General features: G+C 67.2%; 79 protein-coding genes and 3 tRNA genes. 46 read left to right on the forward strand and 36 right to left on the reverse strand.

Features of this window, described 5'->3' with window-relative positions; all coding sequences use genetic code 11:
- Positions 1 to 103: 103 nt before the first annotated feature.
- The 4 genes from Q0309_RS10630 to Q0309_RS10645 all read right to left on the reverse strand — a co-directional run bounded on the left by Q0309_RS10630 (position 104) and on the right by Q0309_RS10645 (position 4,071).
- Complete coding sequence (locus tag Q0309_RS10630; protein ID WP_299440393.1) at positions 104 to 523, reverse strand: ribulose bisphosphate carboxylase small subunit; 420 nt, start codon at positions 521 to 523, stop codon at positions 104 to 106.
- A 36-nt stretch (positions 524 to 559) separates the two neighbouring features.
- The gene (locus Q0309_RS10635) at positions 560 to 2,023 is read right to left on the reverse strand and encodes a form I ribulose bisphosphate carboxylase large subunit (protein ID WP_299440394.1); all 1,464 of its coding nucleotides are present in this window, start codon (positions 2,021 to 2,023) and stop codon (positions 560 to 562) included.
- Between the two features lie 58 nt (positions 2,024 to 2,081).
- Positions 2,082 to 2,963 (reverse strand): phosphoribulokinase, encoded by an 882-nt coding sequence (locus tag Q0309_RS10640; RefSeq protein ID WP_299440395.1) that lies wholly within the window; start codon positions 2,961 to 2,963, stop codon positions 2,082 to 2,084.
- 91 nt (positions 2,964 to 3,054) lie between these two features.
- Complete coding sequence (locus Q0309_RS10645; protein WP_299440397.1) at positions 3,055 to 4,071, reverse strand: class 1 fructose-bisphosphatase; 1,017 nt, start codon at positions 4,069 to 4,071, stop codon at positions 3,055 to 3,057.
- Positions 4,072 to 4,199: 128 nt separating this feature from the next.
- Between Q0309_RS10645 and Q0309_RS10650 the strand changes: the two genes are divergently transcribed.
- Complete coding sequence (locus Q0309_RS10650) at positions 4,200 to 5,129, forward strand: LysR family transcriptional regulator (RefSeq protein ID WP_299440399.1); 930 nt, start codon at positions 4,200 to 4,202, stop codon at positions 5,127 to 5,129.
- 276 nt (positions 5,130 to 5,405) lie between these two features.
- Positions 5,406 to 7,130, forward strand: coding sequence for a methyl-accepting chemotaxis protein (locus Q0309_RS10655; protein WP_299440401.1), 1,725 nt, complete (start codon positions 5,406 to 5,408; stop codon positions 7,128 to 7,130).
- A 151-nt stretch (positions 7,131 to 7,281) separates the two neighbouring features.
- On the opposite strand, the gene Q0309_RS10660 is transcribed toward Q0309_RS10655, so the two are convergent.
- The 7 genes from Q0309_RS10660 to Q0309_RS10690 all read right to left on the reverse strand — a co-directional run bounded on the left by Q0309_RS10660 (position 7,282) and on the right by Q0309_RS10690 (position 14,712).
- Positions 7,282 to 7,357: transfer RNA gene (locus Q0309_RS10660), tRNA-Val, on the reverse strand.
- A 307-nt stretch (positions 7,358 to 7,664) separates the two neighbouring features.
- Positions 7,665 to 7,937 (reverse strand): HU family DNA-binding protein, encoded by a 273-nt coding sequence (locus Q0309_RS10665; RefSeq protein ID WP_366940591.1) that lies wholly within the window; start codon positions 7,935 to 7,937, stop codon positions 7,665 to 7,667.
- A 304-nt stretch (positions 7,938 to 8,241) separates the two neighbouring features.
- On the reverse strand, positions 8,242 to 10,665 hold the full coding sequence (lon, locus tag Q0309_RS10670; RefSeq protein ID WP_299440403.1) for an endopeptidase La: 2,424 nt from the start codon (positions 10,663 to 10,665) through the stop codon (positions 8,242 to 8,244).
- A 241-nt stretch (positions 10,666 to 10,906) separates the two neighbouring features.
- Positions 10,907 to 12,172 carry an ATP-dependent Clp protease ATP-binding subunit ClpX gene (clpX, locus tag Q0309_RS10675; RefSeq protein ID WP_299440405.1) on the reverse strand — a complete coding sequence of 422 codons (1,266 nt, stop codon included), beginning with the start codon at positions 12,170 to 12,172 and terminating at the stop codon, positions 10,907 to 10,909.
- A gap of 208 nt (positions 12,173 to 12,380) precedes the next feature.
- The gene (gene clpP / locus Q0309_RS10680; protein ID WP_299440407.1) at positions 12,381 to 13,034 is read right to left on the reverse strand and encodes an ATP-dependent Clp endopeptidase proteolytic subunit ClpP; all 654 of its coding nucleotides are present in this window, start codon (positions 13,032 to 13,034) and stop codon (positions 12,381 to 12,383) included.
- A 133-nt stretch (positions 13,035 to 13,167) separates the two neighbouring features.
- On the reverse strand, positions 13,168 to 14,526 hold the full coding sequence (gene tig / locus Q0309_RS10685) for a trigger factor (protein ID WP_299440409.1): 1,359 nt from the start codon (positions 14,524 to 14,526) through the stop codon (positions 13,168 to 13,170).
- A gap of 100 nt (positions 14,527 to 14,626) precedes the next feature.
- Positions 14,627 to 14,712: transfer RNA gene (locus Q0309_RS10690), tRNA-Leu, on the reverse strand.
- A gap of 227 nt (positions 14,713 to 14,939) precedes the next feature.
- Here Q0309_RS10690 and Q0309_RS10695 point away from each other — a divergent pair.
- Together Q0309_RS10695 and Q0309_RS10700 are read left to right on the forward strand one after the other, a co-directional pair.
- Positions 14,940 to 16,280 (forward strand): globin-coupled sensor protein, encoded by a 1,341-nt coding sequence (locus Q0309_RS10695; protein ID WP_299440412.1) that lies wholly within the window; start codon positions 14,940 to 14,942, stop codon positions 16,278 to 16,280.
- Between the two features lie 118 nt (positions 16,281 to 16,398).
- Positions 16,399 to 17,559 (forward strand): YeeE/YedE family protein, encoded by a 1,161-nt coding sequence (locus tag Q0309_RS10700; protein WP_299440414.1) that lies wholly within the window; start codon positions 16,399 to 16,401, stop codon positions 17,557 to 17,559.
- A gap of 7 nt (positions 17,560 to 17,566) precedes the next feature.
- On the opposite strand, the gene Q0309_RS10705 is transcribed toward Q0309_RS10700, so the two are convergent.
- The 3 genes from Q0309_RS10705 to Q0309_RS10715 are packed head-to-tail and all read right to left on the reverse strand — an operon-like array spanning position 17,567 to position 20,938.
- Positions 17,567 to 18,145, reverse strand: coding sequence for a lipocalin family protein (locus Q0309_RS10705; protein WP_299440416.1), 579 nt, complete (start codon positions 18,143 to 18,145; stop codon positions 17,567 to 17,569).
- Between the two features lie 36 nt (positions 18,146 to 18,181).
- Complete coding sequence (locus Q0309_RS10710; protein WP_299440418.1) at positions 18,182 to 18,886, reverse strand: haloacid dehalogenase type II; 705 nt, start codon at positions 18,884 to 18,886, stop codon at positions 18,182 to 18,184.
- Between the two features lie 36 nt (positions 18,887 to 18,922).
- Entirely contained in the window at positions 18,923 to 20,938 is a 2,016-nt protein-coding gene (locus tag Q0309_RS10715) for a lytic transglycosylase domain-containing protein (RefSeq protein ID WP_299440420.1), read from the reverse strand.
- 454 nt (positions 20,939 to 21,392) lie between these two features.
- Between Q0309_RS10715 and dapA the strand changes: the two genes are divergently transcribed.
- The 4 genes from dapA to Q0309_RS10735 all read left to right on the forward strand — a co-directional run bounded on the left by dapA (position 21,393) and on the right by Q0309_RS10735 (position 24,440).
- Positions 21,393 to 22,271 carry a 4-hydroxy-tetrahydrodipicolinate synthase gene (gene dapA, locus Q0309_RS10720; protein WP_299440422.1) on the forward strand — a complete coding sequence of 293 codons (879 nt, stop codon included), beginning with the start codon at positions 21,393 to 21,395 and terminating at the stop codon, positions 22,269 to 22,271.
- Between the two features lie 72 nt (positions 22,272 to 22,343).
- On the forward strand, positions 22,344 to 22,835 hold the full coding sequence (smpB, locus tag Q0309_RS10725) for an SsrA-binding protein SmpB (protein ID WP_299440424.1): 492 nt from the start codon (positions 22,344 to 22,346) through the stop codon (positions 22,833 to 22,835).
- Positions 22,836 to 23,020: 185 nt separating this feature from the next.
- On the forward strand, positions 23,021 to 23,563 hold the full coding sequence (locus Q0309_RS10730) for a glutathione peroxidase (RefSeq protein ID WP_299440426.1): 543 nt from the start codon (positions 23,021 to 23,023) through the stop codon (positions 23,561 to 23,563).
- Positions 23,564 to 23,906: 343 nt separating this feature from the next.
- Positions 23,907 to 24,440, forward strand: coding sequence for a TIGR00645 family protein (locus tag Q0309_RS10735; RefSeq protein ID WP_299440428.1), 534 nt, complete (start codon positions 23,907 to 23,909; stop codon positions 24,438 to 24,440).
- A gap of 41 nt (positions 24,441 to 24,481) precedes the next feature.
- Here the strand turns inward: Q0309_RS10735 and Q0309_RS10740 are convergent, their stop codons facing one another.
- Genes Q0309_RS10740 through nifE form a run of 6 tightly spaced genes read right to left on the reverse strand, consistent with a single transcriptional unit; the run spans position 24,482 to position 29,303 of the window.
- On the reverse strand, positions 24,482 to 25,102 hold the full coding sequence (locus Q0309_RS10740) for a nitrogen fixation protein NifQ (protein ID WP_299440430.1): 621 nt from the start codon (positions 25,100 to 25,102) through the stop codon (positions 24,482 to 24,484).
- A gap of 51 nt (positions 25,103 to 25,153) precedes the next feature.
- Positions 25,154 to 25,456 (reverse strand): ferredoxin III, nif-specific, encoded by a 303-nt coding sequence (fdxB, locus tag Q0309_RS10745; RefSeq protein WP_299440432.1) that lies wholly within the window; start codon positions 25,454 to 25,456, stop codon positions 25,154 to 25,156.
- A gap of 32 nt (positions 25,457 to 25,488) precedes the next feature.
- Complete coding sequence (locus tag Q0309_RS10750) at positions 25,489 to 26,040, reverse strand: NifX-associated nitrogen fixation protein (protein WP_299440434.1); 552 nt, start codon at positions 26,038 to 26,040, stop codon at positions 25,489 to 25,491.
- 2 nt (positions 26,041 to 26,042) lie between these two features.
- Positions 26,043 to 26,576: a nitrogen fixation protein NifX gene (nifX, locus tag Q0309_RS10755; protein ID WP_299440436.1), complete on the reverse strand. Its 534-nt coding sequence runs from the start codon at positions 26,574 to 26,576 to the stop codon at positions 26,043 to 26,045.
- The gene (gene nifN, locus Q0309_RS10760; RefSeq protein WP_299440438.1) at positions 26,545 to 27,915 is read right to left on the reverse strand and encodes a nitrogenase iron-molybdenum cofactor biosynthesis protein NifN; all 1,371 of its coding nucleotides are present in this window, start codon (positions 27,913 to 27,915) and stop codon (positions 26,545 to 26,547) included. The genes nifX and nifN overlap by 32 nt, the downstream gene beginning before the upstream one ends.
- Positions 27,912 to 29,303, reverse strand: a complete 1,392-nt coding sequence (gene nifE, locus Q0309_RS10765; protein ID WP_299440440.1) for a nitrogenase iron-molybdenum cofactor biosynthesis protein NifE — start codon at positions 29,301 to 29,303, stop codon at positions 27,912 to 27,914. Before nifE ends, nifN begins: the two co-directional genes overlap by 4 nt.
- A gap of 272 nt (positions 29,304 to 29,575) precedes the next feature.
- Here nifE and Q0309_RS10770 point away from each other — a divergent pair.
- A tRNA-Ser gene (locus tag Q0309_RS10770) sits at positions 29,576 to 29,665 on the forward strand.
- 93 nt (positions 29,666 to 29,758) lie between these two features.
- Here the strand turns inward: Q0309_RS10770 and Q0309_RS10775 are convergent.
- From Q0309_RS10775 to Q0309_RS10785, 3 genes are all read right to left on the reverse strand, one after another.
- Positions 29,759 to 30,046: a type II toxin-antitoxin system RelE/ParE family toxin gene (locus Q0309_RS10775; protein ID WP_299440442.1), complete on the reverse strand. Its 288-nt coding sequence runs from the start codon at positions 30,044 to 30,046 to the stop codon at positions 29,759 to 29,761.
- A 6-nt stretch (positions 30,047 to 30,052) separates the two neighbouring features.
- Positions 30,053 to 30,292 (reverse strand): type II toxin-antitoxin system ParD family antitoxin, encoded by a 240-nt coding sequence (locus Q0309_RS10780; RefSeq protein WP_299440444.1) that lies wholly within the window; start codon positions 30,290 to 30,292, stop codon positions 30,053 to 30,055.
- An 81-nt stretch (positions 30,293 to 30,373) separates the two neighbouring features.
- Entirely contained in the window at positions 30,374 to 30,781 is a 408-nt protein-coding gene (locus Q0309_RS10785; protein ID WP_299440446.1) for a hypothetical protein, read from the reverse strand.
- A 170-nt stretch (positions 30,782 to 30,951) separates the two neighbouring features.
- On the opposite strand from Q0309_RS10785, the gene Q0309_RS10790 reads away from it, so the two are divergent.
- From Q0309_RS10790 to Q0309_RS10800, 3 genes are read left to right on the forward strand one after another with little or no spacing between them, the layout of a single operon-like run.
- On the forward strand, positions 30,952 to 31,728 hold the full coding sequence (locus Q0309_RS10790) for a hypothetical protein (protein ID WP_299440448.1): 777 nt from the start codon (positions 30,952 to 30,954) through the stop codon (positions 31,726 to 31,728).
- Positions 31,643 to 33,172, forward strand: coding sequence for a DNA polymerase Y family protein (locus Q0309_RS10795; protein WP_299440450.1), 1,530 nt, complete (start codon positions 31,643 to 31,645; stop codon positions 33,170 to 33,172). Before Q0309_RS10790 ends, Q0309_RS10795 begins: the two co-directional genes overlap by 86 nt.
- Positions 33,169 to 36,381: an error-prone DNA polymerase gene (locus Q0309_RS10800; RefSeq protein ID WP_299440452.1), complete on the forward strand. Its 3,213-nt coding sequence runs from the start codon at positions 33,169 to 33,171 to the stop codon at positions 36,379 to 36,381. Before Q0309_RS10795 ends, Q0309_RS10800 begins: the two co-directional genes overlap by 4 nt.
- Positions 36,382 to 36,554: 173 nt before the next feature.
- Here the strand turns inward: Q0309_RS10800 and Q0309_RS10805 are convergent, their stop codons facing one another.
- Positions 36,555 to 37,028, reverse strand: coding sequence for a helix-turn-helix transcriptional regulator (locus Q0309_RS10805; RefSeq protein ID WP_299440454.1), 474 nt, complete (start codon positions 37,026 to 37,028; stop codon positions 36,555 to 36,557).
- Positions 37,029 to 37,436: 408 nt separating this feature from the next.
- Between Q0309_RS10805 and Q0309_RS10810 the strand changes: the two genes are divergently transcribed.
- The 8 genes from Q0309_RS10810 (at position 37,437) to Q0309_RS10845 (ending at position 45,730) form a co-directional block, all read left to right on the forward strand.
- Positions 37,437 to 37,901: a hypothetical protein gene (locus tag Q0309_RS10810; RefSeq protein WP_299440456.1), complete on the forward strand. Its 465-nt coding sequence runs from the start codon at positions 37,437 to 37,439 to the stop codon at positions 37,899 to 37,901.
- A 163-nt stretch (positions 37,902 to 38,064) separates the two neighbouring features.
- Positions 38,065 to 39,147, forward strand: a complete 1,083-nt coding sequence (locus Q0309_RS10815) for a P1 family peptidase (RefSeq protein WP_299440458.1) — start codon at positions 38,065 to 38,067, stop codon at positions 39,145 to 39,147.
- A gap of 72 nt (positions 39,148 to 39,219) precedes the next feature.
- A complete protein-coding gene (locus tag Q0309_RS10820) occupies positions 39,220 to 40,743 on the forward strand; it encodes an ABC transporter substrate-binding protein (RefSeq protein WP_299440460.1) in 1,524 nt (507 codons plus the stop codon).
- A gap of 21 nt (positions 40,744 to 40,764) precedes the next feature.
- Positions 40,765 to 41,730: an ABC transporter permease gene (locus Q0309_RS10825; protein ID WP_299440462.1), complete on the forward strand. Its 966-nt coding sequence runs from the start codon at positions 40,765 to 40,767 to the stop codon at positions 41,728 to 41,730.
- Entirely contained in the window at positions 41,723 to 42,571 is an 849-nt protein-coding gene (locus Q0309_RS10830; RefSeq protein ID WP_299440464.1) for an ABC transporter permease, read from the forward strand. Before Q0309_RS10825 ends, Q0309_RS10830 begins: the two co-directional genes overlap by 8 nt.
- A 3-nt stretch (positions 42,572 to 42,574) precedes the next feature.
- The gene (locus Q0309_RS10835) at positions 42,575 to 43,543 is read left to right on the forward strand and encodes an ABC transporter ATP-binding protein (protein WP_299440466.1); all 969 of its coding nucleotides are present in this window, start codon (positions 42,575 to 42,577) and stop codon (positions 43,541 to 43,543) included.
- A complete protein-coding gene (locus tag Q0309_RS10840) occupies positions 43,540 to 44,358 on the forward strand; it encodes an ATP-binding cassette domain-containing protein (RefSeq protein WP_299440468.1) in 819 nt (272 codons plus the stop codon). The genes Q0309_RS10835 and Q0309_RS10840 overlap by 4 nt, the downstream gene beginning before the upstream one ends.
- A 145-nt stretch (positions 44,359 to 44,503) precedes the next feature.
- Positions 44,504 to 45,730: a glycerophosphodiester phosphodiesterase family protein gene (locus Q0309_RS10845; protein WP_299440470.1), complete on the forward strand. Its 1,227-nt coding sequence runs from the start codon at positions 44,504 to 44,506 to the stop codon at positions 45,728 to 45,730.
- 190 nt (positions 45,731 to 45,920) lie between these two features.
- On the opposite strand, the gene Q0309_RS10850 is transcribed toward Q0309_RS10845, so the two are convergent.
- The 3 genes from Q0309_RS10850 to Q0309_RS10860 form a co-directional block, all read right to left on the reverse strand.
- Positions 45,921 to 46,154: a DUF4926 domain-containing protein gene (locus Q0309_RS10850; RefSeq protein WP_299440472.1), complete on the reverse strand. Its 234-nt coding sequence runs from the start codon at positions 46,152 to 46,154 to the stop codon at positions 45,921 to 45,923.
- 155 nt (positions 46,155 to 46,309) lie between these two features.
- A complete protein-coding gene (locus Q0309_RS10855) occupies positions 46,310 to 47,080 on the reverse strand; it encodes a hypothetical protein (protein ID WP_299440474.1) in 771 nt (256 codons plus the stop codon).
- A 72-nt stretch (positions 47,081 to 47,152) separates the two neighbouring features.
- The gene (locus tag Q0309_RS10860) at positions 47,153 to 48,364 is read right to left on the reverse strand and encodes a bacteriohemerythrin (RefSeq protein ID WP_299440476.1); all 1,212 of its coding nucleotides are present in this window, start codon (positions 48,362 to 48,364) and stop codon (positions 47,153 to 47,155) included.
- A 154-nt stretch (positions 48,365 to 48,518) separates the two neighbouring features.
- On the opposite strand from Q0309_RS10860, the gene Q0309_RS10865 reads away from it, so the two are divergent.
- Genes Q0309_RS10865 through Q0309_RS10880 form a run of 4 tightly spaced genes read left to right on the forward strand, consistent with a single transcriptional unit; the run spans position 48,519 to position 53,950 of the window.
- Positions 48,519 to 49,718, forward strand: coding sequence for a glycosyltransferase family 2 protein (locus Q0309_RS10865; protein ID WP_299440478.1), 1,200 nt, complete (start codon positions 48,519 to 48,521; stop codon positions 49,716 to 49,718).
- 26 nt (positions 49,719 to 49,744) lie between these two features.
- Positions 49,745 to 51,868, forward strand: a complete 2,124-nt coding sequence (locus Q0309_RS10870) for a glycosyltransferase family 4 protein (RefSeq protein WP_299440480.1) — start codon at positions 49,745 to 49,747, stop codon at positions 51,866 to 51,868.
- A 49-nt stretch (positions 51,869 to 51,917) separates the two neighbouring features.
- Positions 51,918 to 52,337, forward strand: coding sequence for a response regulator (locus tag Q0309_RS10875; RefSeq protein ID WP_299440481.1), 420 nt, complete (start codon positions 51,918 to 51,920; stop codon positions 52,335 to 52,337).
- Positions 52,334 to 53,950, forward strand: coding sequence for an Hpt domain-containing protein (locus Q0309_RS10880; protein ID WP_299440483.1), 1,617 nt, complete (start codon positions 52,334 to 52,336; stop codon positions 53,948 to 53,950). The genes Q0309_RS10875 and Q0309_RS10880 overlap by 4 nt, the downstream gene beginning before the upstream one ends.
- An 8-nt stretch (positions 53,951 to 53,958) precedes the next feature.
- Here the strand turns inward: Q0309_RS10880 and Q0309_RS10885 are convergent, their stop codons facing one another.
- A complete protein-coding gene (locus Q0309_RS10885) occupies positions 53,959 to 54,888 on the reverse strand; it encodes an ROK family protein (protein WP_299440485.1) in 930 nt (309 codons plus the stop codon).
- Between Q0309_RS10885 and Q0309_RS10890 the strand changes: the two genes are divergently transcribed.
- The 6 genes from Q0309_RS10890 (at position 54,887) to Q0309_RS10915 (ending at position 62,020) form a co-directional block, all read left to right on the forward strand.
- Entirely contained in the window at positions 54,887 to 56,053 is a 1,167-nt protein-coding gene (locus Q0309_RS10890; RefSeq protein WP_299440487.1) for an MBL fold metallo-hydrolase, read from the forward strand. The two genes, Q0309_RS10885 and Q0309_RS10890, sit on opposite strands and share 2 nt — an antisense overlap.
- Before the next feature lie 140 nt (positions 56,054 to 56,193).
- Positions 56,194 to 57,111 (forward strand): exopolyphosphatase, encoded by a 918-nt coding sequence (locus Q0309_RS10895; RefSeq protein ID WP_299440489.1) that lies wholly within the window; start codon positions 56,194 to 56,196, stop codon positions 57,109 to 57,111.
- Positions 57,112 to 57,171: 60 nt separating this feature from the next.
- A complete protein-coding gene (locus Q0309_RS10900; RefSeq protein ID WP_299440491.1) occupies positions 57,172 to 58,461 on the forward strand; it encodes an adenylosuccinate synthase in 1,290 nt (429 codons plus the stop codon).
- 515 nt (positions 58,462 to 58,976) lie between these two features.
- Positions 58,977 to 60,788, forward strand: coding sequence for a protein kinase family protein (locus tag Q0309_RS10905; RefSeq protein WP_299440493.1), 1,812 nt, complete (start codon positions 58,977 to 58,979; stop codon positions 60,786 to 60,788).
- Between the two features lie 63 nt (positions 60,789 to 60,851).
- A complete protein-coding gene (locus Q0309_RS10910) occupies positions 60,852 to 61,313 on the forward strand; it encodes a hypothetical protein (RefSeq protein ID WP_299440495.1) in 462 nt (153 codons plus the stop codon).
- 77 nt (positions 61,314 to 61,390) lie between these two features.
- The gene (locus Q0309_RS10915; RefSeq protein ID WP_299440497.1) at positions 61,391 to 62,020 is read left to right on the forward strand and encodes a ParA family protein; all 630 of its coding nucleotides are present in this window, start codon (positions 61,391 to 61,393) and stop codon (positions 62,018 to 62,020) included.
- A gap of 143 nt (positions 62,021 to 62,163) precedes the next feature.
- On the opposite strand, the gene acnA is transcribed toward Q0309_RS10915, so the two are convergent.
- Positions 62,164 to 64,839: an aconitate hydratase AcnA gene (acnA, locus tag Q0309_RS10920; protein ID WP_299440499.1), complete on the reverse strand. Its 2,676-nt coding sequence runs from the start codon at positions 64,837 to 64,839 to the stop codon at positions 62,164 to 62,166.
- A gap of 424 nt (positions 64,840 to 65,263) precedes the next feature.
- On the opposite strand from acnA, the gene Q0309_RS10925 reads away from it, so the two are divergent.
- The 8 genes from Q0309_RS10925 to Q0309_RS10960 all read left to right on the forward strand — a co-directional run bounded on the left by Q0309_RS10925 (position 65,264) and on the right by Q0309_RS10960 (position 74,736).
- Positions 65,264 to 66,076 carry an ABC transporter ATP-binding protein gene (locus Q0309_RS10925; protein WP_299440501.1) on the forward strand — a complete coding sequence of 271 codons (813 nt, stop codon included), beginning with the start codon at positions 65,264 to 65,266 and terminating at the stop codon, positions 66,074 to 66,076.
- Positions 66,076 to 68,034 (forward strand): long-chain fatty acid--CoA ligase, encoded by a 1,959-nt coding sequence (locus tag Q0309_RS10930; protein WP_299440503.1) that lies wholly within the window; start codon positions 66,076 to 66,078, stop codon positions 68,032 to 68,034. Before Q0309_RS10925 ends, Q0309_RS10930 begins: the two co-directional genes overlap by 1 nt.
- A 91-nt stretch (positions 68,035 to 68,125) precedes the next feature.
- On the forward strand, positions 68,126 to 69,013 hold the full coding sequence (locus Q0309_RS10935; protein ID WP_299440505.1) for a branched-chain amino acid ABC transporter permease: 888 nt from the start codon (positions 68,126 to 68,128) through the stop codon (positions 69,011 to 69,013).
- Positions 69,014 to 69,040: 27 nt separating this feature from the next.
- Positions 69,041 to 70,174, forward strand: coding sequence for a branched-chain amino acid ABC transporter permease (locus Q0309_RS10940; protein WP_299440507.1), 1,134 nt, complete (start codon positions 69,041 to 69,043; stop codon positions 70,172 to 70,174).
- A 66-nt stretch (positions 70,175 to 70,240) separates the two neighbouring features.
- Entirely contained in the window at positions 70,241 to 71,485 is a 1,245-nt protein-coding gene (locus tag Q0309_RS10945; RefSeq protein ID WP_299440509.1) for an ABC transporter substrate-binding protein, read from the forward strand.
- A gap of 158 nt (positions 71,486 to 71,643) precedes the next feature.
- A complete protein-coding gene (locus Q0309_RS10950; RefSeq protein ID WP_299440547.1) occupies positions 71,644 to 72,432 on the forward strand; it encodes an ABC transporter ATP-binding protein in 789 nt (262 codons plus the stop codon).
- Positions 72,433 to 72,444: 12 nt separating this feature from the next.
- The gene (locus tag Q0309_RS10955; protein WP_299440511.1) at positions 72,445 to 73,686 is read left to right on the forward strand and encodes an AMP-binding protein; all 1,242 of its coding nucleotides are present in this window, start codon (positions 72,445 to 72,447) and stop codon (positions 73,684 to 73,686) included.
- Between the two features lie 84 nt (positions 73,687 to 73,770).
- A complete protein-coding gene (locus Q0309_RS10960; protein ID WP_299440513.1) occupies positions 73,771 to 74,736 on the forward strand; it encodes a DMT family transporter in 966 nt (321 codons plus the stop codon).
- Positions 74,737 to 74,749: 13 nt separating this feature from the next.
- On the opposite strand, the gene Q0309_RS10965 is transcribed toward Q0309_RS10960, so the two are convergent.
- From Q0309_RS10965 to Q0309_RS10985, 5 genes are all read right to left on the reverse strand, one after another.
- A complete protein-coding gene (locus Q0309_RS10965; RefSeq protein WP_299440515.1) occupies positions 74,750 to 74,986 on the reverse strand; it encodes a ribbon-helix-helix domain-containing protein in 237 nt (78 codons plus the stop codon).
- Positions 74,983 to 75,621, reverse strand: coding sequence for an alpha/beta fold hydrolase (locus Q0309_RS10970; protein ID WP_299440517.1), 639 nt, complete (start codon positions 75,619 to 75,621; stop codon positions 74,983 to 74,985). The genes Q0309_RS10965 and Q0309_RS10970 overlap by 4 nt, the downstream gene beginning before the upstream one ends.
- A gap of 14 nt (positions 75,622 to 75,635) precedes the next feature.
- A complete protein-coding gene (locus Q0309_RS10975) occupies positions 75,636 to 76,034 on the reverse strand; it encodes a TfoX/Sxy family protein (RefSeq protein WP_299440519.1) in 399 nt (132 codons plus the stop codon).
- Positions 76,031 to 76,405: a DUF2794 domain-containing protein gene (locus Q0309_RS10980; protein WP_299440521.1), complete on the reverse strand. Its 375-nt coding sequence runs from the start codon at positions 76,403 to 76,405 to the stop codon at positions 76,031 to 76,033. The genes Q0309_RS10975 and Q0309_RS10980 overlap by 4 nt, the downstream gene beginning before the upstream one ends.
- 172 nt (positions 76,406 to 76,577) lie before the next feature.
- The gene (locus Q0309_RS10985; RefSeq protein ID WP_299440523.1) at positions 76,578 to 76,943 is read right to left on the reverse strand and encodes a hypothetical protein; all 366 of its coding nucleotides are present in this window, start codon (positions 76,941 to 76,943) and stop codon (positions 76,578 to 76,580) included.
- Positions 76,944 to 77,196: 253 nt separating this feature from the next.
- On the opposite strand from Q0309_RS10985, the gene Q0309_RS10990 reads away from it, so the two are divergent.
- From Q0309_RS10990 to Q0309_RS11015, 6 genes are all read left to right on the forward strand, one after another.
- A complete protein-coding gene (locus Q0309_RS10990) occupies positions 77,197 to 77,751 on the forward strand; it encodes a thioredoxin family protein (RefSeq protein WP_299440526.1) in 555 nt (184 codons plus the stop codon).
- A 98-nt stretch (positions 77,752 to 77,849) separates the two neighbouring features.
- Complete coding sequence (locus Q0309_RS10995; RefSeq protein ID WP_299440528.1) at positions 77,850 to 78,578, forward strand: tetratricopeptide repeat protein; 729 nt, start codon at positions 77,850 to 77,852, stop codon at positions 78,576 to 78,578.
- 39 nt (positions 78,579 to 78,617) lie between these two features.
- A complete protein-coding gene (locus Q0309_RS11000; protein ID WP_299440530.1) occupies positions 78,618 to 79,925 on the forward strand; it encodes a PQQ-binding-like beta-propeller repeat protein in 1,308 nt (435 codons plus the stop codon).
- 19 nt (positions 79,926 to 79,944) lie between these two features.
- A complete protein-coding gene (gene der / locus Q0309_RS11005; RefSeq protein WP_299440532.1) occupies positions 79,945 to 81,399 on the forward strand; it encodes a ribosome biogenesis GTPase Der in 1,455 nt (484 codons plus the stop codon).
- Between the two features lie 181 nt (positions 81,400 to 81,580).
- Positions 81,581 to 82,060 (forward strand): hypothetical protein, encoded by a 480-nt coding sequence (locus Q0309_RS11010; protein WP_299440535.1) that lies wholly within the window; start codon positions 81,581 to 81,583, stop codon positions 82,058 to 82,060.
- 198 nt (positions 82,061 to 82,258) lie between these two features.
- Positions 82,259 to 83,341: a type I restriction endonuclease gene (locus tag Q0309_RS11015; protein WP_299440537.1), complete on the forward strand. Its 1,083-nt coding sequence runs from the start codon at positions 82,259 to 82,261 to the stop codon at positions 83,339 to 83,341.
- A gap of 36 nt (positions 83,342 to 83,377) precedes the next feature.
- Here Q0309_RS11015 and Q0309_RS11020 read toward each other — a convergent pair whose 3' ends face one another.
- Entirely contained in the window at positions 83,378 to 83,719 is a 342-nt protein-coding gene (locus Q0309_RS11020; protein WP_366940592.1) for a hypothetical protein, read from the reverse strand.
- Between the two features lie 26 nt (positions 83,720 to 83,745).
- Between Q0309_RS11020 and cutA the strand changes: the two genes are divergently transcribed.
- Together cutA and Q0309_RS11030 are read left to right on the forward strand one after the other, a co-directional pair.
- A complete protein-coding gene (cutA, locus tag Q0309_RS11025; protein WP_299440539.1) occupies positions 83,746 to 84,069 on the forward strand; it encodes a divalent-cation tolerance protein CutA in 324 nt (107 codons plus the stop codon).
- Between the two features lie 643 nt (positions 84,070 to 84,712).
- Positions 84,713 to 84,949: a hypothetical protein gene (locus tag Q0309_RS11030; RefSeq protein ID WP_299440541.1), complete on the forward strand. Its 237-nt coding sequence runs from the start codon at positions 84,713 to 84,715 to the stop codon at positions 84,947 to 84,949.
- Positions 84,950 to 85,048: 99 nt separating this feature from the next.
- On the opposite strand, the gene htpG is transcribed toward Q0309_RS11030, so the two are convergent.
- Positions 85,049 to 86,905 (reverse strand): molecular chaperone HtpG (htpG, locus tag Q0309_RS11035; protein WP_299440543.1); only part of this gene is annotated, 1,857 nt, incomplete at its 5' end.

Here is an 86,905-nt window from a genome sequence, read left to right on the forward strand (position 1 = left end):
CCCACCCGGCCCGTCCGGTGCCAGAGACGGGCCGGCCCGCCGGCTCCGGCCCTTGCGGGTTCGGGGCCGGCGTTCCATCCATACGGGGATGTGGGGATGGATATCAGGCGTACCGCTTGCCTTCCGGAACATCGGTGGCGTACGGCGTCGTGGTGTAGCGCATGTTGCGCCCGTCCATCTCCATCCGGGACAGACGGAAACCCGGCTCCTCCTTCGGACGGTTGACGATGAACGACAGCCGCACCGACTCCCAGCCGTGGGTCGAGTCAAAGGCCACGACGCGGATGTAGTAGTTGCCGTAGACCTTGCGGCACTCGGCCAGCTCGTACATCAGCGCCGCCGCGTCCGGATTGTCGAACATCGGGTGGCCCCACATCTCCCAGTAGGTGTTGCGGGGATGCGGGTCGTCGGTGAACTCCAGGCTGACGGCCCAGCCGTTGTCGATGCAGTACTGCACCTGCTTGCGGATCTGCTCGTCGGTCAGGTCGGGCAGGAAGGAAAAGGCCCCTTGGGTCACACGCATGATCTTGTCTCCAATTCTCTGATCCGGCAGCGTCCGTTAAACGGATGCGGTGGCCGTCGGCACGAAGTCCGGCGTGTCGGTGGACGTGTAGTTGAAGGTGACGTCCTTCCAGGTGTCGAGCGCGGCGCGCAGCGGGCTGCAGGACTTGGCCGCCTCGGCGAGAATGTCCGGCCCCTCATTGACGTAGTCGCGGCCTTCGTTGCGAGCCAGGATCATGGCCTCCAGGGCAACGCGGTTAGCCGTGGCGCCGGCCGCGATACCCATCGGGTGGCCGATGGTGCCGCCGCCGAACTGCAGCACGACGTCTTCGCCCAGCAGGTCGATCAGCTGGTGCATCTGGCCGGCGTGGATGCCGCCCGACGCAACCGGCATCAGCTTGTTGAGCGACGCCCAGTCCTGATCGAAGAACAGGCCGTGCTCCAGGCGCATCGGATTGAATTCCTCGCGGCAGATGTCGTAGTAGCCCTTGGTGGTGGCCGGGTCGCCCTCCAGCTTGCCGACCACGGTGCCGGCGTGGATGTGGTCGACGCCCGCTAGGCGCATCCACTTGGCGATGACGCGGAACGACACGCCGTGGCTCTTCTGCCGCGTGTAGGTCGAGTGACCGGCGCGGTGCAGGTGCAGGATCATGTCGTTCTTGCGCGCCCAGTTGGCCATGGACTGGATCGCCGTGTAGCCGATCACCAGGTCGATCATGATAATGACGGAGCCCAGTTCCTTGGCGAACTCGGCGCGCTCGTACATCTCTTCCATCGTGCCGGCGGTGACGTTCAGGTACGTGCCCTTTACCTCGCCGGTGGCCGCCTGCGCCTTGTTGACGGCTTCCATGCAGTACAGGAAGCGCTCGCGCCAGTGCATGAACGGCTGGCTGTTGATGTTCTCGTCGTCCTTGGTGAAGTCCAGGCCGCCCTTCAGCGCCTCGTAGACCACGCGGCCGTAATTGCGGCCCGACAGGCCCAGCTTCGGCTTGACGGTGGCGCCCAGCAGCGGCCGGCCGAACTTGTCCAGGCGCTCGCGCTCGACGACGATGCCCGTGGCCGGGCCCATGAACGTCTTCACGTAGGCCGTCGGCAGGCGCATGTCTTCCAGGCGCAGGGCCTTGAGCGGCTTGAAGCCGAACACGTTGCCGATGATCGAGGCCGTCAGGTTGGCGATCGAGCCGTTCTCGAACAGGTCCAGGTCATAGGCGATGTAGGCAAAATACTGGTCCGGTGCGTTCGGCACCTGGTCGACGCGGTAGGCCCGGGCGCGGTACTTCTCGCAGGCGGTCAGGCGATCGGTCCACACCACGGTCCAGGTGGCGGTGGAGCTTTCGCCGGCGACGGCGGCCGCGGCTTCCTCGGGATCCACGCCGTCCTGCGGGGTGATGCGGAAGAGGGCGATGACGTCCGTGTCCTTGGGCTCGTAGTCGGGGACCCAGTAGCCCATCTGCTTGTACTTCAGAACGCCAGCCTTGTACCGGTCGGCGCCCTGCACAACCTTGCTGTCATCACCGTCCATTGGTCGTCTCCTTCAGGTTCATGACATTCGCTGTTGGTTCGGGGATCGGAAACAGGTCCTATTGCTGGCGGATGCGCCGCGCGCGTTCCGCCAGACGATTGATCATCGGGGTCAGGATGAGCTGCATCGCCAGGTCCAGCTTGCCGCCGGGGATGACGATGGAATTGGCCCGCGACATCCAGCTGTCGTGGAGCATCGAGGTCAGATAGGAGAAGTCGATGCCGCGCGGGTTCTTGAAGCGGATCACCACCAGGGATTCATCCGCCGTCGGGATCCAGCGCGCGACGAAGGGGTTGGAGGTGTCCACAACCGGTACGCGCTGGAAATTGATGTCCGTTTCGGTGAACTGCGGGCAGATCACGTTGGTGTAGGAGTGCATTCGGCGCAGGATGACGTCCTGAACGGCCTCCGTCGAATAGCCTCGCGATGCCCGGTCCCGGTGGATCTTCTGGATCCATTCCAGGTTGATCACCGGCACGACGCCGATTTTCAGATCGCCGTACTGCGCGACGTTGAAGCCATCCTTGTTCACCGCGCCGTGCAGGCCCTCGTAGAACAAAAGGTCGCAGTCCTCGCCGATATCCTCCCACTCGGTGAACTTGCCGGGCTCGACGCCATACATCTCTGATTCCTGGGCGTCATGGACATAGTGGCGGGTGAAGGCCTTGCCGGTCTCGCTGAAGCGGCGAAAGGACTCCTCCAGGTCGGCGATCCGATTGGCGTCGAGGCTGAAGTGGCTGAAGGTGTGGTCGCCGGCCGCGTTGCGGCGTTCGACCTCGGCCTTCATGTCCATGCGGTCGTAGGCGTGGAAGGCATCGCCCTCAATCATGGCGGCGGTCACGCCCTCGCGGCGGAAGATCTGCTCGAAGGTGTGCTTGACCGTCGAGGTTCCCGCCCCGGACGACCCGACGACCGAGATGATGGGGTACTTCTGCGACATGTGGCCCTCTCCCTGCTCATGCTGTTCGGTCCGCGCGGTGCAGCCGGCGGTGTTGTGTCGTGATCGGTGTGAAAGGGTGCGGCTGGCGGCATCAACTCCGGAACAGGCCGCGTACGCCGAACAACGGCGCCTGATCGGGGATGAAGTCCGGACTCTCGTGATATCGCTGCACCTTCGCCACCTTCTTGCGCGAGCCGAAGACGAGGGGCGCGCGCGCGTGCAGGCTGCGGGGGACGGTATCGAGGATGCGGTTGGCTCCGTCCGTGGCGGCGCCGCCGCATTGCTCGGCGAGCATGGCGATGGGGGCGGCGTCGAACATGCGGGGCAGCGAGCCGGTTTCGTGCCCTGGGCGATGGTCGCGTGGACACAGGAAGATGCCGCCCTGCGTCAGGATGCGGTGCGTCTCTGGCACCAGGGCGCCCAGCCAGCGCATCCGAAAGTCCTTGTAGTGGGGTCCCTCGATACCCTCGAAACAGTCGTCGATGTAGGCCCGGACCGGCGATTCCCAGTGGCGGTAGTTGGCGGCGTTGATGGCGAAGGTGTCGGCGTCCTCTGGGGTGCGCAGTTCGGGATTGACCAGCACGAACGTGCTGGTCTGCGCGTCAAGCGTGAACACGGCCGCCCCTCGGCCCAGGGTGAGCACGAGCGTCGTGGAGGGGCCGTACATGCTGTAGCCGGCGGCCAGTTGCTCGCGGCCCGGCCGCAGGAAGGACGCCTCGGGCGAATCGGCGCGCCGGTAAACGGACACGATCGAGCCGCAGCAGGCGTTGACGTCCAGGTTCTCCAACCCGTTCATGGTATTGATGGCCATCGCCAGCGGGGCGGACGCGTCCAGGGTGAGCACGTCCTCGGTATGGCGGGAGGCGTAGTGGGCCACCGGCGCGGCCTGGGCCGCCTCAAGGGCGATGGCGTTGGCCCCGTCCTTGATCACAGTGCTGAGCGGGGCCTGTGGGTTCGATCCGGGCGCCAACGGACCCTGACGAACCAGACTGGCGATGCGCACCACGCCGTCGGCAAAGGCCGCCAGACCCTTCGCAAGGACTTCGCCGTCCTGCGTGCCGGTGGTCTGGCTCTCCAGCCACTGGCCGAGCGTCGCTCTGTCCGCCATGGATCGTGTCCTCCCCTCGTGTGCGCCCTTGGTGGGTTCGCCGAGCACCTTAGTCGGAGTGTGGGCAAAAAAGCGATTGAAACTTTTCTTCCCTCCCATAAAAATAATTTATGACTTTCGCCCGTGACGTGACGCTCCGCCAGCTGCGCGGCTTCGCCGAGGTGCTGCGCCGCGGCAGCGTGGCCGCCGCCGCCGAGCGCCTGAACCTGACCGCCCCGGCGGTGTCCACCCAGCTCAAGACGTTGGAGACGCTGGTGGGAGCGCCGGTGCTTGACCGCACCGGCGGCGCGTTGCGGCCGACGGAGGTCGGCGAAGAGCTGGTGCGCACCATGCGCCTGATCGAAACGGCACTGGCGCGGTGCGACGAACGCATCGCCCTGTTGCGCGCGGGTGCGGCCGGTCTCGTTCGGCTGGGCGTGGTCAGCACCGGCAAGTACTTCGCGCCCGGACTGGTGGCCCGCTTCAACCGGGCGAATCCGGGCATCACGCTGCACCTGACCATCGGCAACCGCGACGACATCGTCGAGGCCCTGGGGGCGCATGGCATCGATATGGCGGTGATGGGGCGTCCACCGGAAAGCCTGGAGGTCGTCGCCCGCCGCCTGGGACCGCATCCCTATGTCATGATCGCCCCGCCGGACCACCCGTTGGCGAATCGCCCAATGGTTGAGGCCGAGGCGTTGCTGTCGGAAACCTTTTTGGCGCGGGAGCTGGGGTCTGGTACGCGGACACTGATGATGCGCGAGCTGGACCAGTTGGGCGGCGGCCGGTCCTATCGGGTGGTCGAGATGGCTTCCAACGAGACCATCAAGCAGGCCGTCATGGCCGGTCTGGGCATCGCCATGCTGTCGGCGCACACGGTGCATACAGAGCTGGCCGAGGGCAAGCTGGTGGCGCTGGCGGTGCCCGGCCTGCCCGTCATGCGGCACTGGTTCCTGATTCACCTGGCCGACGAGGAGCCGTCGCCGGCGGCGACCGTCTTCCGAGACTTCGTGCTGAGCCTGGATGGGGCGTTCCTGCCGGGCGCGGCGGGGCAGGGGACGGAAAACAGAGCGTAACGCCGCAGTTTTGATATATTAATGGTAGAGCGGAAATTGGCAGACACATTTAAAGAAGTGACTTCCGCGCGATTGACGAAGTTCAAGGCCTTTGTTTATGCCTCGCCAATATATACGCCCGCACCTGTGCCCAAAATATGGTTCAATCTCCGCCCGAAGATTGAGCGGAGCACGCATCACGAAGGAATACGCTGTATGCGTGTACGTGTGGTGCGCAGGCTACATTTGTGTGTTTTTTTGCGGGCCTCAGTGGTTTGAGTGGAGGGGATCAGGACAATGGCAGGTGATGAGTCGAAGGAATTCGAGGAATTCAAGAAATATATTGACCTGACCGCAACGGACGTCGCTCTGGTAAGGGACTTCAGCGATCTGCTGCGCCCGCACCTGCCCACGATTCTGGATGATTTTTTCAAGGAAATGGAGCGGGTTCCACGCCTGCACAGGTTCGTGCCCAAGCATGAGGATCTCGAACGAGTCAAACAGATCGAGATCAAACACTGGCTGGAACTGTTCGACCATCCCCTCGACGCCAGTTTCATTGAGAAATCCAAACATGTCGGGATGGTTCACGCCCGGATCGGACTGGACGAACGGTGGTACATGGCCGCGTACGCAAAGGCCTTGGACCGGTTCTGCGCCGTCGTCGGCAAGCACAGGAAAGGCAAGAAAGCCACCGAGATGATCTCGGCCATTCAGAAGGTCGTGATGCTCGACATGGAACTCGCCCTGTCGGTTTACGGCCGCAGCGTCAAAGACATGGCGGTGGATCGCCACGGCCTGGGCGAAAGCATCGACAACATCCGCCACATGTCCAAGCTCACGGAAACGATCAACGACACCATGATCCGGCTCACGGCACTCGTGCGGGAGTCCAAAAACATCAATGACGCCAGCCAAAGTATCGCCACGGCGGCGGAGCAGATGACGGCGTCCGTCGATCAGATTGCCCAGTCCGGCGAACAGACGGCGGCCGACGCTCGCGACCTGGCCAGCACGGTCGAGGGTGGCCGGTCCAGCGCGGACGCTGCCGTGGCCCACATGCGCCAGATCACCGACGCCGTGGTCAACGCGGCGCAGCGGGTTGACGAGCTGCGCGCCGCCAGCGAAAAGATCGGCGAGATCCTCGTCTCCATCGATGCGATCGCCAAACAGACCAACCTGCTGGCGCTGAACGCGACGATCGAGGCGGCGCGCGCCGGTGAGGCCGGCAAGGGATTCGCCGTCGTGGCGGGCGAGGTGAAGTCGCTGGCCAACGAAACAGCCAGGGCGACGGAAGACATCCGCTCCCGGATCGAAACCCTTCAGGCGGACATGAATGCCATCGTCACCGCCATGGAAGAAAGCAGGGGGGCGGTGGAGGCCGGCCGCGAGGCCATCACCCGCACCGGACAAGACATGGCCACGGCGGCCGAACGCGTGGCGGGCGTGGTCCATCGCACCGACGACATATCCGGTATCCTGGGACAACAGGCCGAGGCGACGCGGGAGGTCGAGCATCGCATCACCGAAATCGCGGACAAGACCCGCTCCAGTAACGACTTGGTCGATGAAGTCTCCCGGTCAATCGGAGACGCCAACAAGATGGTGGCCGAGCGGGTCGATCACTGGATGCGCCAGGACTCACCCCTGTATATGCTGGAAAGCGCCAAGGTTGATCACATCCTGTTCCGCAAGGACATCATCGACACCGTCATGGGCTATCGCGACATGGGGCAGGCGTCGGTCCCGGACCACCACATGTGCCGGTTCGGGCAGTGGTACGATCGCCAGACCGATCCCGGGTTGACGGGTCACCCGGGCTGGCGGGCGATCGAGGAGCCGCATCGGCGGGTCCACGCGTCCGCCAAGGCTGTCCTGGACTCGCACCGCATGGGGGAATCGGAACAAACGTATGCTCTATTGCATGACCTGCAGCAGTCGAGCCGCGAAGTCATCGCCGCTCTTGAAAACATTTCGGCGGCTCTGCAGAGCGACATCGAGAAGACGATTCAGGATCTGTGATGGCGACCCAAGACGTGCCGGTCAGGCACGTCCTGCCAGGACACGAGGACATGTGCTGTGGTCGATGACCCTTCGATGACCCGGCGGCGGGCGCGCGTGCGCACTCGTGGTGTCCGTGGCGGGCAGGACGGCGTTCAGGGTCTCGCGTCAGTGGTGGGCGATGACGGGTTCGAACCGCCGACCCTCTCGGTGTAAACGAGATGCTCTTCCAGCTGAGCTAATCGCCCCGAAACCGCGCACTGGCGGGGTGCCGCGATTCGGTTGCCTGTCGACTCCTTGCGCTCCTCCGGGGGCCACAGCCGCCATGGGCAGGGGACGGACCATGGGGGCCAACGGGCCGAGACTGTGGGCCAAGAGTGTCCCCGGCGCGGGGTGGGCCGAGGCGCCGTCCGGGCCGCATTGGAGGAGACCACCGGACACGCCCCGACGGTGCTGTGTGCCACCGACCCGGTGGGGTCCTGACATGGTCAGATCGGTTGCGGATCCCGTCCCACAGCGGCACCCCTCGGGTGGCTCATCTCATCCGAATGCGCCTCAGTTCACGGCGTCCTTCAGGGCCTTGCCGGCCTTGAACTTGGGCTGCCGCGAGGCGGGAATGACGATCTTTTCACCGGTCCGAGGATTGCGGCCCTCGGATTCCGCCCGCTCCGACACCACGAACGTGCCGAAGCCGACGAGTCTGACCTCGGTCCCGTCCTTGAGGGCCTCGGTGATCGTCTCAAAGACGCTGTCGACCGCTTTCGTGGCGTCCGCCTTGGACAACTCTGCGTTCTCGGCAACGGCAGCGATGAGATCATTCTTGTTCACTGGCGAAACCCCCTTCATTTTTTGTAAATAACTGGTCGAAGTGAACCTCGACCGCGACAGGATCAAACAACCCGACAAAACCCTAGCCCGTCCGTTTTGCGGCCGTCAATGTGGGAAAACGGACGGTGGCGGTCTCAGTGCTTGGCGACCTGGATTGCCTCACTGTTACTGGCATGGTGGCGGATTGCAAGGGGAGAGGCGAGGGGCCGTCGCGTTTTTGGGGCGACGGTGTGGTCTCCGTGTCGCATGGCGCGGACAGAGCGCGCCGGCATCGGGCCAGTGGCCTTCGCGACCGGCCCGTGGTTCAGTGCGTCAGGATCGCGTTGTCCGCCGGGTCGGTCGCCCGACTGGATTTGCGCAGGTCCGCGTCGGCCGCCTCGGCGTCGGCCTCGGTCCACTCGATGGGTGTCAGGGGGTTGACCAGGGCATTGGCCAGGACCTCGTCCACCGTGGTCACCGGGACGATGGTCAGCCCCTTCTTGACGTTGTCGGGGATCTCGGCGAGGTCCTTTTCGTTTTCCTTGGGGATCAGCACGGTGGTCAGACCGCCGCGCAGCGCCGCCAGGAGTTTTTCCTTCAGCCCGCCGATCGGCAGCACGCGGCCGCGCAGCGTGATCTCGCCGGTCATGGCGATGTCGCGCCGGACGGGGATGCCGGTCAGCGCCGAGACCATCGACACGCACATGGCGATGCCGGCCGACGGACCGTCCTTCGGGGTGGACCCCTCCGGGACGTGGACGTGGATTTCGCGTTTCTCGAACAGCGTGGGGCGAATGCCGAACGTCACGGCGCGCGAACGGATGTAGGACCGCGCGGCCTGCACCGATTCCTTCATCACGTCGCCCAGGTGGCCGGTCAGGGTGATTCCGGCCTTGCCCGGCATGGTCAGGGCTTCGATCGACAACAACTCGCCGCCCACCTCGGTCCAGGCGAGACCCGTCGTCACCCCGATCAAGTCTTCCGCTTCCACCTCGCCGAACCGGTAGCGGCGCACGCCGGCATACTTTTCGAGCGTCCGCCGGCTGACGGCGACCTTCTTGCGCGATTTGCGCAGCAGAAGCTCCTTGGTGGCTTTGCGGGTCAGGCTCGCCAGTTCGCGTTCCAGATTGCGGACCCCGGCCTCGCGCGTGTAGTAGCGAATCAGGTCCCGCAGGGCGTCTTGGGAGATCGACCACTCGCCCTTGCGCAGGCCGTGCGCCTTCATCTGTTTGGGGATCAGGTGGCGGGTGGCGATGCCGACTTTTTCGTCCTCGGTGTAGCCGGACAGGCGGATGATCTCCAACCGGTCAAGCAGCGGCTGCGGCATCCGCAGGCTGTTGGCCGTGGTGACGAACAGCACGTCGGACAGGTCGTAATCGACCTCCAGGTAGTGGTCGTTAAAGGTGTGGTTCTGTTCCGGGTCCAACACCTCCAGCAGGGCGGAGGAGGGGTCGCCACGCCAGTCGTTGCCCAGCTTGTCCACCTCGTCGAGTAGGAACAACGGGTTGGAGGACTTGGCCTTCTTCATGCCCTGGATGATCTTGCCCGGCATGGAGCCGATGTACGTGCGCCGATGGCCCCGGATCTCGGATTCGTCGCGCACGCCGCCCAGGGACATCCGCACGAAGTTGCGGCCGGTGGCGCGGGCGATCGACTTGCCGAGCGAGGTCTTGCCGACGCCGGGCGGCCCGACGAGGCACAGGATCGGCCCCTTCAGCTTCGCGGCGCGCAACTGGACGGCAAGGTATTCCAGGATGCGATCCTTGACCTTTTCGAGCCCATGGTGGTCGGCGTTGAGGATGCGTTCGGCCTCGCGCAGGTCGCGCTTGACGCGCGAGCGCTTCTGCCAGGGGATGGACACCATCCAATCGAGGTAGTTGCGGACCACCGTGGCCTCGGCGGACATCGGGCTCATGTTGCGGAGCTTCTTCAACTCCGCCGTGGCCTTTTCGCGCGCTTCCTTGGACAGGCGGACCTTCGCGATCTTCTCTTCGAGTTCCTGGAGCTCGTCGCGTCCGTCCTCGTTCTCGCCGAGTTCCTTCTGGATCGCCTTGAGCTGCTCGTTGAGGTAGTATTCGCGTTGCGTCTTTTCCATTTGGCGCTTGACGCGCCCGCGAATCTTCTTTTCCACCTGCAGGACGCCGATTTCGGACTCCATGAACGCGTACAGGCGCTCCAGCCGTTCGGCGACGGAGGCGATCTCAAGCACTTCCTGCTTGTCCGGGATCCGCAGGGCGAGGTGGGAGGCGACCGTGTCGGCCAGCTTGGCCGGGTCCTCGATCTGATTGACCGAAACCAGCACCTCGGGCGGGATCTTCTTGTTCAGCTTGACGTACTGTTCGAACTGGCCGACCACGGAGCGCTGCAGCGCCTCCACCTCCTTGGTGTCGACGGCGTCGTCGTCCAGCAGGTTCGCGTATGCCTCGAAAAACTGCTCGTTGTCCGTATAGCGGTCAATTCGTGCGCGGCGGCTGCCCTCGACCAGGACCTTCACCGTGCCGTCGGGCAGGCGCAACAACTGGAGCACCGTGCTGACGGTGCCGACGTCGTAGATGTCCTCCGGCCCGGGATCGTCCTGCGACGCGTTTTTTTGCGCCACGAGCAGGATTTCCTTGTCGTCCGCCATGACGTTTTCCAGGGCGCGGACGGACTTTTCCCGCCCAACGAACAGGGGGACGATCATGTGCGGGAAGACGACGATATCCCGCAGGGGAAGAACCGGATAGGTGTTTGTCGGGCTGGTGTCCACGTGTTGACCTCGTCTGGGTGCCTGATCCCGTCTGGCCGCGAGGGGGAGGCGTCACGTCGCGATTCGCCCACCTGACCAAGGACCTTTATCTCGCGCCACTGATGTGGGCCAGTGTGCGCACACGATCAAGACGGTTTAATGTCGCACGTCTCGCCAGAGTCCGCGCTTGGACCCGCAAAAAACAAACGGGGTCGCGATCTTGGGCGACCCCGTGCCGCATGAGTTCCACCGCGAAACGACCTCAGGCGGAACTGCCGATATCTTCGCGGCGGTCCGCGTAGATGAACAGAGGCTTCGCCCGGCCCTCGGAGACCTCGCGGTTCACCACCACCTCGCTGACCCCTTCCATGCCCGGAAGGTCGAACATGGTCTCCAGCAGGATTCCTTCCATGATGGACCGCAGCCCGCGGGCGCCGGTCTTGCGCGCGATGGCCTTCTTGGCAATCGCCTCAAGGGCATCCTCGGCGAAGGTGAGTTGGGTGTTCTCCATCTCGAACAGGCGCTGGTACTGCTTGACCAGGGCGTTCTTTGGCTTGGTGAGGATCTCGATCAGGGCGTCCTCGTCCAGGTCGTCCAGCGTCGCCAGCACCGGCAGGCGGCCGACGAATTCCGGAATGAGGCCGTACTTCAACAGATCTTCGGGCTCCACCTGGCGCAGGATCTCGCCGGTGCGTTTTTCCTCGGGCGCGCGCACGTCGGCGCCAAAACCGATGGACGTGCCGCGACCCCGCTGGGCGATGATCTTGTCCAGGCCGGCAAAGGCGCCGCCGCAGATGAACAGGATGTTGGTCGTGTCCACCTGCAGGAATTCCTGCTGCGGGTGCTTGCGCCCGCCCTGGGGCGGCACCGAGGCGACGGTGCCTTCCATGATCTTCAGCAACGCCTGTTGCACGCCCTCGCCAGAGACGTCGCGGGTGATCGACGGGTTGTCGGATTTGCGCGAGATCTTGTCGATCTCGTCGATGTAGACGATGCCGCGTTGCGCCCGTTCGACGTTGTAGTCGGAGGCCTGCAGGAGCTTCAGGATGATGTTCTCGACGTCCTCACCGACGTAGCCCGCCTCGGTCAACGTGGTGGCATCGGCCATGGTGAACGGGACATCCAGGATGCGCGCCAAGGTCTGGGCAAGCAGGGTCTTGCCGCACCCGGTCGGCCCCATAAGCAGGATATTGGACTTCGCCAGTTCGACGTCGCTGTTCTTGCCGCCCTGGCTGAGCCGCTTGTAATGATTGTGCACCGCCACAGACAGCACGCGCTTGGCGTGCGGCTGTCCGATCACATAATCGTCAAGGACAGACAGAATGTCGCGCGGCGTGGGCACCCCGTCCCGGGACTTGACCAGTTGGGTCTTGTTCTCTTCCCGGATGATGTCCATGCAGAGTTCGACGCATTCGTCGCAGATGAACACGGTCGGCCCGGCGATGAGCTTACGCACTTCATGCTGGCTCTTTCCGCAGAACGAGCAGTACAACGTGTTCTTGGAATCTCCGCCAGCAGACTTACTCATAACCACTCCACTCCCGCGCGCCGCCCCACCGAACAGGGTTTCCTGAAGCCCTCGGGCCAACGCGTCCGACAATCGCACCCGGATCGAGGAACGGGGACCGATGCGAGACACTCGCTTTTCGTCGCGCCGTCATACTACTCGTCGACCCTCCACGCGCACAATGCCAAAAAAAACCCGATCGTGGCGGTTGGGTCGAGCCTGTAGCCCATCAGGTGGGCGAATCGCCGCCAGACTCATCGTCAGGCAACCGGCGCGTGGTGACCACCTCGTCGATCAGGCCGAAGTCGAGCGCCTCCTCGGGCGGCATGAACTTGTCGCGCTCCATGGCCTGCTGCACCACCTCCAGCGGCTGCCCCGTGTGGTGGCAAAAGATATTGTTGAGCCGTTCGCGGATGGCCAGGATTTCCCGCGCGTGGATCTCGATGTCGGTCGCCTGTCCCTGGAACCCGCCCGACGGCTGATGGACCATGATGCGGGAATTCGGCAAGGCGAAGCGCTTGCCGGCGGCGCCCGCGGTCAACAGCAGCGAGCCCATGGACGCGGCCTGGCCCAGGCAGACGGTCGAGACGTCGCTGCGGATGTAGTTCATGGTGTCATAGATGCCGAGACCCGAGGTCACCACACCACCCGGGGAGTTGATGTAGAAGGCGATGTCCTTGGTCGGGTTTTCCGATTCCAGGAACAGCAACTGGGCCGACACCAAGCTGGCGACGACATCGTTGACGGGACCCGTCAGGAAGATGATGCGTTCTTTCAGCAGGCGGGAATAGATGTCATATGAACGCTCGCCGCGATTGGTCTGTTCGACCACCATCGGCACCAGCGTGTTGGCGTACACCTCCATCGGATCACGGTCGCTCATCGGGGTCTCTCGTACTAGGGGATCTCAGGGACAATCTGACTCTGGCCAATCAGGGACCGCGCCTAACCTAGGGAGCACGGCGCGCCCTGTCGACCCCATCGACCGGAGGAGGGGCGGGCGCGCCGTGCGCCCGTCATGACCCGTCGGTCTCGGCCGAGGCCGTCTCCGCCTCGGCGGGTTCGGGGTTCATCAACTCGTCCGGCGTCACCGTGCGCTCGGTCACCTGCGCGAGTTCGAGGATATAGTCCACGACCTTGTTTTCGAAGATCGGCGGCCGCAGTTCTTCCATGGCCTGCGGGTTCTGGCGGTAGTAGTTCAGGACCGCCTGTTCGTGCCCCGGGTACGACCGCACCTGTTCGGCGAGTGCCTGGTTCATGTCGTCCTGGGTGACGGCAATGCCGTTGTCCTCGCCCACCTTGGCCAGGAGCAGCCCCAGCCGCACGCGGCGTTCGGCGATCGTGCGGTACTCGGCGCGCAACTCGTCTTCGGACTTGGCCTTGTCGTCGTCCTCGAGCTGATCGCGCTCCTTGGCCTCCATGAGCTGCTTCCAGATGGTGTCGAACTCGACATCCACGAGCCCCTCGGGAATCGGATGCGTGAACTTCTCGGCCAGCCGGTCGAGCAGGCGGCGCTTGGTCCGTTCGCGGCTGGCCCGCTGGTATTCCTGGGCGATCTGGTCGCGGATCGCCTGGCGCAGGTCGTCGAGCGTCTCGCGTCCGTACATCTTCGCGAGGTCGTCGTCGATGGGCACAGCGGCCGGTTGGCGCAGTTCCTTGACGGTGACGTCGAATGTGACTTCCTGGCCGGCCAGATCCTCGGCCCCGTAATCCTGGGGGAAGGTGACCGTGACGACCTTTTCCTCGCCGGCGCGGGCGCCGATCAGCTCATCCTCGAACCCGGGAATGAACGTATTGGAGCCCAGTTCCAGGGCGTAGTCCTCGGCCGCGCCGCCGGTAAACGGCTCGCCGTCCTTCTTGCCGAGGAAGTCGATGACGACGACGTCGCCGCTGGCCGCCGGGCGGTCCTCGGTCACCGGTTCGGACGAGCGCCGGGCGTTGGCCAAGCGTTCGAGGGCATTGTCCACGGCCTCGTCGCCGATCTCGGCGACGTCACGTTCGACGACGATGTCGGAGAAGTCGGGCGTGCCGATGTCCGGCAGCAACTCGACGGCAATGGTCAGGCTCAGTTCGCCCTCGGGCTCGTAGTCCGAGACCTCCACCTTCGGCTGCAGGGCCGGGCGCAGGTCGTGATCCTTGACGACGCTGTCGACCGCCTCTTGCGCGGCCTGCTCAAGCACCTCGCCCATGATATGGCCGCCGAAACGCTTCTTCAGCAGCGACATGGGCACCTTGCCGGGACGGAAACCGGGAATTCGTACCTGTGAGCTGACCTCGGTCAGGCGTGCTTCCGCCTTTTCGTTCAAGGTGTCGGCGGGCACGACGACCTTGAACTCGCGTTTCAGGTCTTCGGTGAGGGTCTCCGTGACTTGCATGGCGTCTTCCGGCACGAGTGAAATGAAAAGGCAAGGCGCAAGCGGGTGGACGCAAAAACCTGCGCCCTGGTTGGAAAACGCCGCGCCGTCGAATCGGGCATGGTGCGGGCGAAGGGACTTGAACCCCCACGGCTGAAAGCCACCAGAACCTAAATCTGGCGTGTCTACCAATTCCACCACGCCCGCAGCGCGGCTGGCGGGGCCGTGACCTGGAGTGACTCATAGACAATCGGTCGACCCCAGGGCAATACCCGTTTTGCAGCGAACCTCCGGGGCGATCATCGGTGGGCTTGTCCCCTGCTTGCTGCGATACCATGTGGGTGCGGGGAGCAAACGGTCGTCGAGCCTGCCTCGGCGACTGAGAGAGACGTGTGAGCGGACCGCAACGCAAGACGGCGAAGGCTCCTCACGCCATGACATTCGAAATGGACCGCGTGGAACGCCTGTCGTTCCTTCAGGTTGACGGTGGTCTGCAGCCGCTCCTGGAGGAAGCACGACGGGTCCTCGAACCACATATGGACGAGATCCTTGAGGATTTCTACGAACTCATAAAGGGAACACCCGGAACCGCCAGGATATTCGACTCGCCCGCGCGCATGACCCATGCGCGGGAAATGCAAAAGAAACACTGGATGGAAAACGTCTTCAGTGGGCGGTTCGATGACGTTTACATGCAAAACGCCGACCGCATCGGGCGCACCCATGAGAGGGTCGGGCTCGAACCACGGTGGTATCTGGCCGGCTATTCCTTCGTCATCACCCGCATCATCACACTGTTCTCCAGGGCCTACCGGAAGGACCCCAAGAAGGGCGCGGAGGTGATGGGCGCCGTCATTCGGGCGTTGTTCCTCGACATGGATATCGCCATTTCCGTCTATATCCGGACGGCGCGGGAACGCGCCGCCAGCGTCCTGGACAGCCACGCCACCCGCTTCGAACAGGATGTTCAGGGGATGGTGGAGATCGTCGCGTCGGCGGCGACCGAGCTTCAGAACACCGCCGCGTCCATGACCAACACCGCGACGGCGACCTCGACTCAGGCGAAGGTCGTGGCGGGGGCGGCCCAAACGGCCTCGGTGAACGTTCAGACCGTGGCCTCGGCGACCGAGCAGCTTCACAGTTCGATCCAGGAGATCTCGCGACAGGTGACGGAATCGACCCGGATATCGGCGGCGGCGGTGGAGGAGGCGACACGCACCAACGCGATGGTGCAATCGCTGGCCCAGGCGGCCGACAAGATCGGTGTCGTCGTCAAACTGATCAACGATATCGCCAGCCAGACCAACCTCTTGGCGTTGAACGCCACGATCGAGGCGGCGCGTGCTGGAGAGGCCGGCAAGGGTTTCGCCGTGGTGGCCAACGAGGTCAAAAGCCTCGCCAACCAGACCGCCCGGGCCACCGAGGATATCAGCAAGCAGGTCAGCACGGTGCAAGGCGCGACCCGGGACGCCGTGACCGCCATCGAGGGCATCGGCCGCACCATCGCCGGAATCAGCGAGATCACGTCGGCCATCGCCGCGGCCGTCGAACAACAAGGTGCGGCGACGCGTGAGATTTCCCGCAATGTGCAGGAGGCGAGTGTTGCGACCACCGCGGTCTCGACGAACGTCGGCGACGTGACGGATGCCGCCACCGAAACCGGGCATTCGGCGCAGGAGGTGCTGGAGGCGGCCGGGGCGCTGTCGACCGAGGCCGAACGGCTCACGAGTAAGGTCGACGCTTTCCTGTCCGAAATCAGGGGCACCATGGCCTGACGGGTCGGCGGGGCGGGGTGATTAGGACGAACGGGGGGCTGGAGCACAGCGTCCGGACATGTAACAATCAATTGCTTCCATAGGGCGGACCCCGCCCTCCGACCGGACGAGAGAGACCATGGAACTGACCGCCGCCATTGAAACCATTGGCGAGCCGGGGACGTTCGTCCTCGGCGGAGTGCTGATCGGCCTGTTGTTCGGCGTGTTCGCGCAGCGCAGCCGGTTCTGTCTGCGGGCGGCGGTGGTCGAGTTCGCGCGCGGTTCGGTCGGACCGAAGATGGCCGTTTGGCTGATGGCCTTTTCTGCGGCCGTCCTGAGCACCCAGGCGCTGGTGTGGTGGGGCACGCTTGATGTCTCGGAGGCCCGCCAACTGGCCTCCGCCGGCAGCCTGTCGGGGGCCATCATCGGCGGCCTTGTGTTCGGCGCCGGCATGATCCTGACACGCGGCTGTCCCGGCCGTCTGCTGGTGCTGGCCGCCAATGGCAACCTGCGCGCCCTGTCGTCCGGTTTGATCTTCGCGGTCGCCGCCCAGGCCTCGCTTCATGGCGCGCTGGCGCCGGCGCGGGATCACCTGGCCGGCCTGTGGGTTGTGAAGGCGCCCTCGGACCTGAACGTGTTGACGAGCCTCGGACTCGGCAGCGCGGCCGGCATGGTGCTGGCGACGGTCCTGCTGGCGTGCGGCGTCTTCGTCGCGGTCCGCAACCGGCTGCCGGCGTGGGCCTGGATCGGTGGTCTGGGGGTGGGGGTGGCCATTGCCCTCGGCTGGCTGTTCACCTACAGCCTCTCCTACCAGGCGTTTGAGCCGGTGGGCGTGAAAAGTCTCAGCTTCACAGGGCCATCTGCGGATACCTTGATGCTGTTTCTGAATCCGTCCGACCAAGCCATGGATTTCAATATCGGCATGGTGCCGGGGGTGTTTCTGGGCTCCTATCTGGCGGCCCTGATCTACCGGGACCTGAAGCTGGAAGGGTTCACCGGCGGCTATGCCATGCGGCGCTATATCGTTGGCGCCGTGCTGATGGGCTTCGGCGGAATGCTGGCCGGGGGATGCGCCGTGGGCGCCGGGGTGACCGGTGGCGCCGTCTTTGCGCTGACGGCCTGGACCGCGCTGTTCTTCATGTGGGTGGGCGCGGCGCTGACCGACCTTGTCGTCGACCGCTGGGGCTTGGTGTTCCGGGACGATGCCGCCGCCGTGGAGAACGCCGACGCCGTTCTTCAGGCGCGGCGCGGCTGGTGGTTCCTGCCGGTGTGGCTGCGCCCGCGCGGGGCGGCCGAGTGATCCCGAACTACCCTGACTTGCAGGGCGGCGGCTCCGACTGATCGACGCGCACCAGATCCTCGACGGGGAAGCCGAAATCGCGGGCCATGCGCATCAGGTCCTTGCGCTGCTCGTCGGGCATGTTCGGTGATCTGGAGAGGATCCACAGGTATCCCCGCGTCGGGCCGCTGGCCAGCGCCCACTGGTAGTTTTCCTTATCGAGCGCGATGATGTGCAGGCCACCCGCGATGGGGGAGCCGAGCGTCACCTTGAAGCTGGCGACGTCGGGGCCCTCGCGGAAGCGGGCCGTGCCGGTGATGCTCGACCAGGCACAGCGGCGCGGATTCCAGCCGCGATTGTGCACCGACACCGTCCCGTCGTCGCGCAACCCGTAGGTGGCCCGCACGTTGGTCATGCCGCGTTCAAAGCTATGATCCAGGCGCATGATCGCGTACCACGTGCCGGCGAAGCGCGTGACGTCGAAGTCCCGCACGGCCGACAGACCCGACGGCAGCCCGGTACAGCCGGCGAGCGCGAACAGCCCGGCCAGCAGGGTCAGGGGGCGGAAACGGGGCAGGCGGGGGCCGGCCGCGGTGCGGTCGCTCATCGTGGGTCCTCCTATACGACATATATGGTGCCGATCTCAGACTCGCGCCGGGTCGGACACCAGATCGGGCAGTCCGTCGAGGCTGTCCAACTCGGCGATGGGACAGCCCGGCAACCGCTCCGAGGGGGCGTTGCGCCGGTTCACCCAGACGGTGCGGTAGCCGAAGCAGGCCGCCCCGGCCACGTCCCACCCGTTGGAGGATACGAACACCAGCCGGCTTGGATCGGTGCCAAAGCGGGTGCAGCCCAGCATGTAGGCGGCGGCGGCCGGCTTGTACACCTTGACCGTGTCCACCGACAGGATGTCGTCCAACAGGCCCGTCAGCCCGGCGCTGTCGCTGGCCGCGTGCAGCATGTCGGGCGAGCCGTTGGACAGGATGGCCGTGGCGATGCCGTGGCCCCGCAACGCCGCCAGCACGTCGGGGACCTCCGGATACGGATCCAACGTCATGTACAGGTCCATCAGGCGTTCGCGCAGGTCCGGCGACAGCGCCAGGCCCAGCGTCGCCCCCGCGTGGTCCAGGGCCTCGGCGGTGACCGTGCGAAAGTCGGCGTAGCGATCCATCAGGCTGCGCAGCCACGTGTATTCGATCTGGCAGGTGCGCCAGACGCTGGCCAGGTCTTCCCAGGCCGGGCCGATCTCGTCGCTCAGGTGGCGCGCGGCGGCCGCGACGTCGAACAGGGTGCCGTAGGCGTCGAACAGGCAGGCGGTAACGGGGAGGGGGGACGTGGATTCGGACACGGGCGAACTCTCCCGGGTGACACGAACGCGGGCGGATCAGCGCAAAAGGTCGTCGCTCAGGGTGGTGCGCGCCGACGATTGGCCGAGGCGGTGGCGGTAGACCTGGGTGCCTTCCAGCACCCGCTGGACATAATTGCGGGTCTCGGAAAAGGAGATCATCTCGATCCAGTCGACGACTTCCGCAACGTCCATGCGGCGCGGGTCGCCGTTCTCCTGCATCCAGCGCCGCGAGCGGCCGGGGCCGGCGTTGTACCCGGCGATGGCAAGGACATACGAGCCCCGGAACTGGTCCAGCAACGACGCGAAGTAGGCCGTGCCGAGCCGGGTGTTGTGGGCCGGATCATTGACCAGACGCAGTCGCGACGACGTTTCGCCCAGGCGCTGGGCCACCCGCGCGGCGGTGCGGGGCATCAATTGCATCAGGCCGCGCGCGCCGGCGCGGCTCACGGCCTCGGTGTTGAAGTTGCTCTCCTGGCGGATCAGCGAGAGCATCAGGGCGGGCTCGGGCCGTTGGCCGGTGGGCGGATGTAGGTTCAACCCCTGCAGAACATCGGCGGGCGTCGGATAGGCGATCTCCAGCAGGTCGGTCCCGTTCAGGGCCGCCCGGCGGGCGAAGAACACCGCCATGTCGGGCCGGTCGGTGCCGGCCACGAACTCGCCGGCCAGCCGCCGGAAGCCCGGCGTGGCCGGGTCGTCGTTCAGGGCCAGAACGAAGGGCAGGGCCATGTCCATGCGCCCGGCCGACTCCATCAGCGCGATCACCTGTGCGCGCTCGTCTTGGGCGAAGCGGGCGCGGTCGGCCTCGCTCACATTGGGGGCCGCGCCCAGGTGATCGGCGAGCCGCTCGCCCAGGTCCTCGATCGCCAGTTGTCCGTAGAAGGTCTCGGCGTGCTTGGCGGCGCGGCGGTACCATGTGGCGGCCTGCTCCCTCTGGCCCAGCGCCGCCGCCGCCCGCCCGGCCCAGTAGGCGCCGCGCGACAGGCTTTGCGGGTACGAGACACCGCCGTACAGGGTCTCGAAATGGGTCAGGGCCTTGGCCGGCTCGTCCAGGAATCGCAAGGCGATCCACCCGGCCGTCCACTCGCCGACGGCGAACGCCAGGCCCTCGTCGTGGCCGTGGTTGGCGAACAGACGGTAGGCGCGGGTGACTTCGCCCCGCTGCAGGGACTCGCGGCCGAGCAGGGCGCGTTCCCGCGCCCAGGCGTCCGGCCGGCCCTGGTTGGCCGCGGGATGGAACAGCATCTCAACGGCGCGGTCATGGAGGTTGTGCTTGCGCCGCCAGACGAGGCGGTCGTAGACGAGGCCCGGATCGTCGCGCAGGTCGGCCGGCACCCGGGCGATGGCCGCGTCGACACCCGAGGCGCGGCGGATCAGCGCGATCCTTGCGTTCGCGAGCGCCTGATAACCGCTGTCCAGCCGGGGAATGGTGCGTTGCGCCTCGGTGATGCGCTCGTCCCACAGAAGATCAGAGACACGGTGGGCATGGTCCTCGCGGCGCAGCATGTCGCCGAAGGCGCGCAGGAACGAGCGCTCCTCGCTGGTGGAGAACCGCCCCTCGACCCAGGCCGTGCGCGCGGCTTCTGTCGTGGCCTTCGTCTGTCCCGTGGCCCGCAGGGCGTGGGCGCGGGCGACAAGGCCGTCGGTGGTCAGGGGCGGATGGCGGTCGAACCAGGCCAGCAGCCGGCGCGGATCCTCGCGGCCGGTCAGCGCCCGTTCGGCGGCGCGACGCAGAGTGTACTGGTGCGGCCAGTCGGGATTGGCGTCGATGAAGGCGGCGATGGTCTCAAAGGTACCGAGTCCCTCTTTCAGCCGTGCCCACTGCACCAGCTTGCGCGCCACCGGATCGTGCAGGCGGGCCACAAGCGCCAGCGCCGCGTCGTAGTTGCGGTCGTCAAGAGCATCCAGGGCAGCCTGGAACGGGCCGGTCTGGGACCGGGCGGCGGGGGCCGTGGCCACGGACCAGAGGGCAAGCGCGAGCAGAACCGCGACGAGTCCCCGCGCGAGGGATCGCGACGCCGTCGTTCGGTGGGCGCGGGCCAGGGTGACGGTCATGACTCGGCTCCTTCGGCTCTGGCGCGTGGGGGCCAGGGGTCATACTCGCGTTGCAGGTGTCTGATCCGTTTCCGGCGCACGCCGGCCGGTCGCCCATACAAATACACCGTTTGGCGGCCGGGTGAGAGAGCGGGATGGGTCAAGAGAACCGGATCGGATGTCGCATGGGGTCTGGCGGTCGCACGGCCATGTATGGGCCGAGCCCGTGCCCCAGCGCGCATCCTGAGGCCGTTGCCGGCCGAGGGCAAGGCCGAGCCCGGGCGGTGACGGAGGCCGGGGAAATTCTTGTTCGTGCAATGGACTGTGATACAAAAGGAAGGTCCCGCTGCGGGGGTGTGATCTTCCTGCCAGAAATCACGCCGCCTCGCCCCGTGGCGGGACCACCGCCTTTCGCCTCCAGCCGGTTCGCGACCGGCCAAGAGTGCCCCCAAGAGTTCTCAGGAGAGACAGAGCAATGTTCAAGGGCTCGCTGACCGCCCTCGTGACCCCGTTTTCCGCCAGCGGCGGCGTTGACGAGACCGCCTTCCAGTCGTTCGCCGATTGGCAGATCGAGCAGGGGACCCAGGGCCTCATCCCCGTCGGAACCACCGGCGAATCGCCGACCCTGACCCATGACGAGCACAAACGCGTGGTGGACCTGTGCGTCGAGGCGGCGGCCGGACGCGTGCCGGTCATCGCCGGCTCGGGCTCGAACTCGACACACGAGGCGATCGACTTCACCCGGCACGCCAAGCAAAGCGGCGCCGACGCCGCGCTGGTGGTGACACCCTACTACAACAAGCCGACGCAGGAAGGCCTCTACCAGCACTTCAAGGCGATCCACGATGCCGTTGATCTGCCGATCATTATCTACAACATTCCCGGCCGCTGCGTGATCGACATGAGTGTCGAGACGATGGCGCGGCTGGCCCAGTTGCCGAACATCGTCGGCGTCAAGGACGCCACCAACGATCTGGTGCGGCCGCTGGCCACTCGTCTGGCCATCGGCGAGGACTTCTGCCTGCTGTCGGGCGAGGACGCCACCATTGCCGCGTTCCTGGCGCAGGGTGGGCACGGCTGCATCTCGGTCACCGCCAACGTGGCGCCGGCCGAATGCGCGGCCCTGCACAAGGCGTGGGCGGACGGTGATCTGGCGACCTTCGCCGCGTTGCGCGACCGCCTGTTGCCGCTGCACGCCGCGCTCTTCGTGGAAACGAGCCCGGGGCCGGTGAAATACGCCGTCTCCCTGCTCGGCAAATGCCAGGCCCACACGCGCCTGCCGCTGGTGCCGATCAAGGAGACGACCTGCGTGGCCGTTGAGGCCGCCATGCGCAAGGTGGGCGTGCTCGCCTGACCCTCGCCCCACGCATTGCTGATGCGCGCCGCCTTGCGAGGGGCGGCGCGTCGCGCCTATATGGGCCGGATCATGGCACAGAAGAAAACCAACAAGGGATCGGGTCTCATCTCCACCGGGCGGGTGTCGGAAAACCGGCGCGCGCGGCATGACTATGCCATCGGCGAGACCTTCGAGGCGGGACTCGTGCTGCAAGGCACCGAGGTCAAGTCGCTGCGCCAGGGGCGCGCCAACCTCACCGAGTCCTATGCCGGGGGCAAGGACGAGGACCTGTACCTGTTCAACTGCCACATTCCGGAATACGGCAACGCCAAGCATTTCGGGCACGAGCCAAGGCGGCCCCGCAAGTTGCTGATGCACAAGCGGGAGATTCGCAAAGTCCTGGGGGCCGTCAGCCGCAAGGGCATGACCCTGGTTCCCCTGAACCTGTATTTCAACAATCGGGGCATCGCCAAGGTGCAACTCGGCCTGGGTCAGGGCAAGACCAAGGTCGACAAGCGGGAAAGCACCAAGGAGCGCGACTGGAACCGCCAGAAACAGCGCCTGCTGCGCGAGAAAGGGTAGGGTCCGGCGTGTTCAGCGATCCATCGCGCCGGCTGATCCGTAGTCTGGATACCAGACACCACAACACGGCAGGGGGCCCGATGCAGACGCCAGCGCGTTCGGGAGATCAACCGATGGCTTTTCGCGGCGAGGCACGACGACAGCGTTCCGCGCGACCTGGACAGAAAGGCGCCTGGGCGGCGGCCATGACGACTCTCGGCCTGACGTCCCGGGGCGGGCCTGAGACCACGCCCGACACGACCACCGCCCACACGTTCGACTTCACGTCGATCGATGGCCATCCCCTGCCGCTGAGCCGGTTCGCGGGCCAGACCCTTCTGGTGGTCAACACCGCCTCACAGTGCGGATTCACATGCCAGTACGCGGGCCTTCAGGAGCTGTGGGAGTCGTACCGCGACCGTGGCCTTGTTGTGCTCGGTGTGCCGTCGGACGACTTCGGGGGGCAGGAACCGGGCGATGAAACCCAGATCCGGGAGTTCTCGGCCAGCCGGTACAACGTGACGTTTCCGCTGACGGTGAAGACCCGAGTCACCGGGAACGAGGCGCATCCGTTCTATCGCTGGGCGCGGGCGCAAGTCGGGCTCCTGGGGTCGCCGAAGTGGAACTTCCACAAGTACCTGATCGGACCGGACGGCCGGCTCGTCACCTGGTTCTCGTCCATCACGGGTCCCAATGCCGGGCGACTGGTGGCGGCGGTCGACGACCTGTTGCCAGAGTGGTCCGACTGAGGCCGACGGCGCACGCGGCACGATCGCGGGCCGAACGCGCGCAAATCCCACAAATCTGCTATCCTTCGCCGGACGCGTGACCCTCTCCGCGGCAATGTCTGTCGTCTTCGCACTGCTTTTCCCGCCAAGCTGGGGAGTTCAGCCTCGGCAGTAAGGTGCCTCGTCATTGCGAGCCCTCGTCGTAAGACGAGGGTGAAGCAATCCAGAGCATTGAACACAAATATCCGCTCTGGATTGCTTCGTCGCTACGCTCCTCGCAATGACGAGACAGAGCAAAAAGTGCGAATCGGATAGGCGGCCAGGGGAGGGGCGCCTGGGAAAAGCACTGGCAACGGACGGCCCCATGGAACGAAAACTTGAAAAGGTCCTTTACCACAGCCGATGGCTTCTTGTGCCGATGTACATCGGACTGGCGCTTCTGCTTCTTATTCTCACCATCACGTTTCTGGTTGAGCTGACCCGTCTTGTGCCGCTGGCGCTCGAACTGTCGGAAAAGGACGTGATCCTCGCGACCTTGTCGCTGATCGACCTGACGCTGGTCGGCAGCCTGGTGGTGATGGTCATCATCAGTGGATACGAGAATTTTGTCTCGCGGATCGAAATCGCCGAAAAGGATGACAATCTTGCCTGGGTGGGCAAGCTGGACGCCGGAACACTAAAGCTGAAAGTGGCCTCGTCCATTGTCGCGATTTCGTCGGTCCACCTTTTGAAAGCATTCATGAATGTGGAAGAGATCGATAACGACAAGCTGCTGTGGCTTGTCATCATTCACATGACGTTTGTCCTGTCGGCGCTTTTCATGGCCGTGATCGAGCGGTTCATGATGGCGGAAACAGCGCCTGCGAGCAAAGGCAACCACGAGTCCACGTCTGGGTGATCGCGGGTCGTGCGTCGTGCCTGTTTACGGGCGCGCGCCGATCACACCAGCGCCGCGCCGCCCGCTCCCGGCCCGGGCCTGGGCGGTGGCGCCATGTGCGGCGGCATCTCCTCCGGCACGAAGCACAGGGCGTAGTCCTCGCACACCTCGCAGTTCGGCGCCTTGCACAGCAGCACGCCGTCCCGTTCGCACAGGGTGCGATAGAAGAACTTCTTCCACCGCATCCCGGGGTTCCGCGCGGCCAGGGGCGCGAAATGGCGTTCCATCAGGCGACCGAGATGGGCGCGGCTGGGCAGGCCCATGTCCTCCCACAGGTGCGCCCCGCCGAGCGACCGGCGTGTGATGATCCTGGCCAGCCAGCGGGCCATGGTGGGGTCGCCGCCCGGTGTTCGGCCTTCGAAAAGCAGCGCCCGCAGGTCCGGCTCTTCCGGCTCGTCCGCCTGCGGACCACGCCACGGCGGATGCACGTCCAGCAGGCCCAGCGCATGGGGGAACAGGGTTTCCATCAGCAGGCGCAGGTCCGTCAGCGAGAGGGCCAGCGTGTCGGTGAGCAACCGGTCCGGTGGCGCGAAGCCGGAGGCGATGGCGCAGGCCAACACATTGCGGTCAAAGGGATCCCCCGTCCCGCCGGACAAGAGCATGGCATGAAGACTGTCGGACATGGTCCCCTCTCCTTTGCGCGTGGCCGGCGCCGCCGCCCCCACTCAACGGGGTTACGCGGCGTCCTCGACGGGGGCGTGGGCCTGCGCGCCGGTGCCGCATACCGTGGCGCACGATCCGCAGCCGACGCAATCCCCGCCTTTCGAGACGACGGAGACCTTGCGCACGATCTCCTCGTCCTCGTCAAAGGGATCGCACATCTCGTCGTCCTCGTTGATGCCCCGGAGCTCGATGACGTCGCGGGCGCAGACCTTCACGCAGCGGCCGCAGCCGATGCACACGTCCGGATCGATGGACTGGATGTAGGAGGGAACCCAGGGGCTGCCGTCCTGGGTGACGAGGGTGCGAACGGCCATGACGTATCCTTTCGTTGGCGAAACGGGCAGGGTTATGACTCGAGAGCGACAAGGCCCGGGTGCGCGGCGATCATGTCGACGCCTTCCGTGACCAGGGCGGCGCCGGCGGCGTCCAAGGCGGCCAGGCTGTCGAAGCCGAACCGGTGCACGTCCCGCAGCGTGCGCGAGACCGCCACCAGCCGCCCGGCGATCAGCACGACGCGGCCAAAGCCTTCGTCGGATAGCTCGATCAGCGGCGTGGCGACATGGCCCGTGCGACGGCCGATGGTGGTCCCGATGGCGTGGTAGAACGTGTGCAGGCGGCGCAGCACGCGCGGGTCCGGGTTGCCGACGATGGGGATGGCGCGGCGCTGCTCCTGCGACAGCACGTACCCCTTCAGCAGGCGGGCATCGGTCTTGCCGTCCCACAGGCCGCAACAGTCGCCGGCCCGGATCAGCGCCGCCAACTCGGGCAGGAAGGTGGGCGCCTCCGGCCAGGGCGGATCGGGTTGCGCGGCGGCCAGGGCGCGCAGACGCGCCACCTTGCTGAGCGGCTTGGCCCCGCCTCTGGCGCGTTCCGCCATGTCAAGAACCGCCTCCGCCATGCTCAGGCCTCCTCGTTCTCGTCGTCGTCCATGAAGTCCGTGCGAGCGGCGCCGGTGCCGTCGCGGGCCATCATCGCCTTGCGCAGCCACGGCGGCGGCGAGCCCGCCAGCATGGTCCGGACCCGCTCCAGCACCTGATCGACGGGCTCGTCGGACTGAAGCTTGACCGGATGGATGCGCGCGGCCACCACCCGCGCCGCCGCCGGCCCGCCAATGGCGCGCACGAACAGCAGGGTGCAGCCCTCCATGGCGGCCAGTCGGGGCGCCACCCGGTCCTCCTCGTGCCCGCCGCCGCTACCGTCCTGGGCGGTGACGTCCTCGAACTGCACGGCCTCCAACAGGGTCCAGCTGTCGGCCGAGACCTCGTAGATCGCCAGGGTGCGGGCGCCGGCGAAGTGGGCGTTGACGGCGCTCATGTCCTGGGTGGCGAGGGCGACCTTCACGGCGGGACTCTCCTGGGAGGTGGGGCGGGCAGGGGCGGGGGACGGCGTGGCGCCGTCCGGGTCAACCAGCCGCAACCGGCGCAGGGCTGTCATGGGGGGCCTCCGAGGTGTGGGGCGGACGCAAATGGTGTTCGGCGTGGCTGTCGGCGATGGCATTCGCGATGGCAAAGGCCATCTGGCGCGTGCCGCGATAGCCGGTGAAGCAATCGTGCTGACTGCCCACCCGGTCCACCTGCGGGAAGCCGACGCGAACCAGGGGCGCGTGCAGGGCCTTGGCGGCCCGGATGGCGGGGGACGGGCCGATCACCAGATCGCAGCCGCCAGCTTCCCGCGCGGTGGTCTCCAGGTCGTCCAGATCGCCGACGATCAGACGGTTGACCGGCAGAGTCTCCAGGCCGGGCGCCTTGGTGGTGGTCACCGCCACCGGCACCGTGCAGCCCAGATCGGTGGCGAGGGTGACCATGGCGCGCAACAGATCCGGCTCGGCCGCGACGGCGACGCGCTGGCCGACGGCGGCGAAGTGGCTGTCGATGAGCGCGTCCAGCAGCCGCGAGCGGTCTCGCCGCACGACCGTCGGCGCCGCGCGGCCCGAGACCTCCGACAGAAACGCGACAAGGCGGTCGCTGCCCTTGAGGCCAGTCAGGGTCTCCAGCACCGTGACCGGTAGTCCGGTGCGCTCGCTTAGCAGCTCGGCCGCCGGACGCATGTGCTCGCCGATGGCCAGCACGGCGGCGGCGGCACCCAGGTCGTCCAGTTCCGCCCGGGTCGTGCCCCCCAGGCTGACCGGGCTCCAGGCCTCCGGCACGTGGCCGTCCAGCGATCCGGAAAGATCCGGCAGGACCGTGCAGGTCAGGCTGAAGGCCTCGATGGTGTCGCGCAGCAGGTCCAGGTCACCCACGGTCAGGTGCGCCCCGGCCAGCACAGTAATATGGCCGGCGCGGCGCGGGCGCGGCTTGGCGGCGGCGTCGACGATGCCCTTGACGGCGGCGCCCCAGCCCTCCTGCAGGCCGCCGATGAAGTCCGGGGCCGGCGCGTGCACCAACAGCGTCTCGCCCAGGTCGTCGCCCAGGCGTTGGGCGAGAAGGCGCAGGTCGGCGGCCATGTCCTCGCTGCGGGTGTCGGTGAGCGCGGTGGGGCAGACGCCCAGCACGGCCGGCTTCGACTTCGTCGCCAGGGTGCGGATGGCGCTTTCCAGGTTGTCGAGGCCCCCGAGAATGGTCTCGATCTCGCCCAGGGCCGTCGTTTGCAGCGGGATGGCCTCGCGGAAGTGTCGGACCAACAGCACCAGGGCGAAGGCGGTGCAGCCTTGGGAGCCATGGAACAGCGGCATCCCACGCTCCACCCCCAGCAGCGCCAGGGCCGCGCCCAACGGCGGCGAGACCTTCAGGGGGTCGATGGTCAGCGCCTTGCGGCGGGGTTCCGGTTGGGTCATGGCGCGTACCCCTCCTCCCACGGCGCGGGGCCATTGACCTGCTGCCAGATCGGCGCGGTCAGGGTCAGGGCGATGCGTTCCGCCAGAACCAGAAAGCCTTCGTACCCCGCATAGGCGTGATGGCGCTCCTGGTTGGTGTCCAGCCACGGCCGGCGGGCGTTCAGGGCCACGAACTGCGACCGGCCGCCAGACAGCATGATGTCGGCCTCGCCCTCCTTCAGCATCCGGAACATCTCGGCGTTGGGGATGGCGCCGAACAGTTTCTGCTCCTCGCCCAGCAGGTCGCGGGCGCGGTCCTTGCCGTGGTCGGTGGCCTTGCGCACCGACGTGCCGATGACCTCCATGCCCATGTCCTGCAGCGTCGAGACGATGGACCAGCTCTTGTTGCCGCCGGTGTAGAGCAGCACCTTCTTGCCGGCGAGGATGTCCCGGAACGGCGCGAACCGGCGCCGGACCTCGGCCTCCTTGTCCGCGATCAGGGTCTCCGCGCGGTCGATCAGGTCGGCGTCGGCGCCCTGTTCGACCAGCAACCGGGCGAAGGTGCGCAACGCCTCCGATGTCGCCCGCACGCCGTTGAACGAGCCCTCGAAGTACGGAATCCCCCAGCGCTCCTGCATCTTGCGGCCGACGTTCACCATGGCCTGCGAGCACACCACCATGGACGCCTTCGCCCGGTGCGCCCAGGTGACCTCGCGGTAGCGCGCGTCTCCGGTCAGGCGGGATAGCAGGCGGATGCCCAGGGCCTTGAACAGGGGCTCGACCTGCCACAGGTCGCCGACGATGTTGAATTCGGCGATCAGGCAGATGTCGGTGGGCGTGGTCGTTTCGGGCTCGCCGGTGCCGATGACGTGGTCCAGCAGGGTCTCGCCGGCCAGCCGGTTGCCCAGGTTCTTGCTGCCGACGAAGCCCGGCACCTCGACCGGGATCACCGGGCGGCCATGGCGCTCGGTGGCGGCGGCGCAGACGGCGCGGATGTCGTCGCCGGTCAGCGCCGGCACGCAGGTCTGGTAGACGAACACCGCCGGCGGGTCGAATTTCTCGATGGCCTGGCGGATGGCCTTCCACAGCTTCTTCTCGCCGCCGTGGATGACGTCCAGCTCCGTCAGGTCGGTGGTCAGTCCGCGCCGGTACAGGTCCGATCCGGACGAGGCCGAATGGCGGTTGTCCCAGTTGTTGCCCTCGCAGGCGATGGGGCCGTGCACGATGTGGGCGGCGTCGACGATGGGCTGCAGCGAGATCTTGGCGCCGTCGAAGGCGCACCCACCGGCCGCCGCGCCCGGGGTCGGACCTTTCGTCTTGCAGCCGGCCTTTTTCTGCGCGTCTGTCTTGGCGCGGTTGGTGGCGCAGGCCGGTTCGTCGAAGACCGGTGCGAGGCGGTCGGTGAGCATACAAGGCCTCCCGCTGTGATGTCCCGGGCACGGGGTTTGGCAGGAGGGTAAGCAAGACGGATGCCAGTGGCGGACCGTGTTGAATATCAGTGGTTTAGAGGAGAGTGTCAGCGTGGTGTGTCGGACATGCGACAGGGGCGATGTCGCGTGCGCGACGCGGGCGTTGTCGGGGCGTGGCATGGTTGTGAGGGATTGACCCGCCCGCGCGCCTTCGACAGAAAGGGGAACTTGGCGCGCACCGGCGTGCGGATGCGACACTCGCGTCCGTGTGTGGAGGGGTGGCCGAGCGGTTTAAGGCACCGGTCTTGAAAACCGGCGGGCGGGAGACCGTCCCGTGGGTTCGAATCCCACCCCCTCCGCCACTTATACTAGAAGTTCGTTTCTCCAAACCCGGCTTCGGCGCCAAGGCCATCGACTGGCGCGGCCTGTACAAGAACCCGGGCGCGTAAGGTAGGTTAGAACAGTCCGAACAGATCGCGGCGGCCGTGGACGGCCCGCACGATCTCCGCCCCGGTCTCGGTGAGCCTGTAGAGCAGAAGATACGGGCCGTTGATCAGATAGCGCAGGCCCGGACGGATGTCGTCGCGGGCCGCGCCCATCTGGGGGTGGGCGCCCAGATGGCCGGCGGCGTCCTCAAGCCGGTCGAGCACCCGGTCGGCGACCGCTGGGTTGTCCTCGGCAATTTGCAGCCAGATGTCGATCAAGTCCTCGCGGGCCTGACGGGTGAACACAACAGGCGCCATCAAGGATCATGCCGCGCCTTGGCGACGTCGGGCCTCGGCCTTGATGTCGTCCATGGTGGTGCCGGGCTCACAGGGGCCACTGGCGATCCCCTCGTCCCACATCCGGCCCAATAGGCGGCGCGTCTTCCATTCCCGCAAGGCTTCCCGGACCACCTCGCTGGACGAGGCGTAGTCCCCGCTGTTCACCGCCTCATGCAAGAGGCGGGCGTGCTCATCCGTGACGGAAACACTGATCTTTTCGGTCATTCCGGCCATCCCCGTGGTGGCGGCGCGTCACGGCGTCCCTCCAACCCGATGGTGGGAAAAAATCCTACCATGCGCAAGCCCTCACAGGGCTTGGTGCGTCTCTGCCCATCGCAGGAACGCCTGAATATCCTCCTCGCGATATCCAAGCAGGCGCCCGATGCGGGCGCAGGCGTCGGCCGCCGCCGCGCTCCCCCGATCGCAATGCTGGAGGCTCAATGCGTGCGCCTCCTGGATGCGCCACGCCTCCCCCGGCAGGGCGTAGTACAGATGCCGCACCGTATGGCGGCCATCCGGGGTTTGCGTGAAAATCTCGTCCTTGACCAGCCGGCCGGAGGCCACATGGGGGTCGAACGCCGCGTCCGGCCACGCGTATGGGGACGGGACGATGTCGCAGAACATCGCCAGCGGTTTCTCGCCGGCCAGCATGAGCGTCAGTTCGCGGCCCTCGTGCGGGCCGACCCCCTCGGGCGGTTCGGGATGCGGGTCCATCTCTCCACCAGACCTTGTTCGGGTGGGGGTGTGATCCGGAACGGATCGACTGTGAGGCGGGGTCCGCGGCGGGTCAAGGGAGCCCGCGCGATGGTCTTGACTCCATCCGGAGCCCCCGTATAGAACAAAAAGGGAACGGACGGAAGCGCCATTGACGGGAGCGCCATCGCATGTCCCACGCGCCGACGCTGGACCGGTTGCGCCAGCGCATCCGGATGCTGGAAGGGTCGGCCCGGGAGGCGGGCGCGGTGCTGCCCCTGGGGGTTGCCGAGGTGGATGGCGCGCTGCCCTGGGGCGGCCTGCCGCTGGGCTGCCTGCATCAGGTGGTGGGCGCGGCCGATGATCCGGCGGAGGCGGCCACCGGCCCGGCGGCGGCGCTGGGCTTCGCCGCCCTGATGGCGGCGCGGCTGGCGGTGCACCGGCGGGGCGCGGTGCTGTGGTGCCTCCGGCAGGGCTCGCCGGACGACACGCTGTACCCGCCGGGGCTGGCCCGGTTCGGTCTGCCGCCCCGGCGGCTGATCCTCGCCCGCGCCGAGGATGACGGGCAGGTGCTGTGGGGCATGGAGGAGGGATTGCGCACCCCCGGCCTCGCCGCCGTCGTCGGCCAAGCGCGCGGCGTCGATCTCACCGCCGGGCGCCGCCTGCAACTGGCGGCCGAGGCCGGCGGGGTGACGGGGCTGCTGCTGGCCTCGGCGGGGCGGGGTAGGGCGGCCGGATCGGTGGCGGCGACCACCCGCTGGCGAGTCGTGCCGGTGCCGGCCGCGCCGGTGACGTGGCGGGGGTTGGGCGCGGCGCGGTGGGACGTGTTTCTGGAACGCTGTCGCGGCGGCCGGCCGGCACACTGGACGATGGAGTGGAACGATGAGACGGGTGCTCTATGTGTGGCTACCGCGTCTGGCGACGGATCGGATGACGCGGCCCGACACGCCGGATGCCGATCGGCGTGACCATCCGTTCGCGCTGGTGACGGAGACCGGGAACACCGCCACCCTGTCCGCCGTCACCCGCGCGGCGGAGGTGGCCGGGGTGTTCGCCGGAATGCCGTTGGCTGACGCCCGTGCCGTGTGCCCGGCGCTGGTCACGCGGCCGGCGGATCCCGACGCCGATCTTGCCGCGCTCGGTGCCCTGGCCGACCGGGCCACGCGGTATACGCCCTGGACTGCCATCGAGCCCCCCGGTCCCGGCGGCGAGGGCGGCCTGTGGCTCGACATCACAGGGTGCGCGCACCTGTTCGGTGGCGAGGCGGCGCTGGCCCGCGACCTGCGCGAGCGGATGCGCGCGGCCGGATTTTCCACCGTCCGCGTGGGCCTTGCCGACACCCGGGGCGCCGCCTGGGCCGCCGCCCGCTTCCTGGCGGGCGCGGGCGGCGAGACGCCCGGCCTGGCGCTGCTGCCGGACGGCGCCCAGCGCCAGTTGCTGGCCAACCTGCCGGTGGAGGCCCTGCGCCTGCCGCCCGACACCGTGGACACGCTGCACCGGCTCGGCCTGCGCCGCATCGCCGATCTGCTCGCCCTGCCGCGCGCGCCCCTCGCCGCGCGCCTGGGGCCGGTGGTGGCGCGGCGGCTCGACCAAGCGCTGGGGCGGGAGCCGGAGCCCTTCACCCCGCGTGCCCCGGCCGTGCCCTGGCGCAAGACGATCACGTTTCCCGAACCCATCGGCCGCACTGAGGACGTGGAACGGGCCATCGAGACGCTGTGCCGTGCCCTCCGCCCGCGCCTGGAACAGGCCGACCGGGGCGCGCGCCGCCTGCTGCTGGAGATGGCGCGGGTGGACGGGTCCATCCTCCGCCGCGTGGTCGGCACCAGCCGGCCGACGCGCGATCCCGAGGCCCTGGCGCGGCTGTTCCAGGAGACCCTGGACGGTCTGGACGTCGGCTTCGGCATCGAGAGCATGGCGTTGACGCTCACCGTGGTCGAGCCGCTGGGCGCCGAACAGCATGGCTTCGTTCGGGGTCCCGGCCAGACGGCGGACGCCACCGTCCTGCTGTTCGATCGCCTGCGCGCGCGCCTCGGTCCGGGCCGGGTGATCCGCCCGGCGCCGCGTCAGAGCCACGTGCCCGAGGCGGCGGTCACCACGGCCGACCGCGCCCCGGCCGCGGCGGACACCTGGCCGGCGACGGCGCCCCGGCCGTCGCGCCTGTTGGCGCCGGAACCGGTGGAGGTTCTGGGCGGCAACCTGCCGCCGGTTCGGTTCCGCTGGCGCCGCCGCGTGTGGACCGTGGTCCGCGCCGAGGGTCCGGAGCGCATCGCCCCCGAATGGTGGCACGGCGCCGAGGCCCCCGCGCCGAACCGCGCGCGTGACTACTGGCGTGTCGAGGACGCCGCCGGCCATCGCCTGTGGCTGGCGCGCGAGGCCGGGGCCGGCTGGACCGTGCGGGGGGTGTTCGCGTGACGCCACCGGCTCCACCCCCCTATGCCGAGTTGGACGTCACCACCAACTTCACCTTCCTGCGGGGGGCGTCGCATCCGGACGAGCTGGTGGTCACCGCCGCCGCGCTCGGCCTGCGGGCCATGGCCGTCACCGACCGCAATACCCTGGCCGGGGTGGTGCGGGCCTGGACCGCCGCGCGGGATACCGGTCTGCATCTGATCGTCGGCTGCCGCCTCGATCTGGAGGACGCGCCCAGCGTGCTGGTCTATCCCACCGACCGTGCCGCCTACGGCCGGCTGTGTGGCCTGCTCACGCTGGGCCGGCGGCGGGCGCCCAAGGGGTCCTGCCTCCTGGTCCGCGACGACCTCGCCAGCCATGCGGCGGGCCTGATCGCCGTGGTTCTGCCGCCGGAGGAAGGGGACCTGGACCCGGTCGCGCGGGACGTTGTCGCCTTTCGCGAGATCTTCACCGACGGCTGTCATCTCGCCGCCCGCTGCCGCCTGGACGGCCGCGACGCCGGGCGGCTGGCCGCGCTGGCGGCGGTGGCGGCGCGGACCGGCGTGCCGCTGGTGGCCACCAATGGTGTCCGGATGCACACCCCGGCGCGGCGGCCCCTGCTCGACGTGCTGACCTGCATCCGCGAGCACGTGACGGTGGAGACCGCCGGCTGGCGCCTTGCCGCCAACGCCGAGGCGCACCTGAAAAGCCCGGCCGACATGGCCGCCCTGTTCGCGGCCTATCCGGACGCCCTAGCCCGCACGGTCGAGATCGCCGACCGCTGCGCGTTCGATCTGGCCGAGCTGCGTTACGAGTACCCGGACGACATCACCCCGCCGGGCCGCACCCCGCAAGCGTACCTGGAGGACCTGACCCGCGCCGGCATGGCCTGGCGCTGGCCCGACGGCGCGCCGGAGCGCGTGCGGACCACCATCGCCCACGAACTGACGGTGATCCAGCAACTCGGCTACGCGCCCTATTTCCTGACCGTGTACGACATCGTCCGCTTCGCCCGGTCACAAGGCATCCTCTGCCAGGGGCGCGGCTCGGCGGCCAACTCGGCGGTCTGTTACTGCCTGGGCATCACGGCCATCGACCCGGCCACCTTCGACCTGCTGTTCGAGCGCTTCGTCTCCGCCGCCCGCGACGAGCCGCCCGACATCGACGTCGATTTCGAGCACGAGCGGCGCGAGGAGGTGATCCAGTACATCTACACGAAATACGGCCGCGACCGCGCCGGGCTGGCGGCCACCCTCATCACCTACCGCTCGCGCTCGGCGCTGCGTGACGTCGGCAAGGCGCTCGGCCTGTCGCAGGATGCTGTCTCGGCGTTGTCCGGCACGGTCTGGGGCGGGTCTTCGCGCCCGCTGGAAGATGCGCACGTGCGCGAGGCCGGGCTCGATCCCGACGATCCGCGCCTGCGCCTGGCGCTGTCGCTGGTCGAGGAGATCCGCGGCTTTCCCCGCCACCTGTCGCAGCACGTGGGCGGATTCGTCCTGACGCGGGGGCCGCTGCACGACTCCGTGCCGATCGAGAACGCGGCCATGGCCGACCGCACGGTCATTCAGTGGGACAAGGACGACCTGGACGCGCTGGGGATGCTGAAGGTGGATGTGCTGGCGCTCGGAATGCTGACCTGCGTGCGCAAGGCGTTCGACCTGCTGCGCGAGACCGGCGGGCCGGATCTGACCCTGGCCACCGTGCCGGCGGACGACGCGGGCGTCTACGACATGTTGTGCGCGGCGGACTCCCTGGGCGTGTTCCAGGTGGAAAGCCGCGCCCAGATGAGCATGTTGCCGCGCCTGCGCCCACGCTGCTTCTACGACCTGGTGATCGAGGTGGCCATCGTCCGCCCCGGTCCCATCCAGGGCGACATGGTCCACCCCTACCTGCGCCGCCGCCAGGGGCTGGAGCCGGTGCGCTACCCGTCCGGCGCCCTGCGGCGGACGCTGGAAAAGACTCTCGGCGTGCCGCTGTTCCAGGAACAGGCCATGCGCATCGCCATCGACGGCGCCGGCTTCAGCCCGAGCGAGGCCGACAGCCTGCGCTGCGCCATGGCCACCTTCCGCCGCGCCGGCACCATTCACGGCTTGCGCGACCGCTTCGTCGCCGGGATGCTGCGCAATGGCCACGAACGCGCCTTCGCCGAGGCCTGCTTCCGCCAGATCGAGGGCTTCGGCGAGTACGGTTTTCCAGAGAGCCACGCCGCCAGCTTCGCCCTGCTGGTCTACGTCTCCGCCTGGCTGAAACGCCACCACCCGGCGGCCTTCGCCTGCGCCCTGCTGAACAGCCAGCCGATGGGATTCTACTCGGCGGCCCAGATCGTGCGTGACGCGCGCGAGCACGGCGTCGCGGTGCAGCCGGTGGATGTCACCCGCAGCGCCTGGGACAACACGCTGGAGCCGGCCGGCGGCTCGGGCGGCCCCGGCGGTCTCGCCCTGCGGCTCGGGTTCCGGCAGGTCAAGGGGCTGTCGGGTCCGGCGGCGCGCGCGGCCTGCGAGCGCCTTGTCGCCGCGCGCGCTGTGCGGCGGTTCCGCGACGCCGAGGATCTGTGGCGCCGTGCCGGCCTGTCGGCGGATGTGCTGGAAAAGCTGGCCAACGCCGACGCGCTGGCCGGGCTGGGGCTGGACCGCCGCGACGCGCTGTGGGCCGTCAAGCGCCTGACGGCGCCGCCGCTGCCGCTGTTCGCGGTCTCCGGTGCCTCGGAGATCGGCGCGGAACCGGACGTGGACCTGCCCGACCTGCGCGAGGGCGAGGCGGTGGTCGAGGATTACCGCAGCCTGCGCCTGACCTTGCGCGCGCATCCGCTGGCGCTGCTGCGGCCCGACGTGGAGCGCGACGGCGTGATGTCCACCCGGCGCTTGCGGGCGGCGGCTGATGGCGCCCGCGTGCGGGTCGGCGGGCTGGTGGTCTGTCGGCAGCGGCCGGGCACGGCCAAAGGGGTCCTGTTCATCACCCTGGAGGACGAGCTGGGCGTCGCCAACCTGATCGTGCCCGCCCGGGTGTTCGAGGCCAACCGCCGCGCCGTGTTGCGGGCACGCCTGCTGTACGCCGAGGGCCGTTTTCAGACGGACGGGGAGGTCCAGCACGTGCTGGTGTCACACCTGACCGATCGGACCGACCGGCTGGCCGGCCTGACAGCCGAACCGTCGGCCCTGGCCCTGATGCCCAGCCGTGCCGACCGCGTGGGTCGCTTCCCGGAGACGGTGTCGTCACACAGGGGCAACGCGTAGGAAACGCGTAGGAACGGACGATGCGCGCACGCACAGATCCCGCTCCCCGTGGATCACACCCCCAGCCTCGCCCGGTCCCGGGCGAGGCGGACACAAATTCCCCGACACCCCGGACCCCGGCGGAGACATGCCGCCGGGTCCATCATGCGGGGTTCGGACCGCGTGCCGACCGATCACTCCGGCGAGCTGCGCACCAGGCTCTTGAGCATTTCCAGAACGCGGGCGCGCACAACCTCCGTTGGCAGACGCCAGTAGGTCTGGATCAGTTCCAGCGATTCCGTCCTCTTCATCGGATCGTCGTCGTCATCCAGGCCCATGTCTTCGTCGGCGAAGTGGACTTTCACCTCTTCGTCGCGTGCCGCCACGGCTTCCCGGGTGAGATCCTCAAAGAAGTAGCTCACGGGAACGTCAAGAAAACGCGAAACGTCGAACAGGCGACTGGCGCTGATCCGGTTGGTTCCGCGCTCGTATTTCTGAACCTGCTGGAAGCTCACGCCGAGGGCACGCGCCATCTGGTCCTGACTCTTGCCCAGCATTGTCCGCCGCAGGCGCATCCGCTGGCCCACATGGACGTCGATCGGATCCGGACCGTCGATGGACGCCGCACGGCGGCGGCGGCCCTCACGCACTTCTTCGGAAGCCATCATGATTGAATTGTCCCTCATTCTTGGGTTCTGGTGGGGCGACGCACCGATTGCGGTTCGCTACTCCACCAACATATAAAACCGATTGCGATGGTCTGTCGCAAGAGTAATCTTCGCGCCGATATGACGAGACGCCATTTCACACGATTTGAGAGTTCCCAAACTACCACCGCGAATCGGACGACTAAATCCTGAGTTGCTACGGGTGATCTGTTCTGAACGCGCTCCTTTCGTTGTTGCATGGCCTGTTCAACAGTCGCGATCCGACCAATTCGCGACGGTGGCGTTTGTTAAGGACTTTTTCCCGGATCGTCCGCATCCGATGTCGGGCAGGATGCCCGGGCGGCGGTGGACGACTCCGGAGCCGCCCGCGCCCAGGGCTGATCTTTTCACGCCGGGCCACCGCTCTCCGTGGTGAGCACACGCCATGCCAACGATTCGTCGCGCGGCGCCATTTCCGTTGGCCGCATGGGCGCGGCCCCCGCCAAGACGGGCCTCGAAAGGCCCGACGCCCGCCGCACCGTGGTCCCGCGCGCGCACTCAGCCCGACTCCCGGCCGCGCCGGCCGCCGCGTGCCGCGATTTCCGCCACGGATTCCAGAAACGCGGCCAGAGCGTTCAGCCGAGCCACCTCGTGCGGACGGTCCGTCGCTTCACCGGCGCCGGTGCGCAACACGGTGGCCGCCTCAAGAACGATCCGTGCGAAGGACCCCGCACTTTGGCCACGGCCCACGGCCGCAACCGCAACAGGCGTGTCATTCCGACCGTCATTTCGCACGATCATTTCCTCCGGTCGGGGGCGCCCACCGATCCATGGCATCCCGACACCGACTTAAGATCTTTGGCCGCTCGGCGCGAACGCTCATTTTTGGTGTGACCAAGAACAATATACACCCTTACCGCTGCGCCGTCACCCATGAGTTTCTTGCGTCTATCGTGTTTCCTTTTTTAGAGTGCCCGCTCACGACTCAGGGCGCCTGAGGCGCTTGAATGCACTGTCTTCCGCCGTGTTGCTGGCGTTCAACGACGGACCCAAGATCATGTCCTCCCCGTCCATGCCCCGGGCCGCAACGGCACCGCAGGCGCTTGCTCCGGCGGGCACCAACACCATCGTCGATGTGCCGGGGCTGCGAGTCGGTCAGGTCCATGATGCCCGCGTGTGGAGCGGGGTGACCGTGCTGGTGCCGGACGCGCCGGCGGTGGCGGCTGTTGACCAGCGTGGCGGCGGGCCGGGAACGCGCGAGACCGATCTGCTCGATCCGGTGAACACCGTCGAGCGCATCCACGCGCTGGTGCTGTCGGGTGGCTCGGCCTTTGGGCTGGAGGCGGCGGCCGGTGTGACGGCGTGGCTGGCGGAACGGCGCATCGGCTTCCCGGTCGGCGACGCGGTCGTGCCGATCGTACCGTCGGCGATCCTGTTCGACCTGCTCAACGGCGGCGACAAGGCGTGGGGAGACGATCCGCCCTATCGCGCACTCGGCCGCGCGGCGGTCGAGGCGGCGGCCGCCACGGACGACGGCCGCACGGTCCGCCTTGGCAATGCCGGGGCCGGCTATGGCGCGACGTCGGGGGGCTTGAAGGGCGGCGTGGGCAGCGCCTCGCTCATCGTTCCCGGAACGACCGCCGACGATGCGCCGTTTACGGTGGGCGCGCTGGCGGCGGTCAACAGCATGGGCAGCGCGACCATGGGCGAGACCCCGGCCTTCTGGGCGTGGCCGTGGGCGGTCGGTGACGAGTTGGGGCCGCGCGCGCGGCCGGCCGAGGACTGGCCTGCGCCCGGGCCGACGGACTTCGCCTTTGACCTGCCGGCGCGGTCCAACACCACCCTGGCCGTCGTCGCCACCGACCTGGCCCTGACCAAGGCGCAGGCCGGGCGCGTGGCCATCATGGCCCAGGACGGCCTGGCTCGCGCCCTACGGCCGGTGCATTCCCCGCTGGACGGCGATACGGTGTTTGCCGTGGCGACGGAGCACGTGGCACTGGGTGCCGATCCGCTGAGAACGCTGGCGCGCTGCGGCATGGCGGCGGCGGACTGTCTTGCGCGGGCCGTGGCCCGGGGCGTCTACGAAGCATCGACGCTGGGGAATTGGCCAGGGTACCGCGACCGGTATGGCTTGCGGTGAGGACCCCGGGTCCCTACAGTCCGGCCCGGTCATCCCGAAAACGAACCAAGATCACCAGCCATGGGGGGTTTCATGATCCTGCCGTTCGTGCGCCATCGCGCGCGCCACCTGTCCATCGCCGTCGTTGTCCTGGCAACACTCGCGGCCGCCAGTCTGCCGTCGCAGAGTGGTCGGGCCGCGCCGCCCGACGCCCTGGTCATGGGCATGGTCCTGGAACCGCCGCACCTGGACCCGACTGCCGGGGCGGCGGGCGCCATCGACGAGGTGGTCTATGCCAACGTGTTCGAGGGCCTGACCCGGATCGGCCCGGACGGCTCGGTGGAGCCCGCCCTGGCGCGGTCGTGGGAGGTCAGCGACGACGGCCTGGTCTATCGGTTCACGTTGCGGCGCGACGTGATGTTTCACGACGGCACGGCCTTCACGGCCGATGACGCCGTGTTCAGCCTGCAACGCATCGCCGATGAGGACAGCGTCAACGCCCAGAAGGGACTTTACGCGGCCATCGACAGCGTGGCCGCCCTGGACGGTTATACGTTGGTGGTGGAACTGAAACACCCCGACGGCCGGTTCCTGTTCAACCTGGGCTGGGGCGATGCCGTGATGGTGGCGCCGGAGACGGCTGACGACAACAAAACCAACCCCATCGGCACCGGCCCGTTCCGGTTCGTGCGCTGGATCCAGGGCGACCGCGTCGAGCTTGAGGCCTATCCCGACTACTGGGGTCCCAAGCCGGCTTTGGCGCGGGCGACGTTCCGCTTCATTCCCGACCCGGCGGCGTCCATGGCGGCGCTGATGGCTGGCGATGTGGACGCCTACCCCAACGTCCCGGCGCCGGAGGCCCTGGACTCGTTCAAGGCGGATGATCGGTTCACGGTGGAGATCGGGACCACGGAAGGCGAGACCATCCTGTCCCTGAACCACCGCCGGGCGCCGCTGGACGACGTGCGGGTGCGTCGCGCCATCAGCCATGCCCTTGATCGGCGGGCGATCGTCGATGGGGCCATGTTCGGCTACGGCACGCCCATCGGCAGCCACTTCGCGCCGCACCACCCGGCCTATGTGGACCTGACGGGGATGTATCCGCACGATCCGGAGGCGGCGAAGGCGCTGTTGGCCGAGGCGGGCATCGCGCCTGGTGACCTGTCATTGACCCTGCACCTGCCGCCGCCGTCCTATGCTCGGCGGGGCGGGGAAATCGTGGCGGCGCAACTGGCCGAGGTCGGTATCAAGGTCGAGATCATCCCGGTGGAGTGGGCGCAGTGGCTGGAACAGGTGTTCCGGGGCCATGATTTTGACATGACCATCGTCTCGCACACCGAACCGCTGGACATCGACATCTACGCCCGCGACGATTACTACTTCGGTTACGACAACCCGGCCTTTGACGCGGTGATCGACCGGTTGCAGGGCACGGCGGATCCCGAGGCGCGCGCCGACCTGTATCGCGAGGCGCAGACGATTCTGGCCGAGGACGCCGTCAACGGCTTCCTGTTCCAGTTGGCCAAGCACGGCGTTTGGGATGCACGCCTGCGCGGCCTGTGGGAGAACAGCCCGATCCAGGCCAACGACATCACCGGCGTGTCCTGGGGCGAGTAACCACGGAAGGGCAGGGCGGCCATGGTCTGGTTCCTGGCCAAGCGCATGGTCGCCCTGGCGCTGACCCTGGTGGCGGCGTCGCTGCTGGTGTTCGCGGTGCTGGAGGTGCTGCCGGGCGATCCGGCGCTGCTGATCCTGGGGGTGAATGCCCGCGAGGACACGCTGGCCGCCCTGCGCGAGAGCATGGGGCTCGATCAGCCGGCGTACTGGCGCTACCTGACGTGGATCGGCGGCCTGCTGTCGGGGCATCTGGCGGACAGCCTCACCTACGACGTGCCGGTGAGCGAGTTGCTGGCGCCGCGCATCGCGGTGAGCTTGCCCTTGGCGCTGATGGCGCTGACGCTGGCGGTGGGCCTGGCGCTGCCGCTGGGCGTGCTGGCGGCGGCGCGGCGCGGACGAGCAACCGACGTGGCGGTGATGGGGGCGAGTCAGTTGGGCGTCGCCGTGCCCAATTTCTGGCTCGGCATTCTGCTGATTCTACTGTTTGCCGTGACCCTGCGCTGGCTGCCGTCCGGAGGATTTCCCGGGTGGGACGCGGGCGTCGGCCCGGCGCTGGCGGCGCTGGTCATGCCGGCGGTGGCGCTGGCGCTGCCGCAGGCGGCGATCCTGGCGCGGGTGACGCGGTCGGCGGTGTTGGAGGTGCTGGGCGAGGACTACATGCGCACCGCCCGCGCCAAGGGGCTGAGCCGGGGCGAGGCGCTGTGGCGCCACGGTCTGCGCAACGCCATGATCCCGGTGGTGACGATCATGGGGCTTCAGTTCTCGTTCCTGCTGGCCGGGACGATCATCATAGAGAACGTGTTCAACCTGCCGGGCATCGGCCGGTTGATTTTCCAGGCCATCGGTCAACGCGACATCGTCGTGGTACGGGACCTGGTGGTGCTGCTGGCGGCCACGGTCGGAGTGGTCAACTTTCTGGTCGACCTGTCCTACGCCATTCTGGATCCGCGCCTGCGGCATGGCGCGGCCCGGCGGGTCCATGGTTGAGGCCATGGGTCAACGGCGGCGGCTTGGCGTGGCGGCCTGGACCGGCGGGGCCATCGCCGCGCTGGTGTTGCTGGTCGGCGCGGTCTCGCTGGTCTGGACGCCGCACGACCCGGCCGTCATGGACGTGGCCAACAAGCTGAGCGGGCCAAGCTGGAGCCACCCGCTGGGCACCGACCATTTCGGGCGCGACACCCTGTCGCAGTTGATGGTGGGGGCGCGGGTCTCCATCGCCGTGTCCCTGGTGGCGGTCGGGCTGGGTGTCGGTCTGGGGGTGCCGCTTGGTCTGCTGGCCGCCGCGCGGGCCGGCTGGATCGACGAAGCCGTCATGCGCTTCAATGACCTGGCGTTCGCTTTCCCGGCGCTACTGACGGCGGTGCTGATCACCGCCCTGCTGGGACCGGGCGCGATCAACGCCATCCTGGCCATTGGGATCTTCAACATCCCCGTGTTCGCCCGCGTGGCGCGCGGGGCGGCGCTGGCCCTGTGGACCCGCCCGTTCATCCAGGCGGCGCGGCTGGCCGGGCGCGGCCGCACCCGCATCTCGATCGAGCACATCCTGCCCAACATCGCCGGCGCGCTGATCGTACAGGGCACCATCCAGTTCGCCCTGGCCGTGCTGGCCGAGGCGGGCTTGAGCTATCTGGGCCTGGGCAGCCAGCCGCCGGAGGTGAGTTGGGGCCGAATGCTCAACGAGGCGCAAACGTTCCTGTTCCTGGACCCACGGTTGGCGATCCTGCCGGGGCTGGCCATCGTGGTGACGGTGCTGGGGCTGAACCTGCTGGGCGACGGCCTGCGCGACCGCCTGGATCCGCGCCTGGAGCCTCGCCGGGGGGGACGGTGAGCCATGGCGGTGTTGTTGGAGATCACTGGACTGGGCGTCGATGTCGCCGGACTGACTCTGCTGGATGATGTGTCCCTACGCCTCGACCGGGGTGGGTCGCTGGGGCTGGTGGGCGAGAGCGGCTGCGGCAAGTCGCTGACCGCGCTGGCCATCATGGGCCTGTCGCCGCCCGACCTGCGGGCGCGTGGATCCGTGCGTCTGGACGGCGCGGATCTGCTGGCCGCCGATGAGCGCGCGTTGTGCGCCGTGCGCGGCCGGCGCGTGGCCATGGTCTTTCAGGAGCCCATGACGGCGCTGAACCCGGTCAAGACCATCGGCGCCCAGGTGGCCGAAGGGCCGCGCCGCCACCTCGGGCTATCGCGCCGTGCCGCCCGCGAGCACGCCCGCGCGGTGCTGCACCGTGTGGGCCTGGACCCCAGCCGGGTGTCGCCGGACCAGTATCCGCACGAACTCTCCGGCGGGCAGTGCCAGCGGGTGGTGATCGCCATCGCCGTGGCCTGCGGGCCGGCGCTGCTGATCGCCGACGAGCCCACCACGGCGCTGGACGTCTCGACGCAGGCGCGCATCCTCGACCTGATCCTGGATCTGGTCGCCGACGAGGGCATGGCGCTGTTGATGATCTCGCATGACATGGCGGTGATCGCCGAGACGGTGACGGAGATGGCGGTGATGTACGCCGGCCGCATTGTCGAGGCCGGGACCTGCCGGCGGGTGCTGGGAGACCCTCGGCACCCCTACACGCGCGGCCTGATGGACGCCATGCCGCGCGGCGCCGGCCGCCCGGGCGAGCCGCTGGCCGCCATTCCCGGCACCGTGCCGCCGCCGGGGGCGTGGCCGGCGGGCTGCGCCTTTCGTGACCGGTGCGCGCGCGCCGACGGCGTGTGCGCCGTGCGGCCGCCGCTGGTGGCGGACGCGGGCGGACATGCCGTGGCCTGTCACCATCCGCTTGGCGACGCGGGGGCGGGGCCATGAACACGGCGTCTCCGGTCCTGGAGGTGCGCGGGGTTTCGCGCGCCTATCCATTGCCCCGGCCGCGCCCCCTGGCGCCGCGCCCGGTGCGGCAGGCGGTGGCCGACGTGTCGTTGACCCTGGCGCGCGGTGAGAGCCTGGGGATCGTCGGCGAAAGCGGCTGCGGCAAGTCGACCCTGGCTCGACTCATCACCGCGCTGGAGCCGCCCGATACCGGCCATGTTCTGATTGACGGGCAGGACCCCAACACGCTCGGCAAGGCGGCGCTGCGCCGTTTGCGCCGCGCGGTGCAGATGGTGTTCCAGGACCCGCTGGGCTCGCTGGACCCACGCTGGCCGGTGTGGCGCATCGTCGCCGAGCCGCTGGCCGGGCTGGCGCCCGAGGTGCCCCGCGCCGACCGCCGCGCCCGGGTGATCGACGCCCTGGCGGCGGTGGGGCTCGGCAAGGATGCCCTGGATCGCTACCCGCATCAGTTCTCCGGCGGGCAGCGCCAGCGCATCGCCATCGCCCGCGCGCTGGTGACCGACCCCGACATCGTGGTGGCCGACGAACCTGTCTCTGCCCTGGATGTCTCGGTGCAGGCGCAGGTACTCAACCTGTTCCTGGAGCTGCGCCGGCGGCGCGGTCTGGCGCTGCTGTTCATCAGCCACGACCTGGACGTGGTGCGCCATGTGACCGAGCGGGTCATGGTGATGGACCGGGGCCGGGTGGTGGAGGCGGGGCCGACGGCCGAGGTGCTGGCCCACCCGGCGCACCCGCACACGGCGGCCCTGATGGCGGCGGTGCCGCGCCTGGAGGCGGCGTGGACGGGGCGGTGACCGCGCCCCGTCACGGAACTTTCACGGCGCCGTCATTGGTGAGCAATGCAATTCCGATAAAGCAGGAAGGCTGTTCATGCGAGGCCATCGGCGGGACCCGCCTGCCGGACCGTGCCTGATCTCACAACACATCTGGGGGTCTCTGATGCTCACCAAGACCACGCTTGCCACCGTGTTGGCCGGCACCGCGCTGTTGACCAGCGCCACCGCCGCCTCCGCCGCCGATGTCGTCGAGTTGGGCCCGCGCCCGTACTTCCTCGTCGACAGCATGGAAGACAGCGCCCTGAAGGAAAAGCTGTTGTCCTGCGCCGCCGGTCCGTTCGAGCCGACCCTGTTCTCCATCGGCCACCGGGGCGCCGCCATGCAGTTCCCGGAGCACACCAAGGAATCCTATGTCGCCGCCGCGCGCATGGGCGCCGGCATCATCGAGTGCGACGTGACCTTCACCGCCGACAAGGAACTGGTCTGCCGTCACGCCCAGAACGACCTGCACACCACCACCAACATCCTGGTGACGGACCTGGCCGGGAAATGCACGCACGGCTTCGTGCCCGCCTCCGGTGACGAGAAGGCCAAGGCCGAGTGCCGCACCTCCGACATCACCCTGGAAGAGTTCCTGTCCCTCGAAGGCAAGATGGACGCCGCCGATGCCAGCGCGACCACGGTCGAGGGCTACATGGACGGCACCGCCGGCTGGCGCACCGACCTGTACGCGGCCCCGGGCGGCACCGTCATGACGCACGCGCAGTCGATCGAGCTGATCAAGTCGCTGGGCGCCAAGTTCACGCCGGAGCTGAAGACCCCGTCGGTGGAAATGCCGTTCGATGGCTTCTCCCAGGAAGACTACGCCCAGAAGATGATCGACGAGTACAAGGCCGCTGGTGTGCCGGCCGAGGACGTTTGGGCGCAGTCCTTCAACCTGGAAGACGTGCTGTACTGGATCGAGAACGAGCCCGAGTTCGGCAAGCAGGCCGTTTATCTCGATGACAGCTATGACATCGAGGGCTGGGACCACATGGACCCGTCCACCTGGACCCACTCCATGACCGAACTGAAGGAGATGGGTGTCAACTACATCGCCCCGCCCATGTGGGTGCTGGTGACCGTCGAGAACGGCGAGATCGTCCCCTCCGTCTATGCCAAGGAAGCCAAGGCCGCCGGCCTTGAGCTGATCACCTGGACGCTGGAACGCTCCGGCCCGCTGATGACCGGCGGCGGCTGGTACTACCAGTCGATCGAGGAGGTCACCGACAACGACGGCGTCATGCTGGAACTGCTGGACGTGCTGGCCCAGGACGTCGGCATCGTCGGCATGTTCTCCGACTGGCCGGCCACGGTCAGCTACTACGCCAACTGCATGGGCCTGAAGTAAGGGCCTTGGCCGTAGGGTGCGTTCGACCGCCGCGTCCCGACGGGGCGCGGCGGGCAACGCACGGCCGCAGGGTCATCACGGACAGGAGGTGCGTTGCGCCCCGGCCGTTTCCTATGGAAAACGGCTAGATTGAGGGGAGGCCCACGGGTCAAGAACCGTGGGCCGGGGCGCGAACGCACCCTACGGGGCCTTAACCCGCCGCGATATCGCTCGTTGTCACCGTCACCACCGAAAACGATGGCCGCTCGAACTCCACTTCGTACGCCTCGTCGGTGTGCTTGTGAACGACGACGCCGGGCGTGCCTTTCGGGAAGGAGACACCGCGATACTCCAGGTCACGCGTCAGCCTGACAGCCGCGAACTCGGGGATGGCGGGCGGTCCCGATTGGCGGGCTCCAGGGCTGGAAAACGCGCGGCTGGGCATGGTTTCGCGTCCTTGGGTTCCGATGCGACAGGCAGGATGTGGCCGTATCGCCGGCGGCGTTCGAGTCTGTTTCCTTGTCCGAACGCGCCACCCGGGGGAGCGTGTGTCCTCGCACCCGATGCTATTGCGGTGTGTTGGTGGCAGGCAAGCCAGTTCTAAATCAGGAACAGATTGTCCAACGCCGCGAACAGATCGTCGCCAAAGGCCGCGCCCTTGTGGATGATCGGCACCTTCTTCGGGATCAGGGCCAGCATCTCGCTGTCCGGGTCCAGGCTGGTGATCAACGCAGTGGGAATGTTCCGCGTCTCCGGCATGGCGGTCAGGCCGATGGTCAGGTCGATCCCGCTCAGCCCCGGCATGACGGCCGAGATGATCACCAGATCCGGCTTGGTCCGCACGATCAGGGGCAGGGCCTCGAACGTCGAGCTGATCTGGACGGTTCGGTAGCCGCACTGCTGCAGTTCGCGTTCGACGAAATGGGTCTGCGTGCCCGGCTCCATCACCAGCATGACCTCGACATCGCGCACGTCGATGTCGCTGGGCGCGAAGCCACGCTTCGGCGGCAGGCGGCGGACCAGCGGGGCCGGTTCCGTGTCGAGGGACACCCGCCCCTCGGTCACGTCCAGGATCACAGAAAGGAATCGTTCGAGGTCCTCAAGCACCAGATCGGTCGGAACGGTGCCGGTTTCCGACAGATAGTCGCCAAGGCGCGTGCCGATCGCGCACAGAGGGCCCAGTTCAAGGGTTTCGCCCTGCGCCCGCATTGACAGGCCCAACCGCTGGCCGGTGCGCAGAACACGCCCCAGTTCATCCGGATTGTGGCGCGCGTCCTCGATGCCCAGCACCAGTTCGCGGCTGGCATCGGCGACTTCGTCCAGAAAGTCCTGGCGCATCTCTGACAGAACGGCCTGCGCACCGGATGTCACGTCACGTTCTCCCATGACCGGGATCCACCTTCGCGGTACAGTTCTTGGGCGAGCGCCCCGCAGTTCCTTCATTCAAGCGTGTTGGATGGCCGTATCTTCAATATCGGCGGCGTCGCGCAAGCTCTCCAGCAACTCCGGGTCCACGGTCATGGCGGCGGCGATCGCCTGGGCATCGGTGTTGTGCTCAACGTACGGCTTGTATCGCATGTCCTCGCCCAGAACATGGTTCACCAGCCAGCTTTTGAGCGATGCCTGAAGGTCCTGGGCGGTCACGGACTCGGGATTATTCTGGTACGCATCCAGCCATTCCCGGACCTGGTTTTTCAGGGTGGAGTGGCGCAAGGCGTGTTCTTCGGCGCCGGGGAAGTTGGCCGCGCGCAACAAGGCTTCCTCGCGCTCGAAGTGGTACGCGGCATAGTCCCACAGGCTGTTGAGAACACTGCCCACGACCCAGTCGCTTTCCGGGGCGCGAAATGCCTGTCCGAGCTGGTTGATGAGGTTGATGAGGATGCGATGGTCCTTGTCCATCTCGGGCACGCCCACGGACCACCGCTCGGTCCATTCCAGAAGCGGGATCTCCTCGTCCGCGTCGGCGACATCCACCATGTCGAGATCGGTGTCCATGCCGGGCGCCGGATCGGCGGTGGGCGGGTCGACGGCGGCGATATCCTCGTCCTCGGCGCGCTGCGTTGGGTCAGAGGGCAGGGCCTCCTCGAACACCAGCTCATCGGCTGCCGCGTCATCAGGGTTGGAGTCGGTCTGGATCGGCTCCGGGTCTGTGTCGGCGCCGGTGTCGGCGGGCTCCGCCAGTTCCAGGTCTTCGATATCGCTGTCGTCGGTGCCGGCCTCATCCGCCACGGCGACCTCCGGCTCCGGCTCCGGCTCAAGGTCCGGGGCTGGCGGCGTGTCGGGAGGCTGTGTCGGGTTGGCGTTGCCGCCGGTGCCGAACACCTCGGAGACAAGCGCTTCGGAGCGGGAAATGGCCGTGACCACCTCCGAGTCCTCGCGCTCCATCGCGTCCACGTTCTCCCGGACGCGCTCCGTCAACGTTTGCAGGGCGGATATCAGGGCCTGGTTGACCGATTCCAGCACACGGATCTGCTCGTCCTTGCTATGCAGATCCTGGACCATGGACTGGTAGCGCTGCTCAACCACCGTGAACAGCTCGTTGAGTTTATGCAACTGCGTTTGGCGTGTGGTCTGGCGTCCGTTCAGACTGGAAACAGCCTGTTCCGCCGCCGCGATCACGTCGCTGGCGACCTCTTTATGGTCCTGTCCGCCCATGTCCTCGCGACCTCCTGTCCCCACGCGCTGCATGACGTGCGGATACTATCATGGAGATTCGTCCGGGACAAAGTGGCCTTCGGTCGAGGATTACGGTGTGAACGACGCGACACAAGCCACGGGAACCATGGGGGCAATACACGCTGAAGGAGCCATGCCGCGTGTGACGGTGCTGGCCGGCGAGGCCGATCGCGCGGCGGTGATGGCTCGGTTGAGGGCCGCCGGCTGGGGAGGTGTGCCCATTGAGAGGGGCGCGATCAATGCGGACCGGTCGCCGGCCGACGTTGCGCGCGCCGTGGCAGCCCACCTGGAGTGGGCGCCACCGAGCGATGCCCTGGTCGCCGTGGCGCCGCCCTGGTGGCTGGGCGTGGCGGCGCAGGCGCGGGACGCCGCGACCGATCCGGCGCCGCGGCGGTGGATGGTGTGCCCGGTACCGGATCCGATCGCCCGGCGCGGCCGGGACGATGTGCACACGATGGCCGCCCTGGACGCGTTGACCCGTGCATCCGCCGATTGGGTTGCCCCCGTGGACGGCCCGGCGGGGCTGGCGCATCTTCTGGAGCACCACTCGGCGGGGCGTCTCTCGGCGATGCCCAACACGGCCCGGGACCTGCTTCGCAGGGCTGAGGCAGCCACGACCACGCTGGGGGTCGTTCTGGTCCACCATGACCGGCCGGTCTGGGTTAATGCCGCGCTGGCGTCCCTCGCGTGCCAGACACGGCCGGCGGACCGTCTGGTTGTGGTGGACGCGGCCAGCACGCGTCCGGAAGCGCGCGCGGCTTTGGCCGAGTCTGTGGCTCGACATGGGGGCGACGCGACGCCAATCCTCTGGCGGCGGGACCCCAGCCTGGGCGCCGCCCGGATGGCCGGTGCCGACGCCCTGAACACAGACTGGGTGCTGTTCATGGACGACGACAACATCGCGCCGCCGGAGGCCCTTGCGACGTTTGCCCGGGCGGCGACGACCGGCGGTGCGGAGATTTGGACCTGTTGGGCGGCGTTGTTCGCAGGCGAGACTCCGCCCGACCGGACCGAGCACGCCGACGCGTGGTACCGTCCCCTGGGGCCGGTGCCCGGCCTGATGGGGCGCCGCAACGACCTGGGCGATGCCAACATGCTGGTCGGGCGGCGGACGTTTCTGGCCCTGGGCGGGTTCGATCCGGACCCAACGGTCGGCGCCGAGGACTGGGATTTTCTTGTGCGTGCCTGGATCGCCGGCACAGGGCAACGCGTCATCCCCCGGCCGCTGGTGTGGAAACGGCTCTCCCCCGGCTCGATGTCGCGGACCATGGACCAGGATCGCGCGCGCCGGCGTGTTCTGAGACTGCTGCGGGCGGCCGGGTGCCCTGTGTAGACGGAGTCGACGGAAAGGAACGGACGGTGTCGGATGGTCCTCGCGCGCGCATCTGTCTGGTGACCACCGAAATCCTGGGCGTGACCCGGACCGGCGGCATCGGCACCGTGCTGGCGGCGCTGGCCGACCTGCTGGTGTCCGAGGGGCACGCGGTCACCGTGCTGTGCCTGAATGGCCGGGCCGTCATGGACGGTGATTTCGACGCCTGGGTGACGCACTATCGCCGGCGCGGGGTCACGCTCGAAGCAATGCCGCCCCCCGGGGGCGATCCGGCCACACCGCCCATGGCCGGCCTCTGGGCGCACGGAACGCTGGCTCGGCGTTGGCACGTCCTGCGCTGGCTGGACGCGCGGGCCTTCGATCTCGTGCATTTCAACGACTGGGGCGGCGAGGCGTTTCTGTGCGGCCGGAGTCGGCGGCAGGGTCTGGCGCTGCGCAAGACGCAGCTGGTGATGGGCCTGCACGGCGCGTCGGACTGGACCCTGGCCGGCAACGACACCCTGCCGGACGATCTGGCGCGGTTGGTCCAGATTGATCTGGAGCGGGCGGGACCCGCGGTGATGGACGCCGTCTGGTCGCCGGGGCCGTTCATGCCGGATTGGCTGGCCACGCGGGGAACGCCGGTCCGTGACCTCCGGGTCATGCCGCAACTCATGCCCGACCCGGGGCCACCGCGTCCGGTGGACGACGCGGCCCCCATCGTCGAGCCCGTGCTGTTCGGGCGGCTGGAGGACCGCAAGGGCGTGCCGGTGCTGCTCGACGCCCTGGATCGTCTGGCATCACGGCCCGGCCCGCATCCGGAGCGCGTGACGTTCCTCGGCCGGGCCAGCACCATCGGTGGCGAGCCGGCGGCGCGGGTGATCGCCCGACGGGCTTCGGCCTGGCCGTGGCCGGTGCAGGTGCTGGACCGGCTCGACCGGGCGGCCGCGCTGGACTACCTGCGCGGGCCGGGGCGGCTGGCGCTGGTCCTGGCGCCGATGGAGAACTGCCCGCTGACGCTGCATGAGTGCCTGGCCATGCGGGTTCCTGTTCTGGCCAGTGCCACGGGCGGAAACCCGGCCCTGATCGCGGCGACAGACAGGGAGCGGGTGCTGGTTCCCTACGACGCGGAAGCCCTGGCTAAACGGCTTGGCGCGGTGCTCGGCCGGCCTTTCGGCCCGGCGCGTCCGGCGTTCGATCCGGACGAAGCGGTGCACGCCTGGCGGGCCTGGCATCGCGCGCTGTTGGCCGATCCGTGCGAGGCGGACGAGGCCAAGGCGGCGAGGTCCGTGACAGAAATCACGGTGCTTCGCGTGCCGACGGCCCGACCTGAGGCGGGTTGGCACGCCGTGCTCAAGGACATCCAGGCCCCGGAGGACGCCGTATGCTTGGTCACCGACGCCGACACCCTGCGGCCGCGCGCGCTGGAGACCCTTGCAGCGGTCATGAACCGCACCGGGGCTGACGTGCTGGCGCCTGGTTGGGTCGAGGGCGACGAGGCGCAGGGCCGAGCGCGGCTGTGTCTGGACTCGGCGCCGATGAGCGCCTGTCTGGTCAACGCGGCGGCCGGCCCTGGCCTGGTCCTCGGACCGCGCGCGCGGGCGGTCGCGGCGCGTGAATGGGATCCGGCGTCCGGGCTGTGGGGGCTGGTGGCCGCGTGTCTGGCCGCTGGCCTGCGCCACGAGGCCGTTCCGTTCGTGCTGCTGGACCGAACGCCTCCGTGGCGGGATGCAGCGACGGCGCGTGCCCGGGCGCCGCGCCTGTGGGCGGCGCTCGGTCGTCCGAGCGATCTGGACCTGATCGCTGCGTTTGCCAGCGCGGTTGTGGCGGAGACGGAGTCCGGGGGATCGCGTCTGGGCGCGCCGCCGGGCGACGCCGCATCGCGCGCGGCCCGGCGCGACCGCCGGCGGGCGCGCGCCCTGTGGCGCTCCTGGCCCTGGCGTTGGACCCGCCCGTGGCGGAACCGGCGCCGGGTGCGACGCGGATTGCCGCCGGAACCGGTCGACCCGCCGCCCTTGTCGGCGCCGGGCGCGGCGAGCGCGGTCTTGTACGACATGTTGCGTTCGCGGTCGTGGGCGGTGATGGCGGGTCCGCGGCTGGTGGCGAACCTCGTGCGATGCGTGTGGCGCCGTGCCCAAGGTTGCATCTGGCGAAAAGACATGAGACGTTGAATTGTGCGGCAGAGAAACGAAATCTACGGTTTCGGCGGAGGGGAAGCCGATGAATGAAATCGGACCCGAACACGCGGCTTTGCGCCGGGTCCTGGTCGTCGAGGACGATCAGGCCGTCCGCGAGTTGGCCGCCGTGGCGTTGGCCGACGTCGGTGGCCTCCAGGCTCTAACCTGTGCGACCGGCACCGAGGCGTTGGAGCGGGGGCCTGGTTTCGGCCCGGATCTGTTGCTGCTTGATTTGCAGCTTGCCGATATCGACGGGCCGGAGCTGTTGCGGGCGTACCGGGCCAAGCACGGGCCGGCGACGCCGCCGACGGTGTTGCTGACCGGGCGGCCGGATCTGGCGGAGGACACCCGGTCGGCGGACCCCGCGATTATCGGCGTGCTGGCCAAGCCGTTCGAGCCCATGTCCCTGGCGGAGCGACTGCGGGGCATGTGGCAGGGTTGGCGGGACGCAAGCCGGTCATGACGGATCTGCCTGATGGGAGTGGGTCGCGGGGGCGTGAGGCGGTCCAGGCCACCGTTGTCTCGTTTCTTGCCACGGCTGGCGAGCAGTGCCGTGCGCTTGTGTCGGACCTGTCGGACCTTGACCGGGCGACCGACGCAAATGAAGCGATGGCGGCACTGCACCGAATGGTCCGGACGGCGCATAAGCTGGCGGGCTCGGCCGGCTCGTTCGGGTTTCCAGCCTTGGGGCGGCGGGCGTCGGCCCTGGAGTTCCTGTTGGAGGGCATCCTCGGGCGTGATGCACTGCCTTCGCCGTCCGTCCGGGCGCAGGTCGATCTCCTGGCCCGGCGTTTGGCCGATCGCGTCGCGGTCCTGACCGTGGACCAGTCAAGTCTTGTGGCCGGCGGCGCCCTGGATGGTGGCGCACCCAGTGACGCGCGCCGGCGGATGCTGCTGATCGGCCCGGAGGCTGACGAATCTTTGGCGCGATTGGCCGAGCGGATGGAGGGCTACGGCTGGCGCGTGGACTGGCAGGCCAACGCCGCGATGGGGGAGGACCCCGCGCGGTCCGGTGACGCGCCCGCGCCCGGCATGATCCTGGTGGACGGAGACGCCGGTTTGGATGCGATCGCGGCGTCCCGGCGGTGGGTCTCGGGCGGCGGTATCTGGCCCGACGTGCCCTGGTACGTCGCCGAAACCCGGCCATCGGCCGGGACTCGGGCGGCCGCAGTGGCGGCCGGATGTGCCGGTGTCTTCCATAAGCCCCTTGTCGCGGAGGCCCTGCTGGATCATCACGCGGCTGTTCTGGACGCGACGCGAGACGAGGGGCCACGGGTCATGATGCACGACCCCGAACAGGCGATCGCCGGAATGGTCCGGCATGTGCTGAGTGAGGCCGGCGCCCTGGTGGAGGTGGTCGAGGATCCGGACCTGCTGATCCATGGACCGGACGGAGCGAACGCGGACGATGGTGTCGACGTCGTTGTCGTGGCGGCGCGCGGGGCTGAGACCAACAGTTTCGACGGGGCCTCCCTGGCGATGACGCTCCGGCGGGATCCTGCCTGGGCCGGGGCCGGACTCGTGCTGGTGGCGCCGCCAATTGATCCGGGGCCGATGGCCGAGACTCTGGCTCGGGGTGGCGATGTGGTGGTGTCCGCGCCGTTCGAGCCGGACCTGCTCGTGGCCACCGTGCTGGGGCAGGCGACGCGGGCGCGCGACTGCCGTCGGTCCGCCCGACGCGAGGGACTCGGGCCGCTTCTGGTCCGGGACGCCATGGACGAGGTGCTGACTCGAAAGATCGACCGCGCGGTGGCCCTGGACCTGCCGCTGGTCGTCACCTGGCTGGCGCCGGCGTGCGCGCAGGCGTTGAGACCGGAGGCCGATGCCGTTTTGGCCCGCTTGCTGCGGGAAACCCTGCCGGCCTCGGATTTAGCCGGGCGCGCGCCGGGAGAGGGCGTGGCGGTGGTGCTCGGGGTCTCGACGGACGCCGAAGCCAAGTCTGTCCTGGATCGGATCGCGGCCGGGCTGGCGCGCCTCTGTGACGGGTGCGGGCTGGTGTCCGGCGTGGCCACGGCCACGCCCGGCGACACGGCAGCGACTCTGCTGCAACGCGCCCGCACTGCCGCCGGCGCGTGACGACCGTTCTATGCCGGATCGACCGGCGCGGGCCACAACCAGGCCGCGCCGCGCACACCGCTGGAATCCCCGTGGCGCGGCGGCCGCAGGCGCGTCGCGACCGTGTCCGAGAACACCCAGCGCGGCCATGCCTGAGGAACCGCGTCGTACAGGAGCTGGATGTTGGACAGGCCGCCACCGAGAACCACCACCTCGGGGTCGAGCACGTTCAGGATGGTGGCCGTGGCCCGCGCGAGGCGATCGGCGTAGCGGTCCAGGGTGGCCCGTGCCTCGGGATCGCCCGTCGCGGCCTGCGCCGCGATGGTCTCGGCCGGCAGCGAGTCGCCGGTGACCGCCGCGTGGTCCGCGCTCAGGCCGGGGCCGCTCAGAAACGTCTCGATGCATCCATGCAGGCCGCAGTAGCAGGCCCGGCCCGGGCGCTCGTCGTCGCGGGGCCAGGGCAGCGGATTGTGGCCCCACTCGCCGCCGATGGCGTTGGGACCGGACACCACGCGACCGTCGACGACGATGCCGCCGCCGACTCCCGTGCCGAGGATGACGCCGAACACCGACCGGGCATCGGCCCCGGCTCCGTCCGACGCTTCCGACAGGGCGAAACAGTCGGCATCGTTGGCGAGCCGGACCGGGCGGTCCAGGGCGTCCGCAAGGTCGCTGTCCAGCGGCCGGCCGATCAGCCAGGTGGAGTTGGCGTTCTTGACCAGGCCGGTGGCTGGCGACACCGTGCCCGGAATGCCCACGCCGACGCTGGCGCGGCCGCGACCGGCCGCCTGCTCCAGGGCGCCGACAAGATCGACGATGGCCTTGAGCGTCGCCGCGTAGTCGCCGCGCGGCGTGGCGACGCGCCGACGCGCCCGTTCTGCGCCGGTGCCGTCCAGCACCAAGCCCTCGATCTTGGTGCCGCCCAGGTCGATGCCGATGCGCAGGGGGGAGGGTGTCATGATCCCGGTCGTCCCGTCGGAGGAAGGCGTGGGCCACCGCGCTCGCCGCCGCTTGCGCCGGGCCGGAAAGCACGCTACCACCGCGATCATGAGCACGCATCCACCGGCTGATCCTGTCGGTCAGCATACCGCCCCTGGGGACGGCCTGCGGTTCCCCTTCACGGATCCGCCGGACACGGGAACCGCCGTGCCGGTGGCGCCCGGCGTGTTGTGGGTGCGGATGCCGCTGCCGTTCGCGCTGGATCATATCAATCTGTGGGTCCTGGAGGACGGCGACGGCTGGACGCTGGTGGACACCGGCATTGCCACCGACGAAACCCGCGCCCTCTGGGATACGCTGTTGGCGGGTCCGCTAGCGGGGCGCCCGGTGCGGCGGCTGATCTGCACGCACTTCCACCCGGACCACATCGGGCTTTCCGGGTGGTTGACGGACCGCCTGTCGGTCCCGCTGTGGGCCTCGGTCACCGAGTGGGCGTTCGGGCGCCAGTTGGCGGCCATGCCCGACGACGCGTTCGCCGAGATCGCCCGGCGGCTGTATGCCCGCGCCGGGTGCGGACCGGACCTGCTGGACTTCGTCGCCCAACGCGGCAATCCCTACCGGCACCGCGTGGCCGCGCTGCCGACGTCGGTGCGGCGGCTGATGAACGGGCAGGATGTGCGGATTGGTGCCTCGACCTGGCGCGTGGTGACCGGGCAGGGGCACTCTCCGGATCATGTGGGGTTGTTCTCGGCGCACGCGCGCGTGCTGATCTCCGGCGATCAGGTCCTGCCCAGGATCAGCCCGAACGTCAGCGTCTGGCCCACCGAGCCGGACGAGGATCCCCTGTCGCTGTTCCTGGCCAGCCTGCACCACTGGCGCGCGGCGGTGGACGACGACGTGCTCGTGCTGCCATCGCACGGGCTGCCGTTTCGCGGGTTGCACGCCCGGCTGGGCGTGCTCCTTCACCACCATGACGGCCGCCTGGACGAGACGGTGGCGTTGTGTCGCGGCGAGCCCAAGACCGCCATGGACCTCTTGCCGCGCCTGTTCCAACGCGAGTTGGATGATCATCAGTTGTTTTTCGCGCTCGGCGAAACACTCGCGCACCTGCATCACCTCGTGGCCCAGGATCGATTGCGCGGCGTCACGGACGACGATGGCGTGGTGTGGTACCAGGCCGTGTGACAAAGGGTGGCCCCGGAGTCCTGTCTTGGCCGCGTCGGGCTGTCCGGGTATGGTCTGGGTGCGGCGATGCTCGCAAACGTGAGGCTGTGGGGCGTGCGATGGTGGGGGATGGATTGCAGGACGCGGATCAGGACGGCCAAGTGTTTCGCCTGCTCACACGCGCCGATTTCGACGGCATCGTTTCCGCCGTCTTGTTGCGCGAACGCGGATTGATCGGCGACGTCGAGTTCGCCCAACCCAACGACATGCAGGCGGGCCGTGTTGCGGTTTCCGGCACCGACATCACGTCGAACCTCCCTTTTGTCGAGGGGGTGCATCTGGCGTTCGACCACCATGCCTCGGAGGTCACACGGGTCGGCCCCCAGGACAACCTGGTGATCGACGGCAACGCTCCCTCGGCCGCGCGCGTGATCTACGACTATTACGGCGGGCGTGAGGGGTTCGCTGAGATCAGTGTCGAGATGATGGACGCCGTGGACAAGGCCGATACCGCCGACTACGGCGAGATGGACATCCTGGCGCCCGACCGCTGGACCATGCTCAATTTCATCGTCGATCCAAGAACCGGGCTGCACCGCTTCCGGGAGTTTGCCATCTCCAACGAACAGCTCATGCGCGACCTGACGTACTACTGTCGGCGCCACCCGATCGAGGAAATCCTGCACATCCCGGATGTCGAGGAACGCCTGCACCTGTACTGGGAGCACAAGGAACAGGCGGAGCATCAGACCCGCCGCCAGGCTCGGGTGCGGAAAAACCTCGTCATCGTCGATTTCCGCGCCGAGCCCGTCCTGTACTGCTGCAACCGGTTCATGGTTTATGCGCTGTATCCGGAAGCCAACATCTCGCTGTACCTGATGCCCGGCTCGCGGGCTGGCTTGACCGAAATCGCCGTCGGTCGGTCGATCGTCAACCGCTCGTCGCGCGTTGACGTCGGGCACCTGTTGCTGGAGTACGGGGGCGGCGGACACGCGACGGCCGGAACCTGTCAGGTGCCGGAGGCGGAGGTCGAGGACGTGGTGGCCGCCCTGGCCGACCGGATCGTCGCCGATGGGTGACGCCGGACCGGCGCCGATCGTGCCGGACCTTTTGAACATCTTCACAGTGCGGAGTCATCAATGACCAACGTCGCCGTGGTCGGCGCCCAATGGGGTGACGAGGGCAAGGGCAAGGTGGTGGACTGGCTGTCGGAACGGGCCGATGTGGTGGTCCGGTACCAGGGCGGACACAACGCCGGGCATACGCTCGTGGTTGACGGCACCGTCTACAAGCTGAGCCTGCTGCCGTCCGGCGTGGTGCGGGGCAAGCTGTCGGTCATCGGCAACGGTGTGGTGATCGACCCGTGGGCGCTGTTCGACGAGATTGATCGCGTGACCGGACAGGGGGTCTCCATCACGCCGGACACCCTGAAGATCGCTGACAACGCCTGCCTGATCCTGCCCATCCATGGCGAGCTTGACCGCGCCCGCGAGGAGGCGGCCGGCGGGGGCCGGATCGGCACCACCGGGCGCGGCATCGGCCCGGCCTACGAGGACAAGGTGGCGCGTCGGGCCGTGCGGGTGTGCGATCTCGCGGAACCTGAGACGCTGCGGTTCAAGATCGAGCGGTTGCTGACACACCACAACGCCCTGCGGCGGGGGCTGGGGGCCGAACCGCTGGACGGCGCGGCCCTGTTCGAGCGTTTGACGGAGGTGGCCGAGCGGTTCGCGCCGTACGTGGCGCCGGTGTGGCGAGTGCTCGACGATGCCCGGCGGGCGGGCAAGCGGATTCTGTTCGAAGGCGCGCAAGGCGCCATGCTGGATGTCGAGCATGGGACCTATCCCTACGTCACCTCGTCCAATACCGTGTCGGGACAGGCGGCGGCCGGGTCCGGCATGGGGCCGGGCGCGGTGGCCTACGTCCTGGGCATCACCAAGGCCTACACCACCCGCGTCGGCAGCGGGCCGTTCCCGACCGAACTGCACGATGCCGTCGGCGAGCGCCTGGGCGAGCGCGGCCGGGAGTTCGGCACGGTCACCGGGCGCCGCCGCCGATGCGGCTGGTTCGATGCCGTCATGGTCCGCCAGGCGTTGAAGGTGGGGGGCGTGGACGGCATCGTCCTGACCAAGCTGGATGTCCTGGACGACATGGACGAACTGAAGGTCTGCGTCGGCTACGAGCTTGACGGCCAGAGACTCGACCACTTCCCCTCGGGCATGGCGGCGCAGGCGCGGGTGACTCCGATCTACGAAACCCTGGAAGGTTGGCGCGACAGCACCCGGGGTGCGCGGTCATGGGCCGAGTTGCCGGCCACGGCGATCAAGTACGTGCGCCGCATCGAGGAACTGATCGAGGCGCCGGTGGCCATCTTGTCGACGGGACCCGACCGCGAGGAAACCATCCTGGTGCACGATCCGTTCGCCGACTGACGACCGCCAGCCCGCCCAGGCTGGACGATCCCGGGCTGGACGATTCCGCTGGTGTTTAAGCAGATCGTAATGGATTCCGTCCCACAGTGAGGGCCGTTCTTTAGTGGTCGGCTCCGACCCGTGCCTTCGCCTGTCAGCCCAAACCCGCGGTCGTTGGGCGGCCGGGCGTTCGCGTGGGTCGGCCATGGGGCACGCGGGCAACGCTCTGCCCGTTGGGATCGGAGCACGGGCCGGGTCCATGGCCGCAGCCTGGACAGGGGCCACGCGGGAAGAAGGGCCGAGGGATGGCGCGGGATGGTGATGGCGGGCAGTCGGGCAAGGGGGCGACGGGAACGACGCCCATCCTGAAGGATCGGTACGCGATCTTTCCCGACAATCCTTTGCCGGACCTCGATACGCCCAACGCCACGGCGTTTGCCGCCGAGGACCGGCGCCAGCGGGGCCGCCCGCTCTTTGCCTTGGTGGTCACGGGTCCACTTCCTCCGCGCGTCCAGGTCATGCAGCAGCTTCGCGGCTTGCGCACGGCCGGCCTGATGGCCCTCGTGGAATGGGGCTACATCGAGTGGGCGCCGGCCGATGCCGTCCGGGTGGTGTTGATCTACGAGCAGCCGATGGGCGGACGGGTGATGAAAAGCCTGTCGGATACGATCACGCCGATCTCCGACCAGCAGTTCGTCAAGTCCTTGTTGCGTCCCCTGTGCATGGCGCTTGGCGAGTTGCAGAACCATGGCATCGGCCACCGCGCGGTTCGTCCCACCAATCTGTTTTATTCGGATGCGAGCGGCGGCAGGATCGTTCTGGGAGATTGCGCGACCGGTCCGGTGGCCATTGACCAGCCCGTGGTTTGCGAAACCATCGAGTCCGGGATGTGCACGCCGGCGGGACGCGGCCTTGGCGTCTACGCCGACGACTTCTACGCGCTGGGCGTGTGTGCCGTCATGCTCTTGATTGGACGCAATCCTCTTGCGGGGGTCAGCGACCATGACATCCTGACGCAAAAATTGCATCATGGAACGTACGCGACTTTGGTAAGCGACGTCCGCCTGCCGCTGGGCATGATCGAAATCGTGCGAGGCCTGCTGGCCGACGACGTGGATCAGCGCTGGGATTTCGAGCAGACGGACCTGTGGTTCAACGGGCGGCGCATGTCGCCGGTTCAGGCCAAACCGGTGCGTCGGGCTCAGCGGGCGTTCGTCTTCATGAACCAGGAGTTCTTCTTGCCTCGGAACCTGGCGCACGCGATGGCCAACAATTGGGACAAGGCCGTTCCCGTGGTCCTGGAAGGCAAGCTGGAAATCTGGTTGCGCCGGGGCCTTGAGAACAACCAACTCGCCGATCACATCACAATGGCGATCCGCAATGCTGCCGCCGTGGGGGAAAAGAACAAGGCGGCATTCCAGGATACGGCACTAGCGAATGTCCTGATTGTCCTGGACCCGGCCGCCCCCATTCGATACCGCGACTTCCGCGCGCATGTGGACGGGTTTGGTGGTGTGCTGTCGGCCCAAGTCGCGCTCGGCAAGGACACGCGCCTGGTCACCGAGGCGATTCTGCGCGATCTGCCGAAGATGTGGCTTGGAATGCGGGAGAAGTTCTCTCCTGAAATGATACAGATGACGAGCAATTTCCGCGAACTGCGCGATTATTTGCAGGATCCGTTCAAGAAAGGCGCGGGGCTGGAGCGGTGCCTGTATGAGCTGAACGAAAGCCAGCGCTGTCTCAGTCCGTTGTTGGCGCGGGACATCGTGCTCGACATTCGGGACCTGCTGCCGGCCCTGGATCGGACGGCCTCCCGCGTCGATTCAAAAACCGAACCGTTGGACCGGCACATCGTGGCTTTTGTTGCCGCCCGCTACCCGAAAGATATCGCGCCGCAGCTCGCGGCCCTGAACGAGGACGACACAAAACGGGCAACCCTGGGCATGTTGAGCCTGCTGGCCGTGCTGCAGTGGCGCCTTGGGCCGGAGGCGCTTCACGGGCTGTGCGGCTGGATGGGCGCCTTGATGGGGCCGATCATCAACAGCTACCACAGCCGGGCGCGGCGCCGCACGCTGGAGCAGGAGATCCCGCGCCTGGTGCGCAAGGGCAGCCTTCCGGAACTGTACAACTTCGTCGACAGTGCCGATGAACGTCGGGCCGACTTTGATGAGTTCCAGCGCGCCCGGGCCGAGTGGGCCGTGGCCCAGCAAAACATCCGGCATCTGGAATCCGGGCAGGTCGGCGCCGACGAGAATGCGGAGCGCACCGGCCAGCGGCTGGCCGCCACGGGGTCGGTGAGCGTCGCCATCGTTACCGTTGCGGTCGTTCTTTTGGGGTATATGTTTTAAGACGTGTGATCGGGCGCTGACCGGACGGATATTCCGGTCAACCTGCATAAGGAAGGCGAGGGCATGGCTGCGGGTTCACAGGGTGCGAGTCTCGGGTTGACCGCCAAGGCCGGCGGTCTGCTGTTGTTCGCGATCGGGTTGTTTCTGTTCCTGCCGACGGTCCTTTATCTGGTCGTGACCATGCTGCCGACGGCGGTGGCTTTGGTCATCGACCGGTCCGCGACCCGTTCCGGGTGGCTGTGCGTTGGCGGGTTGAACTTTGCCGCCGCGTGTCCCGGCCTGTTCGATCTGTGGTTCACGGACCCGTCGCTGGAATACGCGACGACGATGATCACCGATGTCTTTTCCCTTCTGATCGTGTATGGCGCGGCGGCGCTGGGATGGATCATCTATTTGACGACCCCGCAGATCATTGGCGCCTTCATGGAGATGACGTCGAGTCGGCGCATCACCAGGCTGAAGGCGCAGCAGAAGCAACTCGTCGAGGACTGGGGTTCCGAGGTCGCCCGCGAAGAGGTGGAGTGAGGCCGGTCGTGGCCCGCCCAGCGGCCACCGTGACGGATATATTTCCAATTCGTGGCGATCTCCATTAGGCTGAGGCCATGTTCATCGTCGCCGTCGCCAACAGCAAGGGCGGCTGTGGGAAGACCACCGTGGCCACCCACATCGCCGCGCACTTCACCGCCCGTGGATTCCGCACGGGTCTTGCCGATCTGGACCGCCAGCAAAGCGCCCGCGCGTGGTTGCGACGCCGCCCTGGGCATCTTGCCCCGATCCGCGAAGTGGACCTGGATGTCGAGGACGGCAAGCTCCCCAAGGGTCTGGACCGGCTGGTCGTCGACTGCCCGGCGGCCATGACCAAACAGACGGTCAAGGATGTGGTGCAGCAGGCGGGGACGATCGTCGTGCCCGTCCTGCCGTCGGCGTTCGACGAGGACGGCACGCGGCGGTTTCTCGGTCACTTGCTGAAGCTCAAGCCGGTGCGAAAACACCGCCGCGACGTGGCGTTCGTCGCCAACCGTGTGCGGATGCGCACCCGCGCGGCCGACCGGCTGGAGGCGTTCCTCACAGAGCTTGAGTTTCCGATCGCGGCGCGCCTGCGCGATACGCAGCAATACGCCAACGCGGCCGCCGACGGCCTGACGCTGTTCGACACGGCCGGGGCGCGGGCGCAGCCGCACCGTGACGAATGGCTGCCGCTGTTCGACCTGCTGGAACGGTGCGTGGAGTAGGGGGGCGAAGGCTTGCTCACGCTTTCGCCACGATCGTAGATCGTAGGGTGCGTCCGCGCCGAAGGCGCGACGCACCATCGCGCGGCGGTCCGGTGCGTCGCCCGCCGCTTGCGCGGCGGTCAGACGCACCCTACGACCAAGGCTTACGACGCCGCCAGGGACCGCAACACGTACGGCAGAATCCCGCCATTGCGGAAGTATTCCAGTTCGTCCAGGGTGTCGATGCGGCAACTGGTCACCACCTCCACCGTCGATCCGTCGGTCCGGGTGAGTGTTACCGCCACGTCCTGGCGCGGCTGGATATCGGCCACCCCGGTGATGGTGAAGGTCTCTGACCCGTCAAGGCCCAGGGTCTGGCGGGTCACCCCCTCGTTGAACTGCAGCGGCAGGACGCCCATGCCCACCAGGTTCGAGCGGTGAATGCGCTCGAAGCTTTCGGCGATCACGGCCTTCACACCCAGCAACACCGTGCCCTTCGCCGCCCAGTCGCGCGACGAACCGGTGCCGTACTCCTTGCCGGCCACCACCACCAGGGGCACGCCGTCCGCCTTGTATTTCATGGCGGCGTCGTAGATCGGCATGACGTCACCGGCCGGCATGTGCTTGGTCACGCCGCCCTCGCTGTGCGGCACCATCTCGTTGCGGATGCGGATGTTGGCGAAGGTGCCGCGCATCATGACTTCATGGTTGCCCCGGCGCGAGCCGTAGCTGTTGAAGTCCTTCACAGACACCTGGTGGTCCTGCAGGTATTCCCCGGCCGGGCTGTCGGCCTTGATGGCGCCGGCCGGCGAGATGTGGTCGGTGGTCACGCTGTCGGCCAGCAGCGCCAGAAGCCGCGCATTGATGATGTCGGCGGGCGGCTCGGGAGCCGGGTTCATGCCCTCGAAGTACGGCGGGTTGCGGACATAGGTGGACTCTGAGGCCCAGTCATAGGTCTCTCCCTCGGCCACATCGATGGCCTTCCACGGCTCCGGTCCCTCGAACACGTTGCCGTAGCGGGCGTTGAACATCTCCGGCCGGACATGCGCGGCCACCGTCTCGGCGACCTCGTGCGCGCTCGGCCAGATGTCCTTGAGGTAGACCGGCTGCCCGTCCGCCCCGGTGCCCAGCGGCTCGGTGAACAGATCCTTGGTCATCGATCCGGCGATGGCATAGGCCACGACCAGCGGCGGCGAGGCGAGATAGTTCGCGCGCACGTGCGGGCTGATGCGGCCCTCGAAGTTGCGGTTGCCCGACAGCACGGCCGAGGCCACCAGCCCGTTGTCGTCGATGGCGGCGGCGATGGGGGCGTCCAGCGGGCCACTGTTGCCGATGCAGGTGGTGCAGCCGTAGCCGGCCACCGTGAAGCCCAGCGCGTCCAGCGGGTCCTGAAGACCGGCCTTTTCCAGGTAGTCGGTCACCACCTGAGAGCCGGGCGCCAGCGACGTCTTGACCCACGGCTTACGGGTCAGGCCCTTCTCGACGGCTTTTTTGGCCAACAGCCCGGCGGCCATCAGCACCGTGGGGTTCGAGGTGTTGGTGCACGAGGTGATGGCGGCGATCACGACATCGCCGTCCGACAGAGTGTAGTCGGCTCCGTCGACCGGCACCGCGCGGGGTGCGTCCTGCTGGGCCATGTCCTTCAGCGCCTGGGCGAAGGCCCCGGCGGCACCCGATAGCGCCACGCGATCCTGCGGCCGGCGCGGGCCGGCCAGCGAGGGCTCGACGTCGCCCAGGTCCAGCTCCAGTGTGTCCGTATAGAGCGGGTCGGGCGTCGTCTCGTCGCGCCACATCCCCTGGGCCTTGGCATAGGCCTCGACCAGGGCCACCTGCGCGGCCTCGCGGCCGGTGTCGCGCAGGTAGCGCAGGGTTTCGGCGTCGATGGGGAAGATGCCGCAGGTCGCCCCATACTCGGGCGCCATGTTGGCGATGGTGGCACGGTCGGCCAGCGGCATGGCGGCCAGGCCGGGGCCGAAGTACTCCACGAACTTGCCGACCACGCCCCGGCCGCGCAGCATCTGCGTGACCGTCAGCACCAGGTCGGTGGCCGTGGTGCCTTCCCGCAACGCGCCGGTCAGCTTGAAGCCGACAACCTCGGGGATGAGCATGGAGACGGGCTGGCCCAGCATGGCCGCCTCGGCCTCGATGCCGCCCACACCCCAGCCCAGCACGCCCAGGCCGTTGATCATGGTGGTGTGGCTGTCGGTGCCGACCAGCGTGTCCGGGTAGGCGACCTCGGCGCCGGTCTGGTCCGGGCTGGTCCAGACGGTGCGTGCCAGATACTCCAGGTTCACCTGATGGCAGATGCCGACTCCGGGCGGAACCACGCGAAAGTTGTCGAACGCCGTCTGGCCCCAACGAAGGAAGGCATACCGCTCGCCGTTGCGTTCGAACTCCTTGTCGATGTTGCGGGCCAGGGCATCGGGGCTGGCGTAGAAGTCCACCATCACCGAATGGTCGATCACCAGATCGACCGGAGACAGTGGATTGATTCGCTTGGGGTCGCCGCCCAGGGCGGTCATGGCCTCGCGCATGGCGGCCAGATCGACCACCGCCGGCACGCCGGTGAAGTCCTGCATCAGCACGCGGGCCGGGCGATAGGCGATTTCCCGAGTCGAACTGCGGGTCTCCAGCCACGCGGCCACGGCCTTGATGTCGTCGACGGTGACGCTGCGGCCATCCTCATGCCGCAGCAGGTTCTCCAGCAACACCTTGAGCGAGAACGGAAGGCGCGAGATGTCGCCCAGGCCGGCCTCCGACAGCGCGAAATAGTCCACCTTTCGGCCTCCGACCGACAGGGCGCGGCGAGTCTGCAAGGTATCGTGACCGGTGGCTCCCACGGACGTCCTCCCTCGTGGTGATGCTGGAAACGCGAAGGGTTGGGGGGCTCGGCGCGCGCAGGGCCGCCGATGGCTCCGGGTCCCGGACATCGCCCCGATACAGATATGGCGTGGCGCTCGCTTAACGCATCCCCCCGTCCCTGTCCAGTCGGTGGCCGGGTGTCCAAACGCAAATCACGAGAAAAATCCGTTCTCGCCCCAAATAGGATAGTTTCCGTAGCGTCTTCAAAGAGTTCGCCGCATCTTCATCCGGCGGCTCAAATATCAGCAAACGCAAACATTTGCCCTGCTTGACCCCGATGGCGGAAGCGCGCTAACAACGCGGGAAGCGAGGCGGAACAATCCTCGCACACTGGATCACCGATACGAACATGGACCGGCCAACGGGCCCCTGAGATCCAGGGACAGGGAGGAAGGAACGGGTATGTCTGAAGAGACAGCCATCCTCGAAGCGCGGAGCGTGTCTCTGCAGTTCGGGGGCGTGCGTGCGTTGTCCGATGTCACCTTCTCGGTGACCCGGGGCGAACTGTTCGCCATCATAGGCCCGAACGGCGCCGGAAAAACCTCGATGATGAACTGCATCTCTGGCCGGTATACGCCGACCAGCGGGCAGGTCCATTTCAAGGGACGCGACGTCACGGGGCTGAAGCCCAACAAGCGGGCGGAACTGGGCATCGGCCGGACGTTCCAGAACCTGGCCCTGTTCGGGCATATGAGCGTGCTCGACAACATCATGGTCGGGCGGCACCACCTGTTGAAGAACAACTTCCTGAACGGCGCCCTGTACTGGCTGGGCGGCGCGCAAAAGGAAGAGCTGGATCACCGGCGCACGGTCGAGGATATCATCGACTTCCTGGAAATCACCCACATCCGCAAGGCCATAGCCGGGACGCTGTCGTACGGCCTGCGCAAGCGGGTGGAGCTGGCCCGTGCCGTCGCGCTGAAGCCGGACCTGATCCTCCTGGACGAGCCCATGGCGGGCATGAACCTGGAGGAGAAGGAGGACATGGCCCGTTTCATCATCGATCTGAATGAGGAATGGGGCATGTCGGTGATCATGATCGAGCATGACATGGGCGTGGTCATGGACATCTCGCACCGCGTCGCTGTGCTCGATTTCGGCCAGAAGATCGCCGATGGCTTGCCCGACGAGATCATGAGCGATCCGCGCGTCAAGGCCGCCTATCTGGGCGACGACGACGACGCGGTTGGCGGCGGCAGCCGGGAGGTGGCCTGATGGCGCGCAAACGCAACCAGAAGACCACGCCGGAGTTCGCGGACGTCACGCGCTTCGACACCTTCCCGAAGCTGCTGGCCTATAACGCGCGCACGTATGGTCATGAAATCGTGATGCGCGAAAAGGACTTCGGCATCTGGAACGAGTTCACCTTCGCCGACTACCAGCGCAAGGTGCGCCAGTATGCCCTCGGTCTGCACGCGCTGGGCGTGCAGCGCGGGGACTGCGTCGGCCTGCTGGGCGCCAACCGGCCGGAATGGGTCTGGGGTGAGGTGGCCGCGCACGCCATCGGCGCCACGTCTCTGGGAATCTACAAAGACGTGCTGGGCGAAGAGGCCGCCTACCTGATCACCAACGCCGAGATCAAGGCGATCATCTGCGAGGACGAGGAGCAGGTCGACAAGCTGCTGGAACTGGGCGACGACATCCCCTCCGTCAAGGTCATCGTCTATTGCGATCCGCGCGGGATGCGCAAGTACGACGACCCCCGCCTGATGTCCGAGGAAGCGCTGTGCGAAAAGGGCGACGCGCTGGACCGGGAGCAGCCGGGCCTGTACGACGCCGAGGTGGAGCAGGGCAGCGCCGACGATGTTTCCATCCTGTGCACCACGTCGGGCACGACCAGTATGCCCAAGCTGGCCATGTTGCAGTCGGGTCCGTTCCTGAACCACTGCCTGGATTATCTAAACGCCGACCCGAAGTGCCCGGGTGACGACTATGTCTCCGTCCTGCCGCTGCCGTGGATCATGGAACAGGTTTACGTTATCGGCCAGCAGCTCATCGCGCGCAATATCATCAACTTCGTCGAGGATGAAGAAACGACCATGGCTGACCTGCGGGAGATCGGCCCGACCTTCGTCCTCCTGGCGCCGCGCGTATGGGAAAGCATCGCCGCCGAGATCCGCGCGCGCATGATGGACAGCACGCGATTCAAGCGCTTCATGTACGATCTGGGGACGAAGATCGGCTTGAAAGCCCTTGAAAACAAAAAGAAATCCTGGTTCGCCGATTTCATTCTGTTCCGCGCGCTGCGGGACCGGTACGGGTTTTCGTTCCTGACCTCCGCCGCCACGGGCGGGGCCGCCATGGGGCCGGAGACGTTCAAGTTCTTCCACGCCATGGGCGTGCCGCTGAAACAGCTGTACGGCCAGACCGAACTGGCCGGCGCCTATACGATCCATCGCAACGACGACATCGACGCCGAGACGGTCGGCGTCGCCTTCGATGAGGCCGCCGTGCGGATCAACGAGCCGGATGAGGAGGGCGTGGGCGAGATCGTGGGCCGCAGCCAGGGCATGTTCCTGGGCTACTACAAGAATGAAGAGGCCACCAACGCCGACAAACGCGACGGCTGGATGTACACGGGCGACGCCGGCTACATCAACAAGGCGAACGGGCATCTGGTGGTCATCGACCGCGTGAAGGATCTGGCGAACACCTCAACGGGTGTGCGGTTCTCGCCCCAGTACATCGAAAACAAGCTGAAGTTCTCGCCGTTCGTGGCCGAGGCGGTGATCCTGGGCCGCGACCTTCCATACCTGGCGGCGATGATCTGCATCCGCTGGTCCATTGTCTCCAAGTGGGCCGAGCAGAAGGGCATCTCGTTCACCAACTACACAAACCTGTCGGCCCACCCCGATGTCTATGCGTTGCTGCGTGACGAGGTGGTCCGGGTGAACGATACGCTGCCCGACTCCCAACGAATCCGCAAGTTCCTGCTGCTCTACAAGGAACTGGACCCGGATGACGGCGAACTGACCCGCACGCGGAAGGTGCGGCGCGGCGTGATCGCCGAGAAGTATGCCCGGGAGATCGAGGCCATCTACGCCGGCCGCGATGCCGTGGATGTGGATACGACCATCACCTTCCAGGACGGCAGCACGGCGCGGATCCAGACGACCTTGCGGGTCGAGACCCTGCTGCCGCCGGACGACCCGGCGCGGCGCGCGGCGGAGTAATCCTTGTGCCAGGCGGGGGCGAAACACCTGCCAGGACGTGAGTGAAAAAACGGCCCGAGACAAGAATCGACGGGCATCAGGGAGGACCGGGATGGACCTGTTCTTTCAGCTTCTGATCAACGGCATCATCGTCGGCACGCTGTATGGCGTGGTGGCGATGTGCTTCGTGCTGATCTACAAGTCGACGCAGGTCGTGAACTTCGCCCAGGGCGAGTTCCTGCTGATCGGCGCCTGGATTTGCTGGTCCATCCTGGTCCAGTTCGAGATTCCCTTCGTGTTCGGGTTTCTGTTGACCCTGGCCTTCATGGCCGCGCTCGGCATCTTCATTCAGATGGTGGTGCTGCGGCCGATGATCGGCGAGCCGATCATTTCGGTGATCATGGTGACCATCGGGCTGTCGATCTTCATGCGGGCGTTTTCCAATTGGGTGTTCGGGCAGGACACGGTCGGCTATCCGGATGTTTTCGGCACCAGTTCCGTCAATATCGGTGGCCTGCAGGTCCAGCCGGCCTATCTGATGAGCTTCGTGATTTCGCTGATCATCATGGCCGGATTCTTCTACTTCTTCCGCTACAGCCGCCACGGCCTGGCCATGCGTGCCACCGCCTTCAATCAGCAGGTGGCGCAGTCGCTGGGCATTTCGGTCAAGCAGGTGTTCGCCATGGCCTGGGCCATCTCGGCCATGGTGTCGGCCCTGGCCGGCGTGGTGGTGGGCATGGTCAACGGCGTGTCCTCGGCGCTGTCCTTCATCGGGATCAAGGTGTTCCCGGCGGTCATCCTGGGCGGCCTGGACTCGATCGTCGGCGCCGTGGTCGGGGGCCTAATCGTCGGCGTGCTGGAGAACATGGCCGAATACGTGGACGGCCAGTTCCTGCACTGGGGCAACATGCTGACCATCGCGCCGTTCTGGGTGCTGATCATCATTCTGGTGGTCAAGCCCTACGGCTTGTTCGGCACCAAGGATATCGAGCGCGTCTAGGATCGCGGGCGAGGAGGAGACACGACCATGGCCACCACGAGCCTGCGGCCCTGCGGCGACTTCCGCACGACATACCGTCAGGACACGACCATCTTCGACACCCGCAACAGCCGCTGGGCCATGCTGCTGTTCCTGGTGGCGCTGTACGGAATGGTGCTGGTGCCGATCCTGGCCCCTGGGGTCGAGGAGGCGCCGGTCTTGAGCACCGTGTTCTCGCCCTTCTACAACGCGCAGTACCTGAGCCTGGCCATCCAGGCCTGCTACTGGGGCATCGCCGCGTTGGGCCTGAACATCCTGGTCGGGTTCACGGGGCAGATCTCGTTGGGCCACGCCGCCTTTTTCGGCATCGGCGCGTTCGGCTCGGCCTACTTCAACAACACCTTCGGCATCCCGGTCATTCTCTCGATCCCGCTGGCCGGATTGCTCGCCGCCGCGGTGGGCCTGCTGTTCGGCAGCCCGGCGGCGCGCATCAAGGGCCTGTACCTGGCCATCGCCACCCTGGCCGCGCAGTTCATCATCGAGGATCTGTTCATCCGCATGGACTGGTTCACGGGGGGATCCTACGGCTCCCTGGCCAATTCCATCGAACTGTTTGGCCTGACCTTTGACACGGACGCCAAGTTCTTCCTGTTCGCGCTGACGATCACCATCATCATGTACGTGGCGGCGTCGAACCTGATGCGCACGCGTGACGGCCGCGCCTTTGTCGCCGTGCGCGACCACTATCTCTCGGCCGAGGTGATGGGCATCAACCTGACGAAGTACCGTGTCCTGTCGTTCGGCATCTCTTCGTTCTACGCCGGCATCGGCGGCGCGTTGTATGGGCACTATCTCGGCTTCGTCTCGGCCGAGGGCTTCACCATCCTGCTGTCGATCCAGTTCCTGGGGATCATCATCATCGGCGGTCTGGGCTCGGTGATGGGGGCCATGCTGGGCACCATCTTCATGGTGCTGCTGCCGGAGGTCATGACGGCGGGTGTCGACGTCATTGCCTCCACCCCGTGGGGCGACACCCCGATGATCACCAACAGCCTGGCCTTCTTCAAGGAAATGGCCATCGGCGCGGCGATCATCCTGTTCCTGATCTTTGAACCGGACGGACTGGCGCACCGCTGGCGCCTGATCAAGGCGTACTGGAAGCTGTATCCGTTCTCCTACTAGGTCGGATGAATGCCGGCCTCTAAACAAGCAAAAACACACCCTTTCTTGGAACCTGGAGGAAACACCATGCGCAAGACTTTCACGCTCGCCTGCGCCACCAGCCTGGGCATCATGGCCGCGGCCAGCACCGCAGCGCAGGCCGAGGACTCGGTGTTCGTCGGCCACCTGATGGACATCACCGGCGCGACCGGTTTTGTCGGCAAGCTGTACGGCCCGGCCGTGCGCGACGCCGTCGACTACATCAATGAAAACGGTGGCATCGACGGCACCACCATCGAGATGGACAGCGTCGACTACGCCTATGAAGTTCCGCGTGCCATTTCGTTCTATAAGAAGTGGGAACAGCAGGGCATGGTCGCCATGCAGGGTTGGGGCACGGGCGATACCGAGGCCCTGATCAGCTTCGTGGCGAAGGACGAGATTCCGGTTTGGTCCGCCTCTTACTCGGGCCACCTGACCGACCCCACCGGCAAGAACCCCAACACCCAGAAGCCGGCGCCCTACAACTTCTTCTACGGCCCGTCCTACTCCGACGGCTGCCGCGCCCTGGCGCAGTGGGCCATGGAGGACTGGAAGGCCAACGGCGGCGAGGGCACGCCGAAGTTCGTCCACACCGGCGACAACCACCCGTACCCGAACGCGCCCAAGGAAGCCTGCGCCGCCTATGCCGAGGAACTCGGCTTCGAGGTGCTGAACCCGGTCGTGGTCTCGCTCAAGCCAGGTGACTTCAAGGCGCAGTGCCTGACGATCCAGGAGAACGGCGCCGACTATGCCTACATCGGGAACCTGGGTCCGTCGGTGGTCTCGCTGTTCAAGTCCTGCGACACGGTCGGCACCGACGTGCAGTTCATGGCGAACATTTGGGGCGGCGACCGCAAGACCATGGAGGCCATCGGCGATACCGAGCGCAGCCTGATCTTCGTGGCCGCCAACGCCTTCTGGGGCTCCGACGCGCCCGGCATGGAGACGGTGCGCGCCATCTCCGAGATGGCCGACCCGGACGTCGAGTTCCGCACCCACCACTACATTCGCGGCATCTGCACCGCCTACTACATGAAAGAGGCGATGGAGTGGGCCAAGGAAAACGGCGGCATCACCGGCCCGAACATCAAGCAGGGCATGTACGCGCGCACCGATTGGGTGCCCGAGGGCCTGGAGGGTGTGTGCATCCCCTCGACCTGGACCGCCGAGGACCATCGCGGCACCATGACCGTGAACGTCTACCGTGGCACCAACGTCGGCGGTGAGGTCGGCATCGAGCGTGTCGCTCAGACCACCCTGCCGCGTCGCGACGACTGGCTGGGCTGGTAAGGTCCAGGAGGCGGACGCCGGGCTTTCCGGGCGCGGCGTCCGCCTTTCCCGTTTTTCCGATCCGACCGTATTCCGCCGCGAAGGACCGTCCTCCCATGGCTCACGCCACCGCCGAGACGACAGCGCCGCCCACCCCGTCGCCGGGCGCGGGCGAGTCCATCCTGTCGGTCAACAACATCGAGGTCGTCTACGACGACGTGATCCTGGTGCTGCGCGGCGTCTCGCTGGAGGTCCCCGAGGGCGACATCGTCACTCTTCTGGGCCCCAACGGCGCCGGCAAGACCACCACGCTGAAAGCCATCTCCGGCCTGCTGCGCACCGAAAATGGCGAGGTCACGCGCGGCGAGGTGCGCTTCATGGGCGAGAACATCGCCAACATGAGCCCCGAACAGATCGTGCGGAAGGGTATCTTCCAGGTGATGGAGGGCCGGCGCATCGTCGAGGACATGACGGTGGTCGAGAACCTGCGTCTGGGCGCCTACACCCGCAAGGATGGGGCGGCCGCCATCAAGCGCGACCTGGACATGGTGCTCGACTACTTCCCGCGCCTGCGCGAGCGGACCGGCCTGGCCGGCTATCTTTCCGGCGGCGAACAGCAGATGCTGGCCATCGGCCGCGCCATGATGGCCCGGCCCAAGCTGATCCTGTTGGACGAACCGTCGATGGGCCTCGCGCCGCTGCTGGTCAAGGAGGTGTTCGGCATCATCCGCAAGCTCAACCAGGAACTGGGCATGACCACCCTGCTGGTGGAGCAGAACGCCAAGATGGCCCTCGGCGCGGCCTCCTACGGCTACATCATGGAATCCGGCAAGGTCGTCATGGACGGCTCTCAGGCAGACCTTCTGGACAACGAGGACGTCAAGGAGTTCTATCTCGGCGGCGGTGGCGAGCACCGCAAGTCGTTCAAGAACCTGAAATCGTACAAGCGCCGCAAACGCTGGCTGTAGGAACCGTACCTCATGGAGCATTACGACCACCTGGAGACCCGCCCGCAGGCCCAGCGCGAGGAGGAGGACTTCGCCGCCCTGCCGGGGTTGATCGCGCTGGCCAAAGGGACCGCGCCGCACTTCGGTCGCCTGCTCGCCGACGTCGATCCGGACACGGTGACGGACCTGGCGGCGCTGGCGCGGCTGTCGGTGACCCGCAAGAGCGACCTGATCCGGCTGCAGAAGGATCACCCGCCGCTGGGGGATCTCGTTTCCGACTGGGGCGACATCGGCCGCATTCTGCAATCTCCGGGACCGATCAACGACCCGGAGGGCTCGCGCGTCGGCTACTGGCGTCTGGCGCGGGCGCTGTTCGCCGCCGGCTTCCGGCGCGGCGACATGGTGCAGAACTGCTTTTCCTACCACTTCACCCCGGGCGGCTGGATCTTCGACGATGGCTGTCGCGCCCTGAAGTGCCCCGTGTTCCCGGCCGGCGTCGGCAATACCGAGCAGCAGGTGCACGCCATGGCCGGGCTCAACGTGGTGGGCTACACCGGCACGCCGTCGTTCCTGCGCATCATCCTGGAGAAGGCGGCGGAGCTGGGCGTCGTCCTGCCGACGCTGAAAAAGGGCCTGGTCTCTGGCGAGGCCTTTCTGCCACCGCAGCGCGCGGCCTTCCGCGAGGCCGGCATCGATGTGTATCAGTGCTACGCCACCGCCGACCTGGGCCTGATCGCCTATGAAAGCCCGGGGCCGGACGGCGCGGTCGAGGGCATGATCGTCGACGAGGGCGTCTTGGTCGAGATCGTCCGCCCCGGCACCGGCGACCCGGTGCCGCCGGGCGAGGTGGGCGAGGTGGTGGTGACCACCTTCACGCCGGAATACCCGCTGATCCGCTTCGCCACCGGCGACCTGTCGGCCGTGCTGCCGGGCGAGAGCCCGTGCGGGCGCACCAACATGCGCATCAAGGGCTGGATGGGCCGCGCCGACCAGACCACCAAGGTCAAGGGTATGTTCGTCCACCCCGAGCAGGTGGCCGAGGTCCTCAAGCGCTTCCCCGAGGTCACCCGCGGCCGGCTGGTGGTGAGCCACGACGCGCGGTCCAACGACGTCATGACGCTGCGGTGCGCCTGCCCGTCTGACGATGCCCTGGCCGGCAAGATCGCCGAGGCCGTGCAGGCGGTCACCAAGCTGAAAGCCGTGATCGAGTTCGTGGATGAGGGCACCTTGCCCAACGACGGCAAGGTGATCGAGGATACGCGTAAGTTCGACTGACCCCGTCTCTCGGTCACAGACGCACGCCCGAGACCGGCATCGCTCGGCAGACCCGGCTTGCCGCCATCCGTGCCAGGTGCCACCATGACCGCGTCGTCCCCTGGGCCCGAAGCCCCACCGAACCCCGTGCCTCCGGCCGAGACCGCATCCCGGGGCGACGCCCCGTTGCGCGGAATCGGCTTCATGTTGCTGGCGGTGGCCTTGTTCTCGGTCATGGACACCCTGGCCAAGGCGCTCACGACCACCTTTCCGGTCGTCCAGATCCTGCTGTTCAGGGCGCTGGCCGCGCTGCTGGTCCTGCTGCCCCTGGCGTGGCGCTGGGGCGGGACCGCTCTGTTCCGTCAGGTGCGCGGCGCCGAAATGAAACTGGTGTTGGCCGGCCTGCTGGGCGCCGGTGCGCTGAGCAGCTTTCTCATGGCGTGGCGTGAGCTTCCCCTGGTCGAGGTCGGCGCGATCCTGTTCGCCGCGCCCCTGATCGTCACCGCCCTGTCGGTGCCTCTGCTGCGGGAGCCGGTGGGCATCCATCGGTGGAGCGCCGTGCTGATCGGGTTCGTTGGGGTGCTGATCGTGCTGCGGCCCGGCGGCGCGGTGTTTGTGCCGGCCGCGCTGTGGGCCGTGCTGGGCGCGCTGTTTTATGCGCTGTGGATGATCAGCCTGCGCTCGGCCGGCAAAGCGGTCCCGCCGCACTTGGTGGCGGTCACCAATGCCCTGATCATGCTGGCGCTGGCCCTGCCCGTGGTGGCCTGGGTCTGGGTGCCGCCGACGGTAGGGCAGGGGGCCGCGCTGGTCAGTCTCGGGATTGTCGGCGGGCTGGCGCAGTTCTGTCTGGTGCGCGCGTTCAGCCTAGCCCCGGCGGCCCTGGTGGCGCCATTCGACTACAGCTACATCATTTACGGCACGGTGCTGGGCTATGTCGTCTTCGGCGATTTCCCCGCCGCGTCCACGTGGATCGGTGTGGTTCTGCTCACCGGCTCCGGTCTGTACACCATCCACCGGGAACGGGTGCGAGCGCGCCGTCCGCCGGCGACCCGGCCGATCATGGGGAAATGAACCAGAGACCCCATTAAGGCTGCGAGCGGTCGCGATACCAGGCCAGAACGTGGACGCGCAGGGCGCTGGACAGGTTCTCCCGCCCCGGCTCGGGACCGGCGGTGCGGGCGGCGTCCACCTCGGTCACGATCTGCGCCACGGTTCGCCCCTCGGCGCGGGCGATCTCCGCCAACGCCTCCCAGAAGGCATCTTCCAGCGACACGCTGGTCGGGTGACCGGCGATGGCGATGGAGCGTTTCCGCACCGTCATGGCTGGGCGCCGTCCAGCGCCTGGATGAACGCGAGGCTCGCCGCCACGGCATCGGCTAGCGCCTGGGCCTCGGTGCGGCCGGACGCCTTGCGCGGTTTGAACCCGTGGTCGCCGTCCTCCAGCCAGTGCAGGCGTAGTCCCGGCGCCAGTGCAACCGCCGACACCACGTCCCGGCCGCCCATCGGGTCCCGGGTGCCCTGGCAGATCAGCCCCGGCGTGCGCAGCGTGCCCAGATGCGCGGTCCGCAGCCGCTCGGGCTTGCCCGGGGGATGGAACGGATAGCCGAGGCAGAGCAGACCGCGAACGCCCTCGGCGTCGGCGACCAGGGACGCCATGCGCCCGCCCATGGACTTGCCGCCGATCACCACGCGCTCGGCCGGGCCATGCGCGGCGATCATTCGCCGCCAGGTTTCCAGCAGCACCGGCTCGCGGTCGGGCGGCCGCCGCCGGCCGTCGGCGCGGCGCGCCGCCATGTAGGGAAACTCGAACCGCACCACCCGCACGCCGCCATCCGCGAGGCCCTGGGCCACCGCCGTCATCCAGTCCGAGTCCATCGGTGCTCCGGCCCCGTGGGCCAGCAGCAGGCGAGGGCCGGACGGCGGACCGTCGCACAGGACCGGGATGTCGTCTTGCATGGTGCGGCTCAGGGTCAGGTGATCTGGCCGGCGCGCGCCCGCTTGCCGGCTTCCCACGCCTTGCGGGCCCAGTCCGCCAGGGTGTCCTCATCGTCCAGAACGAAGGGCGGCAGCCGCCGGAAGCTGGCGGAGGCCAGGCCGGCGTTCCCCGGGGCCTCGAATGAGGCGCCGGAGGCCTCGTCCTCTGGGGCCTCGTCGGGGTCGTCCCAACGCTCGGCGGCATCGTAGTCCGCCCGCGTGCGGCCATCGACCCGGAACAGCAGCACGCCATCCTGGATGATGCCGAACAGCGTGCCCTGCAGGTACAGCCCGACGACGTTGCCGGCATCGCGCGTCTCGACCCCGCCCATCGCCGCGCGGAGAAGCGGCAGAAGCGCGTCCGCCACGCGGGCGGACTCCCCGGTGGCCATCATGACGTTCCCCGCACGCGGAAGGACGCCTTGACCAGCCGATCGGCAACCTCAAGCACCTCGGTCAGGCTGGTGCCCTGGGCCAGCGTCTCCCGCCCGGATTGCACGGTGAACTGGAAGCTGGTGGGCGCGAGCGCACCCGGTTTCGGCAGCCCCTTGTGCTGCTTGGTGATGATGAGCAGGGGCCGTTCGAAGCTGCTGCGGAACACGGCGAAGCGGGCCGTGCCGTCGCGCTGGTCGATGGCGTAGTCGCGCCACTCGCCGCGCATGACACGGCGGCTGTACAGAGACAGCAGGGTATTCATCTCGGATCGGGAAAAATGGACGGAAGGGACGCCGCGCCTGTATTCGAGGAGACGGACAATCTTCGACATGGGCCTACCGATGCTTCCCTGCTCCCGATCCCTCGCGACACCGTGGCGGGGCCGCCGCCCAGCCATGCCGGACCGGGCCATTCTCTGCCGAGTCGCCCGGCCTGTCGAGCCCAATTTGCACGCCCGCGCAACGGTCCCGGTACCCGCATGTCTGACCGGGATTGCGCCGCGCTCACCGCTGGCCGGGCATGGGGCCGACCATTGGGCCGGCGACATCACGCGAGCTGATCACGTGGCGCGGATCGGTCACCAGCCGACCGTCCTCGCCCGGAACGGCGCGGTCGTAGCAGGTGATCGCGCCGATCGTCCGATAGCAGTACAGGCGCGTTTCGATGGGCGTGTTCGCCGCCGGCGGCTGGACGCAGTAGTAGCCCCCAGTGGAATAGCGCACCATCGAGCAGTCGTGGCCCGTGACCAGGGACACCACATGGTCCGGAATGGTCTTGTCCGTGGCCACCACCGAGGCCACGGTCACCGCGCCGACGCCCATCGTGACCGGGTGGGTGGCCACGTCGTACATGGCGTTGCAGCCGGTCATGCCCAACAGTCCCACCATCCCCACGGCCAGACCGAGAGCCCCCAGTCTCCGCTGTCGGCGCTTGGCCGGTGGCGTTCTTACCCCGTGCATCGACGTTCGATCCCGTCCTGTCCACGCCAACCGGCCGCTTCATCGGCGACGAAGGCCCCACTGGCGTTGCGCGTCCCGTCGGGACACCCTACGTCCCAAGCGGTTAAGGATGGTTGAATCCCGTTTCCCGGTCCCACCCCCCGCACGGAGGCATCGAGCACCCATGGCCGTTCACACGCCTATCTGCGACTTCGGTTGGCGCGCGCCCGACTTTTCCCTCCCCGCCACCGACGGGCGCACTTACAGCCTCGCCGACATCCGGGGCGCGCGGGCCACGCTGATCGTCTTCATCTGCAATCATTGTCCCTACGTGAAGGCCGTGGCCGACCGCCTGGTGCGCGATGCCCATGCCCTGATGGAGCAGGGCGTCGGCGTCGCCGCCATCTGTTCCAACGATCCGGTGCAGTATCCGGATGATTCCTTCGACAACATGGTCCGGTTCGCCGCCGACAACGGGTTCCGCTTCCCCTACCTGTACGATGCCACTCAGGAGGTTGCCCGCGCCTACGATGCGGTGTGTACGCCGGACTTCTTCGGCTTCGACGCGGACCTCGGGCTGCAGTACCGGGGGCGGCTGGATTCCTCGGGCAAACAACCGGCCGGGCCGGACGCGCGGCGCGAGCTGTTCGAGGCCATGTCGGCTGTCGCCCAGAGCGGGCAGGGGCCGCGCGAGCAGACGCCGTCCATGGGCTGCTCGATCAAGTGGAAGGCGGCTTGATCCGCCATATGCCGACCACCGCTTGGCCGCGTTGCCTTCCGGTCGTCCCGTGACTATGGTGTTCGCCCGGCCGCCCCACGGGCGGCCGGACGGACCCCATGCCCAAGGAGACGACCGTGGCCAAGACGCCCAACCGCGCCGGCCCCGAAACCCCGCCATCCGACCAGATGGACCCGGCCCAGGAAGCCCTGTTCCGCGAGGTGGAAGAGGACCTGCGCGCCGACCAGATGCGCAAGCTGTGGCAGCGCTATGGCGGCTACGTCATCGGCACGGCGGTCCTGATTGTCGCCGTGGTGGCCGGCTTCCAGGGCTGGACGGCGTGGCAGGCCTCGGTCCGCGCCGACGAGGCGCAACGGTACTTCACCGCCGTGCAGGCCGGCGTGCCGGCCGACGACGCTCTGTTGGCGCTGGCCCGCGAGGGCCAGACCGGCTACGCCGCCCTGGCCGCGTTGCAGCGCGCGAACAGTCTCGCCGAGGCCGGCAAGACCGCCGAGGCAATCGCCGCCTACGATGCGGTGTCGAGCGACGGGCGCGTGCCGGGCGCCATCCGGGAGGCTGCGGCCATGGTCGCCGCCTTGTACGCCATGGACGCGGAGTCCGAGACCTCTTTGCGCGGTCGCCTGACGCCCCTCACCGAAGAGGATGGCGCGTGGCGGTTCATGGCGCGGGAACTGCTGGCCCTGCTGGACCTGCGCAGCGGCAACACCGACGCGGCGCGCCAGGCGTTCACCGAACTCAGTCAGGCGCGCGAGGCGCCCACCGGCGTTCGGGCCCGCGCGTCGGAGCGGCTGGTGATGATGGGTGTGGCGTCTGAGGCCGGGGGCTGAGCCATGCGCAACGGCATCGCACGAGGGACGCGCGCGGTTGTGACGGGATGCCTGGTGGCGGCCCTGGCCGGCTGTGGCTGGCTGGGGGCCGACACGCAGGATCCCCTTCCCGGCAAGCGCATCAGCGTGCTGGAGCGCGAGGTGCGGCTGTCCCCAGCGGTGACCGGCAACCCGGGCGACATCCGCCTGCCGCCGCCGGTGCCGAACGACGACTGGCCGATGGCCGGCGGCTACGCCAATCACGCCATGCACCACATGGCCCTGGGGGATGCGCCGGAAGAGATCTGGCGCCGCGACGTTGGCGCCGGGTCCGGCTCGCGCAATGCGCTGCTGGCCGAGCCGGTGATCGGCGGCGGACGCGTCTATACCATCGATGCCGAGGCCGAGGTGCGCGCCTATGATCTCGCCACCGGGGACCTGATCTGGCGCCGCGACCTGCCCAACCGCGACGAGGACGAGGACGACGGCTATCTGTTGGGTGGCGGCCTGGCGTACGGCGACGACGGCCGCCTGTACGCCACCACCGGCTTCGCCAAGGTCATCGCCATGGACGCCGCCACCGGCGAGGAGATCTGGCGCGAGGACGTCGGCGTCCCGGTGCGCGCCGCGCCCACGTTGAACAGCGGGCGCGTGTTTGTGGTGACCATGGACAACCACACCATCGCCCTGGCCGCCCAGGACGGCCGCAAGCTGTGGACCCATGCCGGCTCGCCGGAGGTGGCCAGCCTGTTGGGCGCGCCCGCGCCGGCGGTCGACCAAGGCACGGTGATCGTCGCCTACTCGTCCGGCGAACTGTTCGCCCTGCGCGTCGAGACTGGTGCCGTCCTGTGGCAGGACTCGGTGACAATGGTGCGGCGCACGGACGCCGCCGGCAACCTGCGCGACATTCGCGGACGGCCCGTCATGGCCGGACCCCGCGTGTATGTGGTCGGACACAGTGGCCTCATGACGGCCATCGACCTGGCCACCGGCGAGCGCATCTGGCAGGCCGAGCTTGGCGGCGTCGAACAGCCCTGGATCGCCGGCCGCTTCCTGTTCGTGGTCACCGCCGACGCCGACCTTGCCGCTGTCTCGGCCGAAACCGGCCGGGTTCTCTGGGTCACGCCGCTGCAACGCTGGGACGATCCGGAGGACAAGGAAGGGCCGATCACCTGGACCGGCCCCATGTTGGCCTCCGACCGGCTGGTGGTGCCCGGCTCCAACGGCGAAATTCTTGCCGTCTCGCCGTATGATGGGCGGGTTCTCGGGTACGTCGACGCGCCGGATGGGGTGACCCTTCCGCCGGTGCTGGCCCAGGACACCCTGCTCATCCTGACCGACGGCGGGGATTTGATCGCCTACCGCTGAGGCCCGCCGGGCACACGCCATGAAACCGCTGACCGTCGCCATCATCGGCCGCCCCAACGTGGGCAAGTCGACCCTGTTCAACCGCCTCGCCGGGCGCCGTCTGGCCATCGTCCACGACACGCCGGGGGTGACCCGCGACCGCCGCTTCGCCGACGGGCGCCTGGGGGACATGCCGTTGCGCATCGTCGATACCGCCGGCCTGGAGGAGGCGGCGGCCGACGCCCTGGAAACCCGGATGCGCCAGCAGACGGAACGCGCCCTGGCCGAGGCCGACGTGGCGCTGATGCTGATCGACGCCCGCGCCGGGGTGACACCCGTGGACGAGCACTTCGCCCAGGTGCTGCGGGAATCCCCGACGCCGGTGGTTCTGGTGGCCAACAAGTGCGAGGGCGGGGCCGGCGAGGCCGGGCTGTACGAGGCCTTCAGCCTGGGCCTGGGCGAGCCGGTGCCGCTGTCGGCCGAGCACGGCACCGGTCTGGCGGCCCTGTTCGAGGCTCTGTTGCCGCACGAACAGGCCCTGCACGCGCGTCTGGACCTCCAGCACGAAGCCGAGGGCGCGACCGACGACGCGGGGGAGGCCGACACCGCCCCGGGCGACCTGGAGGCCCGTGCCGCCGCCGGCGCTGACGACGACGCCGAGCCCGAGCCCGAGGACCCGGGCCGCCCGCTCAATCTGGCCATCGTAGGCCGGCCCAACACCGGCAAGTCCACCCTGGTCAACCGCCTGATCGGCGACGACCGCCTGTTGACCGGCCCCGAGGCCGGCGTGACGCGCGACGCCATCGCCGTGGACTGGGTGCATGACGGGCGGCCGATCCGGCTGGTGGACACCGCCGGCCTGCGCCGCAAGGGTCGGATCCACGAAAGCCTGGAAAAGCTGTCTGTCGCCGACACCCTCAACGCCATCCGCCTGGCCGAGGTGGTGGTGCTGATGATGGACGCCGACATGGTGCTGGACCGCCAGGACCTGACCATCGCCCGCATGGTGGTCGAGGAGGGCCGCGCCCTGGTGCTGGCGGTGAACAAGTGGGACGCGGCGGCCGACCGCCAGGGCATCCTGAAACGCCTGCGCGACCGGCTGGAAACCTCGCTGACGCAGGTGAGGGGCGTGCCCTATGTGACCGTCTCCGCCCTGCAGGGCCGGAATCTTGACCGGCTGATGGACACGGTGCTGGAAACGCACGCCATCTGGAACCGGCGCGTCTCCACCGGCCGCCTGAACCGCTGGCTGGCGGCCATGACCGGCGAGCACCCGCCGCCCATGGGCCAGCACGGCCGGCGCATCCGCCTGCGCTACATGACCCAGGCCAAGGCGCGCCCGCCCACCTTCGCCGTGTTCTGCTCGCGACCGGAGGACTTGCCGGACAGCTATGTGCGCTATCTGGTCAACGGCCTGCGCGACGCCTTCGGGTTCGAGGGCGTGCCCGTGCGCCTGTTTATGCGCAAGAGCGAGAACCCGTATGCGAAAACATGATTGAGGACCATTGGTAGGGTGCGTTCGCGCCGAAGGCGCAACGCACCATCAGTCGGTTCAACGGTGCGCTGCCCGCCTCTTCAAGGCGGTCAAGCGCACCCTACGACCGCACATTTGCGCGACTCCGGGCGAGAGGGGTGAAACGCCGGGCCACTCCGGCCACGATATTGGGGGGGATGCCATGGACCGCCACACACACGGATCCACCGCGAAAGCGCTTCTGTATTGCGTTCCGTCCGCCGGCGTGGGGTTCTCGATCGGCTTTTTCGTCGCGTCCATGTACAGCGGCGTCTTCGAGCTGTACGTCGACAGCATGAACGCGTTGGACTGGCCCGATATCACCATGGGCGTTAGTATTTATGGCGATATCATCCCGAACGTCATGATCGGGCTTGGCGCCGGGTTTTTCGCCCTCTATGGTGCATCGAGGTTTGAGCCGAGCGCAAACTACGTCGTTGTCTCTACAATCCTCGCCGGGTTTGCCCTGTTCTATTGCTTTGTGGGCATAGCAGTCTCCGGCGCCCCGATCCCCACCATCCTGCTGCCACCGCCCTCCGCCGAGCACGACCCCACCGCCGCCCGGATCGCGGCGCTGTGTGCCCAGTTCGCGGGCTTCGTCGGCGGGATGCGCCTCGCGTATCGGTTTATTTTCGGGCGGTGAGGGGTCCGTCGGAATGAAAACCCGACGACGGGTCGTGTGGGCCGCGCAACAACCGAACCAATCCCGGTCCTGCGCGGAAGCGATCTAGTGTGGGGGTTCTTGATGGCGCAACCACAACAAAAGGCAGGTTGATTACGGTATTCGCTTTGAATACCATTAGGAACATCTTTTGATCGTCACCACAAAGGAGACAAGGCCATGTCCGAACTGTTTGATGAACTTAAGAAGCTCTCTCAAAGAATAGACTCGATAGGATCGAATCTAAAAACCGAAGAGGCGACAAAAAACGCGTTAGTCATGCCATTCGTACAATCACTTGGATATAACGTCTTCGATCCAACGGTAGTTGTTCCAGAGTACACTTCGGATCATGGCATTAAGAAAGGAGAGAAGGTTGATTATGCGATAATGAGTGATGGCTTGGTTCAAATCTTGATTGAATGTAAGACATTTGGAACGAATTTAGATAACGTGGGTGCTTCACAGCTCTTTAGGTATTTTTCTGTTACAGACGCAAAAATCGCGATATTGACGAACGGTGCAGAGTATAGATTCTTCACTGACCTTGACGAAACAAATAAAATGGATGAGAAACCATTTTTTATATTCACATTGTCAGATTTGCAGCAAGGTTATATTGAAGAACTCGAAAAATATAAATCGGGCTGCTTCATGATTGATGATATTCTAAGCAGCGCTAACGATCTAAAGTATAGGGCGCTAGTTTCCAAAGCAATATTGGCCGAACTTGAGTGTCCTTCGGAAGATTTTGTTCGTTTCTTTGCAAAGCGAGTTTATCCAGGTAACTTCACGAATCAAGTGAAGGAATGGTTCTCGAGCATTGTCGCCGAATCGGTGCGTGCTACGACGCGAGAGATGGTTAATAAACGGCTGTCAAGCGCGTTGGAAGTCAATGCTACAGTTGACCGTGCACCCAAACAATTGGATGAGGAAGCTGACGTATTAGCGGAATCTTCCGAGGATGGGATAGTAACGACACAAGAAGAAATAGAGGCCTTTGAAATAGTGCGTGCAATACTGAGGGAAATAGTACCAGTTGAGCGGATTTACATGAGAGACCAGAAATCATACTGCGGCATTCTTCTAGACAACAATAACAGGAAGCCAATTTGTCGGCTTTATTTTAACTCCAAGAGCAGATGGTACATCGGTCTTTTTGACAGCGAAAAACAAGAAAAAGTCGAAGTAGATAAGGTTGACAGATTGTTCGATTTCGCGGACAGGCTGAGGGCAGGCGTTGCGAAGTACGATACCGTTTGAACGAATACGGCAAATTCCATTGGGCGGCGAACGGCCTTACCCTTCCCCCGCCACCTTCCGCCCCTCATCCGTCAGCTTGCACACCTGCCAGTCGGGCTTGAGCGGGTTGGCGAACCAGGGCTCGGCCCAGCCGTTGTCGAGGCAGGTCTTGACGGTGCGGGCACTGATGCGCCGGCCGTTATGGTCGAACAGGGGCAGCTTGCCGCCCGGCTGCTCCAGCCCGCGCGCCAGGTATGCGCGTTGCGCCTTGGTTGGCGTCGCCTTCGGCGAGGACTCCTTGACGGGCGCGGGCGAACCGCCCACGGTGGCGTCCGGGTCCCGATCCAAGGGATCGTCGGCCGGGGATCGTGCTGTCGACGGCGCGCTCATCGGGTTCATGGTAGGCGCGACACCGGGGGGAGTCCATGGATTACTGTCTGGTCTACATGACCGCCGGATCGCATGACGAGGCGGTGCGCATCGGCCACGATCTCGTCGCCGAGCGGTTGGCGGCCTGCGTCAACGTGCTGGGGCCAATGACCTCGGTCTATGAGTGGCAGGGACGCACCCAGGAAGACACCGAAGTCGCCTTCCTCGCCAAGACCCGGCGCGCGCAGGTGGACGCCCTGACGGCGCGGGTCAAGGCCTTGCACTCGTACGACTGCCCGTGCGTGGTGGTGCTGCCCATCGACGGCGGCAACCCGGCGTTTCTTCAGTGGCTGAGCGAGCAAACGACCCCAAGACGCTGAGTTTCTCTCCATTTTCGTGTTTTTCCGTGCCCGGGGAGCCCGCGTGGTTCCGGGCGCGTGCTGGGGCGCGTCTTTCATCGCGGCCGAAACACGCCAGCCGGCGGGCGATCCGGCCTGGGCGGGTGCCCGTATGTCACGAGGATGGTCGTCCGTGGACAGGGCGGTCTGGCGCTCAGGCGGGGCCGAGGGCGCGGCGTGTCGGTGTCCAACACCCGAAAAACAAACCGAAATGAACTGAATAATGGTGCAAAAATGAAGACGTCTGGTGGAACTGTCCGTCTCATAGCGAGGGATCATGCTGCACTGCCGCATTTTCTCGCCTGTCAGAATCCGACCGGAATGGTTTCTTAATGCTTGATCTTTTTCCGCGCTCAGGCATACTTCCCTAAGTTGACTGTTGGCATTTTGAGTCGGAGCTGAATCAAACAGTATGGTTCGTTAGACGGTTCACACCTTCGAAGGGAGGAGAAGGGGTGGGCCGAATGAAGGGGGGGGAACCACACGCAGTATGAAAGCGGGAGCCATGAAAACCGGTGCCTTGCAGACATCATCGGTGCCGCTGTCGTCTCACGGGACGAAATCGGACCGCACTCCGTCAGGCGTTCGCGTTCACCGGCAGGGCGCCGGGAGCAGTCGGGCACGCGTGACGATGACCAACGGGGCGACCCTGGGCCGCGCCGTGGAACGTCACGACGTCGACTCGTTCGCGGGAAACGCGGAGCCGACCATTGTTGACGTGCTCAACGAACCGATCGTCCACACCATGATGCGCCGCGATGGCGTCGAGATGGACTCGCTACAGCATCTGCTGCACGAGGCCGAAACGGTGCTTCTGAATCGCCACGCCGACGCGGACGAGAGAACCGATATCGCCTCTTGAACCCACCGGCTGACACCCGCCTGTTGGGGTTGCTGAAATAAAACCCCGATCCGCAGCGCGGATCGGGGTTTTGTACGCTTGGTTTACAGGCGTGGGGCGTTACAGCGCGCCGCTCATCACCGCGCTCAGGCGGCGCGCGAAGGCCACAGGATCGGCCGGGTGTTCGCCCTCGACGATCAGGGCCTGATCCAGCAGCAACTGGCCGAGGTCGGACAGGTCGCCGCCGCCGCCGGCAACCTTGGCCGCCATGCCCTTGATCAGCGGGTGGGACGGATTGATCTCCATGATCCGCGCCGGCTTGCGGCCCATATCCTGCCCGGCCTGCTTGAGCATTCGCTCCAGATGGAGGCTCATGTCGCCCTCTTCGGACACCAGGCACACCGGGCTTTCCTTCAGGCGGCTGGTGGAGCGGACCTCCTTGACCGCGTGGCCCAGCGTCTCCTGCAGCGCCTTGGCCAGGGCCTCCACCTGATCGGTGGGGGCGGCCTCGTCCTTCGTCGCGTCGTCGTCCTTGGACTCGGGATCGGCCACGGCGTCCAGGCCGGCGGCGCTGCTCGCGGCGGACTTCAGCGGCGTGTCCTGATAGTCCGGCACGGCGTTGATCCAGAATTCGTCCACCGGATCGGTCAGCAGCAGCACTTCGACGCCCTTGGCGCGGAAGCCCTCCAACTGCGGCGAGCGCTTCAGGGTCTCCGGGTCGTCGCCGGTGATGTAGTAGATGGCCTCCTGGCCGGTCTTCATGCGGGCGACGTAGTCGGCCAGCGACACCCAGCCCTCGGTAGTCGAGGAGCGGAAGCGCGCAAGGTCGAGGACCTCCGTGCGGCGTTCGAAGTCCTCGTAGATGCCTTCCTTCAGGACGGCGCCGAAGGTGTCCCAGAACGTGGCGTACTCGTCCGCGTTTTCGGCGCGTTTCTTCAGATCGCCCAGCAGGCGTTTGACCAGACCGCCCTGGATCTTCTTCAGCACCGGATTGTGCTGCAGCATTTCGCGGCTGACGTTCAGCGGCAGGTCGCTGGAATCGACGATGCCGCGCACGAACCGCAGGTAGGACGGCAACACCTCCGGCGCATCGTCGGTGATGAAGACGCGGTTCACGTACAGCTTGATGTGCGTCTTGCGCTCGGGCTGGAACAGGTCGAACGGTTTTTGCGACGGGATGAACAGCAGGCCCGTGTACTCAATGGCCCCTTCGGCCTTGAAATGCACCGTGTGCCACGGTGTGTCGAAGGCGTGGGCGACGTGGTGATAGAACTCGGTGTACTGCTCCTCGGTGATCTCGGAGCGGGGCCGGGTCCACAAGGCCGAGGCTTCATTCAGGGTTTCCTCGGTCTCCTTGCCCTCATCGTCCGTGCCCAAAAGAACCACGGGAATCGCAATGTGATCGGAGTAGGTCTTGACCGTGGACTTCAGGCGCCAGCTCTCCAGGAACTCCGTGGCGTCCTCGCGTAGGTGCAGGACGATGCGGGTGCCCGGCGCCGCGACCTCGGCCTCGCCGATCGAGAACGCCCCGCCGCCGTCACTTTCCCAATGCCAGCCCTGGGTGTCGCCGGCGCGGCGGGTGAACACCTCGACCCGCTCGGCGACCATGAAGGACGAGTAGAAGCCAACGCCGAACTGGCCGATCAGCCGCGCCTCGCCCTGCTTGTCGGCGTCCCTCAGAGTGTTGACGAACTCCTCGGTGCCGGACCGGGCGATGGTGCCCAGGTTGTCGATCAACTCGGCCCGGTTCATGCCGATGCCGTTGTCGGCAATCTCGATGGTCTTCGCGTCGGCATCGACCCGCAGGGTGATGCGGAACGCCTCGGCCCCTTCGCGCAGGGCCGGCGTGGTCAACGCCTCATAGCGCAGCTTGTCGCAAGCGTCCGAGGCGTTGGAGATCAACTCGCGCAGAAAGATCTGCCGGTCGGAATACAGCGAGTGAACGACGATATCGAGCAGCTTGGTGACCTCGGCCTG

This window comes from uncultured Rhodospira sp. (assembly GCF_937138205.1).
Taxonomy (GTDB): Bacteria; Pseudomonadota; Alphaproteobacteria; order Rhodospirillales; family Rhodospirillaceae; genus Rhodospira.

Bases quoted from the DNA above. Each gene is read 5' to 3' on its own strand.
- nifE (WP_299440440.1), bottom strand. From the start codon at position 29,303: ATGCTCACCGACCGCCTCGCACCGGTCTTCGACGAACCGGCCTGCGCC.
- Q0309_RS10790 (WP_299440448.1), top strand. From the start codon at position 30,952: ATGTCCCACGCGCCGACGCTGGACCGGTTGCGCCAGCGCATCCGGATG.
- Q0309_RS10780 (WP_299440444.1), bottom strand. From the start codon at position 30,292: ATGACCGAAAAGATCAGTGTTTCCGTCACGGATGAGCACGCCCGCCTC.
- Q0309_RS10900 (WP_299440491.1), top strand. From the start codon at position 57,172: ATGACCAACGTCGCCGTGGTCGGCGCCCAATGGGGTGACGAGGGCAAG.
- Q0309_RS10655 (WP_299440401.1), top strand. From the start codon at position 5,406: ATGGCAGGTGATGAGTCGAAGGAATTCGAGGAATTCAAGAAATATATT.
- Q0309_RS10740 (WP_299440430.1), bottom strand. From the start codon at position 25,102: ATGTCCGACAGTCTTCATGCCATGCTCTTGTCCGGCGGGACGGGGGAT.
- smpB (WP_299440424.1), top strand. From the start codon at position 22,344: ATGGCACAGAAGAAAACCAACAAGGGATCGGGTCTCATCTCCACCGGG.
- Q0309_RS10845 (WP_299440470.1), top strand. From the start codon at position 44,504: ATGCTCACCAAGACCACGCTTGCCACCGTGTTGGCCGGCACCGCGCTG.
- Q0309_RS10835 (WP_299440466.1), top strand. From the start codon at position 42,575: ATGGCGGTGTTGTTGGAGATCACTGGACTGGGCGTCGATGTCGCCGGA.
- Q0309_RS10970 (WP_299440517.1), bottom strand. From the start codon at position 75,621: ATGCAAGACGACATCCCGGTCCTGTGCGACGGTCCGCCGTCCGGCCCT.
- Q0309_RS10820 (WP_299440460.1), top strand. From the start codon at position 39,220: ATGATCCTGCCGTTCGTGCGCCATCGCGCGCGCCACCTGTCCATCGCC.
- Q0309_RS10750 (WP_299440434.1), bottom strand. From the start codon at position 26,040: ATGGCGGAGGCGGTTCTTGACATGGCGGAACGCGCCAGAGGCGGGGCC.
- Q0309_RS10735 (WP_299440428.1), top strand. From the start codon at position 23,907: ATGGAACGAAAACTTGAAAAGGTCCTTTACCACAGCCGATGGCTTCTT.
- Q0309_RS10700 (WP_299440414.1), top strand. From the start codon at position 16,399: ATGGAACTGACCGCCGCCATTGAAACCATTGGCGAGCCGGGGACGTTC.
- Q0309_RS10635 (WP_299440394.1), bottom strand. From the start codon at position 2,023: ATGGACGGTGATGACAGCAAGGTTGTGCAGGGCGCCGACCGGTACAAG.
- Q0309_RS10990 (WP_299440526.1), top strand. From the start codon at position 77,197: ATGGCCGTTCACACGCCTATCTGCGACTTCGGTTGGCGCGCGCCCGAC.
- Q0309_RS10865 (WP_299440478.1), top strand. From the start codon at position 48,519: ATGCCGCGTGTGACGGTGCTGGCCGGCGAGGCCGATCGCGCGGCGGTG.
- Q0309_RS10830 (WP_299440464.1), top strand. From the start codon at position 41,723: ATGGTTGAGGCCATGGGTCAACGGCGGCGGCTTGGCGTGGCGGCCTGG.
- Q0309_RS10640 (WP_299440395.1), bottom strand. From the start codon at position 2,963: ATGTCGCAGAAGTACCCCATCATCTCGGTCGTCGGGTCGTCCGGGGCG.
- Q0309_RS10915 (WP_299440497.1), top strand. From the start codon at position 61,391: ATGTTCATCGTCGCCGTCGCCAACAGCAAGGGCGGCTGTGGGAAGACC.
- Q0309_RS10795 (WP_299440450.1), top strand. From the start codon at position 31,643: ATGAGACGGGTGCTCTATGTGTGGCTACCGCGTCTGGCGACGGATCGG.
- Q0309_RS10785 (WP_299440446.1), bottom strand. From the start codon at position 30,781: ATGGACCCGCATCCCGAACCGCCCGAGGGGGTCGGCCCGCACGAGGGC.
- der (WP_299440532.1), top strand. From the start codon at position 79,945: ATGAAACCGCTGACCGTCGCCATCATCGGCCGCCCCAACGTGGGCAAG.
- Q0309_RS10815 (WP_299440458.1), top strand. From the start codon at position 38,065: ATGTCCTCCCCGTCCATGCCCCGGGCCGCAACGGCACCGCAGGCGCTT.
- clpX (WP_299440405.1), bottom strand. From the start codon at position 12,172: ATGAGTAAGTCTGCTGGCGGAGATTCCAAGAACACGTTGTACTGCTCG.
- Q0309_RS10715 (WP_299440420.1), bottom strand. From the start codon at position 20,938: ATGACCGTCACCCTGGCCCGCGCCCACCGAACGACGGCGTCGCGATCC.
- Q0309_RS10930 (WP_299440503.1), top strand. From the start codon at position 66,076: ATGGCGCGCAAACGCAACCAGAAGACCACGCCGGAGTTCGCGGACGTC.
- Q0309_RS10980 (WP_299440521.1), bottom strand. From the start codon at position 76,405: ATGTCGAAGATTGTCCGTCTCCTCGAATACAGGCGCGGCGTCCCTTCC.
- cutA (WP_299440539.1), top strand. From the start codon at position 83,746: ATGGATTACTGTCTGGTCTACATGACCGCCGGATCGCATGACGAGGCG.
- Q0309_RS10880 (WP_299440483.1), top strand. From the start codon at position 52,334: ATGACGGATCTGCCTGATGGGAGTGGGTCGCGGGGGCGTGAGGCGGTC.
- Q0309_RS10805 (WP_299440454.1), bottom strand. From the start codon at position 37,028: ATGATGGCTTCCGAAGAAGTGCGTGAGGGCCGCCGCCGCCGTGCGGCG.
- Q0309_RS11020 (WP_366940592.1), bottom strand. From the start codon at position 83,719: ATGAACCCGATGAGCGCGCCGTCGACAGCACGATCCCCGGCCGACGAT.
- fdxB (WP_299440432.1), bottom strand. From the start codon at position 25,456: ATGGCCGTTCGCACCCTCGTCACCCAGGACGGCAGCCCCTGGGTTCCC.
- Q0309_RS11015 (WP_299440537.1), top strand. From the start codon at position 82,259: ATGTCCGAACTGTTTGATGAACTTAAGAAGCTCTCTCAAAGAATAGAC.
- Q0309_RS10965 (WP_299440515.1), bottom strand. From the start codon at position 74,986: ATGACGGTGCGGAAACGCTCCATCGCCATCGCCGGTCACCCGACCAGC.
- Q0309_RS10975 (WP_299440519.1), bottom strand. From the start codon at position 76,034: ATGATGGCCACCGGGGAGTCCGCCCGCGTGGCGGACGCGCTTCTGCCG.
- Q0309_RS10940 (WP_299440507.1), top strand. From the start codon at position 69,041: ATGGCCACCACGAGCCTGCGGCCCTGCGGCGACTTCCGCACGACATAC.
- Q0309_RS10995 (WP_299440528.1), top strand. From the start codon at position 77,850: ATGCCCAAGGAGACGACCGTGGCCAAGACGCCCAACCGCGCCGGCCCC.
- Q0309_RS10695 (WP_299440412.1), top strand. From the start codon at position 14,940: ATGACATTCGAAATGGACCGCGTGGAACGCCTGTCGTTCCTTCAGGTT.
- clpP (WP_299440407.1), bottom strand. From the start codon at position 13,034: ATGAGCGACCGTGATCCGATGGAGGTGTACGCCAACACGCTGGTGCCG.
- Q0309_RS10705 (WP_299440416.1), bottom strand. From the start codon at position 18,145: ATGAGCGACCGCACCGCGGCCGGCCCCCGCCTGCCCCGTTTCCGCCCC.
- nifN (WP_299440438.1), bottom strand. From the start codon at position 27,915: ATGACCCAACCGGAACCCCGCCGCAAGGCGCTGACCATCGACCCCCTG.
- Q0309_RS10925 (WP_299440501.1), top strand. From the start codon at position 65,264: ATGTCTGAAGAGACAGCCATCCTCGAAGCGCGGAGCGTGTCTCTGCAG.
- Q0309_RS10890 (WP_299440487.1), top strand. From the start codon at position 54,887: ATGATCCCGGTCGTCCCGTCGGAGGAAGGCGTGGGCCACCGCGCTCGC.
- nifX (WP_299440436.1), bottom strand. From the start codon at position 26,576: ATGACAGCCCTGCGCCGGTTGCGGCTGGTTGACCCGGACGGCGCCACG.
- Q0309_RS10645 (WP_299440397.1), bottom strand. From the start codon at position 4,071: ATGGCGGACAGAGCGACGCTCGGCCAGTGGCTGGAGAGCCAGACCACC.
- tig (WP_299440409.1), bottom strand. From the start codon at position 14,526: ATGCAAGTCACGGAGACCCTCACCGAAGACCTGAAACGCGAGTTCAAG.
- Q0309_RS10960 (WP_299440513.1), top strand. From the start codon at position 73,771: ATGACCGCGTCGTCCCCTGGGCCCGAAGCCCCACCGAACCCCGTGCCT.
- Q0309_RS10955 (WP_299440511.1), top strand. From the start codon at position 72,445: ATGGAGCATTACGACCACCTGGAGACCCGCCCGCAGGCCCAGCGCGAG.
- Q0309_RS10840 (WP_299440468.1), top strand. From the start codon at position 43,540: ATGAACACGGCGTCTCCGGTCCTGGAGGTGCGCGGGGTTTCGCGCGCC.
- Q0309_RS10630 (WP_299440393.1), bottom strand. From the start codon at position 523: ATGCGTGTGACCCAAGGGGCCTTTTCCTTCCTGCCCGACCTGACCGAC.
- Q0309_RS10985 (WP_299440523.1), bottom strand. From the start codon at position 76,943: ATGACCGGCTGCAACGCCATGTACGACGTGGCCACCCACCCGGTCACG.
- Q0309_RS10825 (WP_299440462.1), top strand. From the start codon at position 40,765: ATGGTCTGGTTCCTGGCCAAGCGCATGGTCGCCCTGGCGCTGACCCTG.
- Q0309_RS10730 (WP_299440426.1), top strand. From the start codon at position 23,021: ATGACGACTCTCGGCCTGACGTCCCGGGGCGGGCCTGAGACCACGCCC.
- Q0309_RS10775 (WP_299440442.1), bottom strand. From the start codon at position 30,046: ATGGCGCCTGTTGTGTTCACCCGTCAGGCCCGCGAGGACTTGATCGAC.
- Q0309_RS11010 (WP_299440535.1), top strand. From the start codon at position 81,581: ATGGACCGCCACACACACGGATCCACCGCGAAAGCGCTTCTGTATTGC.
- Q0309_RS10850 (WP_299440472.1), bottom strand. From the start codon at position 46,154: ATGCCCAGCCGCGCGTTTTCCAGCCCTGGAGCCCGCCAATCGGGACCG.
- Q0309_RS10945 (WP_299440509.1), top strand. From the start codon at position 70,241: ATGCGCAAGACTTTCACGCTCGCCTGCGCCACCAGCCTGGGCATCATG.
- Q0309_RS10935 (WP_299440505.1), top strand. From the start codon at position 68,126: ATGGACCTGTTCTTTCAGCTTCTGATCAACGGCATCATCGTCGGCACG.
- Q0309_RS10875 (WP_299440481.1), top strand. From the start codon at position 51,918: ATGAATGAAATCGGACCCGAACACGCGGCTTTGCGCCGGGTCCTGGTC.
- Q0309_RS10860 (WP_299440476.1), bottom strand. From the start codon at position 48,364: ATGGGCGGACAGGACCATAAAGAGGTCGCCAGCGACGTGATCGCGGCG.
- Q0309_RS10885 (WP_299440485.1), bottom strand. From the start codon at position 54,888: ATGACACCCTCCCCCCTGCGCATCGGCATCGACCTGGGCGGCACCAAG.
- dapA (WP_299440422.1), top strand. From the start codon at position 21,393: ATGTTCAAGGGCTCGCTGACCGCCCTCGTGACCCCGTTTTCCGCCAGC.
- Q0309_RS10910 (WP_299440495.1), top strand. From the start codon at position 60,852: ATGGCTGCGGGTTCACAGGGTGCGAGTCTCGGGTTGACCGCCAAGGCC.